The organism is Algoriphagus lutimaris, assembly GCF_017051705.1.
In the GTDB taxonomy this organism is placed as follows: domain Bacteria; phylum Bacteroidota; class Bacteroidia; order Cytophagales; family Cyclobacteriaceae; genus Algoriphagus; species Algoriphagus lutimaris.
Map to the genome: position 1 here is coordinate 1,207,786 of NZ_JAFIDJ010000001.1, position 115,343 is coordinate 1,323,128.

General features: G+C 37.9%; 91 protein-coding genes and 1 pseudogene (1 of these 92 running past the window's edge). 27 read left to right on the forward strand and 65 right to left on the reverse strand.

Annotated elements, in window-relative coordinates; translation table 11 throughout:
- Positions 1-2 precede the first annotated feature (2 nt).
- Positions 3-2,705: a right-handed parallel beta-helix repeat-containing protein gene (locus JYB62_RS04915; RefSeq protein ID WP_205644299.1), complete on the reverse strand. Its 2,703-nt coding sequence runs from the start codon at positions 2,703-2,705 to the stop codon at positions 3-5.
- 3,025 nt (positions 2,706-5,730) lie between these two features.
- Here JYB62_RS04915 and JYB62_RS04920 point away from each other — a divergent pair.
- Together JYB62_RS04920 and JYB62_RS04925 are read left to right on the forward strand one after the other, a co-directional pair.
- Positions 5,731-6,129, forward strand: coding sequence for a heme-binding domain-containing protein (locus tag JYB62_RS04920; protein ID WP_205644300.1), 399 nt, complete (start codon positions 5,731-5,733; stop codon positions 6,127-6,129).
- Positions 6,130-6,600, forward strand: a complete 471-nt coding sequence (locus tag JYB62_RS04925) for a heme-binding domain-containing protein (RefSeq protein WP_205644301.1) — start codon at positions 6,130-6,132, stop codon at positions 6,598-6,600.
- Between the two features lie 158 nt (positions 6,601-6,758).
- Here JYB62_RS04925 and JYB62_RS04930 read toward each other — a convergent pair whose 3' ends face one another.
- The 6 genes from JYB62_RS04930 to JYB62_RS04955 form a co-directional block, all read right to left on the reverse strand.
- Entirely contained in the window at positions 6,759-8,927 is a 2,169-nt protein-coding gene (locus JYB62_RS04930) for a S9 family peptidase (RefSeq protein ID WP_205644302.1), read from the reverse strand.
- A 169-nt stretch (positions 8,928-9,096) separates the two neighbouring features.
- Entirely contained in the window at positions 9,097-9,318 is a 222-nt protein-coding gene (locus JYB62_RS04935; RefSeq protein WP_205644303.1) for a hypothetical protein, read from the reverse strand.
- 167 nt (positions 9,319-9,485) lie between these two features.
- Positions 9,486-10,460: a hypothetical protein gene (locus tag JYB62_RS04940; RefSeq protein WP_205644304.1), complete on the reverse strand. Its 975-nt coding sequence runs from the start codon at positions 10,458-10,460 to the stop codon at positions 9,486-9,488.
- Positions 10,461-10,678: 218 nt separating this feature from the next.
- Complete coding sequence (locus tag JYB62_RS04945) at positions 10,679-11,581, reverse strand: pirin family protein (RefSeq protein ID WP_205644305.1); 903 nt, start codon at positions 11,579-11,581, stop codon at positions 10,679-10,681.
- 100 nt (positions 11,582-11,681) lie between these two features.
- The gene (locus tag JYB62_RS04950) at positions 11,682-13,280 is read right to left on the reverse strand and encodes an ATP-dependent DNA ligase (RefSeq protein WP_205644306.1); all 1,599 of its coding nucleotides are present in this window, start codon (positions 13,278-13,280) and stop codon (positions 11,682-11,684) included.
- Positions 13,277-14,302 carry a ligase-associated DNA damage response exonuclease gene (locus tag JYB62_RS04955; RefSeq protein WP_205644307.1) on the reverse strand — a complete coding sequence of 342 codons (1,026 nt, stop codon included), beginning with the start codon at positions 14,300-14,302 and terminating at the stop codon, positions 13,277-13,279. Before JYB62_RS04955 ends, JYB62_RS04950 begins: the two co-directional genes overlap by 4 nt.
- Before the next feature lie 292 nt (positions 14,303-14,594).
- On the opposite strand from JYB62_RS04955, the gene JYB62_RS04960 reads away from it, so the two are divergent.
- From JYB62_RS04960 to JYB62_RS04970, 3 genes are read left to right on the forward strand one after another with little or no spacing between them, the layout of a single operon-like run.
- Positions 14,595-15,026 (forward strand): (4Fe-4S)-binding protein, encoded by a 432-nt coding sequence (locus tag JYB62_RS04960; RefSeq protein ID WP_205644308.1) that lies wholly within the window; start codon positions 14,595-14,597, stop codon positions 15,024-15,026.
- 11 nt (positions 15,027-15,037) lie between these two features.
- A complete protein-coding gene (gene kefF / locus JYB62_RS04965; protein ID WP_205644309.1) occupies positions 15,038-15,613 on the forward strand; it encodes a glutathione-regulated potassium-efflux system oxidoreductase KefF in 576 nt (191 codons plus the stop codon).
- A complete protein-coding gene (locus JYB62_RS04970; protein WP_205644310.1) occupies positions 15,610-17,532 on the forward strand; it encodes a monovalent cation:proton antiporter-2 (CPA2) family protein in 1,923 nt (640 codons plus the stop codon). Before kefF ends, JYB62_RS04970 begins: the two co-directional genes overlap by 4 nt.
- A 280-nt stretch (positions 17,533-17,812) precedes the next feature.
- Here the strand turns inward: JYB62_RS04970 and JYB62_RS04975 are convergent, their stop codons facing one another.
- The 15 genes from JYB62_RS04975 to JYB62_RS05045 form a co-directional block, all read right to left on the reverse strand.
- The gene (locus JYB62_RS04975; RefSeq protein ID WP_205644311.1) at positions 17,813-18,850 is read right to left on the reverse strand and encodes a PCMD domain-containing protein; all 1,038 of its coding nucleotides are present in this window, start codon (positions 18,848-18,850) and stop codon (positions 17,813-17,815) included.
- Between the two features lie 35 nt (positions 18,851-18,885).
- Positions 18,886-19,638: a hypothetical protein gene (locus JYB62_RS04980; protein ID WP_205644312.1), complete on the reverse strand. Its 753-nt coding sequence runs from the start codon at positions 19,636-19,638 to the stop codon at positions 18,886-18,888.
- A 280-nt stretch (positions 19,639-19,918) separates the two neighbouring features.
- Positions 19,919-21,175, reverse strand: a complete 1,257-nt coding sequence (locus JYB62_RS04985; RefSeq protein ID WP_205644313.1) for a DcaP family trimeric outer membrane transporter — start codon at positions 21,173-21,175, stop codon at positions 19,919-19,921.
- Positions 21,176-21,443: 268 nt separating this feature from the next.
- The gene (locus JYB62_RS04990) at positions 21,444-21,758 is read right to left on the reverse strand and encodes a DUF5335 family protein (protein WP_205644314.1); all 315 of its coding nucleotides are present in this window, start codon (positions 21,756-21,758) and stop codon (positions 21,444-21,446) included.
- Between the two features lie 43 nt (positions 21,759-21,801).
- Positions 21,802-22,335 (reverse strand): HdeD family acid-resistance protein, encoded by a 534-nt coding sequence (locus JYB62_RS04995; protein WP_205644315.1) that lies wholly within the window; start codon positions 22,333-22,335, stop codon positions 21,802-21,804.
- Between the two features lie 113 nt (positions 22,336-22,448).
- Positions 22,449-23,378, reverse strand: a complete 930-nt coding sequence (locus JYB62_RS05000; protein ID WP_205644316.1) for a hypothetical protein — start codon at positions 23,376-23,378, stop codon at positions 22,449-22,451.
- A 166-nt stretch (positions 23,379-23,544) separates the two neighbouring features.
- Complete coding sequence (locus tag JYB62_RS05005; RefSeq protein ID WP_205644317.1) at positions 23,545-25,155, reverse strand: amidohydrolase family protein; 1,611 nt, start codon at positions 25,153-25,155, stop codon at positions 23,545-23,547.
- Between the two features lie 23 nt (positions 25,156-25,178).
- Positions 25,179-26,810 carry an amidohydrolase family protein gene (locus JYB62_RS05010; RefSeq protein ID WP_205644318.1) on the reverse strand — a complete coding sequence of 544 codons (1,632 nt, stop codon included), beginning with the start codon at positions 26,808-26,810 and terminating at the stop codon, positions 25,179-25,181.
- A 19-nt stretch (positions 26,811-26,829) separates the two neighbouring features.
- Entirely contained in the window at positions 26,830-28,386 is a 1,557-nt protein-coding gene (locus JYB62_RS05015; protein WP_205644319.1) for a M20 family peptidase, read from the reverse strand.
- Positions 28,387-28,601: 215 nt separating this feature from the next.
- Positions 28,602-28,814, reverse strand: coding sequence for a hypothetical protein (locus JYB62_RS05020; RefSeq protein ID WP_205644320.1), 213 nt, complete (start codon positions 28,812-28,814; stop codon positions 28,602-28,604).
- A 112-nt stretch (positions 28,815-28,926) separates the two neighbouring features.
- On the reverse strand, positions 28,927-29,241 hold the full coding sequence (locus tag JYB62_RS05025) for a hypothetical protein (protein WP_205644321.1): 315 nt from the start codon (positions 29,239-29,241) through the stop codon (positions 28,927-28,929).
- 30 nt (positions 29,242-29,271) lie between these two features.
- Positions 29,272-30,606 carry a metal-dependent hydrolase family protein gene (locus tag JYB62_RS05030; protein ID WP_205644322.1) on the reverse strand — a complete coding sequence of 445 codons (1,335 nt, stop codon included), beginning with the start codon at positions 30,604-30,606 and terminating at the stop codon, positions 29,272-29,274.
- 24 nt (positions 30,607-30,630) lie between these two features.
- The gene (locus tag JYB62_RS05035; protein ID WP_205644323.1) at positions 30,631-31,962 is read right to left on the reverse strand and encodes a metal-dependent hydrolase family protein; all 1,332 of its coding nucleotides are present in this window, start codon (positions 31,960-31,962) and stop codon (positions 30,631-30,633) included.
- A gap of 626 nt (positions 31,963-32,588) precedes the next feature.
- Entirely contained in the window at positions 32,589-36,866 is a 4,278-nt protein-coding gene (locus tag JYB62_RS05040) for a hybrid sensor histidine kinase/response regulator transcription factor (RefSeq protein WP_205644324.1), read from the reverse strand.
- A 637-nt stretch (positions 36,867-37,503) separates the two neighbouring features.
- Positions 37,504-38,727, reverse strand: a complete 1,224-nt coding sequence (locus JYB62_RS05045) for an MFS transporter (RefSeq protein ID WP_205644325.1) — start codon at positions 38,725-38,727, stop codon at positions 37,504-37,506.
- Positions 38,728-38,957: 230 nt separating this feature from the next.
- On the opposite strand from JYB62_RS05045, the gene JYB62_RS05050 reads away from it, so the two are divergent.
- A complete protein-coding gene (locus JYB62_RS05050; RefSeq protein WP_205644326.1) occupies positions 38,958-39,716 on the forward strand; it encodes a sulfite exporter TauE/SafE family protein in 759 nt (252 codons plus the stop codon).
- A gap of 31 nt (positions 39,717-39,747) precedes the next feature.
- On the opposite strand, the pseudogene JYB62_RS20020 reads toward JYB62_RS05050, so the two are convergent.
- The 4 genes and pseudogenes from JYB62_RS20020 to JYB62_RS05065 form a co-directional block, all read right to left on the reverse strand.
- Positions 39,748-39,876 (reverse strand): annotated as a pseudogene (locus tag JYB62_RS20020) (helix-turn-helix domain-containing protein); the annotation flags it as partial.
- 12 nt (positions 39,877-39,888) lie between these two features.
- The gene (locus tag JYB62_RS20025) at positions 39,889-40,398 is read right to left on the reverse strand and encodes a helix-turn-helix domain-containing protein (protein WP_317194628.1); all 510 of its coding nucleotides are present in this window, start codon (positions 40,396-40,398) and stop codon (positions 39,889-39,891) included.
- 260 nt (positions 40,399-40,658) lie between these two features.
- Positions 40,659-41,432 carry a hypothetical protein gene (locus tag JYB62_RS05060; RefSeq protein WP_205644327.1) on the reverse strand — a complete coding sequence of 258 codons (774 nt, stop codon included), beginning with the start codon at positions 41,430-41,432 and terminating at the stop codon, positions 40,659-40,661.
- Between the two features lie 538 nt (positions 41,433-41,970).
- Positions 41,971-44,325, reverse strand: coding sequence for an ABC transporter permease (locus JYB62_RS05065; RefSeq protein ID WP_205644328.1), 2,355 nt, complete (start codon positions 44,323-44,325; stop codon positions 41,971-41,973).
- 195 nt (positions 44,326-44,520) lie between these two features.
- Between JYB62_RS05065 and JYB62_RS05070 the strand changes: the two genes are divergently transcribed.
- Complete coding sequence (locus tag JYB62_RS05070) at positions 44,521-44,676, forward strand: hypothetical protein (protein ID WP_205644329.1); 156 nt, start codon at positions 44,521-44,523, stop codon at positions 44,674-44,676.
- Between the two features lie 35 nt (positions 44,677-44,711).
- On the opposite strand, the gene JYB62_RS05075 is transcribed toward JYB62_RS05070, so the two are convergent.
- Both JYB62_RS05075 and JYB62_RS05080 read right to left on the reverse strand, forming a co-directional pair.
- A complete protein-coding gene (locus JYB62_RS05075) occupies positions 44,712-45,419 on the reverse strand; it encodes a LytR/AlgR family response regulator transcription factor (RefSeq protein ID WP_205644330.1) in 708 nt (235 codons plus the stop codon).
- A complete protein-coding gene (locus tag JYB62_RS05080; RefSeq protein ID WP_205644331.1) occupies positions 45,416-46,414 on the reverse strand; it encodes a sensor histidine kinase in 999 nt (332 codons plus the stop codon). Before JYB62_RS05080 ends, JYB62_RS05075 begins: the two co-directional genes overlap by 4 nt.
- A 317-nt stretch (positions 46,415-46,731) precedes the next feature.
- Between JYB62_RS05080 and JYB62_RS05085 the strand changes: the two genes are divergently transcribed.
- The 5 genes from JYB62_RS05085 to JYB62_RS05105 all read left to right on the forward strand — a co-directional run bounded on the left by JYB62_RS05085 (position 46,732) and on the right by JYB62_RS05105 (position 52,912).
- Entirely contained in the window at positions 46,732-47,181 is a 450-nt protein-coding gene (locus JYB62_RS05085) for a nuclear transport factor 2 family protein (protein WP_205644332.1), read from the forward strand.
- A 14-nt stretch (positions 47,182-47,195) separates the two neighbouring features.
- On the forward strand, positions 47,196-47,630 hold the full coding sequence (locus JYB62_RS05090; protein ID WP_205644333.1) for a nuclear transport factor 2 family protein: 435 nt from the start codon (positions 47,196-47,198) through the stop codon (positions 47,628-47,630).
- Between the two features lie 182 nt (positions 47,631-47,812).
- Positions 47,813-50,053, forward strand: coding sequence for a molybdopterin cofactor-binding domain-containing protein (locus tag JYB62_RS05095; protein ID WP_205644334.1), 2,241 nt, complete (start codon positions 47,813-47,815; stop codon positions 50,051-50,053).
- A gap of 118 nt (positions 50,054-50,171) precedes the next feature.
- Positions 50,172-50,630, forward strand: a complete 459-nt coding sequence (locus tag JYB62_RS05100) for a (2Fe-2S)-binding protein (protein WP_207758592.1) — start codon at positions 50,172-50,174, stop codon at positions 50,628-50,630.
- A gap of 11 nt (positions 50,631-50,641) precedes the next feature.
- Complete coding sequence (locus JYB62_RS05105; protein WP_205644335.1) at positions 50,642-52,912, forward strand: xanthine dehydrogenase family protein molybdopterin-binding subunit; 2,271 nt, start codon at positions 50,642-50,644, stop codon at positions 52,910-52,912.
- Positions 52,913-53,258: 346 nt separating this feature from the next.
- Here JYB62_RS05105 and JYB62_RS05110 read toward each other — a convergent pair whose 3' ends face one another.
- The gene (locus JYB62_RS05110) at positions 53,259-54,386 is read right to left on the reverse strand and encodes a TlpA family protein disulfide reductase (RefSeq protein ID WP_205644336.1); all 1,128 of its coding nucleotides are present in this window, start codon (positions 54,384-54,386) and stop codon (positions 53,259-53,261) included.
- Between the two features lie 349 nt (positions 54,387-54,735).
- On the opposite strand from JYB62_RS05110, the gene JYB62_RS05115 reads away from it, so the two are divergent.
- The 3 genes from JYB62_RS05115 (at position 54,736) to JYB62_RS05125 (ending at position 58,514) form a co-directional block, all read left to right on the forward strand.
- Positions 54,736-55,830 (forward strand): phosphatidylinositol-specific phospholipase C1-like protein, encoded by a 1,095-nt coding sequence (locus JYB62_RS05115; protein ID WP_205644337.1) that lies wholly within the window; start codon positions 54,736-54,738, stop codon positions 55,828-55,830.
- Positions 55,827-57,650 (forward strand): metallophosphoesterase family protein, encoded by a 1,824-nt coding sequence (locus JYB62_RS05120; protein ID WP_205644338.1) that lies wholly within the window; start codon positions 55,827-55,829, stop codon positions 57,648-57,650. Before JYB62_RS05115 ends, JYB62_RS05120 begins: the two co-directional genes overlap by 4 nt.
- A gap of 231 nt (positions 57,651-57,881) precedes the next feature.
- The gene (locus JYB62_RS05125; protein ID WP_205644339.1) at positions 57,882-58,514 is read left to right on the forward strand and encodes an NAD(P)H-dependent oxidoreductase; all 633 of its coding nucleotides are present in this window, start codon (positions 57,882-57,884) and stop codon (positions 58,512-58,514) included.
- A 31-nt stretch (positions 58,515-58,545) separates the two neighbouring features.
- On the opposite strand, the gene JYB62_RS05130 is transcribed toward JYB62_RS05125, so the two are convergent.
- On the reverse strand, positions 58,546-59,262 hold the full coding sequence (locus JYB62_RS05130) for a 6-phosphogluconolactonase (RefSeq protein WP_205644340.1): 717 nt from the start codon (positions 59,260-59,262) through the stop codon (positions 58,546-58,548).
- A gap of 268 nt (positions 59,263-59,530) precedes the next feature.
- Between JYB62_RS05130 and JYB62_RS05135 the strand changes: the two genes are divergently transcribed.
- Together JYB62_RS05135 and JYB62_RS05140 are read left to right on the forward strand one after the other, a co-directional pair.
- On the forward strand, positions 59,531-60,571 hold the full coding sequence (locus JYB62_RS05135; protein ID WP_205644341.1) for an alpha/beta hydrolase: 1,041 nt from the start codon (positions 59,531-59,533) through the stop codon (positions 60,569-60,571).
- Positions 60,572-60,574: 3 nt separating this feature from the next.
- Positions 60,575-62,194 carry an amidohydrolase family protein gene (locus JYB62_RS05140; protein ID WP_205644342.1) on the forward strand — a complete coding sequence of 540 codons (1,620 nt, stop codon included), beginning with the start codon at positions 60,575-60,577 and terminating at the stop codon, positions 62,192-62,194.
- Between the two features lie 12 nt (positions 62,195-62,206).
- Here the strand turns inward: JYB62_RS05140 and JYB62_RS05145 are convergent, their stop codons facing one another.
- Both JYB62_RS05145 and JYB62_RS05150 read right to left on the reverse strand, forming a co-directional pair.
- The gene (locus tag JYB62_RS05145) at positions 62,207-62,503 is read right to left on the reverse strand and encodes a cupin domain-containing protein (RefSeq protein WP_205644343.1); all 297 of its coding nucleotides are present in this window, start codon (positions 62,501-62,503) and stop codon (positions 62,207-62,209) included.
- A gap of 322 nt (positions 62,504-62,825) precedes the next feature.
- A complete protein-coding gene (locus tag JYB62_RS05150) occupies positions 62,826-63,800 on the reverse strand; it encodes a tryptophan 2,3-dioxygenase family protein (RefSeq protein WP_205644344.1) in 975 nt (324 codons plus the stop codon).
- A gap of 115 nt (positions 63,801-63,915) precedes the next feature.
- Here JYB62_RS05150 and JYB62_RS05155 point away from each other — a divergent pair, with 115 nt between their 5' ends.
- Positions 63,916-65,121 carry an acyl-CoA dehydrogenase family protein gene (locus JYB62_RS05155; RefSeq protein ID WP_205644345.1) on the forward strand — a complete coding sequence of 402 codons (1,206 nt, stop codon included), beginning with the start codon at positions 63,916-63,918 and terminating at the stop codon, positions 65,119-65,121.
- A 655-nt stretch (positions 65,122-65,776) separates the two neighbouring features.
- On the opposite strand, the gene JYB62_RS05160 is transcribed toward JYB62_RS05155, so the two are convergent.
- Complete coding sequence (locus JYB62_RS05160) at positions 65,777-69,268, reverse strand: T9SS type A sorting domain-containing protein (protein ID WP_205644346.1); 3,492 nt, start codon at positions 69,266-69,268, stop codon at positions 65,777-65,779.
- 94 nt (positions 69,269-69,362) lie between these two features.
- Entirely contained in the window at positions 69,363-70,454 is a 1,092-nt protein-coding gene (locus tag JYB62_RS05165; protein ID WP_205644347.1) for a DUF1573 domain-containing protein, read from the reverse strand.
- A 69-nt stretch (positions 70,455-70,523) separates the two neighbouring features.
- On the opposite strand from JYB62_RS05165, the gene trpS reads away from it, so the two are divergent.
- The gene (gene trpS, locus JYB62_RS05170; RefSeq protein WP_205644348.1) at positions 70,524-71,498 is read left to right on the forward strand and encodes a tryptophan--tRNA ligase; all 975 of its coding nucleotides are present in this window, start codon (positions 70,524-70,526) and stop codon (positions 71,496-71,498) included.
- 34 nt (positions 71,499-71,532) lie between these two features.
- Here trpS and fabF read toward each other — a convergent pair whose 3' ends face one another.
- From fabF to JYB62_RS05185, 3 genes are all read right to left on the reverse strand, one after another.
- A complete protein-coding gene (gene fabF, locus JYB62_RS05175; RefSeq protein ID WP_205644349.1) occupies positions 71,533-72,789 on the reverse strand; it encodes a beta-ketoacyl-ACP synthase II in 1,257 nt (418 codons plus the stop codon).
- Between the two features lie 94 nt (positions 72,790-72,883).
- On the reverse strand, positions 72,884-73,306 hold the full coding sequence (locus tag JYB62_RS05180) for a hypothetical protein (RefSeq protein WP_074223919.1): 423 nt from the start codon (positions 73,304-73,306) through the stop codon (positions 72,884-72,886).
- 76 nt (positions 73,307-73,382) lie between these two features.
- Positions 73,383-74,345 (reverse strand): zinc-dependent alcohol dehydrogenase family protein, encoded by a 963-nt coding sequence (locus tag JYB62_RS05185; protein WP_205644350.1) that lies wholly within the window; start codon positions 74,343-74,345, stop codon positions 73,383-73,385.
- A 116-nt stretch (positions 74,346-74,461) separates the two neighbouring features.
- Between JYB62_RS05185 and JYB62_RS05190 the strand changes: the two genes are divergently transcribed.
- The gene (locus JYB62_RS05190; RefSeq protein WP_205644351.1) at positions 74,462-75,229 is read left to right on the forward strand and encodes an SDR family NAD(P)-dependent oxidoreductase; all 768 of its coding nucleotides are present in this window, start codon (positions 74,462-74,464) and stop codon (positions 75,227-75,229) included.
- Position 75,230: 1 nt separating this feature from the next.
- Here JYB62_RS05190 and trmB read toward each other — a convergent pair whose 3' ends face one another.
- From trmB to holA, 9 genes are all read right to left on the reverse strand, one after another.
- Positions 75,231-75,893 (reverse strand): tRNA (guanosine(46)-N7)-methyltransferase TrmB, encoded by a 663-nt coding sequence (gene trmB / locus JYB62_RS05195; RefSeq protein WP_205644352.1) that lies wholly within the window; start codon positions 75,891-75,893, stop codon positions 75,231-75,233.
- Complete coding sequence (locus tag JYB62_RS05200) at positions 75,894-77,180, reverse strand: bifunctional folylpolyglutamate synthase/dihydrofolate synthase (protein ID WP_205644353.1); 1,287 nt, start codon at positions 77,178-77,180, stop codon at positions 75,894-75,896. It abuts the gene before it with no gap.
- A 3-nt stretch (positions 77,181-77,183) separates the two neighbouring features.
- Complete coding sequence (locus JYB62_RS05205) at positions 77,184-78,143, reverse strand: energy transducer TonB (RefSeq protein WP_205644354.1); 960 nt, start codon at positions 78,141-78,143, stop codon at positions 77,184-77,186.
- 3 nt (positions 78,144-78,146) lie between these two features.
- Entirely contained in the window at positions 78,147-78,536 is a 390-nt protein-coding gene (locus JYB62_RS05210; RefSeq protein WP_205644355.1) for an ExbD/TolR family protein, read from the reverse strand.
- A gap of 1 nt (position 78,537) precedes the next feature.
- Positions 78,538-79,230, reverse strand: coding sequence for a MotA/TolQ/ExbB proton channel family protein (locus JYB62_RS05215; protein ID WP_205644356.1), 693 nt, complete (start codon positions 79,228-79,230; stop codon positions 78,538-78,540).
- A 1-nt stretch (position 79,231) separates the two neighbouring features.
- Positions 79,232-80,101, reverse strand: a complete 870-nt coding sequence (locus JYB62_RS05220) for a hypothetical protein (protein ID WP_205644357.1) — start codon at positions 80,099-80,101, stop codon at positions 79,232-79,234.
- Between the two features lie 66 nt (positions 80,102-80,167).
- A complete protein-coding gene (locus JYB62_RS05225; RefSeq protein WP_205644358.1) occupies positions 80,168-81,877 on the reverse strand; it encodes a TonB-dependent receptor in 1,710 nt (569 codons plus the stop codon).
- 3 nt (positions 81,878-81,880) lie between these two features.
- Positions 81,881-84,868 (reverse strand): tetratricopeptide repeat protein, encoded by a 2,988-nt coding sequence (locus JYB62_RS05230; RefSeq protein ID WP_205644359.1) that lies wholly within the window; start codon positions 84,866-84,868, stop codon positions 81,881-81,883.
- A gap of 125 nt (positions 84,869-84,993) precedes the next feature.
- Entirely contained in the window at positions 84,994-86,016 is a 1,023-nt protein-coding gene (holA, locus tag JYB62_RS05235; protein ID WP_205644360.1) for a DNA polymerase III subunit delta, read from the reverse strand.
- 123 nt (positions 86,017-86,139) lie between these two features.
- Between holA and JYB62_RS05240 the strand changes: the two genes are divergently transcribed.
- Positions 86,140-86,838, forward strand: coding sequence for a tetratricopeptide repeat protein (locus JYB62_RS05240; protein ID WP_205644361.1), 699 nt, complete (start codon positions 86,140-86,142; stop codon positions 86,836-86,838).
- Here JYB62_RS05240 and JYB62_RS05245 read toward each other — a convergent pair whose 3' ends face one another.
- Positions 86,839-87,681 (reverse strand): universal stress protein, encoded by an 843-nt coding sequence (locus JYB62_RS05245; RefSeq protein ID WP_205644362.1) that lies wholly within the window; start codon positions 87,679-87,681, stop codon positions 86,839-86,841.
- An 11-nt stretch (positions 87,682-87,692) separates the two neighbouring features.
- Complete coding sequence (locus JYB62_RS05250) at positions 87,693-88,613, reverse strand: 2-hydroxyacid dehydrogenase (RefSeq protein ID WP_205644363.1); 921 nt, start codon at positions 88,611-88,613, stop codon at positions 87,693-87,695.
- A 253-nt stretch (positions 88,614-88,866) separates the two neighbouring features.
- Between JYB62_RS05250 and JYB62_RS05255 the strand changes: the two genes are divergently transcribed.
- On the forward strand, positions 88,867-89,640 hold the full coding sequence (locus JYB62_RS05255) for a DUF2911 domain-containing protein (RefSeq protein WP_317194629.1): 774 nt from the start codon (positions 88,867-88,869) through the stop codon (positions 89,638-89,640).
- Positions 89,641-89,716: 76 nt separating this feature from the next.
- Here JYB62_RS05255 and JYB62_RS05260 read toward each other — a convergent pair whose 3' ends face one another.
- From JYB62_RS05260 to JYB62_RS05305, 10 genes are all read right to left on the reverse strand, one after another.
- Positions 89,717-91,420, reverse strand: coding sequence for a sodium:solute symporter (locus JYB62_RS05260; protein WP_205644365.1), 1,704 nt, complete (start codon positions 91,418-91,420; stop codon positions 89,717-89,719).
- Between the two features lie 103 nt (positions 91,421-91,523).
- Positions 91,524-93,986 carry a PIG-L family deacetylase gene (locus JYB62_RS05265; RefSeq protein ID WP_205644366.1) on the reverse strand — a complete coding sequence of 821 codons (2,463 nt, stop codon included), beginning with the start codon at positions 93,984-93,986 and terminating at the stop codon, positions 91,524-91,526.
- A gap of 82 nt (positions 93,987-94,068) precedes the next feature.
- The gene (locus tag JYB62_RS05270; protein WP_205644367.1) at positions 94,069-95,205 is read right to left on the reverse strand and encodes an acyloxyacyl hydrolase; all 1,137 of its coding nucleotides are present in this window, start codon (positions 95,203-95,205) and stop codon (positions 94,069-94,071) included.
- 331 nt (positions 95,206-95,536) lie between these two features.
- The gene (locus tag JYB62_RS05275) at positions 95,537-96,751 is read right to left on the reverse strand and encodes a tetratricopeptide repeat protein (protein ID WP_205644368.1); all 1,215 of its coding nucleotides are present in this window, start codon (positions 96,749-96,751) and stop codon (positions 95,537-95,539) included.
- A gap of 26 nt (positions 96,752-96,777) precedes the next feature.
- Positions 96,778-99,318 carry a DNA gyrase subunit A gene (gene gyrA, locus JYB62_RS05280; RefSeq protein ID WP_205644369.1) on the reverse strand — a complete coding sequence of 847 codons (2,541 nt, stop codon included), beginning with the start codon at positions 99,316-99,318 and terminating at the stop codon, positions 96,778-96,780.
- A 95-nt stretch (positions 99,319-99,413) separates the two neighbouring features.
- A complete protein-coding gene (locus JYB62_RS05285; RefSeq protein ID WP_205644370.1) occupies positions 99,414-100,436 on the reverse strand; it encodes a hypothetical protein in 1,023 nt (340 codons plus the stop codon).
- An 88-nt stretch (positions 100,437-100,524) separates the two neighbouring features.
- Positions 100,525-101,034 (reverse strand): hypothetical protein, encoded by a 510-nt coding sequence (locus tag JYB62_RS05290; RefSeq protein WP_205644371.1) that lies wholly within the window; start codon positions 101,032-101,034, stop codon positions 100,525-100,527.
- Positions 101,035-101,156: 122 nt separating this feature from the next.
- Positions 101,157-101,807 carry a ribulose-phosphate 3-epimerase gene (rpe, locus tag JYB62_RS05295; protein ID WP_205644372.1) on the reverse strand — a complete coding sequence of 217 codons (651 nt, stop codon included), beginning with the start codon at positions 101,805-101,807 and terminating at the stop codon, positions 101,157-101,159.
- Between the two features lie 37 nt (positions 101,808-101,844).
- On the reverse strand, positions 101,845-103,500 hold the full coding sequence (locus JYB62_RS05300) for a S8 family serine peptidase (RefSeq protein ID WP_205644373.1): 1,656 nt from the start codon (positions 103,498-103,500) through the stop codon (positions 101,845-101,847).
- Positions 103,487-104,161 (reverse strand): hypothetical protein, encoded by a 675-nt coding sequence (locus tag JYB62_RS05305; RefSeq protein WP_205644374.1) that lies wholly within the window; start codon positions 104,159-104,161, stop codon positions 103,487-103,489. The genes JYB62_RS05300 and JYB62_RS05305 overlap by 14 nt, the downstream gene beginning before the upstream one ends.
- 129 nt (positions 104,162-104,290) lie before the next feature.
- Here JYB62_RS05305 and JYB62_RS05310 point away from each other — a divergent pair, with 129 nt between their 5' ends.
- Positions 104,291-104,911: a beta/alpha barrel domain-containing protein gene (locus tag JYB62_RS05310; RefSeq protein ID WP_205644375.1), complete on the forward strand. Its 621-nt coding sequence runs from the start codon at positions 104,291-104,293 to the stop codon at positions 104,909-104,911.
- 28 nt (positions 104,912-104,939) lie between these two features.
- Here JYB62_RS05310 and JYB62_RS05315 read toward each other — a convergent pair whose 3' ends face one another.
- The 4 genes from JYB62_RS05315 to JYB62_RS05330 all read right to left on the reverse strand — a co-directional run bounded on the left by JYB62_RS05315 (position 104,940) and on the right by JYB62_RS05330 (position 109,831).
- Positions 104,940-105,887 (reverse strand): aldo/keto reductase, encoded by a 948-nt coding sequence (locus tag JYB62_RS05315; RefSeq protein WP_205644376.1) that lies wholly within the window; start codon positions 105,885-105,887, stop codon positions 104,940-104,942.
- 200 nt (positions 105,888-106,087) lie between these two features.
- Positions 106,088-107,458 (reverse strand): putative oxidoreductase C-terminal domain-containing protein, encoded by a 1,371-nt coding sequence (locus JYB62_RS05320; protein WP_243431443.1) that lies wholly within the window; start codon positions 107,456-107,458, stop codon positions 106,088-106,090.
- Complete coding sequence (locus tag JYB62_RS05325) at positions 107,445-108,815, reverse strand: Gfo/Idh/MocA family protein (protein WP_205644377.1); 1,371 nt, start codon at positions 108,813-108,815, stop codon at positions 107,445-107,447. The genes JYB62_RS05320 and JYB62_RS05325 overlap by 14 nt, the downstream gene beginning before the upstream one ends.
- 47 nt (positions 108,816-108,862) lie before the next feature.
- Positions 108,863-109,831, reverse strand: a complete 969-nt coding sequence (locus JYB62_RS05330) for a DUF6807 domain-containing protein (RefSeq protein ID WP_205644378.1) — start codon at positions 109,829-109,831, stop codon at positions 108,863-108,865.
- 81 nt (positions 109,832-109,912) lie between these two features.
- Here JYB62_RS05330 and JYB62_RS05335 point away from each other — a divergent pair, with 81 nt between their 5' ends.
- On the forward strand, positions 109,913-110,839 hold the full coding sequence (locus tag JYB62_RS05335) for a ThuA domain-containing protein (RefSeq protein ID WP_205644379.1): 927 nt from the start codon (positions 109,913-109,915) through the stop codon (positions 110,837-110,839).
- A gap of 65 nt (positions 110,840-110,904) precedes the next feature.
- Here the strand turns inward: JYB62_RS05335 and JYB62_RS05340 are convergent, their stop codons facing one another.
- Positions 110,905-111,240 carry a zinc ribbon domain-containing protein YjdM gene (locus JYB62_RS05340; protein ID WP_205644380.1) on the reverse strand — a complete coding sequence of 112 codons (336 nt, stop codon included), beginning with the start codon at positions 111,238-111,240 and terminating at the stop codon, positions 110,905-110,907.
- Positions 111,241-111,336: 96 nt separating this feature from the next.
- Complete coding sequence (locus tag JYB62_RS05345) at positions 111,337-112,587, reverse strand: NAD(P)/FAD-dependent oxidoreductase (protein WP_205644381.1); 1,251 nt, start codon at positions 112,585-112,587, stop codon at positions 111,337-111,339.
- Between the two features lie 163 nt (positions 112,588-112,750).
- Between JYB62_RS05345 and JYB62_RS05350 the strand changes: the two genes are divergently transcribed.
- Positions 112,751-113,965, forward strand: coding sequence for a serine hydrolase domain-containing protein (locus JYB62_RS05350; protein ID WP_205644382.1), 1,215 nt, complete (start codon positions 112,751-112,753; stop codon positions 113,963-113,965).
- An 8-nt stretch (positions 113,966-113,973) separates the two neighbouring features.
- Positions 113,974-114,354: a nuclear transport factor 2 family protein gene (locus JYB62_RS05355; protein WP_317194630.1), complete on the forward strand. Its 381-nt coding sequence runs from the start codon at positions 113,974-113,976 to the stop codon at positions 114,352-114,354.
- Positions 114,355-114,451: 97 nt separating this feature from the next.
- On the opposite strand, the gene JYB62_RS05360 is transcribed toward JYB62_RS05355, so the two are convergent.
- Entirely contained in the window at positions 114,452-114,814 is a 363-nt protein-coding gene (locus JYB62_RS05360; protein WP_205644383.1) for a DUF2200 domain-containing protein, read from the reverse strand.
- A gap of 294 nt (positions 114,815-115,108) precedes the next feature.
- Between JYB62_RS05360 and JYB62_RS05365 the strand changes: the two genes are divergently transcribed.
- Positions 115,109-115,343 carry the start of an aspartyl/asparaginyl beta-hydroxylase domain-containing protein gene (locus JYB62_RS05365; protein WP_205644384.1) on the forward strand. It continues 359 nt past the right edge of the window, so only the first 235 of its 594 coding nucleotides appear in the window; it begins with the start codon at positions 115,109-115,111; its stop codon lies off the right edge, out of view.

Here is a 115,343-nt window from a genome sequence, read left to right on the forward strand (position 1 = left end):
CGTTAGCTTCCAGCAGTAATGGTAGACCAATCATAGGTATAAGGAGCAGTAGCTACTGTGGAAATCAGCTGTCCATTGCTATAAAACTCCACACTTTTGATTTCTCCCTCCGGATCTTGAGCATTGGCCACTAACTGAACTTGATCTGTTCCCAATGTAAAAACTTGACCATTAGTAGGTTTAGTTAGAATTACATTTGGAGCCTCATTTATATTTTCAGGTAAATCAGTAGAAACCTTTGCAAGTAAAACCGAACCAAAGGCGGGGATTGATACCGAACCAGAAAACTTCTCATTCTTTGCATCCACATACGTTCCATCCAAAGGAACCTGAACTATAGATTCACTATAGTTGTATTCGAAAAAGATTTGCTGCTCCTTATTAATTGAAGTAGTCTTTACTTTTGAAATTTTGAGATTGTCCAAATAAACATCAATGGCATTGCTAGGAATTCTCAAGACTAAACTCTCATTTGACCTGGAGGCTAATGAAGAAAGCAGGACTTGGTAAGTAATAGCTTCCGTTTTAGTAGCTACTATTTTATTCCCGGCTCCTTTGTCTAGGTTATAGGTACCTTCCAAAAACAGCTCAATAGGTGTATCTGCCTTTGGGCTTTTCAAATCAAATTCAATCAAGGTTTCATCTCCCACTTGAATTTGACCAAACTGAATATAAACAGTAGCTTGATTAGTAGAATTAGGATTGATCACATAAGAATTTCCACTAATTCCATTTGATACAATTTTACCAGTAGCAGAATAAATACCTGCAATAGCAGAAGCATCATTGAACTCACTTTGCTTTACTAGATTAGAAGAAGTGACTTCATAGGTAGGAAGATTTATTTCCGGCTTTATGGAATTAGAATCATGTCCAAAATTTGAACTCCAGTTTTTTAAGTTTCTATCTACTCCTTTACTTCCCTCACTTGCAGTTTTGGTATGGATAAAAAAGTCAATGTTATAGGGATCTAGAAAATAATTGGAGTTGATGGTTCCTACAGAAGTAATGTCGTCAAGATCCGAATAAACGGCATAAACTTGTTCAGATTGCTCAATGGAAGAGAATTTATTATTTGAAATGCTCACATTTCGTATAGGGTCCCCTAAAAAATCATGGGTAAATTGAACTTGGCTTTTAGCTCTATAAAAAAGGTTATTGGTAATCTCTATATTATTTGCATTATGCAAAAATATCCCTTTCCCGCTTACGAAAGCTACTGTATTGTTTGCTACTTTGATCCCAGCACTATTGTCATCTAAATAGATTCCTTCTGCTAACTCGACTTCTTCCAGAGTCCCTAATTTGCTGCCTTTCCCATTTAGAATGATATTGCCGACGATTTCCCTTCCTATATTATTCCTATCTCGAAAACCATCCGAGTTGGTATAAATCCCGCCTCCATCTTGCTTGAATACACAGAAATCATTAATAAAATTGTTTTTTACCACAGTATAATTCCCTCCGAAGTGGATTCCATTGTACCCTACATGATCTATGGTATTCTTTTCAATCAAGGCATTGTTGCCATCGCTTCCCAAGTAAATGCCAATTCCATTTAAGTCACTGCTTCTTCCCATACCCTGAAACTGCATGGTATTGGTGATCACATTGTTTCTGATAATAGCTCCTGGCGACCCATAAAGGATATAAATCCCGTTGTTTAGTGAAGCGTTAATCCTATTATTTTGAATGATAAAATTTGGAATTGAGTTGGAGTTGATTCCATTTTCACCTGCATATTCCATGACACAATTTTCGATGGTTACATGATCACTGTTTGAAACATGTATCAAATTGGTATTAGCACCTTTTAAATGAAGGTTGGAAAAAGTTAAATTTGTGGTATACTGTTGGTTGGTAATTAAATAGTCTTTTGTGGCAATAGCTATTTCAACGGATGGCAAAGAATATCCTGAAAGATTAACAGTTAATTTTTTGGTGCTTGGATCATAAGACCACTCCCCAGGTTGATCTAGTAAAGAAATGTGATTTTGCAAGAAATACCCATGGCCTGCCTTTGCATCATAGACACTCTCATTAGTAGAAAAAGAAATGGAGGTTCCACTGATAGAACTGATTTGATGTCTGTCGATAATCCAATTATTTTTTCGAATCACCACTTCACCAGTAGAGCCGCTATAGGGGTTACTTCCCTGAGTAGTGATAAAATTACTTCCACTGCTGGAAGCAATGGTGGCATATCCCCCATTACTAGACCCCGCATTAGGGTATCTTCCGATTTCTTGTATTTCCCCATTCAACAACAAGATTTGTATTCTTGACAAATTGTATGCACTCAAATCTGCTTGGTAATTTCCATTACCAATTGAATTCAACTGATCAATTTTAACCAGGGAAGTAATAATCGGTTTTGGACCAGTTCCATAAGAAGTAAATTGTATAGGAGCACCTGAAGAACCCGATTTAATGATATGGATCGTTCCATAAAATGTTTCTCCTGACTTAAATAAAATCCTGTCTCCTCCCTTTAAGTTAGAACCAAAAGAATTCAACTTATCAATTGATTGCCAAGGTGTAGAAGGATTTTGAGCTTCCGTAGCAGATCTACTATCATCTCCAGATAAAGAAGAGAAATAATAATCGGTAGCGAAACCAGAATTGGTCAATACCGCAACTAAAACTATTGAGAGGAAAATCCCAATTAGTTTTGATTTCGAAGGAATTAGGCTGGTGTAAAGCATTGTTATTAGCTATTGAAATAGAATAAGACTTATACTTTCGCTGCCCTCCCTTATTTAGAATCATGAATTCTTAACCTTTTTCGAGCCAAAATAACCTGATGAGTCATCTTGGAATTAGACAAAACGCTCCCATGAGATAGTTTATATTTAAATACAAACTAAATCCTTAAATGATTGGGCATAGAAATCCTGTGAGGGAAAATTTCCCAATTAGTTACTTGATGTCTTAAATGATTTGTTTACTCTGTTTGGCTAAGTTTTAATGAAACATTTTATAAGGGTGATATATGGGCAATATTTATTTAATTCAATAATTAAGTTCATAATAAGGTTGTCTAACCTTTTTTTTGATCATCAAAGCTTGAAAGATATTTAGAAGGCCAGATCGATGGGTGACATCAAATTTGATCTAAATCAAAACATTACTATATATCTCGTATCAATACTTAAGCAATAGAAATGAATGAAATTTCAAACTCTTACAATATTTAATATGTATTTTGTAAGTATAAATCAGTAATTAAATTTCCAACAATTAACCACTAAATTGACTTTACTTGCATAATAACCTCACAATATTAAAACACTTGATAATCAGACGCAAGTATCATTGATGAAAAAATTATATAAGACTTATATACAAAAATTATATAAAATATTTTTTACTATTTAAATGTCATTTGTCACTTAAAAAAATGCCATTTGTAACAAATTTTTGTAGAAAAACATTTTAAAAAAATTTTCAAAAGATTTTAATTTTTTTTCATTTTTTGATGATTAGACCCCTGATTTTCAGGCTAAAATGGAATTCCATGCTCAAAACGCCTCAAAAATTGACTTCAAATTTCACCATTTTTAAAGTCCGTTCATCAAAATATTTCAATTATGGATTTTAAAATAGTTGACTAGTATGAAGTATGACCTGGAAGTAATTAAATAATCCAATATAGAATAATCAATTTTAGGTATATAGAAATAAAATAAAATGATCCTATTTAATTGTATTATTATAGATATTAATATTATTTAAATACAATTTTTTTGCTTAATTTAGCTCTAAATTACAACAGATCACTTTCAGGTATATCTAGAATTACTTCACAGGTGCATGAAAGCTGAAGCAATTGAACTTGGACCTAATTAAAATCCATGAAAAAAGAGTCTTAAATCTCCATCTAGAAATTTTCATAATTAGATTAAAATTTTAACAAGTCAAAAAATCCACCGTCTAATTAGTTAATCTATTTTATTAAATCATTTATTTTTTTAGTAATTACCTATATTCTAGAACCTATAACCTAATCTCATAATTCAATAAAGACACCCTCTACTTTACTAATCCATATTTATATTTATTATTATTTACTTGTATAAACAATTAATACAATATAATTATAACCTATTTGTTTAATATTTAAAAAAATAACAAAACCAATATAGATAGTAAAATAATATACTTTCATAAAATCTAAGAAAGTACAATTTATCATGTATCTAAATATTAATAAATAGCTTTAATTTTAAATGTATGCACACATAAAATAAATGGAAAAATCAGATTTTAGACAAATACTAAATTATTTTAAAATACTTTCAAAAATAAAACACAAAAAGACTATTCCCTTTCCCTTAATGACCTAGAAAAAAAATCAAGCTCCTCCAAAAAGCATGTTTATACACTGATTTACAGCATTTTAAACTATTTTTCTCAATTATTCCTATCCAACTCTTCCTTACAAGTCGTTCTATATTTTTTAAAATAAAGGGTTGTTTTTCAAAAAATAGAATGAAATTGGTAAAAAATAGCCTATTGAATTTTATCTAAAAAAAATACTATTTTAATTTTCGAACAGAATATTATTTCTCACATAAGTAATGGAATCATATGGTGGAGAATGAACAAAAAATTCAAGGTCTTATAGAAATATGAGATGACAGCTAGCTTTCTATTTAACCCTCATACTATTGTTTAATCTATACAAGTTTTATCTTAAAAAAAATCACCATCCTGTCACTATCTACAATACGACAATAACATTAAATAGAAGATTCATATATTACTTACCCTTTATAATTCCATCTTCATCTTTATCCCCCACTCTCTCAGAAAGTTTCCAGAAGTCTCTCCTTTTCAAAACAGTTTTCTTTAAAAAATGGGATCAATTGGTGGAAAACATGAATAACATCAAGCAGCAAAATAGATGGCAAAATCAAGATTTAAGTTGTCCCGATAACTCTCTATATTCCATTTTTATACCCAGGGAGCTACCCTAACCAAAAACCTCTAAAAGAGTGAATTAAGCTTCATTCTTCCCTAATTTCAGGGGTCGATAAAAGCATTGGCATTTGAGGATGAAATTGAGCCCTTGAAAAAATCAAGCATTTTTTAAAGCAATATGGACCGGAATCGGAAATTATTGGAATCGCAAAATCTGTAAAAAACGCTATTCCCTTAGTTCAAACCTTAGGTAAGCGGGCTGACCATTTATTGGTAGATGTGCATTTAGTGGATGAGGGGGGCGTTTCAATCCTTGGATCAGGTTAGATTTTTAAACCTGTCATCTTCATCACCGAACATAGCCAATATTCTTTAGAAGCCTTTCAGGCTAATGGAATTGATTATCTAGTCAAACTTTTCCGAAATATTTCTTTTGCAGCGAGCCTAGATAAGTTAAACAGTTAAAAAACACTTCCAATCAAAACTGACTGAACCTGGAAATTTGGAAAGAGCTTTCCAAACCAAGGTATTAAAAAAGCTTTTTGGTGAAAAAAAGCGAGCGCATTCTTATCGCTTTCACTTCAGCTATAAACTTTTCTTTGCGGAAGGAAGAAACACTTACCTGATCAGGGAAGATCGTAGAAAGTTAAGTGGCTTGGTGGTCCCATTGAGAATAAATAATTACCTATATAAAATTATTTAAAAAATACTTTTTACAATTTTTTCTATCTTTTATCTTGTCAATACAACCCTAATGTATCTTTTTGACGTATTAACACAAAACAATCATTTATTAACCCCTTTACTATGAAAAAATCATCTTTACTCCTTAGTGCAGCATTTGCTGTAGGGCTCCTATTTTTCCAAGCCATCCAAAAACCCACCATTGAAACCCACGATGAATTAAGTATGGATGGCCCTAAGTTGCCTGCTAATGTCAAGGCAGTAGTAGAATCCAAATGCTATGGATGTCACAATGCAGAAGCAAAAAATGAAAAAAGTAAGAAAAAGTTAGACTGGGATGAGTTTGAAGCCTCTAAAAAGTCAAAACAATTAGCTACCATGTCTAAAATAAACGAAGTACTGACTGAAGATGCGATGCCTCCAAAAAAATTTCTAGAGAACAAGCCCGAGGGGAAATTAACAGAAGAGGAAAAAGCTATTTTATTGGAGTGGAGTGCCGGAAAAAAGAAAAAGGGAGAATAAATGAAGCTTTGGCATAAGCTATTACTAGGATTGGCAATTATTCTTATTGCCATTCAATTTATTCCAAGTGATCTTCCTCCTATTACTACTGAAAATCCAGCTGATCTAATGGGTTCAGGCCTTGTAGATGGTGAGGTAGCCACTCTTTTAAAGACCGCATGTTACGATTGTCATAGTAATACCCCAGATTATCCCTGGTATTCATACGTAGCTCCAAGTTCTTGGTTAGTTGCCAAAGATACGCGGGAAGGTAGAGAAGAAGTCAATTTCTCCAATTGGGAAAAAATTGAAATGATGGATCAATTGGCAATTTTGGATGACATCATTTCAGAGGTAGAAGAAGAACATATGCCTCTGCCTATTTATTTAACTTTGCATTCTGAAGCAAAACTAGATGCATCCCAACGACAATTAATTATGGATTGGGCAGAAGCAGCCATGGACATTGTTGTAGAGGATGAGGAAGAATAAGTTTTGAATCAATGTCAAATGATTATTAAAAAGGGTTTGCTTTAAGTGAACCCTTATTTATTTAATTCCAATTCTTATTTCCGGTAGCTTTAAATGAATTGCAATAAAAAAGCCCTCTAATCTATCAAATAGAGGGCTTTTCTGTAGTTTATTACATCTTAATTTGGATGGGTTACGTAGCGCTCAAAAAACTCTACGATCCTTCCAATTCGATCAAATCGATGGTTGATTTCTCCAGATCTTGACAATTCATGTCCTTCCCTAGGATATCGGATATACTCTACTGGCTTATCCATAATCTTCAAGCTCTTATATAGCAATTCAGATTGACGGACACCTGTTCTAAGGTCGTTATCTCCATGGAAAATCAACAAAGGAGTTTCAATGTTCTGAACATAAGTTTGAGGGCTATTATAGTCCAAAATTTCTTTGGCGCCTTCTTCCCAAGGATAACCAAAATAATTTGGAACTAACCTCCAAGCATTTCCTTCACCCATAAAGAATGTCAATTCGTAGACGCCCCTTTGGGTCACTGCAGCTTTGAACCGGTGATCATGTCCAACGATCCAAGCAGTCAAATAACCAGCATAAGATCCACCCGTTAATACCAGTTGATCTTCATCGATCCATTCGTATTCTTCTCCTGCTTTATCCAATGCAGTCAAAACATCTTTGGCAGGTCCATCCCCCCAATCCTGGTAATTTCCTTTTTGGAATTCTTTTCCATAACCACCACTTCCACGTGGATTGGCATACACGATTCCATATCCCCTTCCAGCCAATACTTGAAACTCGTGCCACATGCTTGACTCTCCTGGTCCCCACATGGCAGTAGGTCCACCATGCATTTCTAATAGCGTAGGATACTTCATTCCTTCCTTTAACCCATAAGGAGGCATCACCCAGTAATCCACTTCAAAACCATCTTGCTTAAACTGATGCGCTATTGGTTGGGAAACCCAACGATCGGACAACCAAGTTTCATTAAATTGGGTGAGCTGTTGTGCACTTTTACCGTTGAGGTCAGCCTTATACAACTCATTTGGATTTGAAACCTGTGTCAAAGAATACACCAATTGATTGCCTTGGATATCGTAATCTCCTACCCCAACTGGTCCAGTTATGATTGGGCTTACTTTACCATTGCCTACCTCAGCCTTATATAAGGTTACCCCACCTTCATTGGGCCCTGCAAAGTAAATTGACTGACTATCATCAGACCATTTAGCTCCTCCAACTCTTCGGTCTAAAGATTCCGTAAACCATCTGATCCCTGATCCATCTGGCTTTGCCACTCCCAAGAGGCTTTGGTTGAAATTTCGATCTTCATCTGTTTTTTGCCCAGAAATCAATATCCATTTACCATCCGGAGAAAAAGTTGCTCCGGTATATCGATAATCATCCGAACCAATCAATTTACTTACAGCATGATCTGCAAGGTTAATTTTATAAATAGATGAATTCAATTCCCGATTCAAGTCTGGATGCTGATCACTTTCAACGCTGGTTGTCAAGATATAGCTTCCATCGGGTGCCCACTCTGCACCACCGAAACTTTGATAACCCGAAGTCAAAATTTCAGAAGTTCCTGTTTCCAAATCATATACTCCCAAGTGTCGGAAACTAATATCTGTGGACAATCCCCGCTCTCCTAAGAAATTGAGCCGATCAATAACCCTGGGATCATTTTTAGCAGCATTTTTTGCCAACCAAGCTCTAAGCTCTTCAACAGAGCCATCCATGTTGGGTTTCAGCTCTTCCTTTGCTTTACCTGCATTGATAGCTTCATAGTTAGGCTCATCCCCATAGCTTCTACCTGGCCTTGGATTCTCCCAAGGAGGTGTTCCTTCCATAGCCCAAAGAGGAACAGAAAATGAAAACAGAATTTTCTTCCCGTCTGGAGACCAAACTGGAGAAGAAGCCCCCTCTTTTTCATCGGTCAACACTTGAGACTCTCCACCATCCATTGGTAAAATCCATATTTGGGATTTTCCTTCCCAAGACTTAGTGAATGCCAATTTCTTCCCATCTGGTGAAAGGGTAAAATTACTAATCTCATAAGTAGGACTATTCAACACTTTCGTCAACTCAGGATGATTCAAATTCATTAAAATCAATTGACGTTTATAGTCAAATTTCCCGTCCTTTTCGGCCTCCATGTAATTTTTAACAAAGACCACCTGCTTTCCATCGGGCGTGATTTCAGGGTTGGAGACAGTGACGATGTGGGTTAGATCGCTAAGCTGAATAGGCTTTTTATCTTGTGCCTGTACGGCAAAGACGCTGATCATTAAAATGGATAATATTATCCAATTCCTATAGTTCATAAAGTTTAGGGTTAGATGGTCAATAATTCATACTGCTCAATGACCTTAACCTAGTAAATCATTTTAATGATCTAAAATAAAATTCATCTATCGGAAGATAATTTTGTCAACGATTCTTTTAAGGAGGTTGAATGGCGGTTCTATCCAAACCATATAATACCCCATCAATTCATTCTAAAACCTTGTTTTCTTTACCAAGGGAGTGCAGTTTGGTACCACTTCTCAAAATCAAATAACCACCTGCCACCCCTAATGCAATCCTTAAGGCCACATTTCCTTTTATCAATGCAAGAGATAAAACATAGGTACCTGCTAATAAAGAGGTAAGGCCTTCAGAATAATCTGTAACTCTTTTTATTCCTTGAACAAGACTGTTGGTTTCATCTTTCATAACTATTTCATTTAAATCACCTTTATTAATACAAAGCCCATGCTAAAGCAATTTGGCTAATACGCGTGGGTTGAAGAGGGGGGTCATGAACAATTAACTTCCCAATGATACCAATCAGCGTAAATCTTACCACAATGTGAGCAATGTTAAATTTTGCCTTAATTCAATCAAGGTGTGAGTTCAAAAGTTTTAAGTAAATTTCTATTAGATGCATCTGGAACTTCTGAAATCAAAGCATATTTACCAGGTTCTAGCGTAACTTTAAAATAACCGGTACTCCCTGTAGGCATATCATTTACTCCACCTAGAAACGTGAAGCCTTCGGGAACAGGATCAATTAGACCATCCAAGTTTAACCAATTCATCCAGGTTTCAATCGCTTCCAAATCTCCAGAATCGTCTATTCTAACCAAATTCACATCATGACCCTGAAAGTGCTCATATTTCTTCTGATCTATAAAATTTACTTGAAATGTATAGGTACCGGCTTTTTCAGGACTTTCAAATACAATTCCATTTTCACTTGAAATATCAATTGTGAAATCTGCTGTTGGCTCCTCTAAAGGGGACTTCTCCTCAGAGACAATTAATGTTTTATACATTCCCATGTTGGTATGGAACATGCCATCTTTCATTTTCACATAACACTCCATGATATAATATCCTGGCTCAAGTTTAAGAGTAGTTTCTGAAGTCATTCCCGGTGAAGTCAGTCCAACCCCTCCTGGCCAGGTGGTACCCGCAAACCATGCTGGAATTTTACCAAATGCCTCCATGGCTTCTTCGTTCTTTCCTTCATACATCTTCTTTATTCCTTCTCCGAAAGGAGGCAATAACTCATCCCTGAATTCATCAACCGTAATACTATCAAGTGGATCGTCGATTAGAATAAAATGAGGTTGAGGTGAACGGTTTTGGTATCTCCAAGTAACCCATCCGGAAGGAATGGTGTCCACCGCTTGAAAATCCATGTTCAGAGTTACAATATCCAAACTGCTTGCAGGCACTTCTTCCTCTGTTTCTATGGCTTCTTCTTTGGGTTCGGTCCCACAAGAAGAAAGCAAAATGATACTCGTAAAAAGGCTAAAAAAGATGTTTTTTGCCAGAATCTTTGGGAATAATTCAAATTGTGTGTTCATCATAAAATCTTTTATTGAGTGATAAAAATTACTTTAAAAAGAAAAAAGACAGCTATCTTAACTATCTAATGATGAATAAAATACAATATTTATGATAGAAATTCAATTAAGTATACACTTTCTTGTTGTTTAAATTTAATTCTCTCAAAACCACAAAAATTAGTTTCACCCCCATCAACTACTTTTCCTATTATCCTAAAAGCTTTTCTCCCACTTTTCTTTTATTTCGATTTAAATGGAGATTCTGGAAGTGGCACAAAATCCTTGTCATCACCCGGAATTTTTGGAAAAGCCTCTAGGTTCTGCGCTTTCCAATTTTCCTTGGCTTTTTCCAACACCCCTTTATCCGAGCTAACGAAATTCCAAAACATAAATCGTTCCTCAGGAAAAGGCTCTCCTCCAAAAAGGTAAATGACTGTTTCCCCATTGGTCTCAAACTCACATAAGGATGGGTTTTTGGCGATCAGCAATTGCTTAGTACCATAATCATTTCCTTCTACCTTGACAGATCCAGACAATACATACATTCCTACTTCACCAAAAAGCCTTTCCCCGATCGCAATTTTTTGGGCACTTTTCGTTTTGATCTCTAAAAAATACAAGGGACTATGTACCTGAACAGGAGATTTTTTACCATTGATTTCGCCAGCAATCAACTTAAATTCAATTCCATTTTCTTCCCAAACGGGTATCTCCGATTTGTCATAGTGAAAAAAAGATGGTTCTTCCATTTCTTTCTCTTTTGGTAATCCTATCCAAATTTGAAATCCATGTAAAAATTTATCCTGTTTCCTTAAATATTCGGGGGTCCTTTCAGAATGTACCACTCCTTTTCCTGCAGTCATCCAGTTCACCTCTCCTGGTTTGATTTCTACCCCATTTCCTAAACTATCATTATGAAAAATCGCTCCATCAAAGAGATAGGTCAAGGTAGAAATTCCTATGTGCGGATGTGGAGCCACATCAACATTTTGATATTCTTTCAGACAAGCAGGGCCCATGTGATCAATAAAAACAAAGGGGCCAACCGCTCTTTTTTCCCGAAAAGGCAAAAGTCTCCCCACTATAAAATTTCCGATGTTGGCGGCTCTTTCTTCTACTATTAATCCTATTGGTGATTGCATATGTGATAGTTAAAGGTTTGGGCACAAAATCTACCTATTCCAATCCTTCCAAGGATTCAAATAGATTAAAAAGAATTTTAAAACTAAGCAACAATCCAGATTATTTAGGAATCAACGCTTTCAAATCTTCCAAAGTATTGGCGTCAACGATTGATTTGTCTTTTCTCCATCTTACTATTCTGGGAAAACGTACCGCTACCCCACTTTTATGCCTATTAGAAAACGTGATTCCCTCAAAGGCCAATTCAAAAACCAAGGTGGGTTCCACACTTCTTACCGGACCAAATCTTTCCAAGGTAGTTTTCTTGATAATGGCATCCACTTGAGCAAATTCCTTATCTGTCAACCCGGAATAGGCTTTTGCAAAAGTCACAAGTTCTTGCTTTCCATCTGAATTTGTTTCCCAAAGTCCAAAGGTGTAATCTGTAAAAAGATTGGTTCTCCTACCGTGACCACGCATCGCATAGGTCAACACCGCATCAATGGTTAAAGGATCTGTTTTCCATTTCCACCAATCCCCTTTCTTCCTCCCGACTCGATACGGTGAATCATTCCGCTTCAGCATCAGGCCTTCACTTCGCTTTTCTCTGGCTAAACCCCGTTCAATACTTACTTCTGACCAGGAATTAAATTGCATCCGTTCCGAAAGTTGTAGCACTGGATGTGAAATCGATTGGAGCATGGATTCTAATTTATATCTTCGCTGCAGGTAATTCTGCTCTCTGATATCCAGTCCATTAATTTCCAGGAGGTCATATGTACGGAAAACCACTGGCACCTTCTCGAGCAAACTTTTACTTACTATTTTTCTTCCTATTCTAGTCTGAAGATCATTAAAAGTCCCAATCTCCCCATCAATAAAAGGTAAGATCTCCCCATCCAACACGGTACCATCAGGTAAAAAGTCAACCAATTCCAACATCTCCGGATACTTATCGGACACCAATTCATCTCCTCTCGTCCAAATAAAGAGCTCACTTTTCCTACAAATTAGCTGGCCTCTAATCCCATCCCATTTATGTTCTGCGGACCATTCAGAAACCTCCCCCAACTCATATAGTTCAGATTCCAAAGCATAGGCCAAGTAAAAAGGATAAGGCTTGGATACATAGGCCTGCTCATTCCTTCCAAAGATCAACTCCTCAAAGCTGGTAGTGGCAGGACTCCAATTCCCCATCAACCGGTAGGCAAGTTCATCTTCCGGAACCTCGGTCACCTGGGAAAGTGCTTTGGTCATCAATTTTTGACTGATTCCGATTCTGAATCCACCTGTAAGCAACTTGGTAAATACAAAGCGGGAATAATAATCCAATTGCAACCACATCTCTTGCACATAGTTCTTTTTCTCTTCCTCTGATTTAGGTTTTAAAAGAATTAATTCTTCTAGAATACCTGCCAAAGATTTTTGGCTTTTCATCTCATTATTGGGAATAACCAAAGCGATTGCTTCAGCTAAATCACCAACGATATGGTAGCTGTCCTCAAACAGCCATAATGGGATTTCTGCAAGCTCTGCTGCATACTGCCTTAACAAGGTGGTATTGACAGGTCGAGGAGGTCGACGATGAGAAAGAACGGCAATGGTCCAGATTTTATCGGATTCGGAGGCCCGCTCAAAATACGCTGCCAATGCAGCTACTTTTCTGTTGGTTTTGGTGGTAGCATCCAACTCCTCGATCAGTTCAGCAAATTTCTTCATGATACTTCCTGATGTATTGAATTTGAACTTTCATCCACTTCTCCTTCATAATTAGTATTTTCCACACTGGCATCGTATCCAATTTCACGAAGATACTTGCTAAAAATATCTGTATAGCCATGGGTACAAATCACCCGCTCTGCTCCACTCGATTTGATACTTTTGAGTAGGCCTTGCCAATCACAATGATCTGAGATCACAAACCCTTTATCTGTTGATCTCCTTCGTCTTGCTCCTCTAAAAGCCATCCATCCACTGCAGGTTCCTGTTTCGTAAGGAACCAGCTTCCGCATCCAAGGCGATCCATGAGCACTGGGCGGAGCAACCACTATTCCCCCCTGAATATCCTTGCCTTTGGTTTCTCGGGTAATCAGATTTGTCGGAGGAAGTTGAATCTGAGTTCTGAGTACTTCCGTCATATTCTCGATTGCCCCATGAGTAAAAATCTTGCCAATGGATGGATCTAAATACTTAAGAATCCTCTGAGCTTTCCCCAAACTATACCCAAAAAGCACAGAAGTCTTTCCTTCTTCTTTATTTCCTAGCCACCATTTATTGATTTCCTCAAAGACCTGAACTTGAGGTTTCCACTTGAAGGCAGGAATACCAAATGTACATTCTGTGATCATCGTCTGACATTTGATAGGTTCATAAGGTACTGCCACCCCATCATCTTCATCCTTGTAATCACCTGTAAATACCCAAACCTCTCCTTTATATTCCACTCTTACTTGGGAAGAGCCAATGATATGCCCTGCAGGATGAAGACTGAATGTCACTCCATTTACCTGAAATGGTTCATTCCAGGCCACCCCCTGAACGGGGATTTCTCCAAGCCGATGTTTTAGAATGGGAATATTTGAATGATGAGTTAGGTAACTTTTATGTCCAAATCGAGCATGATCCGAATGTCCATGTGTAATGATGGCTTGATTCACTGGCCTCCAAGGATCTAAATAAACCTTTGCTTTGGGGCAATAAATGCCTTTGGAATTGAAAACAAGAAGGTCTGATTGTTTCATGAATCGGTGGTATTCAAAATTATAAAAGGGGATTTCTACCCTCGATTTCATTGTCCATAGGATTGCTATCCATATTTTTTAACCTTAAAATGAAGAATTAGTTTGGTGAAAGAAAGCCCAAAAGGTTTTGAATTCTGGTCAATTCAAGATCTTCTTATAAGATTATCCTATCAAGGGTATCAAAAAAGCCTATATTCTCAACTTTGATCACGTTTTTCCTTTCAATTCTGAACTAGACCACCCCATTCTTTCTTATCTTGTTTTAAAGTACAAGTCCAAAAAAAACAAGCATATGGCTGAACCTATCAAAAAAGAATACACTAATGGAGAGGTAACCATTACTTGGGAACCTCATAAATGCATTCATTCAAAAAAATGTATTACAGGATTGCCCGAAGTTTTTGATTTTGAAAGAAGACCTTGGATTCTTGCAGAAGGTGGGAATACTGAACGAATTGTAAAACAAATTGACACCTGTCCTAGCGGGGCTTTGGGCTATTATTTCAAAGAAGGAGTCAAAAAAAATTCGGAAGAATCCACTAAAGAACAAATTGTAGAAGTCACTCCAAACGGCCCTTTGATGGTGTATGGAAACCTTCAAGTGAAATTGCCCAACGGTGAAACCAAACAAGAACATAAGGTTACTGCTTTTTGTAGGTGTGGAGGAAGTCAGAACAAACCATTTTGTGATGGGACACATAAGAAAATTAATTTTCAAGGATAAGATCATTCACCATGCGTAAAATCCTTGTTCTATTTGCTCATCCGAAATACGAACATTCTGAAGTCAACCAAGTATTGCTCAATTCTATCAGCCATTTGGAAAATGTAGAAATAAGGGATCTTTATGAGCTCTATCCAGACTTTAATGTTTCTATACAGGCCGAACAAGAAGCCCTTTTTCAAGCAGAAGTAATTATTTGGCATCACCCAATCTATTGGTATTCATGTCCTCCCTTATTAAAACAGTGGATTGATATTGTACTGGAATTTGGGTGGGCATATGGTCCAGGCGGAATTTATCTCAAGAATAAGCTGATTATGAATGCCATTACCACTGGTGGTTCTGATCATGCTTACTCTTCAGAGGGTAGAAATCAACATCCTATTGAGGATTTCTTACTCCCCTTCGAACAAACTGCCAAGTTATGCCTGCTCCAGTATTTAGCACCATTCCATGTATCTGGCACACATCAAATAACCAACGAACAACTCTCACTAAAAGGCAAAGAATATCATGATTTGGTTCTACATCTCAGAGATGCTCCTAGCATAAATCGTCCATTTCGATCTAAACAATTGAACTCATGAGTGGATTTTTTGCAAATGCTGTTGTCTATATTTTAGCTGCTATTGTCTGTGTACCCATTGCAAAAAGGTTAGGAATGGGATCGGTATTGGGCTATTTATTGGCAGGAATCATCATAGGCCCTTATTTATTAGGGTTCATTACCAATGAAGGCCAAGGTCAAGACATCATGCATGCTACTGAATTTGGAGTAGTCATGATGTTATTTCTAATTGGTTTGGAATTAGAACCTAAAATGCTCTGGAGAATCAAAGACCTGATTCTGAGGATTGGCTTATCTCAAATTCTATTAACCTCATTGATCGTATTTGGTATTGGAATTTTAGTTCAGATTCCTTGGCAGGCTGCGTTAGCAATTAGTCTTTCCATGGCTTTGTCTTCCACTGCAATTGTACTTCAATCCCTCAAAGAAAAAAACCAAATGAATCAGCCTTTGGGGAAAATGTCTTTTGGGGTATTGCTCATGCAAGACATTGCGGTGATTCCAATATTGGCTATCCTGCCCTTGCTGGTAGTGCAAGGAGCTCAATTAGTCGAAACAGACCCTGAACAAATGCATGGATTGATCGATCAGCTTCCTGGTTGGGCACAAACCCTATCCATCTTTGGGGCTATAGGGATTGTCATTCTGCTTGGGAGGTATGGTTTTGGACCTTTATTGAATTTTGTAGCGAAAACCAGGTTAAGGGAATTGTTCACTGCCTCGGCTTTATTGATCGTCGTGGGAATTTCTTTTTTAATGGAATTGGTTGGATTGAGCCCTGCCTTGGGTGCATTTCTAGCAGGTGTCATTTTGGCCAACTCCCCTTATAGACATGCACTTGAGTCTGACCTTGAACCGTTCAAAGGATTGCTATTGGGACTATTTTTTATGGCTGTAGGTTCAACGATTAACTTTACGCTTATTTTCAATGAAGCAAGTACCATCTTTTCAATCACTTTTGGGATCATCCTGATCAAAGCACTTATTTTATTAATACTAGGAAAGATCAAGAAGCTGAAACTATCATCCAATCTTAGCTTTGCCATCGGCTTATCTCAGGTAGGAGAATTTTCTTTTGTTACCTATGCATTTGCCTTGCAATTGGGGATTTTTTCTCAATCCATGTCTGACACGCTTATGGCAGTGACGGCATTGAGTATGACCATTTCCCCTATTCTAATGGTTATTCTTGACCTCACTATCCTTCCGAAATTGGATAGGAATGAAGAGAAAAAAGAGCAAAAAATGGATGATGTACATGAAAAAAACAAAGTACTATTAATTGGCTTTGGACACTTTGGTTCTACGGTGGGAAGATTTCTAAGAGCAAGTGGAGTGGAAGCCACTATCTTGGATTCAGACCCAGAACGCGTAGAATATCTCAGAAAATTGGGATTCAAGGTGTATTTTGGGGATGGTACAAGGGCAGAATTATTAGAGTCAGCAGGGGCACATGAAGCGAGTATCTTGATATCTGCAATAGATGACAGGGAAATCAGTAAAGTCTTGGTTGAGATTTGTAAAGAAGAATTCCCTCACCTAGAGGTAATGATTCGGGCCAAGAATAGAATGGATGCTTTTGAATTAATGGATATGGGTGTTGAAAACATTTACAGAGAAAATCTGGACACCTCTATCAAAATGGGCGAAGACGCCCTGAAAAAACTAGGCTTTCGAGCTCATACCGTTCATCGTTTAGCCAAACAATTTCATGATTATGATGAAGCTTCGCTCAAGGTATTGGTTAATTTCAAACACAACAGAGATGAATACATCAGCAAAACTAAGCAGCAAATTGAAATCCAGGAAAGTCTGATTTCAGGAGAGCTCTCCCGTAAATTCTCAGTCAATGACCATACCTGGGACAGTGAATCTATTAAGGAAGCCGTGAAGTCTGAAATAGGAAATACGAAAGGGGAAGAACGAAACAGGAAGTAAGAAGTACGAGATTCGAAATACAATAGAAACATTGGCGCTTATCGCGCCTGAAATAAGATAGAAATAAATAGCTATGCCAGCAGATAAGTTAAGATAGCCTAAAGGCAGAATAGGTAATTGAAATATATCGAATTACTCTTGAAATAAACCTCCCTTCGGTCGGTGGAATAGTATCTCCATATATTTCGCCGACGGATTATTTCAGGAGCGAAGCGAACCTAACTCACGCCTGCCTGCCAAACGTACTAGGCATAGTTCAGCGAAGCTATTTTTAATTAACTTATTCGTAAATCATTACCACGTCATCTAGGATCAATTCACTACCTATTGCTCCGGCAAATTCAGCCCCGGCAAAACTAGAAGAGGCAACGAAAGTAATATGAGTGGGAAGAATAAAGGCAACAGAGTCAGGGCTGACATAATTCTGATCCTTAGGTTTCATATAATCAGGAAAGGAATCGTCTAATTCTCCATAAACAAAATCTATGGTCACGGTCACCAAATCACTTTGCTCTTCCTTACTTCTCAACCATGCTGTAGCTAATCTCTCTGTAGTCCCTCCACTTCGTACCTCCAAATAGGCATAAATATCCATCATATCGGAGTAAGGCAAGAGGTTTCCTTCTTTATCTTTATTTTCACTTCCTGGGATATAGCTATATGTGAATTGTATTTTTGTTGGCCTTCCTGCAAATGGCATCCCAAACTCAATAGCTGCTTCAGGATCTTTAGGATCCAAATTATCCGGATTAAATACCCCAGTAAAAATCGAGCCCGCCGCGATCGGAGCACCAAATGTCCCCCCTAAAAACCCATTATTTAGTGTAATCATTTGAGCGGCAAGATTATCATTACCCCGATCATATGGAATAGTAGCTAATTTATTTAAAATGAATGTTCCCTGATTTCCGGTTCCCCATATCGTATTGTCCTTACTTTCCCCTGGTTCAAAATAATCAGAATTAGTTTTATACCATAAGTTAAAATCCCCATTGGAAAGTTGAGGAGTAGCTGAAGCTACCTCTGCTTGGATAACCCAAGTATATAAGCTACCATCTTCGGCTTCTATATTTATTTCTAAGTCTTCTTCTAAGTCTAAAACATCTCCTACTGCAACATCTGCCGTGGCAAAAGAAGATAATTCCAATTTTTGAAGTTTGATTTCATTTAGATTCACTCCACCGGGTATTTCTACAGTCACCGTTTTTTCTACAACATTAATTAATGCTTGACTGGCTTGGTTACTCACTTCAAAAGCTTTGATATTGCCATAACTGGAATACCCAAAAAAATCCTCCTTCACACAAGATGTTAGCATAAAAAGAAAGAGAAATAAATAGCAGTATTTCATTTTCATTGGCTAAATCTTTTTGCTCCAATATAATAGGCCAATCCTATATTCAAAGACAACAAATTGATGTTGAAATCTACCGATTGTTTTACCCTTTTGGACTCTTGATTGCTTGCACCATCCTTACCTTTAGATACATTAAGCTCGTACCCGAGCACATCTAATTGAACTTCAAAAGCAAAGGCTTCCATTACAAAAAAGGTGACACCTGGACTGATACCTACCCTAAAATTAAAATCTTTTGAATATTCCTTACTGACTACATCTACATTGGATGTTCTCCGAGTCAAAGTCGTACTATTTCCAAAATTCACCCCCATTTCCGTAAAAAAACTAAGACGTTCATTTTTAGTCAAGGGAACAGTAGATCGGAAATTGGGAGTAAAAGAATAGCCTCTTGTGATGGAATTGGAAGCAACCGTATCGGGTTCTCTATAAATATTTCCAATAAACTTATTTTGAAAGTAATTCACACTTAAACCTACCTTCGCATAATTGTTGATATAATATCCTCCTTTGAGTATGATGTTATAATCAAGACGGTCCCCGTCAATAACATTCTGAATCAAATAATCCGTATTCTCCTCGTATCTATCAGTTAGGTTAAATCTTAACCCAATGTAAATATTACGTTTCTTAAATGGCTTGAAATCCTCCTCATAATAACTGGAAAGAAGTTCATAGGGAGTATAATTACGATCAGTGCTATCAGTTTGCGCAATGGCATCAAAACTGATTGAGTTAACCAATAGCATAAAAAATAAAAAATATACTAACCTATTCCTTTTAGTCATAAAACAGAAAAGTGATCTCGTAAAACACCTACAATGAAGGTGGAACAAATTACAAACTTATTTGTTCTGGCAAAATCAAAGTTTCCCTCTTTTTTAAAAAGAGTATTTTACTTTCGACTGAATTCTATATGTTTGATCGGTTGCTAGGTCAATAGTTTAAGCCTTTCTCTAATTAAATTTCAATTAGACAGATAGAATTTTGGTAATTAAACAATCTTTTATGGAATCAATTTTTTCAGTATCAAAATTCAAACTTGGCCATAAATTGAACTCGTTCTGCATTTCCAAATGCATCATTGGAAGTCCGTTGTGCTCCCCAGATATATTCAGCACCAATAGAAAATCTCTCATCGAAATGACGGACAAGGTTTAAGTGTCCGACACCTCCTCTTTTTAGGGCAAATGGTGCTCTCGAATCAGGTGCATCCAGCCATCCATAAGCATAATTGAAATTGGACTCCAAGCCTTCTGCCCATCTGTGCATAAACCCAAGCATGATGGATTTAGCAGGTATGGCATCTAATTTCCCTTCTGCATTTAATACCGCATTGGCATTACTTCCAATAAATGCAATGATGTTTTCTCCACTTGCATTACCCAAACTAACATTATAAGTGAAGTAGTTATTTTTCCCAATATATTGCCTTCCCGCTATTACCGCATCGATTTGAAGGACTTGATCTTTAGGGCCAGTAGTGCCTCCCTCCCATCGTAATTGGGCCATACTAGAACCAAGGAACAACACTCCCGTTTTCCAGCGGTAGTCCATTTTCAATGCTAATAGCGGTAGCTTTATGTTTGCCTGACCATCAAAATTATTTGAATTCTCTATACCTAAAGCTCCTAAATACTCTAGACCTGCAGCTATTTTGATTTTTTCGCTTACTTGTTTTTGATATCTAACTTGTACAGACCGTCCACCAAAAAGAGCATCGCCGGCTGCAAAGTCAATCATAAAGGCCATTGATTCCAAAAATGAAAGGGTAGTCCAGGTTTGACCAATGATAAAATCTCCAGCAGCAAGATAGGCATGCCTGATTCGAAACCGTTGATCTGTATTGAAAAAATCGCCTTCAAAGAATAATTGGATCGGAATTTTATCCGTAGCAAACCGCCTAATATCAATATTAACCCGGGTTTCTTTCACCAAGGCGTATAAGTACCCATCATTGCCGTAAGCAGCTTCTCCCTCCACAGGAATGGAGGACATTAGGAATTGGCTTTTGTCCCTCGTTCCGTCAAAATCATACAGCATATCTGCCTTTAGATACCCTCCAATTTTCATTCTTAAGTCTGTACCAAACATTGGCCACGAACCAAGAAAATCATCACTGGTCAGTCTTTCAGCCGCTGTTTTCAGAATATCTTCCTTGAGATCTGAATCCGGTATCACTAACTGGTTGTTAATTGTATCATTCGTATTCTTTCCCTGGGCAAAAACATGAAAAGACAATAAATTGAAGAAAAGAATTCCAAGAAGGAATGAATTGTTTTTCATAACAATTGATTTTTAATCACTTGGGTCAATTTTTTAAACTAATTATTTTTAAATATTACTGAGAATGATTGTCAATACTAACTCATTTTTCATGTTAATTACCTTGGGAATATATCCCTCAAATAATCAACCTGGCTTCATGTCAACTGGAGATTTCATTTACCTTTTACTTTTTATCCTTTAACGTCTCCCAAAAGTTGAAATAGAAACCCAACGTAAAACTCACGTTCTGCCCAAAGTGGATGAAAACTTCTTAAAATCAATAAACTTATTCATTTTCAAACCTCAAGCGTGAAATTCTATTTTTATGACTTGTTATTTCAATAGCAGTAAGTTTCCCATTTCTATCTTCTTCTATAAAAAGGTCATCAACACTAGTAATTGAATGCTGATCATCCTCTAAAGAAATGAAGATGTCATTTCCTTTACCCTCAGAATCAAAGCTGATTTCTTTAAATTTTTCCTTCAATACCAATTCTTCACCTACCGCTTTTATTGACGAAAGACGTTCAAAATTACCTGAGGTAATTGACTGAAATCTTGATTGCCATTCCTCTTTAGGGACTTTTTTCCGGATATCCATGGTAATTCTAATTTAGTTCTTACTAATAGTTGAATGTGTATTATTAAGATTTTGGTTTTAGGCCAAAGCCCTCAATTATGCTAAATACACCAATAATTAATAAACCAAAGCCCATCCAAGAAGTGACTGTAAGGACTCCCATTAACATATTAAATGAAATAGAGTAGCCAAAAATGGAGATAATAATACCCCCAATCATCATCAATCCCCAGTTAGGAACTCCTGATTTTTTTGCTCCAAAAGAATCCACAAAGAGAAAGATACCTCTAACCATTAACCATATACCTATTACGAAAGGAATAGTAGATGCAGAAATAAGTGGATTTGAAAGAAAAATAATTCCGAAGATCAGATCCAGGATTCCTCCTACCAGTATCCATCCCCACTTGGGAGCCAATTTACTTATGGTAAAAGAACCTATAATTTCCATTATCCCCGTGAATAAAAAACTTATTCCTATATAGATGGCCAACCCAAGCAATGTATCTAGAGGGTGTCTGAACACGAAAAAAGCAAGAATGATAAAAACTATTCCTTTTAAGACTCCTAGCCACCAATATTTATTAGAAAACTCCATTGTATATTAATTTTTGATTTGTTTATAAAAATTGAGCTCCTTGCCCAATTCAAAGAATGGTTAAACTAAGATGCTATTCTCTCATTTGTTAAACTCCTAGAAATTAAGGGTTTTTACCAAGGTAGAGGTACAATCCTTCCTATTTGAAATCTAATTTGATGTTGTGGCCCAAAATTTTCAGGGCTTACCGCGTAATACCAATACTGAATCGAGAACTTCAGAGGATTTTTGCCTGCTTTAATCGTTTTAGACAATCCTGTACCTATGGGAACAGATATTTTATTTCCTTTGGAGGCTTTATGATTAATTGTAAAAGTTGGTTGAGCCTGAATTTGCCATGCTTTTTTCAAATTAATGGTATAAAAATATTGGCCCGAAGTAATATTTAATCGATAGTCCTGTCCAGTTTCATTGTCTGGGTAATAGATATCATTTAAAAACATAAAATCTTCAGGTGTTTGTATCCCATCATGATCTGCCGCAGAATTTTTATTTAAACTCCAAGATTGGGTAAGTAGTACTCCAAACATCCCCCAAGAAGTGTTTTTGCCTAAAAACATTTCAGGTCCAAGCATCCACCTTCCTGTACCGAGCTGTTTATTGGTAGCTGTTGGGGCGCTACCTACAATTCCCAATAAAGTAATCCATTTACTTTCCCAGGTAATTCCATAAGCTAGATCAAATCCTATATCACCCAGATCAACACCTTGCTTTTCAAATTCTCCTGATTCATTAATAGTCGGTTGAGATATGATTATTGGAATAAGTGGTCTAAAGAAAATATTTTGACCAGGCTTTACCACATAGGGTAAACTTGGCTGGAAACTAACTTTAAATGCATTTTGAGAATTAGCCCCATTTAAATCTCCCCCATAATTGATAAAATCAATGGGAAGTCCAAGTAACCCAATAGATGCATTTGGATTGGCCAATTTTTTAGCCACTTCTTCCATGCTTTCCTCTCCTTCATCTTGGCCATATACATTGATACTCAATACTGTCAATAAGACTAAAGAAGTAATTATTTGTATAATATTTTTCATAACAGTTTATTGTTTTAATTGTAGTTTTAATTATTTCCTTCTTACTGAGAATAATAAATATTCATGATAGTTTTATTTAAATACCTCGCGATTTCAAAGTACAAAGGGGGTAATGAAAATTAAATTATCCTTCTACTCGTTTTTGGTAAAACATTTATTCTAAAGCTTATTTTACAATCTTGTTTCTTATCGGCTGACCAGGATATACTCCTTCCAATACCTTTGAATCTTTTACGACGATGGTACCATTCACTAGGACATAAGGTATACCAGTAGAAGGTAAGCCTCCTTTTGCCATAGTCGCATGATCAGTTACTGTATCTGGATTGAAAATGGTGATATCAGCATCTTTTCCTTCTTGAACACGACCCTTATTTGCCATTTGTGCAACCCCATTTTCCTGTAAAAATTTGGCTTGCATAAAGCTCATTTTTGATATGGCCAACATCAATGGCATCAGATTCTTCTCTCGAACCAATCGTAAAGCTTTAGCATGAGAGCCCGCACCTCGAGGATGACCTTGAGTAGATTCAAATGGAGTAGACCAATCAAGAGCTAACTCCCCAGTTTCCGAGATAGACAAAGGCGCTGCATCAGATTCAATCATGGTTCTTGGATCAGCTAATGCACTAAGCATAATTTCTTCCTCCACACCTCCAAAGATGACAGACGCGCCCGGCTGTGTTTTCAACAACTCCTCATAACGTTCTTTGGTTAGTGGCTTCATGGTAGCTACTTCAATGATATCCTCATAACTTCTCCCCATATTCCTTTGATAATTATCTGGGGCCAAATAATCTGCACCTGCAACAGTGGCTCCTTGCCAATAAGGGTAAATGGCAGCAACTGTTTTTAATCCATTCGTTTTAGCTGCGTCCAGAAGGTCAATAGCTGTAGGTGTATAATTCAAGGCTTGCTGATGAATATGACTCACATACAATCCTCCACCATAGGCTGCCACGCTTGCCAGCATTTCTTGGGTTCCAAGGATACCAGTACTTGGTGGCATTTGACTGGAGAACCTTCCATGAAGTACGGTACTTAGACCATGCTCTCCCATTAACCTTTGCCACATGATCGTTTCGCGGCTAGTCGTACCCCGGGTCATATAACCAGGCACTGCACCTAGACCTAGAGCCCCTTGCTCAATTCCTTCTTTAAGCATTGATTCCAATTCATTGATCTGCTCAGGAGATGGAAGAAATTCCGTCAAAGTCATATTGAAACCACTTCTATTATGAGGGTCAAACGCATCCAAAAGAATCGAAGCGGTATTTGACTTGTAATCCGGGTTTGCCAGTATTTCTCTCACCGCTGCTGCAGATACTGCAGCCCCATAATTAGTTTGGGATTTACCCTCCAATTTGGCATACCATGCATCTACGGGATATGCGCCCGCTTCCATGTCCAGGGGGGTAGTCACCCCATCCCGCAAACTTAGTTTTTGCCCAAACGGGAAGTCCGAAATATGCGAATGAATATCAATAAATCCAGGGGCCACCACATGTCCTGTGGCATCGATGGTTTCTTTTCCGGCAATAGCCTCCTCTGTAATCAGCGCAATTTTGCCGTCCAGAACACCTACATTTTGGACCCCGTCGAAATTCGTTTCAGGATCCATGACGCGGCCATTCAAGATGACTAAATCAAATTCCGTATCGGATGGAACCGCCGATCCTGCCGTCGTATCACTGGCCTTTTCACCACACGCGGTAAAGAGCGCCATAAACATCAGACACAGGATACTCGTCACAGTTAGGCCATTTGCCTTTTTCATGTTATTGAATGTTTTATAAACCATTATTGTTTTACCAGGTCATTTTTAATGGCCTTACCAGGATAAACACCCTCCAAGACTTTTGAATCTTTGACTACTATCGTACCATTTACTACCACATAGGGTATACCGGTTGAAGGCAAAGCCCCTTGCTTAAAAGTAGAATTATCCGTCACGGTTTCCGGGTTGAAGATGGTGATATCGGCATCTTTTCCTATTTGTAACCGGCCTTTCTGGGACATGGATTTTACTCCATTTTCTTCCAACCATTTTGCTTGCATGATGGTCATTTTTGAAATGGCCAGCATCAGAGGCATCAGCTTTTTCTCGCGTACAAGTTTCAACACCTTTGCATGAGTTCCTGCAGCCCGGGGGTGACCTGATACAGACTCAAAAGGCAGGTCAAAATCCATAGCTGACTTTCCTGAGGCAGGAATTACCAAGGGTGGTGCATCACTACCTATCACAGTTCTTGGGTCGGCTAAAGCACTGAGCATGCCTTCTTCTGAGATCCCCCCAAAAATAACCTGATCTTGTGGGCTCGTTCTAATCATTTCCTCATAACGCTCTTTCGTTAATGGCTGCATGTTTGAAATCTCGAAAAGATCGCCGTAATCACGACCCATGTTCTTCTGATAGGTTTCAGGCTTTAAATAATCAGCTGACACAATGGTTTGACCCTGATAATAAGGATAGATCTCCGCGAGTACCTTCATTCCTTTGTTTTGGGCATCTTCGATCAGATCCAAAACAGCAGGTGTGAGATCAAGGGTTTGCTGATGGACATGATGAACATATAAACCACCTCCATAGATGCCTACACTGGCCAGGAACTCCTGAGTCCCTAGGATACCGGAAGTCGGAGGCATTTGGCTGGAGAACCGGCCATGAATGTAAACAGCCAGGCCATACTTTCCGGCTACCTGTTGCCACATGATCGTTTCTTGACTTTTCGTTCCATTGGTCATGTAGCCTGGTAATCCACCAATCCCAAGGCCACCCTGTTCGACCCCCTCTATAAACATTTGCCTCATTTGATCCAACTGTTCTGGAGTTGCCAATAGAGTCGCAAACTGAAGATCAGGATTACTTTCCGTATCGGCATTCGTGATATCCATTACGAAGGAACCTGAATTGGTATCGTAATTTGGATTGGCAATCTTCTCTCGAATTCCTGCTGTTGAAACGGTGGCGCCGTAGTTGGTTTGTGAACTTCCTTCCAAGGCGTTATACCACATATCAATAGGATAACCGCCAGCTTCCATCTCCAAAGGAGTTGTAACACCATCGCGAAGAGCTATCCTTTGACCAAACGGAGTATTTGCAATATGATTATGGAAATCAATAAATCCCGGAGCTACCACATGTCCTGTGGCATCAATAGTTTCCTTTCCTGAAATAGACTCCTCTGTAATCAGTGCAATTTTGCCATCCAAAACACCGACATTCCGTACCTCGTCGAAATTCGTTTCAGGATCCATGACGCGGCCATTCAAGATGACTAAATCAAATTCCGTGTTGGATGGAACTGCTGATTCTAAATTCGTATCGCTGCCCTTTTCTGCGCAGCTTATCAATAAAGTTGAACTCAAAAGACAAAGGAAGAATAACCTTGAAAGATCTTTTGTGTAACTTAATTTATTTCGTCTATTCATAAGAATTAAATTTTTCTAACTACAACGCTTCCAGGTTTCCAAATATGGTATAAAAAAAGCCTATCGTTTTTCCATATTCCTCCACCAAGATTCGCTCATTTACTCCATGAAATCCTTTAAATTCTTCCGTGTTTTCTAATTGAATACCCGTGATGGTATATACATCTGGTGCAAAAGATCGGGCCTGAAAATGCTTGGAGTCAGAACCCCCGATTACAAAAAATGGTGAGACTAATAGATCATTTCCCCAAATCTGACGGATGGTCTTTTCAAGCATATTGTAGGCATCATTCCCTACTTCGGCAATATTGGTGGCCGGTGTAGAGGCAGATATATCCCGAACAGTAATACGATCGTCTTGGATTGCATTTTTCACATGTTCAATAATTACTTCAGGAGTATCTCCTGGCATAGGCCTGAAATTCACAACAGCAGTAGCAGTTGGTGGTAATACATTATCCTTTACCCCTGCATTGAACATCGTTACTGCAATGGTAGTATGAAGCATGGCCCTGGTCAATTGGTTTTGGGCCATCGTCTCAATGAACTGCTGTTCCAAATCTGTAATCTCATCATCTTTTCCAAAGGCTACCGCTGCGTATAAAGGTTGATTGTCTTTGTCCAACTCTGGGCCCATATAGCGATATTGGGAACGAACTGCGGGATGAATCCTATAAGGAAACTGCGCATCTTCCAGCTTAGTAACAGCTTCAGCCAAAATACCAATATTGGATTCAACTGGAGGTTGAGAAGAATGTCCTCCTATTCCATTCATCTCCAATTCCAGACTGATAAAGCCTTTTTGAGCAATACCAATCAAAGCGGTATTCTCTTTAATTCCAGGAAAAATACCTGGAGTTAATGGAGCTGATTCATCCATGACATAAGCAAATCGTTTGATCCCTCGTTGCTCCAATACATCAGCAATGTATTTGGCCCCTTCAGGACCTCCTACTTCCTCATCCTGACCAAATACAAAATAGATCGTGCGGGAGGGTTGCCAGCCCTCTTTAATCCTCATTTCGGCAGCTTCCAAGATGCCATGAATTTGGTTTTTATCATCCAGCACGCCACGACCCCAGATATAGCCATCTTGAACGGTTCCGGCAAATGGGTCTACTTTCCATTGATCCCTAGAATCCGCTGGAACTGGCACCACATCCTGGTGGGCATAAAATAAAGCTGGTTCTAAGGATGGGTCTTTTCCCTCCCAAGTATATAAAAGACTATATGGGCGAGGATCTCCTAACACTTCCTTTTTTAAAGTCTTATGAACATTGGGATAAGCTTCTTCTATAAACTTGTGATAATCCTCAAAAGCTTTGGTATCAAAGTCTTCTCGATCTTGATTGGAAATGGTAGGAAAAGTGACCGCTTTAGATAGTCGTTGTACAGCTCCATCTAGATCTACATCTACAGAGATTTGATCTACACCTGTCATTTGCAAAGAAGTAAAATCTTCTAGGTAAACGGCTTCAGTATCTTGATCAGAGGAACTGGAATTTTGACCGCAACTTCCCAATAAGGAAACAGCCCCTATTCCAGCATAGAAAATTACCTTGAATAAAGATTTCATAATTTTTTTTTAATTGTGATTGTCTTTTTTTAATTATTTAAGGCCTGTTAGTTAAAGTTGTTCCAACCCTAGGATTCATAGTTATTAAAAGCATGAAAATTGAAGAAAATATCCATTTTCGTATTTGATAAAACTCAAACTTAACCATCGTTTGTATCCTTTTGGCACTTCCAAATGAATCGTTTATAATTCGTTGGACTGACAATTTCAACCATTTAATCCAAGGTGTTTTTATAAATTTTACCGTCTTTCATAATGATCTTTAAGTTGTTTTCCGGATCAGCAATCAGATCTAGGTTCTCAAGCGGATTACCGTCCACCAAGAGCAAATCAGCTAATGCACCTTCCTTGATCACACCATTCTCCCCAGGGTAAGGATCCCTAGGCCCACTCATCTTGAAGAGTTCGTAATTGGTGCTGGTTGCCATTTTTAACACCTCCCATGGTTCGTACCATCTTTTGAGTTTTGCCAGAGACTTTCCCTATTTGGCTGCAATCTCTGGCCCATTTTGCAAATCCGTACCAAAAGCAACCTTCAGATCATACTTTTTGGCCAATTCGTAGGCTTTTTCCGTGCCTGCGGTCATTGTTAAGTATTTTTGTTGTTCGAGCGACCATTAATGTTCTACCTTGAGCATCTATAATGGTTGAGTTCTCATCTTGGGTTATCATGATCCCTTCAGCAATCCGTGCTATTTTATTTCCTTGGATCAGAACATCTTTTCCTTCTACCAACTTATTTGTTCCGCCGGAGATTTTGGCATTGGTAATTAAGATCTGTTTTTGAACCTCTTGTGCGTAAATACCAATACTTAGGACTGCGAATAAGAGAATCATTGATAACCCTTTTTTCATAATTTGAGATTTAAATTAGATTCAATTGAATCAATTATTCAGGGTATTCTTATACACCTTCCCATCCTTCATAATCACTACAAAATTGTTTTCAGGATCTGCTATCAATTCCAAATTCTCCAAAGGATTACCATCTACGATTACCAAATCAGCATAAGCCCCCTCTTTTACCACGCCCAATGGACCTTCTTGGTAAGGATGTCTCGGTCCACTCATTTCCAATAAACGGGCATTTTCAGAAGTATAAATTTTCAAAGCTTCATAGGGAGTAAACCATTTTCCTAATCGAACGACATATTCATTTTGTTGCAAGGCAGTAGTCGGTCCAAATAGGTGATCTTTTCCCACTGCAATATTCACCCCTACTTTTTTGGCAAGAGGGAATACTTTGTCAATGGCTTCTACGATTCCTTCAAACTTTTCTTGACTCAAAGGATTATCCCAAGTCATATCCTCTTTGAACACAGGCTGTAAAGAAAGCCAAGCTCCTTTTTCCTTCATCAATTGTAATGTTTCCTCTGTCACGAAAAAGCCATGTTCAATACACATTACCCCAGATTCTATGGAGGTACGTACCCCTCGGTCTGTATAGACATGTGAAGTAACATACGTATTATAGTTGGTGGCCTCTTCTACAACAGCTTTGATTTCGTCCACCGAGTATTCGCTTACATCGAGTGGGTCAAATTCAGAAGCAACCCCACCTCCCGTAGTGATCTTGATTTGAGTGGCACCCATCTTTAAGATGTCTCGAGTTCTTAGCCTAACTTCATCTACTCCGTCCGAGGTCATTGCCATCCAATTTCGCTCCCAATAGTTCATGTAGTCTTTATCACGAGGTACTTCAAGTTTGCCATAGTAATCTGCATGACCTGAGGTAGGGCTCATAAACGGACCTGAGGGAAGAATCCGGTGTCCTGGATATTCACCCGAGTCAATTAACTTTTTAATAGCAAATGGATTGCCTCCTGGATCCCTGACGGTGGTAAATCCACGTAATAAGGTTTTTTCAGCTCCAGTCATACTTCGGATAGCCACTTCAGGCATATCTCCCTGATTTGCAAACAAAACAGCAGCTGGTGTATAAGCATAAGTGGTATGCCAGTGAGCATCAATCAAACCAGGGATTACTGTTCTACCTCCAGCATCGATAACGGTTGCATCATTGCTTGCTGAAAGGTTTTTACCTATTGTCTTTACTAGATTTTTTTCAATTAACACATCCACTCCTTCGAGCAGCTGTTCATTAACACCATCAAAGACATTGGCATTCTTGATTAGAATGATTGGATCTTTTTGCTGACTAAATACGGCCAAACTGGAGAATACCAGCGCTAAGGTTAATGTGATTTTTAAAAGTTTCATCTTGATTATGGTTTAATTAATATTTTATTCTAGAGTGTTTTTATAAACCTTGCCATCTTTCATGATCAACACAAAGTTCTTATCAGGGTCAGCGACCAGACTTAAATCTTCCAAAGGATTACCATCTACAATGATCAGATCAGCATATGCTCCTTCTTTTACCACACCTAAAGGACCCTCTTTGTAAGGATGTCTAGGACCGGACAATTCCAACATTCGCGCATTCTCTGAGGTTGCCATTTTCAGTGCTTCATAAGGGGTAAACCAACGTGTTAGCTTTGCAAGTAATTTACCTTGTTTCGCCGCGTTTTCTGCTCCCATAAACAAATCCGTTCCAAAGGCCATATTCACACCTATTTCTTTAGCCAGTTGGTAAACATTATCAGTTCCTTTTGTAACCTCAGCAAACTTTCTATTGGACTCTGGGTTTGGAAACTTATCTGCATCCTCATCATTCAAAATAGGCTGCGTGCTCAACCAAACCTCATTGTCTTTCATCATCTGAAGTGTTTCTCTACCCATCAGCATCCCATGTTCTATACTTTTGACACCAGCTTTTACGGCTATCTGTATCGCATCGTCCGTGAAAATATGTGCGCCAACATAGCTGTTGTAACTTTTTGCAACATCTACAATCGCTTCCATCTCTTCGAGCGAATACTGTCGTACATCGATGGGGTCATAACTGGAAGCAACGCCCCCTCCACCGGCAATTTTAATCTGCGTCGCTCCTAGCATAAATGCTTCACGGCTTCGCTTGCGGACTTCAGAAACTCCATCGGCTATTGCAGTCATTCCTACTTCCTCCCAATAGGTCATATTTCCGATTTTATCAGGAATTTGATTAGGCAGGCGATAGTCAAAATGCCCACCTGTTTGGCTAATCATAGGTCCGGAGGGAAGTATGCGTGGCCCCACTACCAACCCTTCATCAATAAGTTTCTTTAGGCTAAAAACGGTCCCTCCCATATCTCTTACAGTCGTAAAACCTCGCATGAGCGTTTTTGGAGAGGCCAAAGTACTTCGAATACCCACTTCAAAGGCATCCCCAGAAAGCACGAATGTCATAGGCAGTTCTGCCAATGCCATGTGCCAATGGACATCAATCAATCCGGGAATTATTGTTTTTCCTCCTGCATCGATAATGGTAGCATCATTTCCTGCGGATAGATTCTTTCCTATAGACTTGACTAAATTACCTTCTATAAGAATATCGACGCCTTCTTGAAGCTGCTCATTTACCCCATCAAATACATTGGCGTTTTTAATAAGTACAATGGATGGTTCTTCTTGACTGAAAACTGTCAAACTGAACAGTACCAAAGCCAAGGTAAAAGTGATCTTAATAAATTTCATGATAAAATTGGTAATGGTTATAAGTAATTATTGGAAGTTGAAGGGATCAACATTGTATTCTTCGGTATTAATTTTAGAGGAAAAAGATTTTATTCACTTTTTTTAAATGACTATCACTGTCATTAGCTCTAAATCCACACAACTATTTGACTCGTATTTTTCAAAATAATTCTTAATATAATAACATTTATAAAATATTATTAAATTTTAATGAAGCATATTATTAACTTAATAATTTAATAATTTGAAAATCCTAATAGCTTTTGAAGGATCAATAGAAATTCGATAGAGTCAAATGTATGATGAATAAAAATCCAGTGTTTTACTTATCGTTCTTATTGTTTGACCTATTGTTTCAAGTACTTTATTACTCAAAAACATCAGATGGACTTACTAGATTTTCTACTAATTAGAGTCTTCTACTTGATTCAGGGCAAACCAAGTCAAAGTCACCTTATCATTCATTTTTGATAAAACCTAAAGACAAAAAAGGTCATTTGATCTATTGTCCATTTTGGTTTACTTAGTGTTTAAACTACAGATACAATTAAAAAAATATCTTAAAGGAGTTCAATCAGAAATACCATGTTCATCTATGAATTTATTTACCTATTGTTCCAAAAAGTTTACTTATTGTTTGAGCAATGGATTTCCCGGTATTTTTGAGGAGACACCCCAAAATCTTCAGAGAAGATTCTTGAAAAATAAGAAAGACTCTCTATCCCCACTCCCAATGCCACTTGACTGATATTTAAATCAGAATCACAGAGTAATTCGGAAGCCTTCTCCATACGAACTTGGCGAATAAAATGAGAGGTTGCCTTATTGGTAAGTGATTTGATTTTATTATGGAGTTGGGTCCGGCTCATAAAGGCATGGGAACAAAGCTCCGGCACTCCAAAATCTGAATTATCTATATGAGCAAGAATGATTTCGCGAAGCCTAATAATAAACTCATCTTCTTGCTTTACTTTTTCATCCTGGACAGGAGGAAGTGATTTCAAATTACTATACCGTTCTTGAAGGCGCTTTCTTTGAGAAAGCAAATTATGAAGTTGAATCAACAGCTCCCTTTTATCAAATGGTTTGGCCAGATAAGCATCTGCCCCCTTCTCCAATCCAGTAATTCTAGAATCTATATCTGCCTTGGCAGTTAATAAGACAATAGGAATATGACTGGTTTTAACATCCGATTTTAAAACATTGCATAGGGTAAATCCATTGGCTTTAGGCATCATGACATCACTCAAGATAATGTCCGGCACATGTTCCAAAGCCATATTAATTCCCATTTGACCATCCATTGCAAATTGAATTTGAAAATCATCCTCTAAGCAACTTGCTAAATACGTTCGTACATCTGCATTGTCTTCCACAATCAATAATGATGGATGTTGAGAATTAGCGTTTTTATCGGAAATATATTCAAATGAAGCAGCTTCCTCTGCTATCATCCATTCTATGGTAGATTGTTTGAACTCATCCAAACCAGCTTGACGGGTAATTGGAAGGTTAATACTAAAGTTGGTATGTTTGCCTTCGATACTGTTTACATGAATTTTCCCGTTCAAGATTTTTACTAACTCCCATACAAGAGTTAAACCAATTCCTGTTCCACTACCTGTTCTGCTTTGTTCATCATCTACCTGGTAAAACCGATCAAAAATATGGTTCAATTTATCTTGTGGAATTCCTATTCCATTGTCTTCCACAGTTAGCTCATAATAAGGTGGTTCAACATCCTCGAAGGCCTGAACAGTTACCGAAACGGTTCCATTTTTCGGAGTAAACTTGATTGCATTCGTCAGGAGATTGGACAGGATATGAAGTAATTTTTCCGGATCATAATCCAAAACTAATGATGGAGTATTGGAATCAAATTTCATCGCAATCCCTTTTTCCTCTGCCAAAGAATGAAAGGATTCTATCACGTATTGAATATGCTTCAATACATCTCCTTGAACCATATGGATTTTCTCTGGTCCAGATTCCAATTTCCTCAACCTCAGGATCTGATTGATCAAGTTGAGCAATAAACGAGCATTTCTCCTGATTAATCCTTTTTCTTTTTCATTCTGTTTGATTTGCTCGGCTACCCCCAGAATAACCGTCAAAGGTGTCCTGAATTCATGGGAAATATTAGTAAAAAACCGGGATTTAGATTCGTCCAGTTCCTGCATTTGAACAGTTTGTTGAAAGATAGTTTCTTTATCTTTTTGAATTTTAGAAGTCCGGTGTTGAACTTCAATTTCCAAACGATTTCTTTCTGTCTGAATTCTTCTTATATAAATCCATGAAACAATCAGAAAAGGGATTGCGACCAAAGCGTAAAACCACCATTGATTGTAAAAATACTCTTTAACCAGAATTGGAATTTCTAGAGGTACAAGTGACTGGTTTGACTTAAAATCAATCCCCTTAACCTGGACTATGTAGTTACCCGGAGGAATATTATTAATAGTCATTTGGGAAGCAGATCCAATGTTAATCCAAGGAGCGGAAGACTCTTGCTCATTGGAGGATCCATTAGGAAGTAATCGATACATGTAGGCGTGTTCCTTGATATTCCCATAATCAGATAAAGCAAAGTCAAGCATCAAAAAACGCTGAGCAGCAGGAATGACTAATGGCTCATCCAAATCATATGAACCCTGTCTATACACATTCTTTTTTTCTTGATCATTATAATATTCCAGACCTGTTAGATAAATAGAATTGGGTTTCTTTAATTCAGTTTTCTGAAGTACTGCCTCAGGATCCAACAAAATTGTTCCCGCATATCCTCCAAAAACCATTCTACCATCAGGCAATCTATAACTTGACTGTTTGTGAAAATTATTATGAATTAACCCATCCTCTTGATTTAATTCTAATAACACCGTTCCTGAAGAATCCAAAACTGAAATTCCATTGTACGTAGAGACCCAACAGTTTCCATCATCATCAGATAGGATTCCTACCACAGTATTATTTGCCAAGCCCTGGTCCTCTGAAATTTGCTTGATTGTATTAGTCTTAGGGTCAAAAATTAGTAGACCTTGACTTGCTGTTCCTAACCATAGTCTACCTTTTTCATCTGGATGAATATTCAGAATATTTTGATTCTGTAAAGAAATAACCTGAAGGAAATGATCCACTTCATTGTTCTTTAGGTCAATGGACCAAAGCCCGTTTTGGGCTCCTACCCATAACAAGGAATCCCCTTGTAAAAAAAGATCATTTACTTTCGCATGGATACTAAAAGGTTCGCTTTCATATAAAAAAGGCCTTTTTGCTTGAGTAGTCAGATTAAAAATGAATAAGTCACCCATTCCATCTCCTTCATCTCCATTATCTTTGAAAAATGCAACCTCCTGATTATTCAAAAAAACAAACTTTTCAAATTTGGTATCTGTAGGTAAGTAATCTGTTTCATTGGTTGAAATGTCATACCATTGTAAACCCACTCGTTTTTCCAAATAAAAATCAGCTGACATCCATACTTTTCCATCCCTTAGAATGATAGATGAAAATGGTCTGGCTCTTAAAAAATCCCCTCCTGTTAACCTACTCCATTTCCATTCTCCATCTATCCAATCGTATCGGTAAACTTGCATTTGGGAATTGAAAATAAGAGTAGAATTATCAATACTTGTTATTTGGCCGCGTTTATAACTAGGGTTTCCATGAATTTTAGTAATATTCAGTTGAGTTTGTATATCCATAAAGGCAATTCCTACCCTTCTCTGAGAAGAACCTATTTCGGTTTTAAAATCATCACTGAAAAAATTTCCTTCATGTTGGAAATCGTATTCGTAGGAAAAACTTAGCTTTTCAATTAAATTACTGTAATTCAGGTAATTACCATCAACATCAATCAAAAAGGCCTGACGATTTGAGGTAGGGGTTGGATAACTATAAGGCTCGGGATATCCAGAGACTAACAATAGGTTTCCTTTTTTATCTTTTGATAAAAAAACACGAAGAACTTTTTCATCTCCTTCATCGCGTAAAATCTCCTGGTTTAGGCCAGCATTGGTAGAAAGATGGAGCGGTTTAGTGTCCAAATCAAAAAAACCATTCTCCCTTCCAAGAAAAAGTAGCAATCGATTTTGCCCAATTGAAATCAGTTTCCACTCAAAGCCACTGTCGTTATCAGCCAACTCTTCTTTTTGAATTGGAGGAATACTTTCAAATTGAGTCCACGGAATAAATTCGATTTGCTTTGAATTTAAGTCAGCCTTAACGAGTCCTTTTTGCTGATGAAAGAACCATGCATGATCATTTAAAATAGCCAAGGAATAGGCGAAAGTTTTGGGTGGAGTTGGGGATAATTCCTCCTCAAAATTGAGTTCGATAGAACTAATTTCCTCATGTTGATTTTTATACAACCTAATTAAATGATACTTGGCGGTCTTAAGTTGACGTTGATTCTCACCTTCCAAGGTCAAAGCCATAATCCCCCCTTGAGAATCCTCCACCAAATTGAGTAGCTTGGTACCCACATCTAAGGTTATAAAGTATTGCTCCTTTAGATCAGGATGCCAATAAAAAATCATTTCATTTTGGTCATCTGCTCCAAAAAGAAAACCATCAGAAGTTACACCCATTACATGCCAAATTGGGTTTAGATCACCTTTTTTGATCCAGTCTGGCTTTATCTCATAAAAAAAACTTTTTTCCCCATCAAACTGAAAGAAACTCATTCTCAACTCCCTTGCATCTTCTTGGCAAGGATTTACCCAAAGTCTACCTTTATTATCCAAAAAACTATTCCCTAAGCAATTCACTGCAAGGCCATCGGAAAGGGTGAAATTTTGAATATTTAATATGGAAGGAGAGGGACTGTAATCTCCACTAGCTTGCTGAGAAAACGTAATTAGTGGACTTCCAATAATAAGCAGTATGAAGAAGATACTTTTCAAATAAACCATAGATATTTTCCTGCGCCTTGAATGAAAGCTGAAAGATATTTTGTCTTTAAAGGGTCTATAAATAGACAAATTACCTTCTAGTATTCCAATTTAAAATTCGAAAATTTTAATCTTACGGATTCATTCCTAAAGAATGGATTAACTCTACTAGCTTTAATTTAAATAAATATTATTGCAGGTGAAAAACTAGAAGTAAATGGAGCTTTTTCATTGGAAATTATATCAACTCTATAATGAAATTTTTCATCTATTAAAATAGATCGAAAAGCCGTATTTAGTTAACTAAATTGGTTTCCAAATGTTTATAAATTTAAAAATTCCCGAATCCTCAACGAGTTAAATGGGAATCATGAAATGAGAAGTGGGAAGTACGAAATACGAAATTCGATGATAATAATATTTGCTTATCGCGCCCAAGGCCTATCTCAGGAGTGAAGCAACTCTATTTCAGCGAAGCTATATATCGGGACCGAAGCGACCCTGTCTCATCCGAAGGATATATTTTAGGAACAAAGCGACTCTACTTCGCCGCCTGCCTGCCGAAGGTAGGAAGCGTATCTCGCCGAAGCCATATCTCATGAGCGAAGAAACTATATCTCAGCGCAACTATCTCTCGCCGAAAGCATACCTATGCAATAGCTTTACTCTTTTGATGATAGGTAAAAGTTAATATCAGTGAAATAAATACCAATCCAGCAGCAGTCCATCCCAAATAAAGCGTAGTAAATCGATTAATCTCTATTCCTCCTAATCCAGCCCCCAAAGCAAAGCCGAATTGAATGATGGAGTTGTACAAACTCAAGATCACCCCAGGTGATTCATCAGAAAGTGACATGATACTAAATCGAAATAATGGTCCAGGTAACCAGGCAGAAATTGCCCAAAGCATTAAAATAGCAATCGTTAAATAAGCAGTGATTCCAATAAATAAGGACAAGGAAATCAACAGCGTTAAATTGCAAACCATACTCACCAAGATAGTCTGAGGTACTCCAAATTTATCCCCTAAAAAACCTCCTGATTTATTACCTATTAATGTGGCTATTCCAAAACCAAGAAAAGCAACACTCAACAATTCTTCGTGGATTAAGGAGTTCTCATTCAGAAAGGGAGTGATGTAGGTATACAAGATAGCATAACCCAAAATCCAAAAAAAGGACATCCCAAGACTCAGTAATATGTTGGGTTTCCTCAATAATCCAATTTGCTTTCTAAACGGAACGGCTCCATCTGGGGAAAATGACGGGATAAACTTGGCCAGAATGAAAAAAAATAAAATTGCAGAAATAGAAGTTCCCCAGAAAATAGCTTGCCACCCAAAAGCATTGGTCACAATCCTACCAATTGGCAAGCCCACGATTAAGGCAGCATTGTAACCCACCGTTACCGTGGCTATAGCACTGGCTCTTTTATTCAAAGGAGCAAGTTTAGCGGCCACAATAAAGCACATCACATTAAATACCCCCATCCCTAGAGCCATGATCACCCTTGCCACTAAAAGCAGGTAATAATTTGGAGCAATGACCATCATAAATGAACCAATAGAAAAAGTGATCAGAGAAATGATCAAAACTTTTCGTTGGTCCAATGTCCTCATTTTATAGATAGCAATGGGGGTGCCGATAGCTGCGGTAATCGCAAATACGGTAATCAATTGCCCTGCTGCTGAAACTGAAATCTGGATGGATTCTGCAATCTTATCCAGTACCCCTACAATTACAAACTCCGAGGTTCCAGCAATAAAACAGATAAAGGAAAGTAAGTAAATCTTGATGCTATTGTTCATGGGGCAAAAAGTCCAATCCAAAATTGGAAAAGCAAAAGTAAGAATTGCCCCCATGAAATAATTCATTCTCAAGTATATTTCGATTATTTAAATCTGGTTTGAATACCGTAATTCTATGTTTGTTTCATGTATTTTTGGTAACCTCCAAGATCTAAATTCAAAGCTTTATTTCAGATCATTTGATTCTACATTAGTAGATCTATAAATTATAATCAAATTCATCGACTATTTCAGTTAAAATTTTGGCTGAAATGGAATCTGAACCCAATTCAAAAATCTGTATACCTCCTCATTGAATGTTGACTATCGAATACCTACCAGTTATTTTTTTCATCATTGCGTTGTTTTATAGCTCGGTAGGTTTTGGAGGAGGCTCCAGCTATTTGGCAATTTTAAGTCTGTTTTTAACGGAATTTTACGAAATTAGATCCACTGCTTTGATACTGAATATCTGTGTAGTCAGCATTGGAACATTCATTTTCATCAAAAATAAAGTCTTTGACTTCAAGCTCTTTTGGCCATTCTTGGTGTCCAGTATACCCCTCGCCTACTTTGGGGCACAACTCAGATTATCTCAGCAAGTATTCTTTCTGATTTTAGGTTCATCCCTTATTCTATCTGGGATAGCTATGATGCTTAGGTACATCCAAGCTAAATTGAAATCCCAGGAGTTCTCATTGATCAAAAAATTAGGCCTTGGAGGAAGTGTTGGATTTCTTGCAGGAGTTTCAGGTATTGGCGGAGGAATTTTTCTAAGTCCTACTTTAAATTTATTGAATTGGGCCAACCCAAGAACCGTTGCCTCCTTGGCCTCTGTATTTATTTTGGTCAATTCCATCTCCGGCTTAATTGGATTGACGGTAGCAGATACATTTCAATTAGATCTCCAATTAGCTTGGAAATTGGTATTGGCGGTGATTTTAGGAGGTAGTTTAGGCTCCTATTTATCCAATAAGAAATTTAACCTCAGAATATTAGGTGGGCTTACTGCGGTTTTAGTAATCTACGTTGGATTAAGACTGGTCTTGATGCATGGGTTTGGCATCAATATTTGAATCTTTGGTAAATCTTTAAAGACAAATTAACTCACCCTTTTCTAAATTGAGTAGGATTTAGATTCGTATGTTTTTTAAAGAAGTTATTGAAATGAGTCACTTCTGTGTATCCAAGTGCGTACGCTATTTCTGAAACCTTCCAAGAGCTATGTGTTAGTAAGACTTTTGCTTCTTAAAGTATTCTATCTGCAATCAATTGAGAAGTAGATTTCTGGGTCATTTCCTTCAATGATCTATTGAGATGATTCACATGGATATTTAAGTGATCTGCAAATTGACTTGGAGTACGGAGTCGAAGCGTTGAATGACTATCATCGATGGGAAATTGCCTTTCTAAGAGCTCTAAAAACAAAGAAGCTATCCGTAAGGAAGCACTCCCTTTTTTTGTTATCTGTAGTTCTGCCGGTTGAGGCTTCATGGCAAAATGAACCAGCTCTAAAATCAAATTTCGAATTCGGTCAAACTTGTATTTATATTCTGATTGAAACTCCTCATTCATTTGTTCGAAAATCTGAAATACTTGCTCTACTTCTTCATCAGTTAATTCAAATACATGCACTCCATTGGGATGAAAGATCTCATACTTTTGAATATTCCCAAAACCAGCAAAAAAATGGGGGTTAAAGATGCAATAAATCCCCTCTAAACTCACATGGTTATTATCCCATTTATAGGAAATCATAGGGTTTGAAAAAGAGAGTGCCTGCATTTTCACTTCATACACCCGATCTGCATAATGAACCTGACTTTGCCCTTTAACCTACATTACTTTGTAAAAATCCCTTCTTCTATAGGGTAAGCTTTTTACTTTTCCTTCATAATAGGGTTACAGACGAAACATATTGAAATGCCCAAAATCCTTTTTATAATCTTCAGGCAACCAATTGAATTTTCGCTTGTAGAACTCTTCCAAGGACTCTGCTCTTTCCATCTCTCCTCGGGTTATTGTTTTCGGTAATCGTTGGCGAAATTGTAAATCAAACTGAGGTTCCAGACAAAATCGTCCCCTTCAATCGTGGACTTGATTTTCTGGTTAAAGGTAGATTGTAACCCGATTGGAAAATCGGTTTTGGTCAGTGTAAATGTGGAAGTAACATACAGCCCATCATTTTTATCCACTTTCAAATAATACATTTGAGGAGTCATGGCAAATCTCAAAGTTTTACTCAAAGGGAAATTACTAAGAGCCCAGGTTACACCTAAAAAATAGGTATGATCCGGTGGATAGGGATTGATACCATTCCCATTTAGAAAATAGATTCCTAAGCTTGAACGGGGAGATATTTTATAAGTTGGAGCCAATTCCCAAGTTAAATAACGATTGGCCACCAATACATTCTTGGGTTGTCCATCTACTATTAATTCTCTCTCCTGAAACAAAAAAGCAGGGTGAGCCCCTACTCTCAGACTAAATTTTGGATTATTTACAATCTTATACCTCCACCAAAAAACAAAAGACCAAGGTTTCCCATTCATCCCAAACCGCATCATAGGATCAAATGAAAATCGATCACCACCTAGGCTCATATCAAACAAAAAGGCTGGCCTGCCTAATGAGAAAAAAGGGATGATGGAAATCCCATTAGTAGTAGCCGTGATAGTTCCATCAAAATGCTTAATGATCGGAGTTTTTTCAGTTTCTTTTTGAGCTTGAGCTTGATTGTTTGCTAATAATACTAGCCCAACAAGAAAGATTTGAAGGAAATATTTTTTCATGAAAGGTTGAAGTGGGATTAAATATAGGGTATAAAAATTATTATACCTCCACTTCACAAAAGTCAAATTTATGGTAAAATTAGGGAAGCATTTTTCAAATAAATACTAACACAATTCAAATAATTGTGGAATTTTTCACTTCAGTCAATTCAACAATAAATATTTGACCCTTATTTCATAAAAAGGTAATTCATCGGTTTTCAACCATTTATGAGATTAAAAGATGGTAATCGTTGAAAATAATACTTGATATACATAAGCAACCTAGAAAAAGAAGGCTATTCAAATCAATCAAATGCTTAGTTCTTCAAAAAAATCTAAACAAGCACTTTTCAGAATAAAATTGTCTTTTTCAAACTCTAAATTATTCATAAAAGAAGAATGTAGTGGTTAAGGATTCTTGATTTAATTAGATATACAATGCCGCAAAAATACCTTCTAGAATTACACGGAAGTATTTTATTAGGTAGGTGTATTTAGTGATTCAATAGCCAGGATGGGCATAGTAAAATCCATGTGAAGGAGAAGTCCTCCACACTTAGCCATCCGTATGCAAAGAATCCACAGGATTGGAAAGCGCTGCTCTCAAGGATTGCAATCCTACTGAGACCAAAGTCAATAACAGCATCAATCCGGTAATAAGAATAAAGATAGACCAATGAACTCCACTATGGAAGGCATAGTTAGAGAGAAAACGATCTGCCAACCACCAAGCAATTGGTATTCCTAACATTAACCCCATCCCGACCAAATAGCCGAAATCTCTAAACAGCATCAGAACCAAATCGACCACGGAGGCACCTAATACTTTTCGTACTCCGATTTCTTTGGCCCGTTGCTCAGCTGAAAACAAGGATAAGCCAAATAAGCCTAAACCTGAGATCAGAACGGCAAGTACCGTAAATGCCAATGACAACTTTCCAATCACCTGCTCCTGTCTATATTCACGATCAAACACCTCGTTGAGGAAGGTGAATTCAAATGGATAATCCGGATTATATTCCTGAAATATAGTTTCGACCTGGTCCAGGGTACTTTGCATGGCTTGATTTTCAGAAAGTCGAATAAAGTAATGATTCCCTACATATTCAGAATACATAAATACCAAAGGTTGGATTCCAAACTTTAGATTGTCATTATGAAAATCTTCCGTCACCCCTACTATTTCTCCTGGTCCATTCCACATATCGAGTTTGGTCCCTACCACCTCTTCTAAGTTCAAACCCATTAATTCAACTGCCTTTCTATTGACCAAGTAATTGGAACTATCTCGTTTCCCTATAAAATTCCTTCCAGCAATTAATGGAATAGACAAAGTAGGAAGAAACCCTTCATCACATCGAAAAACTTTGAAATTGAGTTGCTCCTGATCAGACTTTCCGGCCCAAACCGGATCTGAACTCGTGATAGGCACAGTGAAAATATTATTTCCGCCAAAGGCCACTTGACTCACTCCTGTCAGCTGTTGCAATTCATTCTTGATCGCAGGAAATGATTGCATCAATCCTTCATTCTGATCAATCACCATTACATTGTCCCGATCAAAGCCCAAATTCCGTTCACTGATGAATCTGATTTGTTGAAAGAGAATTAAACTGCCAAAGATCAAAACAACAGAAGTGGCAAACTGACCCACCACTAAGACTTTTCGAATCCCAGCCCCGGTCAAACCAGCGCTGCTATCCCCTTTCAATACTTTGGAGGGGTTAAAACGAGAAATTAACCAAGCCGGATAAAATCCTGACATCAAACCTGTTAGTAAAGTAATACCAACTATTCCGCCAAGTAAGACCGGGCTTCCTAATTCCAATTCAAGGTTTTTTCCGGTGACCTCATTAAAGAATGGCAGTAAAAGCTGAATCAATAGCAAGGCAAATACCGAGGCCAAAGAGGCCAGAATGAGCGATTCAAATATAAACTGTAAAACCAGGCTTTGCTTGCTTGCTCCTATGGATTTCCTCACCCCTACCTCCTTACTTCTGCTGGCCGATTTAGCTGTCGCAAGGTTCATAAAATTGATACAGGCCATCGCCAGAATTAGGAATGCTACTCCAGCAAAAAGATAAATTTGCTGGATTTTACCACCTACTGATTTCCCTTGCTCAAATTCACTATACAGTCGTTGTTTATGAAAAGGAAATAAAAAAGGTTCAGTGGTACAGGCCTCACAATTCTCAGCAATCAAAGAGGAAAGCTTTTTGTTTGGATTCTTAGTTCCTTCTTGAAGCAACACCATGGTTCTACTGCCTCCACTTTGCCAATTTTCCATCCAGGGATTTTCATCCAGTAACAAATCAAATGGTAAGACAAAATCAAATTGAAGAGATGAGTTTCTTGGTACATTCTCATAGACTTCCGATACCAACACTTCTAAACCATTGGGAAGCGTTAGGCTCTTTCCCAAAGGGTTTTCTTCCTGAAAAATCCGATTTGCCAAATTTTGGGAGATCGCAATGGCGTATTTCTCATTCAAAGGGTTATTTCCATTACTTGAAACGATTGGAAAGCTTACTATCTCAAAAAAAGTAGGATCAGCATATATTCCTTTTTCCTGATAAGAGTCTTTGCCTTCCTTTAATAATACCTCCGTCTCAAAACTATACCGCGCTGCATGCTCTATCTCGGGTATATCATCCAACAATTTATCTTTTAATACAGCTGGAGTTGCCCCATAGGTATCTATTCTTCCGGCAGCCTGTTGATTATTGATAAGAACTGAATAAACCCGATCTCCTTTTTCATGAAAATTATCAAAGGATAGTTCATCGGAAATCCAAAGAAGGATAAAAATACTTGCAGCTATGCCTGTCCCTAACCCCACCAGGTTGATCAGGGTATGGATTTTATGTCGGCCTAAATTTCTTAGACTAATTCTTAGAAAACTACGTATCATGATTTATTCAAATTCAAGACTAATCATGCATCTAAAGTATAAAACCATGCCAGAGAATTAGGACAATTTTAGCCCAAAACAGCACTTACCTTACCCTGTTCGTTCAAAATCGAACAATTTCATCCCATTTTTGGGCAAATAGAACTCAAAGATCCCTAAAGGCATCTTCCCATCACATTCTATTATTCACAATCAATGCTGAATCATCATACAGAAAATGCCAAAGCTGGAAAGGAAATTCATGTTATTGCTGCTGCCAAAAATGAGACGGATTCACCATTAATCAGTTATCAACGGGTAGTCATCTTGAGGTATTTAAATTTATTTGATCCCGAAAGGAAGAAACAATAAAAAGCTTCAGTAAAGAAGCTGAAACTTTTCTTGTTTTAAATGAACTTCCTGTTTTCCAGCTTCTTAAAAAAATCCTCTCGATAGTTTCTGCTGATCGGATAAATATCCTTTCCTATCACTACTTCATTGGCCTGAACCTCATCTATATGCCGCATATTAATAATAAATGATCGGTGGATCCTGACAAACTCTCCCGGCAAAGCATTGGCAATTCCGGTCAGGGAAACCAAAGACATGACTTTTCTGGAAGGTGTTATAAATTTCACATATTCTCTTTGGGCCTCAATCGCTTGAATTTCAGCAAACAGGAATTTTACAATTCGGGTATCCGTTTTGATAAAAAAATAATCCAGCTTCTCAGGACTTTCCACTGCCTCCACCTGTGCCGAAAGGTATTCAATAGCACGATTAATTGCTTTTTTAAAACGCTCAAATGAAACGGGTTTCACTAAATAATCAATTACATCTAATTCGTATCCTTTTACAGCGTATTCCTCATAAGCAGTGATAAAAATAGTCAAAGGTTTATCGGAAAGTTCATTCAATAAATCCATCCCTGTCATTAAGGGCATCCGGATATCAAGCAAAAGAATGTCAACAGAATTTTCTCTTAAAAATCTTAAAGCCTCATCCCCATTATTGCAGGTTCCAGCTAATTCTAATTCTGCAGTTTTTGACACATAGTCCGAAAGAAGCTTTCGAGCCGGTGGTTCGTCATCTACAATAAGAATCCTGTATTTCATGTTAAGTCAATTGTTAATTCCACTTTAAAAGACGTGGGATTCTGCTCAAGTTTCAATTGGTGTTTTCCAGGATAGATCAGATTCAATCTCTTTTTCACATTGCTCAGCCCCACACCACTTTCTTCCTCTGCAGTCTTACGTGCATCGATCACGTCATTTTTTATCTCGAAAAACAGTCGATCAGTGGCATCTACATATAAATTGATTTCAATTGTTCCATCAATTGTATTCCCATGTTTGAAGGCATTTTCCAAAAAAACCAAAAAGATCAAATGGGCAATATGATGGTTGTCACTTACACCCTTATGTTTGAAAGTAATGACTGGTTTTTCATCTAGTTTTAGGCGCCAGAGTTCGATGAAATTTTCCATAAAACTTATCTCTTTTGACAAAGAGACAAATTTTCCTTGGTCTTCATACAGCATATGTCGCATCATTTCAGACAATTTCAGGATGGCCGGTGCGGTATTCTGGTCCTTGAAATAGGCCATGGAATAAACATTATTCAAGGTGTTGAATAAAAAATGAGGACTTAACTGAAGTTTCAGAAATTTTAATTCTGTGGCCAACTGACTGTTGCGAAGCTCAATCTCATTCCTTTGGGCTTTTATTAAATTGGCAAAAAACCATACGACTGTCGTGATCAAATAAAAACCTAGCGCAGGAACTGACCTGATAAAATAAGTATAAGTAACTGATCTATGTGTCATTCCAAGAAGATTGACCCTCAAAAGCACAATTATCACCACCATGGCAATAGACGCCAAAATGTAAGCTGAATACCTTCCTTTTCTGTAAAGTTTAGGAAGCAAAAGGTAGTAATTGAGGTAGGCTATCGAAGAAGAAGTCAAGACATCTGAAATAACTGCTTGCCAAACCTCAGAGGAAGATTCAATCCAATTACTTAATGAAGCAAATAAAATAGCTCCATAACAAAGCCAGAAAAGGACATGCAGTGCATAAAATACAGGTCGCGAAATGACATTATTCTTCATATTCGAAAGTTACTATTTAATCTCACGCCAAATTCAAGTGATCATCGAGCGAAAGGCTTTGATCTACAGACAGCATTTTTTTTTCAATAAGTGGTATGATAAACCAAACCGACAACAGAAACTTAAATCTTCTTTTCATTCGTTGATCAAATCTGTAATCCTGATGAGAAATTCCTGCTTTCTATTGATTTCATTAAAATCCTAGGATTTTTTTTCGTCAAATAGTAAAGAGAAAGTGGGTCGACAAGAGCTATTTTCCATTTTAACTATCATCAAATGAAGTAATCCTAAATCAATCAAAAACCAATAATAGACCTATGAAAAAGACATTATTCGCGCTATTAATCACACTCATCAGTACTACATGGCTCTACGCACAATCGCCTGATGAGCAGGAAATCAAAAAGCTATCAATGGACAAATGGCAATGGATGGCTGATAAAGATGTAGATAAGCTTGAAAATCTTTTTGACGACAAAGCCAAGTTTGTCCATATGAGTGGATCGTGGAAAAAGGAAAAAGAGCTAGAAATTATTGAAACAGGAAGCATCTGGTATAAAAATGCTGAAGTCCACGATACAGCTATTGAAGTTTCCGGAAACACGGCGGTGGTATGGAATCGAATCACTTTAACTGCACACGTAAGAGGAAATGATGTGGAAAATGAATTTACAGTCACCGAAGTCTATCAAAAGCAAGGGCATGATTGGAAAATGCTGGTTTTCACATTTAGTAGTGTAAGGGACACCCATGAGATTGAACATTAGTCAAACATAGCATCATGAAAATAGCAATATTAGGATTCCTTCTTTCATTCTTATCATTTCAATTTTCGATGGCTCAAGAAGAAGGTTTAAAGAATCAAATCATTGAGCTCTCAAAGACCAAATGGGAATGGATGGCTAATAAGGAAGCTGATAAATTAGCGGAATTATTCGATGATCAATCTGTGTTCGTCCATATGGGTGGTTCCTGGGGAAAAGAGCGAGAAGTCAATATTATCAGAAGCGGTGGCATTTGGTATAAGAAAGCAGAAATCCATGAGGTCTCCGTCGAAATCATCGACAATACGGCTATTCTACTCAACAGGATCACCTTAATCGCAGAGGTGGGTGGCAATGAGGTGACCAATCCTTTTGAAGTCACCGAAGTTTACATTAAAAAAGCCGAAGGATGGAAATTGGGCTCACTTTCCTTTACGAAGTTACTTCAATAAGCCAATCTTTCAGGGACAGCTGTCTTGCTTATAAATCAAGTTTTGAACTAAGTTCAAAATTACTTAAAATCCATGATTTCAAAGGCTTAAAGTAAGTTTTGATTCATCTTTTTCAATTATAAAGGTATCAACCTATGAATCTTTTGTAACTTATAAAAAGCTATATAACCAGTTCTAATCCCATGCAAAACCAATTTTCAAACCTAAGCAGAAGATCATTTTTAAAATCCTCCGCATTGGCAGGAGGAGGTTTATTATTAAGCTTTAGCTGGTTGGCAGGTTGTAAACCCAATACGGAAGAGTTATTGACCTTACCGGAGGAGTGGTTTCGAATGAATGGCTATATCCGCATTGGGGATAATGGAGTAATCACCATCATGTCTCCCAATCCAGAGGGCGGACAGAACATCAAGACTTCCATGCCGATGATCGTGGCGGAAGAGCTGGATGCAGACTGGTCAAAAGTGATCGTTGAACAAGCCCCCTTAGACACAGAGAATTTTACTAGACAGTTCATTGGGGGAAGCCAAGCAATAAGGGTGGGCTGGACTCCTCTCAGAACTGCCGGAGCCACAGCAAGGCTACTTTTGATGCAAGCAGCTGCCAAAAGCTGGAATGTACCAGTTTCAGAAATAAAGACAGAAAATGGTTTTTTAAATCATCAGTCAAGTAATAAAAAGGCTCATTATGGCGAATTAGCCTCTTTAGCTGCTACTCTTCCAATTCCAGAGGAAGTAACACTAAAAAACCCATCTGACTTCAAACTTATAGGCACTTCCAAGAAGAATGTGGATGTTCCTAAAATCATCACCGGAAAACCACTTTTTGGAATCGACTACAAAAAGGAAGGAATGAAGATTGCCATGATTATCCAACCTCCGGCTTTTGGAATGAAATTGAAATCCTTTGATGCTAGTCAGGCTAAGCGAATGCCTGGAATTGTCGATATTTTTCAAGTTAAATCCCTTCAGGATGATTATAAAAGGACATTTTTTGATACCGTCCAATTCACGGATTTAATTGCAGTGGTTGGGAATAGTACCTGGGAGGTGATGAATGCCAAAAAAGCAGTGGAATTAGAATATGAGCTGATGGAATCCTATGAAGAAAAGCGGGATATGTTTGGAAGAGAAGGAAGCAGGTTCGTTCCGGGAGGGCTTGAAAGCGATGACTCACAGGAGCAAAAAATGCAAGAAGCTTCCAAAAATGCCCGAGTTCAAAGAAAAGATGGGGATCCAGAAACGGCTTTTGCTCGAGCCTCTCAGATTATCGAACGCACCTATACCGCTCCTTTTTTAGTACATAACTGTATGGAGCCTATGAATTTCTTTGCCCATGTCAATGGAGACAAAGTTCATTGTGCAGGCCCTCTTCAAAAGCCAGAACTGACCGAACAGGCGCTATCTAATCGATTGGGAATTCCAGTGGAAAACATTGAAATAGAAATGACCCGATTGGGAGGTGGCTATGGAAGAAGATCCTATGCACACTGGTTGATTGAAGCTGCCGTTATATCGCAGAAGGTAAATGCTCCCATAAAGCTAATTTATACCAGAGAAGATGATATGACAGCAGGAATTTACCGCTCCCGCTACCAAATTACTTATCGAGCAGCCTTGGATGAAAATAACGACTTGATCGGCTTTCATATCAATGGAGGTGGCCTTCCGGAAAACCCGTTGCATCCCAATCGTTTTCCGGCAGGAGCTGTTGAAAATTACTTGGTAGAAGGCTGGGAAGTCCCTTCCAATGTCACGACTGGTTCGTTCCGGGCACCAAGGTCCAACTTCAATGCCTCAGCAGAACAGTCATTCTTAGATGAAGTAGCTGAGGCAGCAGGAAAAGACCCCTTGGAATTCAGAATTGAACTGTTGAAAAAAGCAAAAGCTAAGCCTATAGGAGAAAACAATGACTACGACCCGGATCGGTATATAGGAGTTTTGGAATTAGTCAAAAACAAGTCCGATTGGGGAAAGCAGGAAAATGGTATTTCAAGAGGAGTTTCTGCCTACTTCTGTCATAATAGTTACGCTGCCCAAGTCATGGATTTAAAAGTGGAGAATGGTCAAGTAGCCATTCAAAAAGTAATTACCGCTGTCGATTGTGGAATTGTGGTAAATCCAGATGCAGCCAAAAACCTTTGTGAAGGGGCCGTAATTGATGGGATTGGAACAGCCATGTTTGGTGAACAAACCTTTGAAAAGGGAGTCCCTAAAAACAAAAACTTTGATACTTATCGAATGATTCGGATGAAGGAAGCTCCAAAAAAAATAGAGACCTATTTTGTGGAAAACAATGTAGACCCTACCGGGTTAGGAGAACCTGCCTATCCTCCTGTATTTGCGGCATTGGCAAATTCATTGTATCAGGCTACAGGTAAGCGAATCTATAATCAGCCCTTTTCAAAGCAAATTTCCTTTTGATCAAGGTGCTTAAGTAATACAAAACCCTTAAATTCATTTAATTACAGAGGTTTTCATTTGATTTTCGTAAGAAATCACAACTGAAACAAGTTAATTTTAAACAAAAACTTACATCACTATGGCCATATTTAATTTAACTGTTAACGGGAACTCCAAGCAAGTGGATGTGGATCCAAATACTCCTATGCTTTGGGTTCTAAGAGATCATCTAGACTTAGTAGGAACAAAATTCGGTTGTGGGATTGCTCAATGTGGTGCTTGTACCATTCACATGGACGGTGCTGCTGTCCGGTCTTGTCAACTCCCGGTTTCAGCGGCCGAAGGCGTAAAGATTACCACCATCGAAGGTATTTCAGAAAAAGGAGATCATCCCGTTCAAAAAGCCTGGGTGGAGCATGATGTTCCTCAATGCGGTTATTGTCAGGCAGGACAGATTATGTCTGCAGTGGCTTTATTGAAAGATAACCCAAGTCCCAGTGATGAGGACATTGACAATGCCATGAATGGAAACATTTGTCGTTGCGGTACCTATACTCGAATCAAAGCAGCTATTAAAACAGCTTCTCAAAACGTTTAAACTAGCAGATTATGACATTAATAGATAAGAAATTAAATAGAAGATCATTTTTAAAGGTTTCAACTCTTGCTGGTGGTGGGATGATGCTAAGCTTCAGTTGGCTAGCTGGATGCAAACCCACGCCGGAAGAAGTGATGACCATGCCTGAGGAATGGTTTGAAATCAATAGTTATATCAAAATTGGCGACAACGGAGTGGTTACGCTATTTAACCCGAATCCTGAATTCGGTTCCAATGTAAAAACTTCACTTCCCATGCTATTGGCTGAAGAATTGGATGTGGATTGGAAAAATGTGCTTGTAGAACAAGCTGATTTTTATCCGGAACGATTCGATCGTCAGTTTACCGGAGGAAGCCAAGGAGTTCGGTCAGCTTGGACCCCATTAAGAACTGCAGGTGCCACTGCCAGACAATTGATCGTAAATGCAGCAGCACAGACTTGGAATGTACCAGCCGGAGAAATTACCACTAGCGCGGGAATAGTTGAACATAATGCCTCTGGAAAAAAGGCTGGATATGGTGAAATGGCTTCTTTAGCTGGAACACTGGAAGCGCCAGATCCAGAGACAGTTAAACTTAAAGACATTTCAGACTTTCAGATCATTGGAAAATCCAAGAAGAACGTGGATGGAACCAAGATAGTCACTGGAAAGCCCATGTTTGCAATTGACCATAAAGTAGAAGGAATGAAGTACGCGGCCATCGTACATCCTCCGGCATTTGGGATGCAATTAAAATCTTTTGATAAAAGTTCGGTGACATCCATGCCAGGAATTCAGGATGCATTTGAAGTGAACATCTTTAAAGATGACTATGCCAGAAACTTCTTTGACACCACTACCTTCCCTACAATCATTGCCATTGTAGGAAATTCTACTTGGGAAGTATTACAGGCAAAGAAAAACTTAAAGGCAGAATGGGAAAAAGCTCCCAAATCTGAATTTACAGCTGCTGGCTTTAGAGGAAATACCACACAAGTAACCGTACCTGAAGGCCTGGAAAATTCCGATACCCATAAAGCGAAAATGGCGGAGTATATCCAAAAACCTGGGAATATTTTAAGAAAAGATGGAGATCCTGAAGGGGCATTTAAAAAAGCTGCAAAAGTAATGGAGCGTACTTACACCGCTCCTTTCTTGGCCCATAATACCATGGAACCTATGAACTGCTTTGCTGATGTAAGAGGAGACAAAGCAGTAATTTATGGTCCAACCCAAGCTCCTGAATTAATAAGACAGACGATTGCCAGCAGTCTAGGAATGCCTCAAGAAAATGTTCAAATCAACCTTGCCAGGATGGGTGGTGGATTCGGAAGAAGAGCGTATAGCCATCATATGACAGAAGCAGCTCTGATTTCTCAGAAAATCCAAGCTCCTGTAAAAATGGTGTATACCCGAGAAGATGATATGTCAGCCGGAGTGTACAGACCTACCTATTCAGCCACCTATAGAGCAGCATTAGATGAGAATAACAACTTATTGGCTTTACATGTGAAGGCTGGTGGAATTCCAGAATCCCCAATCCATGCGAATCGCTTCCCTGCTGGAGCATTGGATAATTACCTAGCAGAAGGATGGCAGATTGAATCCAATATCACCATTGGGGCATTCCGTGCACCCAGATCCAACTTTATCGCTGGGGCAGAACAAAGCTTTTTGGATGAATTGGCTGAAGAAATGGGGAAAGATCCAATTGAATTCAGACTCGAGCTATTGAGGAGAGCAGAAACTGATCCTGTAGGAGAAGACAATGATTATGATCCTAAACGATATGCGGGAGTGTTGGAACTTGTCAGAGAAAAATCTAATTGGTCAAACGTACCCAATGGCATTTCAAGGGGAGTTTCTGCCTATTTCTGTCACAACTCATATGTTGCTGAGGTGGTAGACATCAGCATCAAAGACAATCAACCCGTTGTAGAAAATGTTTATGCTGCGGTGGATTGTGGAATCGTAGTTAATCCTGACGCTGCGGCGAATATGGGAGAAGGAGCCATTGTAGACGGAATTGGAAATGCATTCTTTGGAGAGATGGCATTTGAAAATGGAGCACCTACCAAAACTAACTTTGACAGCTATAGAATGATCCGACATAAGGAAGCACCTAAGAAGATCGAGGTTCATTTTGTAGAGAGTAATGAAGCTCCTACCGGTTTGGGAGAACCGCTCTTCCCCCCTGTCTTCGCTGCTTTAGGAAACTCCTTATACAAAGCCACAGGTAAGCGGTTGTATGAGCAACCCTTCCAACCCAAACTAATGGAAATGGAAAACCTGAGAATGTAATTTATAGATTCAGTGGTCAGTGATCAGTAAATTCAGAAGGATAAAGTATGAAGGCTGAAAGTAGTGGTCACTAGGCTGTAAATTCAGAAAGATAAAAGCTGAAATCTAAAAGAGGTCTTTTCAGGAGATCTCTTTTAATAGGAGACAGCATGCTCTAATCCCGTAATATCAATAGCCCAGGGTTTTAAACCCTGGGCTTAATAATTATTAAAGAGATTCCATTTCCCTGTCCTTCATATATAGGGAGGTCAAATCTTAATACCTACCTGCAGATAAACAGGACTATAGATAAATCGTATAGCGCTTCCCAAAGAATCCATAACTTCCAGAGCTATTCAGAGAGTGTTCAAGACCCCTTTTTAATCAAAAATTTATTCAAAAAATCCCGATTAAATCCCTGAACAACTTCTTCAATTTTCCCCTGTGGATTGATCAAATAAAAGGTCGGATATACATTGACCCCAAAATTTTGTCCTACTTGCCCGGCATTGGCAATCACCGAAAATGAAGGATTAAAATAATTCATATAGCGAGACACTTGACCCTTGGAATCTTCCGGGTAAAAACTGATCAAGTTCAATCCCTCTGAAAGTTGATTGTTTTCCTCTGTTAGAAATTCCATCGCTAATTTACAATAGCTACAATTGATAGCTGAAAACATCACCAATACTTGCTGGTCAGCAAAATCCCCCGTTTCCACCCATTCATTTTTTAAATCAAACCCTTCAAAATCAGGAGCTTTTTCTCCCTTTTTCAACATCACCAAATCTTGGGTAGAAATTCCATAAGGGACTGAAACAAAGTTAGATGGGATCGAATATTGAGATTTTGAATTGGAGCTGCCAAAACGATATTGATCATACTCGTAAACTACCCTTTGAGATAATTCTCCTTTATAATAATTATTTCTTTCAAACCGCTCTGGCAATTTGGATTCACCATGAATGTAGATTCTAAACACCGTGTATACGCTATTTTCATTGATTACAGTATCCAAATCCACCCGTGCATACATTGCATAGTTACTCTCTTGTAGAATAGTATCACCTGAATAATACCAGTCTTCTAAATTCATCAGGGTTAATGGAGAATATTGAATAAATCGATTGTTCAGGATGTTATGATCTCTTTCAATGGACTTATCGGAAGGAAAGATTGTCACTTCCCTTTTTGGATGATTGACCAATTTGAATTCTCCATTTTCATAAATCATATCTTCCCCTTCACCCTTTATTAAAAAGTCATACCCAAGGATAGATTGAGGATTTCTGTTGATATCCATATTTATGCTTAAAGTATCCACCATACCCATAGGATTCGGGTAATAAGCCGTTTGGCTGAAACTCATATTTTCAATTTCATTCATTTTTTCCCTAGATTCTTCAAAATCCTGCATAGGTTCTTGCTTGCAGGCAATAAAAAATGAACATAGAAGCACAGAAATCACCCAATTGATTGTATTCTTACCTGTCATAAAAGAGCTTTTTGAACTAATATTAAATTCTAGATTAACTACAGTCATTAGTCGAAAAAAATACTTTTTATATGACAAAGACACTTATTTTGGATCAGCAGTTTAAAGAAATCATCCAAAATACCTGTTAGCTATATGATCCTGCAATTTATTCCATTAAGAAAAAATCATCTCCGATTTTAGATAAATACCAAATGTAAATCTGGATGGAGGCAGTAAATGTAAAACGGAATAAAAGTCTAATGGATATGACAGGTCCTTTGAAAAAAAGAATCGATAATATAAAATTTAAACAGACTTTACCTAATTCATTTTTAAATGGCGAAACTTGGGAAATAATCTAGAACCTATGAAGTATAATTCTACCCTGCAATTATTCACTTTTTGCATGTTCTTAACCTACCAGATTTCCGCTCAAAAAATAAATGAAATTCAGGTAATTGGAAGTCATAATAGCTATAAAAGCAAAATAGCTCCAGAAATATTGGATTACCTTTCCGAGGTCAATCCTGCGGCTTCGAATAGCTTAGCTTATGCACATATCCCATTGGAATCCCAATTGGACTTGGGATTAAGAAATCTAGAATTGGATGTATTTCATGACCCACAAGGAGGAAGGTATTCCTACCCCAAAGGATTGGAAATCATCAAAGCTGCTGGTGGAGAAATTCCTGATTACGATCCCTCTCATGCTTTGGAAAAACCTGGTCTTAAACTTTTCCATGTACAGGATCTAGATTTCCAATCTCATTATTTATTGTTTGCAGATGCTTTGAAAGCATTAAAAAAGTGGAGTGAGCAACATCCTAATCACTCCCCTATATTTATTTTGATCAATGCCAAAGATGGAAATATCCCTGGAACGCGGGAAGTCCTACCATTTACCTCTTCGGCCTTGGATAGCATCGATTTAGAAATCAGCACTCACTTGGGTATGGAACATCTCATCACGCCAGACATGGTAAAGGGTGATTTCCCAAATCTGGAAACTGCTGTGCTAGCAGGAAACTGGCCAGAATTGGAAGATGTCAGAGGAAAATTTCTTTTTGTCTTAGATGAAAATGAAGAAAAAATTGACCGATACTTACTTGCCAAACCTGACTTGAAAGATGCAGTCCTATTTGTCAATAAAAAAGAAGGAAATCCCACTGCCGGATTTAGGATCATCAACAATGCAAAAAAAGATGAAGCATATATTCGATCGCTTGTCGAAAAAGGGTACCTCATCCGAACTAGAGCAGATTCTGACACCAAAGAAGCAAGAAATGAGGATTACTCCACCTTTGAAAAAGCGATGGCATCAGGGGCTCAAGTAATTTCCACAGATTATTACATGCCTTCCACCTTCTTCAAATCCGATTATAAAGTTATTTTCGAATCCAACGAATATGAAAGACCAAACCCTATTTTGTTAAAGACCCCGAATTTTAGTATCAAATTTTGAATAAAAATACACTCATACCTACGATTCTCGGAGCTGCATTTACCTTAGCCTGCTCCATTCAAACTTCATTTGGCCAAAGTGGAGATCCAACCATTGCTTTTCTCTCCGATGTGCATCTACAAGATGTATATGCAGACCTGAAATCCAAAGAGTTTAAGGGAGTACTTCACCCCATTAACGGAAAATTTGCTACAATCCGTACCATGAAAAGCCAGTTAAATTCTACCCGGCTTTTCAACGAAAACTACTTTGCTTTTATTCAGGCACTGGAAGATCTAAAGCAGAAAGGAATTCTGTGGGTAGTCCTCCCTGGAGACTTTACGGATGACGGTCAACCAATGAATGTGATGGCTCTGAAATCAATTCTTGACCGATATTCAAACGAAGCTGGGATGCGTTTTTTCCTTACTACAGGAAACCATGATCCGGTAAAACCTTATGGAGGAATTGCAGGAAAAAGGGATTTTTTGGGAGTGAATGGTGCGGAACAAGCCATCGCAGGCTCAACGGATTTTTTCCAATCAACTACAGTGGCAAAATCAGATCAAATCAACTATTGGGGATACCCTGAAATCACTCTAGCACTTGCTTCCTATGGATTTTTCCCTCATCCAGACGACCTTTTTTGGGCACATCCATTTGAGGAAATAGACTACGAAAATTATGAATTTGAAAGGGCAAAAGCCAATTCAACATTAGAGAATAGAATGTACACGATTGGTCATAGTGAAGGATTACTTCCGGATGCCAGCTATGTAGTCGAACCCATGGATGGAGTTTGGTTACTGGCATTGGATGGAAATGTTTATACCCAATCAGAAAATGGCAATTGGAACGGATCCTCAGTAGGTTTTAATCAGGCTTCCATTTATAAAAAACATCAGTTGGACTGGATTCAAAAGGTGGTGGAAGAAGCTAAAAAGCGTCATAAAACCTTAATTTCTTTTAGCCATTACCCATTAGTAGAATTTCATGATGGAGCTTCCGAAGAAATGAAGTCTTTATTTGGGCAAGAGAAGTTCCAATTAGCAAGAGTTCCTAGCTCAGAAACAAGCCAGCAATACGCTGAAACCGGTCTGCAACTTCATTTTGCGGGCCATATGCACATCAATGATACAGGAATCTATCAGGATCAACTGAGCGATAACACATTGTATAATATTCAAGTACCTTCCTTAGCTGCATTTCCTGCGGCCTACAAAACCATTCAAAAAACCGGACAAAACCAGTTTGAGATCCAAACCATCCCGCTCACTGAAGTGGACCATATGAATGAATTCTTCGATTTATATAGAATGGAACACCGCTGGTTGTTGGAGAACCAACGCCCTGGAATTTGGGACAGTACCATCCTAGCTTCCAAAGACTATGCTGAGTATACTGAAAACCATTTAAAAGAATTGACTAAATCCAGGTTTATTCCTTCTGATTGGCCAAAAAGCCTAGTTGGCCTTTTGCAAACCATGAACGAACAAGAATTAATGGATTGGAGCAAAATGAATTCAAAAGAAGGAGAGCTTTTTTTATCAAAAAAAATAAGTTCAAAGGAAAGCCCAATTTCTGGAACACCTCAAATGATCGAAGATTTTTACTTGCTGAAAAATGGAGATGAACTAGGGAAAAAATTAATTCCATCCGATCGAATTACTTTCTATAAATCCTTATTTTCTGCTCAAGTTGATACTAACTATGCAGATGATAAAACCTTAGGATGGCAATTGACACAGTTTATTGGCATATTCCAAAAACTTTTCCATTCACTTCCTGCTGATCATTTCCAAATCGACCTCAATCAAAGGACAATTGAAAAGAAGGATTAAAGATCAGACAAAACTCTATTGAGTTATTTGACAACTCACTTTATGTGTACCAAATTTTCTTGATTTAAATTTCATAGGTTTTAAAAATCTATCATCATAACCCTAACGGAATAACCAATCAGAATAAACTTTTTTTAATGTATCGACATTTAATACACCAACATTGAACTTTTTTGTTTCCATTGGCATTGGGACAGGTAGAAAATAAAAACCAGCTATCAATAAGAAAATATGGCCTTAATTAACGACCTAGAGTGGAGATATGCCACCAAAAAATACGACCCTACCAAAAAGGTAAGTCAAGAAAATGTAGATAAGATTGTAGAAGCAGCAAGACTTGCCCCTACTTCTTCAGGGATGCAGCAATTCCGCGTATTTGTTATTTCGAATCAGGAGATCAAAGATCAGTTGGTACCTATCGCTAACGGACAACAAATTGTCGCTGATGCCTCCCATGTACTGGTCTTTGCAGCTTGGGATCAATATACTGAAGAGAGGATTGATTCCATTTTCAAGTTGACCACCAAAGAAAGAGGATTGCCATCGGATAAATTTGTTGACTATACCAATCGATTAAAGGCTGTGTATTTAAAACAAAGCCCTGAAGAAAATTTTGCCCATACATCAAAGCAGGCCTATATAGGCTTTGGTCTTTCAATTGCACAAGCTGCAGAATTGAAAGTGGATGCAACTCCTATGGAGGGATTCAATGCTGCACAATTAGATGAACTTTTACAACTCAAATCCAAGGGATTAAAATCCGTGTTAATGCTGCCTTTGGGATATAGAGATGAAGACGGAGACTGGCTATTACCTATGAAGAAAGTTAGAAATCCAAAAGAGGAATTTGTTCAAGAAATTTAAGGAAGAAGGGGCTTGATGTAAATCAAGCCCTTTATTCTTCTATAGAAGATTCATCAATAATTACATGCGCATTGGGGTGCAACCATAGCATGGAGGCGGGTAATTGAGGGGTTATTTCTTTTTTTAGTAAGGCTTTTAAGGCTTTCTCTTTCCCCTTTCCTGCTATAAATAAAATAACCATTTTGGATCTTAAAATATTACCGATCCCAAGTGTCATCCCTTTTTCAAGTCGCACACCCACATTTTGGATCATTCCGCTTGATAAGGTGGTTTCTGAAAGCTTTGCCACATGGCAATCCACACTCAAGGAATTAGCGGGTTCATTCAATGCGATATGACCATTTTGTCCTATGCCCAAGATGCAAATATCAATAGGACCAATCTTTCCCAATGATTCTTGTATACGTTCACACTCTGCTTTCGGATTTTTTGTTTGGGCATTAAAAGACAGGTATCGTTCAGATGGAATTTCAATTTGTTGAAGAAGTTTCTGTTGAATGTCAAATTCAGAGGTAAACTCAGAGTTTTCAGGTAAACCTACCCACTCATCGAGTTTCACCACATGAATTCGATTAAAAAATTCTGAATTGCTATGATGCTTTTTCACCATCAACTTATACAATCCAGAGGGTGAACCACCACTGGCCGCACAGAATAATAAATTTGGTTTTTTTGCAATTGCAAGATGTACAAGGTCCGCACCTTTTTGACTCATCTGGTCAAAGTCAGGACAATAATGAATTTCCATTTTTTTAGGTTAAAATTTGGGTGTACTAGTAATCACCGTATAATTAAATTGTAATTACTAATTTTTCAAAATATACAAAAAGCAGTATTGAAATTGAACAATTTGAATTCTGAAAATAAACTTTCGTTTGATCCACTTTGCTTATCCTTGGTTTTCAGGTAATTATTCAGGAAATTAAAGCATACGACTAGTTTCGATGATTTTAAATCCTGTTTCATAGTTTAAGGATTTCTAGTTTTTTAAATCAATTTTTCAAAATCAACTTGACATGGTAACCCATTACATCATTACAAATCGTGAAGTAACCTCTCGTAAAAGCAAAAGCTATATTTCTGTCAATGAAAAAGAATTCATGAGAATGGACGGAGACGAAGAGGCTCGACACAATTTACGATATGGAACCGTCAGCTTTGACCCTAAGAAAGCCAAGAAGCTGAAGGATTTCAAAATTCAAATCATTCCTGAAGTGGCTGAAGCAACCTTGAAAGAATACACAGAAGGAAGCCCGGTCAGTAAAGCTAAATTTCCTTCGGGAAAAATTTTTGATGAGCTCTATGAGGCAGGTTCCAAGACTAAGTCAAGAGAAGACATTCTAGTTTTTGTACATGGGTTTAAGTCAGATTTAGAAACTGCCATGCAAACCTTATGTGAACTTCACAAAAAATATGTAGAACCTAAAGACTCCCCTATTTGCCATATAGTCCTATTTACTTGGCCTGCGAAGAAACAATTACTGAAATATAGGTCAGATGCATATGATGCATCCCAATCAGGTTTTGCCTTAGCTAGGTCTATGGCCAGTTTAAGAGAGTACTTCAAAGAGAAACTTGTAAAAGAAAAAAAACCTCGATGTGAGCAAAAGATCCATTTACTATGCCACAGTATGGGTAATCGTGTCCTGGAGAGCATGATCGCTGGATTAGCAGATATTAGACTTGAATTGAATACACTTTTTGGGGAAATTATTTTAGTGGGCTCAGACATTGATTACGATGCCTTGGAACGTCCAAAACCCATGTATCGATTGATTGATTTAGGAGAACGCATTCATGTATATTTCCATAATAAAGATCAGGCATTAGGCGTATCCGAAATCACTAAAAATGCATTCAATCGCTTAGGTAGATGGGGAGCAAAAAATACCATGAATTTGCCCGATGACATTTACCAATGTGATGTTTCTGATATTGAAGATGACGATGGCTTACTCCATGAAGTGGTTCACCACTGGTATTACACCAATTCAGAATCCGTTATCCAAGATATCACTGCTGTATTCTGGGGAAGAAATTCAATTTTCAACTTTTAAGGAATGGCCATGAGATTTTCCGATTTACATTGCCATAATCATATGCGTGCGCATTTTTGGATGCAAGAACAGCGAAAAAGGTTCGAGCGCAAAGGTCAATTTAGTCCTTGGACCGTGATCTCATCCAATCGAAAAGGTTATCTCAAGGGAAAAATGGGGGCTTCCTACAGCCAAACAGATCTGGTAAAAGCTTGGAATGGAAACCTTCGACTTACGTTCAATTCCCTATACCCACTCGAAAAACCTTTTGTCAAAGGCTTCAAACCGAAACTCGGAGAAGACAAATGGATCCGGTTTTTAATTTCATTTGCAACCACGCATAAACTTCCGTTAAGAGACTTTATCCAAACTGCCTACATGAGAATCCCTGATGATGCCGTGGATTATTTTCAATCTACAGCCTATGATTATTGGGAGTCTTTAAACAGGGAAATGGAATTTGTCACCATGGACTCGGGAAAACGGATCAAAAGAAATGAGGTATTTACTCCTGGCCTGGCAAGAAGAATATTTGAATCAGAGAAAAACAGAAGGAATAATTTCCCAAGGGAAATGCTTGCAAAGGATGCCTGCTACCATATCCCTAAAACCCAGGAAGATTTGAAGACTTCCGTGGATGATGACTCTGAAATCACCATGGTCCTGACGATTGAAGGAGCTCATGCATTGGGAACCGATCGAGCCAGTATCGCTGAAGTTTCAAGGAGGGTTAATTATATCAAAACCCAATGGCCCACCCCTGTTTTCTTCATCACGTTTGCGCATCATTTTGACAATAAACTTTGTGGGCATGCGCATTCAATACCTGATCAGGGAAAGGCTCTTTTGGATCAGTCGGTCAATCTAAATGCAGGATTTAACGACAATGGAAGAAGGATTTTAAGGGAGTTTTTGGGTTTAAATAAAAAGTTGGAAATAGATCCAAAATTAGGGTATAGAATCCTAATCGATGTGAAGCATATGAGTGCCAGAGCCAGGAAGGAATATTATGAGGAAGTAGTGAAGCCCTGCTTTGCAAAAGGAGACATTATTCCAATAATCGGGTCTCATTGTGGATATTCTGGGATTTCGAGTCTAGAAAAACATATTGAACGAATGCCCAAGGAGGTAGATGATTACTGCGATGATTCAGGACTCTTTAATTCCTGGAATATTAATCTTTGTGATGAGGACATTGAAATGATCGTAAAAACCAAGGGTCTTTTTGGACTATCCTTTGATCAGCGGATATTAGGCATTACCGCCGAGGACAAGGAAAGCAAAAGAAATGGAATCCAGCTTCTTTGGGAAAATATTGAAGGAATCGTCAAAAGTGCCTATGCGAATGAAAACCTTGGTGATCAAGAAAAGCCCAACATCTGGAAGTGCATTACCATAGGTACAGATTTGGAAGGCTTAATTGATCCTGTAAGCCCTTACCCTACCGTATTGGAATTTGAGGTATTTGCAGGGAATCTAATTTTTGAAATCGAGCAGGCTAGAAAGAAAGGTAATCCAAAACACCTTTCCCATTTTAAAAATTTAAATGAGGTCAGGAACGCTGTAGAAGACTTCTGCTTTAATAACGCCGCCAATTTTGTAAAGACACATTATCCAATCAAGTCGTTTGAAGAGGACTTTTGATTTGACCTGGACTTATCGTTCCTGAGTTAAGGTGAATATATTTTCATCCTCCACCCCTCTTACTTCATGTTCCACGGTCACAGGGATTTCATAAATATCAAATTCTCCAAATTCATAGGTTTTGCCCTGAATTTCGAATTCAATTCTACCTTTGAGCATAGTAAGCAGAGTAGGAACATTGGTATGATGTTTTTTGAGCATTTGCCCTTTGCAGAGTGCTATCGCAAAAAGATTGAGTTGATCGGTTTTATAAACCTGTAAGACTCCCGGCCTTTCTTCAGATAGCTTAATGTTTTTAAGGATATTCATGGGTCTATTCTTTTAAGTAAAAGATGGAAATTCATCTCTATACCCAATTTACCAAAAAGAAGATTACCAATGAGGATTATTACCTTTCTTAATGCACCATTCACCCTGAGCCGCTGGTTCCTCCACAATCAATCCTTTCCAGCCATTTTAAAATTTTCATTTAACAACAGGGCTGCTTCCTGAAGAATTCACAGAATATGGATATAGGTCAAGTAATAATTAAAGGCAGAAATAAAGGGAATCAACCATAAAAACAATAAAATATCGGGACGATATTTCTGTTTTCTGTCAAGTGGATTCCCTTTCATTATTTCAAACCTTATTAGTATTTCCCAGGAGTATCATCTCCAAAAATCTCTTTGACAACCCAACCTTTTCCCCATTCTTCTTTTTCTTTCTCAGTCCATAGTTCAGGATAAAAAATCACCTTTTGAAAACGCGGAGGAAGGTATTTTTGCCAATTGGTTCCCCCTGTAGCTGCTATATCAACTGGATCTTTTTGTAGGTATCTAACTGCAGATTTGTAATGCGCCAATGGCCAAAAAACATTCGCTTTTAAATCGAATTGCTTCATGGCTTCTTTCAATTCATCTGTCTTATCAGCACAATCTATATACTTCTGCCACAGATTTTTACGCCTATACAATTCAATCGTTTCTTTAAGCTTTTTACCGTACTTGATCTCAAAGTTTTTCAAAGTCAAAGTCTTCTCCCCTGTGGCTAGTTCTATAGCGCCCTGTTGCCAATATAAATGTTCGAATAAATCATCGGCAGGAGAATGGTAATCATGTTCATCTCTATTCTTTAATGCCACCAAATTAAATGCATCGGCAGCCATCAATTCAATTTCACGATATTGGGCAGATTGGAAACCACTGGAAGGTAATAGAGACATTCTGAATTTCAGGAATTGCTCTCTTTCCATTCCCTTCCACATCATGGCAAAGGAAGAGATCAAGTGATCAAAATACATATTGATCCTTTCCAGTCTAGTTCTATAAAACTCATCTGAAATCGGTTCCTGATTGGATATTTGTTCCATTTCAGAGATGATCAATTTGAAATAAAGCTCTGTAATCTGATGGTAAATGATAAAGATTTTCTCGTCGTGAAAAGAGGTCTTCGGCTGTTGCAAGGACAAAAGCACGTCCAAATTTATGTATTCCCAATAGGTAAGATAATCTGCATATAATAGCCCTTCTAAGTAGGAGAGCATATCTTGACCCGAAGCTTTGAATTTTTGCTCTAGCTGTTCTATTTTTTCTAGAATTTTTGGGTCAAATTGATCTTGCTGCATGATGAATTTATTTGAAAAAGATAGACTTTTAGGAAGCAATCTATTTACTTCGAATCGGTCAGTAATTTTTTGACTCGACAAAAATCACTGATTCATCCTAATTAACCAAAATACTATGGAGTCAAAATCAACCCAAAAAACCCAAAAGCAAGACCTTTTTGAAGGAGTAGACTTTCTTCAAATCGACGATTTATTGACGGAGGAGCATCTTTTGATCAGAAGTTCCATGAGAGATTTCGTCAAAAAAGAAATTTCGCCTTACATAGAAGATTGGGCTCAAAATGCTCATTTCCCTAGTGAAATCGTCAAAAAATTTGGTGATGTCGGAGCTTTTGGACCACAAATTCCTTTAGAATATGGAGGAGGCGGATTGGACTATATTTCCTATGGATTGATCATGCAAGAAATTGAAAGAGGAGATTCCGGAATGCGCTCTACTGCTTCAGTTCAAGGCTCCTTGGTCATGTATCCTATTTATAAATTCGGTTCAGAAGAACAACGGAAAAAATATCTACCAAAACTGGCCTCAGGAGAATATTTAGGCTGCTTTGGCTTGACCGAGCCAGATCATGGTTCCAATCCCAGCGGAATGGTGACCAACTTTAAGGATATGGGAGACCACTACCTCCTAAATGGCGCAAAAATGTGGATTTCCAATTCCCCGGAAGCAGACATAGCAGTAGTCTGGGCAAAAAATGAGGAAGGTAGAATCCATGGATTAATCGTGGAACGAGGAATGGAAGGCTTTACCACTCCTACTACCCATAATAAATGGTCCTTAAGAGCCTCTTGTACAGGCGAACTGGTATTTGATAATGTACGAGTACCCAAAGAGAACTTATTGCCAAATAAGTCAGGTTTAGGCGCACCTTTGATGTGCTTGGATTCAGCTAGGTTCGGAATTGCTTGGGGTGCAATCGGTGCAGCCATGGATTGCTATGATTCTGCTAGAAAATATGCGTTGGAAAGAATCCAGTTTGATAAGCCCATCGCAAGCTTTCAGTTGGTACAAAAGAAATTAGCTGAAATGCTGACTGAAATCACCAAAGCTCAGCTGTTAGCATGGAAAGTAGGAAAAATGATGAATGAGGGGAAAGCGAAAACAGTACATATATCCATGGCCAAAAGAAATAATGTGGAAATGGCTCTTCAAATTGCCAGAGAAGCCAGACAAATCCATGGAGGGATGGGAATTACCGGTGAATACCCTATCATGCGACATATGATGAATCTAGAGTCTGTGATCACTTATGAAGGAACGCATGATATTCATTTGCTGATCTTGGGAAATGAAATCACAGGGATTCCTGCTTTCAAATAATTTGAGAGGCTGTCTCATTCTTTGGTTTTGTCGCATGGAGCGTAGTCGAAATGAGTCCTATTGGATTTAATGTAATTTGACTTCTCTCAGACTAAATCAAAAGCTTTATGAGACAGCTTTTTTTAATTTTTCTTATCCAATTCCTTAGGTAATTTCATCCAAGCTGTTGCCATCCCCTTAATTAGTGGAATCATACATTCCCGGCAGGTATTTGATTCAGTTTGAACCAACTTATCGTTGATGTAAATATTTACTGTGATATCTTCAGAATTTAGAATCTGAGATTAGCTCTCTCAGGATGGACAATTTGTGGTGCCATGAATGGTCAGGAAAATTGGAGAAACTTTTGGTTCAAATTCATATTCCCAACTACTTGAAAGCAAGCCTGAATTCAAGTCAAAAGAATTAATTCTTTCACCAACTTCATTATCAAACTCTCCATATTATTCCGCTCCACCAGAAGTAATCACCTGATAGGTAACTTTAAGGACTGGATCTTCTTCATTCTAACTGCAGGAAACCAATAAAAAAACGCAAAGCAAGAGTAAACTGAACAGGAATTTCATAGAAGGTTGATTTGGGTATGAATATTATTTTTTAAACCAATCTCCCCCCTATTAATTCTATAAAAACCAGCTCTTTACAAAATTAAATATTATTTAACCTTTAAAATTCTACCTAAAAACATCTGCTTTTCCTCTCCCTCAATAGCAACCAAATAGACTCCACTTGCCAAACTCCTAATATCCAAGACAATCCTTGAGGAGTTTTGACTGATTAGGGTAATATTAGCGTTCACCTCTTTTCCATTAGCATCTCGTACTTTCCAGGTATCAGGAATAAATTCAAAATCCCCTGCTGTCTCCAAAACAACCTCATCGAAGACGGGGTTAGGATAGATTTTTAATTCCTGAGAGACAATTACCCCACCAATTAGCCCGGAAATAGTTATTTCAACAGGTCCTAAAGTGGAAGTACATCCATTTAGATTGGTGATTTCTACTGTATACAATCCCATCTGGTTGAGCTCTAAAGTGGAACCCGTTTCCCCTTCCATCATCTCTCCATTTCTATACCATTGGTATTCAAAATCACCATCAGGGGCAATTAATACATTTCCATCTTCCAAAATCTCTCCAGCTGGTCTCTCCAAGGTTGTTATTTCAATTTTTTCTGTTTCTGCAAGGCATCCTCCTTCATATCGAATCACGGCATGATAAACTCCACCCTCTTCAATCTCAAGGGATTTTCCATTTTCCCCTTGGATTTCAATTCCATTTCTTCTCCATCTTACCACCTCAAATACTGCTTCGCTGTCCAAGGAGATTTCCTTAGTATCTCCTGAACAAATAGATTCGGGGCCTGAAAGGATTACCGGTTTACTGGTCATCCCTTTTACAAAGACCAAAGCATTTTTTTCTGTTACATTTCCTGAAGCATCTACCGCTCTAATTTCAACTTGGATTTCTTTACCGACAGACTCACAAGTCAATTCAGCTTGGTTGATTTTTAGTTCCTGAATAGCACAATTATCAGAAACTTCAGAAACAAAGTCTTCTGCTTCCAAAATCAATGAACCCACACTTAAATCGAGTTCAAGCTCCAGATTTTTTGTTTCCAAAACTGGAGGTATCAGATCGATAACTTTAACTTTTACTTCCTCTTTCCAAAAATTTCCCTCCAAATCTTTGATGGTCACTACAATTTGTTGCTCTCCTAGATTTTCACAGGTAAACCGTTGTTGGTTCAGGATAACAGTTAATCCTTCTGGCAATGAGGCTGTAAATAGCTCCATTATAGAAAGTTCTCCAATTCCATTTTCATTTAAGGGCAATTCAATCTGTTCCTTCAAGGAAGGGTAAGGCTTTTCACCGGTAGGCGGAGATTCATAAAACTCTACCTCCTTTACTTTGGAATAAACAGGACAACCATTGAACGGTAAAATCAGTGCTGAATACACTCCTGACTCTTGAATGGTTAGTACTTTGGAAGTGGATGATGAGATTAATTCTTCTCCTTTATACCATCCGATTACTTGATAATCAAATTCAGATCCTAATTCCAATAGAACTTCTGATCCAATGGCGGCTGTAGCAGGTCCGTTTAGACTCACTTTCCTACTTTCTATTTTCTCAATAGTTAAATAAGTAATTCCAGTGGTAGTATTTCCCGATTGATCTTTAACTGTTATCTCTATTTTTACCGGGGTATCAAAATCCTCACAACCAATCGTCTTGGGGCCATATATCACCTCCAAGTTCTCCCCACAGTTATCTGAAATCCCTGCAATAATGTATTCTTGGTTTATTTCAAAGGTATTTGAAAAGGTGACATCAATAGTTCCTTTATATTCCTTTAAGGTAAGCTCAGGCTTAAGTTCATCAAGGACAGTTACTTTCACCATTCCCTCCCACTTGACTACTCCTTCTGATTTTACTTTAACCAACACTTCAGTTAGTCCTAGATCTGCACAGGTATAGTTCAATTCCCGGGAAAAATAATAAGTATATGCTTCTGAATACCCTGACAAGAAATATTCAGAAGCTTCGGTGGATACCAATCCATTTTCTGCTAACGATAATCTGATCTCCTCTTTAAATACTGGTGCAGGTTGATCTTCAGAAGTTTTGAAATGAATCAAAAAAGTGCCAAATGTAACGTCTGTATGAACGACCGTAAATGGCATATTTCCATTTGGTTGCATCGATTTATTCCAATTCATTGGAAATGAAATGGAACTTCCCTCAAAGACTCCTTCGACTTTTTGAATTGGGTCGAATGGGTTTTGAAAGTCTATTATCTCATAGCTTTTTCCTTTCAGCTCACCAAATTCAGAAAAATCAACAAACGCTTCCGGTTTAGTATTTAATTTGAGAATCGTGACATAAAATTTGGATGGGTCGTATTTGTTTTGAGTAATCAAAACTTCCTGTTCCGAGATTGGATTGGTAGAAAGTTGCGATTCTAAATCAAAACCGTAATTATTTTTCCAATCCTCAAAAGTGAGCTCATTGAAAGGCTTTTCTATATTATTTATGTTGAAATAAAAATTGGAATTCCAGCTGGCATTGGGAAATGATGTTTTATCACCTAATACAGCATAGAAGTTACCATGGACATTAAAAAAACGATTAGATTGTATTTCTAAATTATTTAGAGGTAGAATTTCTAACAGATTACCTCCTCCATAAATGAGATTTTCTCTAAACCTAATGTTTTCATTAGGCATATAGGTCCTTCCAAGGGTCACATTTCTAACTTGATCAGCAGTTAATCTTGAAGCTTGCAAATCCCGGTAAAACACATTATCCGTTATGAAAACTTCGGAACTAAGATTATTTCTCGAACCCACCGTAAAGTTATGAGGAGGCCGATGAACTGATAAATTAACTGTTGCTATTACACCTGTATTGAAAGACACATTTCGGATGACCTTCACCCCTTTATTTTCAGGATCGGTAGTGTACAGATTAATTCCTTGAGAGGCATTTTGAAAAACTATATTGTTTTCAAGGATTTTTGGTTGATTTTCATCCTGATGCTGTACATAAAATCCATGCCCATTTCCTCTGGTATCACCTTGCGAACCGTTATTAAAAATAATAGATCCATAAACTTCATTATTGAAACCATTTCTCCATAATTCTATTCCACCGCCCACAATATCATATACCCAGCAATTAATGATTTTGATATTGTCCCCTAAGACAGTAATACCTAATTCATCTTTTATTTCTGCAAAGCCATTACTCGCATCCGAACTCCTTACAGAGGAAGAAGAGGTGACCTTCAATCCTACAAACCAAGTATAGGAGCCATATATTAAAAGTCCGGTACCATTGGTTCGATTTTTACCCACATCAATGATTGCCATCCCATCGTGTTGAGCAACTACTATGATAGGATCAGCAATGGTACCATTTAAGTAGCTTTCAAAATTTCCCTCATACGTGCCATCCATAAGGATCAATGAATCTCCAGCAACAAGAGCGGAACCTACACCTAAAGCATATGCTAGGCTCCAAGGATGATCTTGATCATTGCCAGAATTTGAAGAATTTCCTAAAGGAGAAGCATATTTTACAGAAGCCTGAACGGAAATACATGCCAAAAAAAATAGTAGCAGAAAAGAAATTCTTTTTAGCATAAAGAATCAAAAATTTAAATGTACAGATGAACTATTCGCTTTTTGCAAATATTTAAAAGTCAATTTAATGATTTTCTTTCAAGACTGACCAGTTCTATTCTACTCTGCTTTTTAAAATAAATAGTTGAACAGGATTTACCGGGTCATTGCTAAATAAGTAAATATTTCTCTGATCGATTCCTTTCCTTCCTTTTGGATCAAAAGTGATTTGAAGTTCTACAGACTCCCCAGGACGTAATTCGGTCTTTGGAATTTCCAATTTCAGACAATCACAATTTCCTTGGATTTTCCTGATTTCCAACTCACGCTGCCCTTTATTTGAAATTGTAACAGACCTATTTTGAATCGTATTTGCAGAAATGTTTTTCAGGTCAATTTCTTTTGTTCCTAGGACCAACTGAGGAACCAAATTCAATTCCTCTTTAGAAAAAGGTGGGAAATACTCAAAGACTTCAGCAATGACTGAAACCGGAATCACTGATAATGAATCCCAGGACACAGCAAATTGATCTTCCACGTATCCTAATTCCCCTTTCAAAGCCCCATCATAAGAAACTTGAATCAATCCTCTTTCTTGAGGTCTTATATACTCCTGAACTTGTAAGAGATGTATGTACTCAGGGGTGTTAAATTTTAAGCTATCTGCGTACAAAGTTTCATCTCCAAAATTGTAAATCTCCAACATCTTTACTTTAGGGACATTATTGAATACCTCACCCATATTCAATTTTGGTAATCGAAAACCAATCCCATCAATTTTATTAGGATAAATCTTATCGGGGTCTTCTGGATAAGGAATTGATGTGCCCTCCAGATACAAGGTATCCTGTGTGTTTTGAAGATTTCCTTTAACAATGATCATTCTATTGAAATAACCAGCTGCTGAAGAAGGGTCAAACGACACCTGCAGATTTCCAGCTTCCCCAACTTCTAGAGTATCCTTGGTGAAGTCAACTGTCGTACAGCCACAATCAGTCCATACATCCTCGATAAAAAATAATGAATCTTGGGTATGGGTAAATTCATATTCAGCAATTTGTTTTCCATGCTCTTCAAAGATGGTACCCAAATCTACCTTATTCACTTTCCATATCAATCTTGGCACTACAGTTTCCTGAGCCTGAACGGATTGTGTCAAAAGGAAAAATAAACCTACTACTAGAAGTCGAATTCGAATGCTACTCATGCTGCAATTAACGCATAATTTCAAATGGATTATATCCTGATTTACTTAATTTGCGCCAAAATTAAACAAATGGCAAGAGTACTGACAGGCATACAGAGTAGCGGGAGACCCCATTTGGGCAACATCCTAGGAGCGATTGTTCCGGCTATTGAACTGATAAAGCAAAACAAAGAGGAATCCTTCATTTTTATTGCAGATCTTCATTCTTTGACTAGCTCGAAAGATGGAGAGCTCAGAAAACAAAATACCTTAGCAGTTGCCGCTGCTTGGCTGGCATTTGGGCTTGATATTGACAATACGGTTTTCTATCGTCAATCCAGAAGACCGGAAGTTGCTGAATTGACATGGTATTTGAGCTGCTTTACTCCGTACCCAATGCTTGCCAATGCGCATAGCTTCAAAGATAAATCAGAAAGACTTTCTGATGTCAATGCAGGACTATTCACTTACCCTGTTTTGATGGCATCCGATATTCTTCTTTATTCTGCGGATCTGGTTCCAGTAGGAAAAGATCAGATGCAGCACCTGGAGATGACCAGAGACATCGCCTCTACTTTCAATCGACTGATGGGAGAGGAAATCTTGACTATCCCGGAAGCTCGAATTGATGAGGTGGTCAAAACTATTCCAGGCACAGATGGACAAAAGATGAGCAAGTCTTACAATAACTATATTGACATATTTCTTCCGGAGAAAGCCTTGAAAAAGAATGTCAATAGTATTGTGACAGATAGTACGCCACTTGAGGAACCAAAAGATCCTGACACCTGCAATGTATTCAAGCTATATAGCCTGATTGCTTCAGCTGAACAAACCTTAGAGATGAGAGGTAAGTATCTCGGTGGCAATTACGGATATGGTCATGCCAAGAAAGAGTTCATGCAATTGATTTTGGATAAATACAGCAAAGAGAGGGAGCTATTCAACTATTACATGGAAAATCCTGAGGAAGTTGAAAGGAAACTTGCTGCCGGTGAGGAAAAAGCGAAAGCCGTTGGAGATCCTCTTTTAGAAAAAGTAAGAGAAAAATTAGGTTTTAGATAACAAAAAAGCTGCTTCCAAGAAGCAGCTTTTTTGTCTATTTCTGAAATTCTTTAAATACCACGGAAGCATTATGACCCCCAAAACCAAAGGTATTACTTAGGGCTACTTTTACCTTTTTCTCCAAAGCCTGCTGACAAACTATTTGGATATCAGCTGGTATTGTTGGGTCCAATTGCTCTGTATTGATAGTAGGTGGTATTACACCTTCATTAATTGCCTTTACACTAAATACCGCTTCAATTGCCCCTGCAGCACCTAATAAATGCCCTGTCATGGATTTTGTAGCGGAAAGGTGCATATTGTTTTTTTCTCCCTGGCAAAGCTTAGAAATTGCCTTGGTTTCACTTACATCACCCAATGGAGTAGAAGTAGCATGAGCATTGATATAATCTACCTCCTGAATAGTTAATCCAGCTTCTTCAATTGCAAACTTCATACAATGATAAGCACCTAAGCCTTCTGGATGAGTTGCCGTCATATGATAGGCATCTGCAGTCATGGCAGCTCCCACGACCTCTGCATAGATTCTTGCCCCTCTTTTTTTAGCATGCTCATAATCTTCCAAGATCAGAGCTGCTGCACCTTCTCCCATGACAAAACCATCTCTATCGATATCAAAAGGCCTGGAAGCGGCTGAAGGGTTATCATTTCGAGTAGACAACGCTTTTAAAGCAGAAAATCCGCCGATTGATGCTTCACTTATCGGAGCTTCAGACCCACCTGTTAAAATAACTTTGGCTTTTCCCCATTTGATATAATTGTATGCATCCATGATGGCACTATTAGAGGAGGCACAAGCAGAGACTGGAGCATAATTAATCCCCATCATCCCATACTTCATAGAAATCAATCCTGAAGCCATATTCCCTAAAAACTTGGGAATTAAAAATGGATTAAACCGAGGGTTAGAATCATTTTCTACAAACTCCCGCATTTCCTTTTCGAAAGTGTTCAATCCACCTTGGCTGGTTGCCCAAATCACTCCTGCATCAAAGGGAGAATCAAGCTTTGAGATATCTAAACCAGCATCCTCCATGGCCTCTCCTGCAGTATACAAACCATATTGGGTATATAAATCAGTTCTTTTGATTTCGTTTCGATCTAACCTTGAACTAGGGTCAAAATTCTTTATTTCAGCTGCAAATTGAGTTTTGAATTTTTCAGCATTAAAATAAGAAATGGTCGAAGCCCCACTTTTTCCATTTTTGGCGCTTTCCCAATTACTGGCAACATCATTTCCTAAGGAGGATAATGCTCCCATACCTGTGATGACTACTCTTCTTGTATTCATGGTTCAAATTTAAACTCTTTTTGTATTTAAGCTTTAGAAAAATGAAAAGCCCGGATTTTACCGGGCTTCAAAGCTCTAATTATCAATGATTTGATTATCTACTTCTCCAAAGTACTTTCAAAGGGTTTCCGTTGATGATCATCAAAAATCTCGCAGGGTTAGGCACTAAAACCAATCTTACATCCTGTCTATCAAATTGATCGGATTCGATAGGAACACCCTCTCTTCCGACTACTTCATAACTGACAATTCCTCTGGCATCCGGAAGTAATGGCTTGTATTTGTTAGCTAAATATGCTGTAGGAAGTAAGATATCAGTATCAGACTTTAACACTGCATAAATTTTTTCCAATTCTTTTTCTAAGAGTTCTTCATAATCAGCATTGAAATCATCCTCCAAATCATGAAGTTCCTCTTCCAAATCATCATAATTGGAATCACTATAATCCATTTCTGCCAGTTGATTTCTTTTTTCTACAATTTCGGTGAGCTCTAAATCCAGCTTATCCCAATTCATTCCTTCTTGATTTTTGGTTTATGAAAACACAAAGATGGGCAATCCCTTTTTTTAAGCAGAACTTATTTGAAAGAATTTAACTAATCAGAAGAATTTTTCCATTTCTTCCTGCTTTTTCATAGGCTTTTATCGCCTTCTCAAACTCTTCTAAAGGATATTTTTCTGCAACATCCACCTGAGAAGTATCATTCATTAAAAACTCAAACACCTTTTGAAATGCTTCATATCGAGCCTCTGATTTCATTTCTGACATTAAACTTGTCAACCAAAACCCTTCAATTCGAAGAGTTTTAAAAATCATCAATCCACTATTTAGGGGAATATTCTCCAGACTTAAACTTCCAAAAACCATCATCAAACCATTTTTTCTCAAAGAAGCTAAAGCCTTGGCTCCCAATACACCTCCTACGGCGTCAAAAACAACATGGACTCCTCCATCCGTATTATCCGGAATCACTTTTTGCAGTTTTTCTTTTTCCGTATTAACTACCAGGTCTGCTCCAATATTCTTCAATAACTTCTTTTGCTCATCATGCCTTACCGTACAAGCTACTTTGATCCCCTTTTTCTTGGCAAGCTGAATAGCAAACTTACCAAATGCCGAAGCTCCTGCAGTAATTAACAACCATTCATCAGCTTCCAATCCAGACTTTTCTATCATCAAATAAGCCGTCATTGGGTTCACAATCGCTTGAGTCGCTACCTCATCTGGCATTCCATCAGGAATAGGAATCAAGGAAGCCTCCGGAAGTGCCAAATATTCTCTCCATGTACCGGTAGTTGAAAATAAGACCCGAGTTCCTTTAGGCAACTTCGATCCAGTGGATTCCAATACTCCACAGGCTTCAAATCCCGCACTACTTGGAAATTTTGGTTGAATACCATATAACCCTTGAATAAACATCATGTCAGCAGGGTTGATATTCCTTGCGGTAACTTTTACCAGAACTTCACCTTCTCCTGGAGTTGGAACAGGAGCATCTTTCAACTTTAATACTTCCAAGGGCTTACCTGTTTGTTCGAATATGACTTCTTTCATAAGGATATGGGTTTAATTCAATTATTTTTTAATAAATCTATCGATATATTCCCGTCCTATGGCTCTCAACTCCCATTTTTTTATAACTTAAGGTTTACTCTAAAACCTCTCAAACTATGGATTTATCAAAGGTTTTTTCTCTAGATGGAAAAGTTGCTTTAATTACAGGGGCAAGTAAAGGGATAGGCCTTACTATCGCTGAATTTTTTGCTGCTGCAGGTGCAAAAGTGGTACTGAGCAGCAGGAAGCAGGATAAATTAGATGAAGAAGCCACCCGATTAAAAAGTAAAGGGTATGAAGCCACGGGGATTGCCTGTAATGTGGGAAATATGGATGAACTTCCACTATTGGTAGATAAAACCGTTGCCATTTATGGTCAGTTGGATATTTTGGTAAACAATGCCGGAACCAACCCGGTTTTTGGGCCTATCCATGAAACGAGTTTGGAAGCTTTTGATAAAATCATGGATGTGAATGTCAAAGCTGCTTTTGCTCTTTGTAATCTTTGCTTTCCCCATCTTAGAAAATCCTCTTCCGGATCAGTAATCAATATTAGTTCCATAGGAGCTATTTCTCCCGAACCAGGTTTGGGAGTATATAGCATCAGTAAAGCCGCATTGGTTTCCTTGACCAAGGTATTTGCAAGGGAATGGGGAGATTCCAAAATTCGGGTCAATGCCATCTGTCCAGGTATCATACAGACTAAGTTTTCTGAACCGCTTTGGAGTAATGAAAAAATAATGGCCTATATGATGAAACAATTGGCCATCAAAAGACTGGGGACTACAGATGAGATTGCAGCTTTAGCTTTATTCCTAGCAGCTCCAGGCTCCTCCTATACAACGGGTTCTATCATTACTGCCGATGGAGGCTTTACCATTTAACTTAATCCTTAAATTGGAATTTTAAGTATTTGATCTTTTCTCCCTTTTCTGAAAACATCTTCTCATAACGGGTTTGAATTCCCAAATGGTCATTTTTCCATTCTGATTCATAGAAATCATGGGTAAAACCCAATAGATTGATGTCCTCCCTTTCTTGAAAAAGGGCTAATGAGTAATCAAACAAGCCTGTATTATCGGTTTTAAAATGAACCGTACCTCCTTTTTTCAATAGGGGTTTATACATTTCTAGAAATCTAGGAGAAGTTAATCTTCTTTTCTCATCCCCATCTCTAGGAAAGGGATCAGGAAATGTGATCCAAAGTTCAGATATCTCTCCTTCTGCAAAAAATCTATCTAATAGCTCAATTTGGGTTCGTAGAAACGCTACATTATGAATACCTTCAGCCGTTGCGGTGGAACTTCCTTTCCAGATTCTGCTTCCTTTAATATCTACACCTATAAAGTTTTGGTCTTTAAATACTCTTCCCAAACCCACTGTAAATTCACCTCTTCCACAGGCTAATTCTACCACAACAGGGTTTGAATTCTTAAACTGGAACTCATTCCAATTTCCCTTGATGGATTCAAAAATTGGTTTTCCATCTTGAATTACATTTGGGTTCTCTTCATTTTCCTTGAAGCGAACAAGTTTTTTTCTGCTCATTTATAGGTCTTCGATTTCCGCGACCACAAAAGTACTCCCTCCGATAAAAATCAGGTCATTTTTCGCAGCATTTTTTCTCGTGAATTCTAAGGCTTCATTAATATCTGGGATTATTTCTCCCTTCAATCCCAATTCCAAAGCTTTCTCAGCTAGTAAATTTGCTTTCATAGCCCTTGGAATAATAGCTTCACAAAAAACATAATTCGCCTTTTTTGGCAACATCGATAGAACTTTGGAAACATCCTTATCCTGAACCATTCCAAGTACCATCCAAAGTTGGGAAAACTCATAGCTTTTCAGTTGCTCCAAAATTTCTTGGATTCCTGATTCATTATGTCCTGTATCACAGATAGTCAATGGTTGTTCTCCCAATATTTGCCATCTCCCTTTTAGACCCGTTTGAGTAGTAACGGTCTTTAGACCTTCTAAAATAGTCGATTGACTAAGTTCCCATCCTAAGTCATTCATTTGTGAAACTGTCTCTAGAATACCAGGTAGATTAAAGCGTTGGTAATTCCCTAATAGGTCAAGTTGAACCTCAAATGAATTGTCTTTAGTATCTATTTGATAAGTTGCCAATCCAAAGATTGCCTCTTTCTTGTGAACCTTCCACAAATCATCCGCAAAAAAGATTGGGGAAGAAGTACTATTTGCCTTTTCAACAAAAACTGGTTTTGTTTCAGGTTGAGTCTGAGAAATTACTACCGGAATCCCATTTTTAATGATCCCTGCCTTTTCTCCCGCTATCTGAGGTAAGGTATTTCCTAAAAATTGCATATGGTCAAAACCAATATTGGTAATTACGGAAACTTCAGGTCTGATAACATTGGTACTATCAAACTTCCCTCCCATACCTACTTCAATGATAGCAATATCTATCTTTTCTAACGCAAAATACCAAAAGGCCATGCCAACGGTCATTTCAAAGAAACTAGGTTTTAACTCTTCTAAAAAGTCCTGATTGTCTGCTACAAATTGAACAACCTTATCCTCTGGAATCTCCAATCCATCTATCCTAATTCGTTCTGTAAAGGATTTTAGGTGTGGGGAAGTATAAAGTCCTGTTTTATATCCTGCAGCTTGGAAAATGGAAGCTAAAGAATGCGAAGTACTTCCCTTTCCATTGGTTCCTGCTACATGTATGGATTTAAATTTCTTTTCAGGATGCCCAAGATGGGCACATAATGCGATTGTATTACTTAAGTCTTTTTTGAAAGCTGTAGCTCCTACCCTTTGGAACATGGGTAAGGCATTGAACAGGTAGTCCAGCGTCTCCTGATAGTTCATGGATCAGTCCACTTTGATAATGAAGGTGATTTTTCCTGTGGAGAAGTCAGCAGCAGCTCCCCCTTGTTTTTTAAATGAAATCTGGTTTACAACTTGTCTGTAATAAGCAAGCACTTCATTAGACACATTGTATTCCAATGGAACTGCCTGAACTACACGTCCTGCATCATCCACGGTAATTTTAAATACTATTCGACCATTTCTAGTGGAAACACGATCGTTGATATTGGGTCTATTTCCAAACTCCCACCCTGCAAGGTCTAGGCTTACTCCATTACCTGGATTGGTCCCTTTCCCACTACCTGTTCCCATGATAGCTCTACCATCCACCGTTCCTTTAGGGTCCCCTTCATCACCTTTTTCATTGGAGGAGCCTTGAGCACCACCTGATGCAGGCGTAGTGCCCTTACCTGAAGTTCCTCCAGCTCCAAAAATAGCTCGTTGATCTACCTTTGGTTTTTCAGGCGCCTTCTGCGTGGTTTCCTCTGCTTCCGCCTTAGCCGGTGTAGTCACTGTCTTTGCAGGTTCCGTTTTAGCGGGTTCTGGTTTCTTTGAAGGTTCTGTTGCTTTCTCTTCTCCTTTGATGGGAGAAGGTTTAGTGGTCACCGCTTTATTAATCGCTGGTTGAGTTTGTGCTTTTGGTTTAGCAACCTCTGTTTTAGGGCTTGGAGTAGGTGTAGCAGGCTTGGTAACTGCTTTCTCGGCAATTTCTCCTGGAGCAGCAGCTTCTTTTACAGGAGTAGGTATTTCGGAGGGTGCATTTGGGCTGTCTCTCTCCCCTGATCCTGTAGGGGTAAAACCTAAATTCAATTCCAAACCAAAACTAGGAAGCGGTGGTACAGGTTGTTTCCAAACCACAATAAAGTAGAATGCAATCAATAGCAAAGCATTAAAGACAATGGTTATTATCCATGCCCTTTTCTTGCTTTGTGATTCTTCTTTATCTGCGTCCCAGTACTGCATTATTTAAAATGGTTTAGTAGCGATAGAGACATTCGCTTCCAATCCGGCAGCAATACCCCCAATTTCAACTAAGTATTCAACAGGTACTTCCTTATCGATATGCAACACCACCTGCCCTTTCTTATCCTTCAATAAGGTCGTTAATTCGGCTTTAATATTTTCTCTCGGAACGATCTTATCATTTACCGAGTATTTAAAGTCCTTTGTTATTGTAACGGAAACTTCCTGCATGACGATGTCTGAAGTCTCGCTAGAAGGTAAATTGACCGGCAAACCTGAAGGAGTAATAAAAGAGGATGTAAGCATAAAGAAGATCAATAACAGAAATATAATATCTGTCATGGAAGACATGCTGAATGCAGGATCAACTTTATTTTTAGACTGTAATCCCATCTTATTTATCTTGTAGTAAATCGATGAACTCCACGGTAGTATATTCCATACTATGAACCAACTTGGACACCTGAGAAACCAGGTAGTTGTACCCTAAATAAGCGATAATACCTACAACCAACCCAGCTGCAGTAGTAATCATTGCCTCATATATCCCCTCTGACAACAATTTTGGAGAAACCATGCCTTCTTCTTGAGCGATCGCGATAAAAGCTTGGATCATCCCAGCAACCGTACCCAAGAAACCAATCATTGGGGCAGCACCTGAAACGGTTGCCAAAAGATTGAGGTTCTTCTCTAATTTATAAATCTCAATTTTCCCCACATTCTCAATAGAAACCTCAATGTTTTTCAAGGGGCTTCCTATTCGCTCTATACCCTTCGCAATCATGTTAGCTACCGGCGTTTGTTCACTTGCACAAAGCATTTTTGCCTTTTCTATTTTGCCTCCTTGAACCAATACCCTAATCTGATCCATTAAAGAAGTTGGAGTTTTAGAAGCCTTTTTCAGGGTAATCAATCGTTCAAAGAATATGAAGATTGCCAAAATAAAGAGCAGGTAAAGGGGGACCATCATGTAGCCTCCTTTGATCAAAAGATCTAATAAACCGATACTTTCTTTTGTAGCGCCTTCCGCAAGGCTGTCCGCTGCTGCCAGTGAATCGGCAACAGAAAGGGTTTGAAGTAGAATCATATTAATATTTCAAAATCCATAAAGCTTCTGTGTATTGATCTTTGATCGCGTTTAGTTCCTCACTGGCTTTCCTAAAGCTAGTAAAGGACCCTATAGCCAAACGATAGTTTTTCACATCTTCGTATGGCAAGATCAGATAAACTGAACTCGCGCGATCCATGTATTGAGTAGACTCTGAAAGTGCCATTCTTTCATTGGGCAAACTTCCCACCACAATAAAATATTGTGGCGTCTCTCCTCTACTCTCTACTCTGATCAAACTCTCAGCTACAGTACGATCAATAGTTGTACCAGTTTGCGGAGTTTCCACAGGTTCTTCAAAAGAAGAATTGGATTTTGGAATAGAATCTTGATTTTCAGCGGCTTGAATTTCTTCAGTTGGTGTATTTTCTGGAATTACCTGAGATTCCATAGGTACTTCAGGTGGGGATGGTTGTTGGGCTACTTGATTTCCGGAGGAATTAGAACCATTTCCTTGACTCATTAATTGCAAAACAATCACTGCAACTACCAGAACTGCTAGTATTACTACTGCTGCTACCCAAGAATTTTTCTTCTTCTCAGGTTCAGCAATGATTCGCTTTTCTTGATGAATTTCCTCTGACTTCTGCGCTACCTGTTCCTCTTTTGGATATTCGGTTTTAACTTCCTGTGCTGTAGCAGGCACTACTTCTTCTTTTGCAGGTTCAGTTTCCTGAATGGACTTTTCTTGAGACTTGTTGTCGGTAGCAAGCGTCACCACTTGTTGCTCTTCCTTTTCAGGAACATTTTTTTCCTCACCCAAAGGAGTTAAGGGAGTCACTTCCACATAAGGAAGTCCAAAATCTTTTGGGTCAGTCCATTGTCTATTTTCAGGAGAATTTTCCGGCATAATCAAATTGAGTGCTACGAAACTAAAAGAAATGAGGCTAAACCCCAACCCGAGAATGAAACATTCCTAGAATTTCATAGAAACTCCACCAATTAATTGAATCCCTCTTACAGGATAATTTAACCAGCGGGTATTTTTCCCATTCAATATATTATTTCCTTCCGCAAAAACAGCAAATCTATTCGTGATTTGGTAATCGGCTTTCAACTGTAAGTCGGCAATGGTTTTTAACTTCACGACCTCATAAGGTCCATATTCACCCATGATGTCACTTAAGTCATTCCCTCTGGCTTTCAAACCACCCATGAAATTCAAATTTGCCTGTACCAAAAGTCCCTCTATGGGAGTCACTTGGTTATTAACTCGCAATTCCCACGTTGGTAGATGCCATGCTTCTGCTTGCGTACTCAAATCATATTGATACAAGTCTAACCTAGATCCTAAAGAGTAGACATCTGAAAATTTAAATCCAAGCTCTCCATTAATATTGAATACAGTACTCTTATCGTCATAAACTAAACTGAATCTGGAAGAGTCAGTAGTTACCAAATTATTGGTATAGTTATTCACGAAAAAGCTCAGGTTATTGTATCGACTGACATTGATTGCTGCGCGATAATGAAATGCCTCCTGAAATTGACCTTCTATCCCTCCTTCAACTTTGTAATTTTGGATCGTATTCAACAATTGCTCACTTGGGCCTAAATAAGGATTTTCATTTACAAAACTGAAATAGGTGTTTCTTTTTACATCTCCTGAGAATTCTCCGAAGAATCCAAATTCTTCAGCAAACTGATAGGAAGCTTTCAGATTCGGAAAAATTCTGAAATCACTGGATTTATCCTCTATTGAATCATTTTCTGATATGATATTTAAACCAGCAGAGATCCTAAATTCTCCTGTAGTATATTGGACCTCAGGGCGAATCCCCAAATACGTTCTCGTCTTAGCATAATCTAAATCTTCGGGATTGGTCGTATAATAAGATATTCCTACTTGACCTTTCCAGTCCTCACTTGGTCTAAACTCCCCTAAACCTGACACCCCTATTTCACTTTCACGAGCCATGTAACTGTCATTAAAGTTTCTATAGCTTGCCTGTACTTCATAAGAAAATGGCCCTACTTTTTCAATGTCTCTGATTCCAGCTTTTACTGAAAAGGAGGTAAATACATTATCAGGAATTTCAAATTCTGGATTTTCAAAATTCACAGGATCTACCCCGTAAAATGAATAGCGATCCTGATTCCAATCTATCCCACCAAACAATTCAAACACATCTGCGAAATAACTGATATCCCCTCCAAAATTGGTATGCGCTTCACTAGACTCTTCCCCTTGAACAGGTCCCTTTCCAAAACTTTGATGCCCTAAGTTCAAAGAGAAGTTAAGAACATCAACTTCAGTCCCCATGTACCTTGCCTCCAACAAAGGGGATGCGAAATTGCCATAACCTACTCTTAAAAAACCAGGGTATAAATCAAGTTGGGGAGCTCTAAAAGGTTTCTGGATAGGAGTAGTTTCTAAAACCAAAGGCTCCAAAGTCAACGGATACCTATTTACTCTATAGTTAAAGTCTGCCAAGCCTTTTGGCTGAGGTAAAACAGGCAATTTTTCATAAACTCTCGGCTGAACAGGAACAGTCAGTACGCGGTCCTTACGAATGATAAATTCCTGATCAGTTACTTCTCCTCTTGATTGAGTCTGAGCAAAAGTCAAACTTGTTGTTAAACCAAATGCTCCTCCAAATAGAATTAATTTTACTAGCCTTTTCATGGTTTAGTTTAAAGTTTGAAGTTTAGTTTGAGCCATAGATTTTATTTCTTCATTCGTAGATTTCTCCACAATAGATTCCAAAGTTGCCTTGGCTTGGAAATCCTCTCCAAGTGTCACATAGTTGTCGGCCAAGAGTAAAAACATCCTTCCATACCAATATCCGAAGTCTACAAATGGTCCGGAGAAATCAAATATGGTCTCATTGGATTGGGCTACATCTCCCTTTTCCTGAAATGAATAGGCTAGCCAATACAGACCTTCTGCCCCTTGCTCTGTTTTATATTCATTGACCAAAGTCATCAAGGTAGTTTCGGCATCTACTTTTTTATCCATCTCACGTTCCGCTTTTGCTTTTGTCAGCAAAGCTTTAGGAGTAGATTCTGGAATTATACCATCTAAGGTCAGTAAACGATCCGCGTTGGCAATGGCCTGATTGTATTTCTTGGTTTCAAAATTCGCTACCATCAATCCTTGCACCGCTTCGGCCTCTTCAATTTTGTTTCTGGCATTCTCTGCAGCAGTTTGGAGGTAAGGAATTGCTTGTTCGAAGTTCCCGTTTTCTAATTCAATTCCACCAATTCGTTGAATTGCTCTCACTCTTTGAGGTGATGCCGGTTCATTTTCCAAGGACTTAAATTGTGCCAATGCCTGATCCTTATTTCCCAACTGGAAGTAGGAATCACCCAAGAAATACAAGGCATCTGCCTTTTGAGCGGATTGAGGATAATTTCTTAAGTAACTTTCAAAAGCTCTGGAAGCCTGAGTATAATTCTTATCAAAATACATACTCTTGGCAGCCTCAAATTCTAGAGATTGAACACTTGTATTGGATGGATTGGAGCCTTTGTATCGTGCCAAATAATCCGAAAACTCACCCGATCGTCCTTGTAAAGCCAACGTCTCTTGCAAGCCTTTCAAGGCTGTTTCCGCATTTTGCGCATTGGGATGTCTATCCAAAATGGTTTTATAATCCTGGATGGTCTGATCATAATTCTGCATGGAAAAATTAGCAACTGCTCTGCCCTCCAGTGCATATGGAACAAATGGTGAATTCGGTTTTCCATTAATCAAATCAGAATAGGCCCGGGAAGCTTCAGAGTAATTAGTCTCCTCCATGTTAATCTGTCCCTTCTGATATAATGCATCTTCGTAATACAAACTGCTCGGATACCTAGAAATCAAAGCATCCAACTGGTATAAAGCTTCTTGATTTCTTGTTTGGAAATTCTGTACTACCGCTAATCGATAATAAGCGTAATCTATACCTGAATTCCCTTCGTTAATTGCCTGTTGGAATACCGCAGCAGATTCTGAAAATCTCTTTTGCACGTAATAGCAATCTCCTAATCGGAGCATAGCATCGTCGTAATTTTCTTTATTATCACGGCCTCTCAACCGATCGGTGTAGGTTTTGAAATGGACTTCAGCCTGAGGGTATTTCTGTGAATTGAAATAAGCATATCCTAATCCATACAGACTTTTGGTCAAATAAGAACTAGAGGTACTACGACCCAAAGAAATCGCCTGTTCATAGGAATTAATTGCCAGAGGAAGCTCCCCCCCTGCAGAATAAGCTTCTCCTTTCCAAAAATGAGATTCCAAGACAATAGTACGGTCAACAGGGTAAGCCAAAGACTTATCCAAATAGGCAATTGCTCCATCCCATCTTTGATCCCTGAAGTATACCATGGCCTGATAAAAGGCTACTTTTTGATATGCTGATTGAATTCTTGGAGACTTATTGGTAATTCGGTCCATTTGTTCAATCGCCCTTAAATAATCATTGGTGTTGACTAATGCCTCCGAAAGCAAGGTCTCCATTTCAGCTTTATGAGTTCCATTTGGATACTTATCCAAATACTCATCTAAGGCCGCAATAGCAGCTTGAAAACTCCCTTTTTGAAGATTTACTTTTGCATAATTAACCAATGCATCTTCCTGAATTTGTTTGTTAAAATCAGCCTTGGAAGCCGCAGCGAAACTTGTGGAAGCAAACTGATAATTTTCCTGTTTCAAATAGGCATGTCCCAGGTAGTAACTACTTGCTTGTCCTAATTCATCATTTGCTGAAGCTGAATTTTTCAGATATTCGGCAGCCCGTGGGTAGTTTTGAATTTCAAATAAGGAAATTCCAGCTTTATAGATCTCCTCTCTGGACAATGTCCCTTTTCGGGAATTGATATACGATTCATAGTGACTGGAGGCATTTAAATAATCCTGTTTGGCATAGTAAGCTTCCGCCAAGTACAAATGAATGATTTCAGGTTTTTCTAGTTGCTGTCCTCTACCAAACATAGGCTCTGCATAACTGATCAATTGATCATAGCTACCTGTATTATAATAAAGTGCAGCCAATAAATAGGGGACTTTCCCTGAGTAAAATACATCTTGAGATGCCGTATGGAGATCCGAAATTGCTTTTTCATGATCCCCACTTTCCATTGCCATGTACCCGCTATAATAGTAAGCATCTGGACTGACTGAGGTATTCAAGACTTTTGCTTGGTCAAAAAATGGAGCTGCTTGTCCATAATTTTTCATTTGAAAATGCCCAAATCCTTGTTTGAAATACAGGTCAGCTCGATTTTCATCTCCAAGGCTGTTTGGGTTTACCAATGCATAACTTTCGTTAGCTTCGGTATAATTTCTTTTATAGAAGAAATGATCCCCTAGATACAAACCGGCAGAAGTAACTGAAGGGTGATTCCCATGATCATAGATGTAAGATTTCATTAATCCTGGACCATCTGGACTTCCAACCTGTAAAGCGGACATCGCTCTATTCAATTCCGCAGATTTTTTTTGCTCATTGGACAAATCTTCATTTAAAAGACGAGTGTTATCGTATAATGAAGCAGAAAAAAATTGCTTTTCAAATAGCTCAATCTGATGATCTAAGGAATATTGTGGACTAGTTTGATAGAGCGTGGATTGCGAATAAACATCCAAACTCAACCCCAATCCAGCAAATAGCATCAGGTAATATTTCATAGACAGTAGTTGGTTTTAGCACCCAAAAAAATCAACTCTGAGTCTAACTATCTCCTAATCAATGGAAATAGAAAAGCCACTCAAACAGCAAATTCTTTTGGTTTATTTAAAATTAGCTTCGGTAATCAGTGCAAAATCTTGTACACGAGTTCGCGGAGGATTTCACCATGCGTCATACTACCAGAGTCAACCCCTTTAGAACGCAGATCTGCCTCTTTGATGTATGTAAACACATCAATTACCTTGCCCAATTTGTAGTTACGGGCGGATTGCAGGTACTCTTTGGCCACAAATCGAGGAACACCGATCAAGGATGCTATCTGGTCATCTGTAGCTCCTTTTGCCTGATGAATTAATGCCAACTTTGAAAAATAATTATACATCAGCGCAAAAAGTGGAATAAGCGGGTGGGATTTAGGGTTTTGGATAAAATAGTGGATGATCCTATTGGACTTCTCTGCATCTCTAATCCCAATAGCTTTGAGTAGTTCAAAGTTATTGTAATCTTTATTGATCCCTATATATTTTGAAATATCAGGAATTGTAAATTTTGTAGATTCCTGGAAATTGATGAGCATCTTCCCTACCTCATTTGTCATTACCTCCAAGTTGTTGCCAATGGCATCAGCTAAAAATTGGGCAGCTCTTGGTTCAATATCATGTCCAATATCCTTAAAATACTGAATAACCCAATCTGTCAATTTATAATCCGGAACTTTATCAGAAGTCACATAGACTGCATTTTTTTGCAATTCCTTGGACAGCTGTGTCCTTTTATCCAGCTTTTTATATTTATGTGCAAAAACTAAAATCGTACTAGGAAGCGGGTTTTGGGAGTAACTAATCAAAAGTTTCTGGGACTCTTCTTTTCCTAAATCCGGTAAACTTTGAGCCTCCTTTACAATCACTACCTGGCGCTCCGCCATCATTGGGAACTTCCTAGCATTATTTAATATTAGCCCTGCATTACTGTCTTTTCCATACAAAACCACTTGATTGAACCCCCGCTCATGTTCAGCGATGGCATTCTTTTCAATATATTCAGTGATTTGATCAATATAAAAGGGTTCGTCTCCATCTAGAAAGTAAATGGGGGCAAACTTTTTCGCTTTTAGATCTTTAAGTACAGCTTGGGGTGATTGGGCCATGAATTATGCTAACTCTAAAGCTTAAAGATAATAGACCGATTGGTTTGGGTGCAAAAACATCAGAAAGATTATTTGGTAAACTATTCCTGCCTTAACTTTGTATTACTGAATAAAATTAAAAGAATGACTTTCGAGAAAGGAATAGAATTATACAAGGCTGGAAAATTTGAAGAGGCACTGACCCTATTTAATAGCTTGATTTCCAATTCAGAGACTAATCCAGAATTTCACCTTTTCAGGGGAAGGATATTATCTAGATTAGGAAAAACCCAAGAAGCTATTGCCGATTTTGATATCATCATTGAGCTTGACCCCTACAATACAAATTATATCTCAGACAGAGCAGTGGTTCTTCATTTATTAAAAAGAGATGAAGAAGCCTTGGTAGAATTTGACCGAGCTGCAAATCTTGACCCTAAAAACCCTTACAGATATAGCAGTAGGGCTTATTTTAAAGATAGAATTGGGGATCTAAAAGGTGCGATTGAAGATTATGAAAAAGCAATTGAGCTAGACCCAGAAGATGCAGTTTCTTTCAATAATAAGGGACTTGTAGAAGAAAAACTTGGTTATAAAGAACGTTCTCAAAAAAGCTTTAAAAAAGCAGATGACTTGGTAGGTAGACCTCAACCTGAATCAAAACCAGAAACGCCTCCAACACCTCCTGCCGAAAAAACGGAAAAATCTCCTGATGAAACCAAGAAAATCCCTAATAAGATAACAGTGTCTTATTACTTCCGGACCTTGGGATCACTTTTTACAGATCCGAAGACTAGGTCAGAATTTAAAGATTTTATCCAAGGAATTTTTAAAAAGAAATAGTTAAAGAGACTTGATTACCCATAATGGCTTATTGATAAAATAAGCCATTTTTTTTGAAAGATTTTTTGCGAAGATCTGGTCAAAAAAAGATTTCTTTTTACTCAAGGTTACCAATACATCTCCTTTAGAAGTTTGAAGGTAATTTTCTAAGCCCAAGGCTAAATCATCCCGATAGGATTTCAGTACAAAACTGACTTTATCATATTTTACAAATGGAGTAATTTCATTAACCATTTCTTTATGAAGGGACTTATCAATGGCTTTATGGGTACTACTTACATGAACAATATCAATCTCAGAATCAAAAAACCGAGCCATTTCTATGACCTTTTGAATGGCAATTTTATCCTCTTCTAAATAATCAGATGCATATACCATTTTGCGGGGCTTTTTGAAAAATACTTTTCTTGGAACCACAAATACATCCGTGCTGGATTCTTCTACAATTTTACTGGTTTTCGACCCAATAATATGTTCTCTCAAATCATTGGTGCCTTCAGTACCCATCACAATCATATCTGCTTTGATGTGTTCTGTCTCTGCCAAAGTCGTAGGAACAATCTTTCCATTTTTATAGGAGATCGAGCAGCTTTTTAATCCCTTTGGTAAACTCTCCTTTAAAACAGCTTGCTGAAGATTGATCATTTTTTCCTTTATAAACTCTTCTTGATGGTAACCTTTCGAATCCAAAGGTGAAAGCTTTTCATAGTCCTTTTTATTTAAAACATGGAAAAGCAGCAAGTCGGCTTGGTAAAACTCCCCCAATTTTGCGGCATATTCAATTGCATTTAAAGAACATTCAGAAAAATCTGTAGGGCAAATAATTGTAAAAGTATTGGACATAGTTAAAAATTTTAATAGCCTCTTTTTCGAATAACAAGATTATTCAATGGCTTGTTGGTTTGTATTCTACGTATGTTATCTACTACCTGTGGAGCAGCAGCACTAGGATTGGTTACGCTAGCAATATGCGGCGTGAATAGAATTCTTGTATCCTCCCAAAAAGGGTGCTCTTTGGGCAGAGGCTCCGTTCTAAATACATCCAAAAGAGCTCCAGAGAGGTACCCCTTATCCAAGGCAATGATCAAGTCCTCCTCTACCAAATGCTTACCTCTTGCAACATTAATCAGAAAGGTTCCTTTTCTACAATGTTTAAATAGTTCAATATTTAAAATCCCCTCTGTATCTGAGGTCAGAGGTAAAAGACAAACAATTACATTTACTGTTTCCAAAAACTCATTCAATTGGCCCTTGGAATAATAGGGATAAGGAAAATTTTCTTTTTCTGAAAACCCAAAACCTACCACTTCAAACCCCATAAATGCAAGTTTTTCCAATACATCACCTCCCAGAGCCCCCACTCCCATCACACCAACTTTAACGTCTATTTCAGGATTGCTCATATCCCAAACTTTCCGCTTTTTATCTTGTTGATACCTTGTAAATTGCCGATGAAAATTCAATACCCCCATGATGACATAATTGGTCATGGAAAATGTTAATTTTTCGTCCACAATTCTTACGACTGGAATATTTTCTGGCACAGATTTATCTCTCAAAATATGATCAACTCCTGCTCCCATGGAACTGATCAATTTTAAATTTGGAAAAGATGAAAGAATACCTGCTGGGTGATTCCACAACATGACCACTTCCACCGAATCCGGTTTATTAATTTCAGGGTAGACTTGAACTTCTAATTCAGGGTCTTGATCCTTTAAAACCTTGATCCAAGGATCAGCGTTCTTCCCTGGACAAATAATAGCTAAACTCATAATAATTGAAAAATATATAACCTAGATAGGTTTCATTTAATTATAATATACTAAAAACGAAATTACTGATACTTTCATTACAAAATCTCATGATTTTACATGAAATTACAGGATTTCTAGAAATATTCTGAGAGAAAATTCGATTTAATTTACATAACACATATTACTGTATATGAAAAAGTATGCTTTTCTTAATTTATTACTATTTACCCTTCTAATAACTGACTTTCAACTCGTTGCACAGCAAATTGAAATGCCTCAAGCATCACCATCTGCCAAGATTGCACAAAAAGTTGGATTAACTGATGTTTCGGTATCCTATAGTAGGCCCAGTAAAAAAGGCCGGAAGATATTTGGTGAACTTGTTCCCTACGGAGCGATTTGGAGGACGGGAGCCAATGGAGCTACCATTTTAAGCTTTTCCACTGATGTAAAAATCCATGGCAAGGATGTTCCAAAAGGCCAGTATGCTTTGTATTCCATTCCAGACAAGAAATCTTGGACCATCATTTTGTCGAAAAACACCAAACTCTGGGGAGCTATTGGGTATAATCCAGACGAGGATATAATCAGATTTGATGTCACCCCAACCAAGACAAAAAAAGAATATGAGACTTTTGAAATCAGTTTTACTAACATGACAGATAAAGGAGCAGACCTGACTATGGCTTGGGATCAAACCAGTGCGAGTTTCCATATTTCCATGGACTCAGACCCTATTGTAATGGCTCAAATTAAAGAATATGTTTTAGATAAAGATACTGATAACCCTTCCTTACTCTACGAAGCTTCAAGCTATTACCTGAATACGGGAAGAGATTTAAATAAAGCATATGAATGGATTCAGGAATCCGTACAGGCTGAGCCTAAATATTGGGCCTACCACCTAAAGGCTAAAATAGAAGTTGCATTGGGTCTAAAAACTGAAGCGATTGAATCTGCTAAAGAATCCATTGATTTAGCCGAAGAAGCTCAAAATCCAGATTATATAGGTTTAAATGAACGATTGATTCAATCCCTGAAATAATTAAGCAAGAGGGAATAAAAAAGGGAATTATCGGTTCGATAATTCCCTTTTTTTGAGTTTTACTTTTCTTTCTGTTTTACTTTTTAATCATTAATTGGCCAATGGCTGCAAATAACATGACGGCCAAACAACCGATCGCATTGTACCATAAAAACCCAATATTCCAGACAAAATCAAATAACCCCAGTCCATTTCTAAAATGGATTAGCAGAATAAGCGCCTGAGAGCCCAAGGCCGCAATAAAAACCGCTTTGCCTTTGATCCACTTCATAAAAAATCCTACTATAAAAATCCCGAGGATTGTCCCATAGAATAGCGATCCTAATAAATTAACCGCTTGTATCAGGTTCTCAAATAAAGAGGCATAGGTAGCGAATAAAATTGCCCCGACACCCCAAAAAGCAGTAAAGAATTTAGATGAATGTAAATAATGTTTATCGGAGGCATCTTTTTTAATCGATCGCTTATATAAATCAATGGTACTGGTAGAGCCTAACGAATTCAATTCCGAAGCACTGGAAGACATAGCTGCAGAGAAGATTACTGCAAACAATAAACCTATGACCCCTTTGGGCAGATTATCCATCACAAATCGCATAAACACGTAGTCAGTATCTCTGGTTTCGGCAACAGGATCATTAGTGACAATTAGTTCTTTGACCTCATCCCTGATCTGTTTTTGTTCCTCTTTTAGAACTTTTAATTCTTGCTGAATTTGATTTTCAGATGCCACATCTTTCCGATCGATCGCGGAGAGTAATTCCTGATACGAAGCCTTACTTTCATTAAAATTGGCAGAATATTTTTCTTCTAAAAGCTCAAAATCCGCAGCATATTCACTCTCTCTTAATTTGTCGGTTTGCACTTTATTGAACACCACAGGAGGTTGATAAAACTGGTAGAAAACAAAAACCATTACTCCAATAAACAGGATAACAAACTGCATCGGGATTTTAAGAAAACCATTCATAATCAACCCCATCCTACTTTGAGACAGAGTCTGGCCTGAAAGGTACCGTTGAACCTGGCTTTGATCTGTTCCGAAATAGGATAAAAATAGAAAAACGGCTGCAGTCATCCCCGACCAAACATTGTATCGATCCGCTAGATCAAATTCAAAATTAACCATGTTTAAACGGTCCATCTTTCCCGCAACATGCATCGCTTCCTGAAAAGAAATAGGAAGCATTTGTATCACAATTATCCCAGCAAGGATCATTCCACCCATCATTACAGCCATTTGCTGCTTTTGAGTAATCGATACCGCCTCAGTTCCGCCGGAAACCGTGTACACGATTACCAAGGTACCAATCAATATATTGGTCCAGGTTAAATTCCAGCCCAGCAAAGTAGATAGAATGATCGCAGGAGCATAAATCGTAATACCTGCAGCAAGGCCTCTTTGAATAATAAACAATAAAGCTGCTAGTGTCCTAGTCTTGAGGTCAAATCTATTTTCTAAATATTCATACGCAGTATAGACCTTTAATTTATAGTAAATAGGGATGAAGCTCACTGAAATGATAATCATCGCAAGAGGCAGTCCAAAATAAAATTGAATAAAGCGCATCCCATCCTCATAGGCCTGACCTGGTGTACTTAAAAATGTAATTGCAGAAGCTTGAGTCGCCATAATTGACAAACCAATGGTCCACCAATTCATGGAATGTTTCCCCCTCAAGTAAGAATCTAAGCTATTCTGTTGGTAGGTTTTATAAACTCCATAAGCAGCTATTGTTCCTAGCGTTCCAAATAAAACAATCCAATCGATTAAACTCATGAGTAGGCATTTTGAATCCAAGTGAACAATGCAATAATTATTAATAGACTAGCCAATAGTCCTATGTATAAGTTTTTCCAACGTATCGGTTTCTCTTCCAAAACTATTGTTCGATTAAGTTTATGAATAATTTTATTGCACCTGGAACCCCAGCCGGTAATTCTCTGAAAAAGGAAATCCCAGTGTAAACATAATGTCCTTTTCCATATTCTGCATAGATCAATGAGCCATTCATAAATGGTTCATCTGGATCTTGAAATTGCAAAGGAGTACTGTATTCCTCTGAAATATCTGTAACGAAATACAAGCCTCTTTCTTGAACCCAACCCTCAAAATCTGCTTCATCCATCTTATTAGGACCAGCTAGAATAGGATGACTCCAATTCGCCTTAAAAGGAGAATTTTCTACAGTTACACGATCTCTACTCAGTTGAAATGAGTAAGGCCCCATATTTTCAGACAACAATCCACCTGTGGTATTGTACTGGACAATCACATTGCCACCTTGGGCAATATAGTCCATCAAAATTTCATGATTTTCTATTAAATCTGTATTGGTATTATAGGCTCTAATCCCAACCACCACTGCTTTGAACTGGCTTAAATAATCCAATGAATAATCAGCCGCACCTATCAAGGTAACCTGATATCCCAAAGAACTTAATACACTTGGCACATCATCACCAGCACCTTCAATATAGCCTATTTTATCTCCGGATATTTCCCAATCGGCTTTGATCAAATTGATTGAAGAAGGACTAAAATAGGTCAAATTGGGAATATGACTATAAGAAATTCGATTGGTTGTCTGATTATAAACTTCACCCGATTCAGTGACATAATTAGCTGTCACAGTCAATTTCTGATTGCTACCCAAAGTAAAAAGTACCTGAAATACTTTTTCTTTATTCAACTCATTGGTTTCTACGGAAATAATGGAATATTGATTCTTCTCTAAATTTTCAAATATCAATTCTCCATCTTCCAGTTTATCAGAAAAATGAACAGTCACTGAAAAATCCTGGTCTACCCCGTCCACTAAAATGACATTTTCTTTAGAAACAGATATGTCAATTTTTGGAACCACAGTAAAAGGCTGTTTAACCTCTCCATCTACCCTGCTATTGTATTTATAGGTTAATGGAAGATTAATAGAAATCGCATTTCCTTGGTATTCCATATTCAAAATCCCTTGGAGCTGATCGTCATCAAAAGGCTTTCCAATATCCAATTGATTACTTACATGATAAAGTGCTCCATCCGTTGGTTCTTTTAACCAATAGGGCTGGGAAAGAGGAACATTGGTAGGAAGGGTAATTTTTTGATCCACATCCATTAACACATTGTACTCCAGATTTTTATCAATTTGATTTATCCCTGCAATATTCTCAAATGAAATGATTTTTAATTGACTATCTAATGGGTTAGTAATTTCTAAATTGGTGGTAATTTCCTCTCCGGGATAGCCTATTTCCTGGTTTACAATCCATTCTGCTTCTATCCCTAATGAAGATAAAATCAAATCATCAATACTCGACAATTTCTCTTTTACCCAAATGGCTGGATTAGGAACTTCATTCAACTTCTTTTTAATGGAAAGTAGTTTATCAAGATTGTTTTGGGGCTGAATAAAGTCAAACGATGCTAACGCTTCATCAATTAATACTTCAATTTCCTGACCTCCCTCAAGCGTTTCCCAACGGTTTTTAACCCCATCAAATGCAGAGTCCTTAGCTGGCTCACCTGCCACAAATTGTATATGATCCAATGCCCCTCCATTTCTAGGCGTACTTCCAAAACCTTGAGATTTATGCATGGTACGACTATCAGCAGCGATTTGGCTGTAGGTTTCACCCAACAATGGATTGTAGTCACCTGTAGGGAACTCAAAGTATTGTTCCCCTTCTACTTTTTCAAATTCTCCACGGAAATTATACGTATTCCAAAATACCCTTTTTGGTTTCCATGGATCAACGTATTGAAGTTGTTCGGGAAATACTGAAGGGTCACCCGCAATTGAAAGAGCCTCTCCCGCTAAAATTGCAGAAGTAGTATGCTGTCCATGGTTTCCTCCTCCAGGAATAGTATTAAATCGGGTAATGATAATATCTGGTTGAAAATTTCTAATCACCCATACTACATCAGAAAGGACTTGTTCTCTTGGCCAGTTTTGAAAAGTTTCATTTGGAGTTTTTGTATAGCCAAAGTCAATTGCTCTTGAAAAATATTGGCGTCCTCCATCTGTTTTTCGTGCCTGCAGTAACTCCTGGGTTCGAATCTGCCCAAGCTTCACTCCTAGTTCCTTCCCAATTAAATTTTGACCTCCGTCTCCCCTAGTCATACTTAAATAAGCCACCTGCAAATTTTCCCCATTTGCGAGGTAAGAGATCAACCGCGTATTTTCATCATCAGGATGAGCTGCAACATACAATACCCGTCTCGTTTCTTTTATCTGCTGCAACTTCTGATAAAGGTGAGAGGAGGAAACGGACTGTGCGTTAGAAATATTGAAAGAAAATAGAACTAAGATCAGTGCAAAAGCACGCGTTAATATCGATTTGGTCATAAATGGGCTTGATAAAACATTACAAGCTAAAATATGACAGCTTCAAATAAAAATATTTTGTGATTAATGGGGAATCTTACTGCTATTTGGAATGGCTATATTGAACTTTACCTGGAATCGTATAACCCATAGTAAACTCGAAAAAATCTGCTTTTGCTTTATGCGCCTTAATTTGAACGCCCATAAACACATGGTTATCAAAACGATATCTTACTCCCACGCGTTCATAAAACCAAGTCGTTTCATAATTGAATTTTGACCTGTCCAAATACACTCCTATTGCTACTGGAGCGTACAAATGTTTGTTGATCTTCCATTCCCAAGAACCCACGATTGCAAAAGAGTTGGCATCTAAAAAATTAGTGTTTTCACCTGGCCACCGGTCTTTGATACCAGCTCCATAAAACCAATCTAAGCCCAAGCCTATACGGTACTTGTAAGAAGCTTCCCAAAGGTAATTTACTCCTACGCCACCTCTAAAATAGCTACCTTCATCAATTTCATAATTTTTATATCCCAAATACATGGCAATATTCCAGAATCCTCTTTTTTCCAATTCCGGATAATTGACTGCCTCCGTAGGAAGAGGATGAACCGATCCCAAATTTGTTTTTACTCCAATCCCAATAGGAATATAATTTATTCCGGCATTTGGCCTTTTGATCGCTCCATTTGAGAAATGCTTTAATCCTATAGTACCAATCAGGCTTACTCGACTCGAAAGTTTATAATTGGCCTTGAAACCTAAATGTATGTAGGAATTTAGATTGGAACCTACGAATTGATTAAGTGGATTTGATTCTGGATCGTATGGCTTAATATTAAAGCCCAACCCTATTTGACCAAAATAACTGAAATAAAAATTCTGATAGATAGCTTGACGAGAAAAAGGCATTTCAATAAAACCATAAATTCCCATGGGTCTTCCCAATTGATTGGAATATCTCGTCATAGAGCTAAATCCAATACCCATACTAGGATATCTATAGAGGTAATTGAAGAAGGTATTTTCTATTTTCCTCCATTCCATCCGGATGTCTATCCCTGTAAAATATTCAGTTTTTTTGATTTCCTCAGCCCATTCTTTTCCATTTCCAAGTAAAGGTCCATTTTCATAGGAGAAAACAAGCGACTTTTGAAATTTGGCCTGGCCAAAACTTGAAAGATAAAAAAGGGAAAATAAGGCTGTGAGGGCTACTGACCTTTTAATAAAAGACATTCTAAAACTTACTAAATTAATTAAGGGTAAAGATAATAAGGATAGAATAAACAAAAACTCCAGTATTCCAATTTTCGTGAATCTGATTTACTTCCTTATTTTTTTTTAAAATTAATAAGTATTAATCTCCAATTTTTTTCTTGGAAATAAACAGGGGGAGGGAGGAGAATTAGATTACAGGTTTTTAAACTCAAGTAGAAAGATTATTTAGCGTAAACTTTTAGGGCATCTTTAAAATACCCTATCTGTTTGTTTTTTAAAAATTATTTAAAATTTCTTATACCAAAAAAAGGCCAACCTTTCGGTTGGCCTTCTAACTTTTTTCTAGGAATTACATTCCGCCTTCCATCCAATTTGGACCTTTGAGCTCGATCAATTTTTTATTGTATTTATCAGCTTCCTCGGTATTCTTCAATCTTGTATGAACTTGGAAAAGAATCTCCATTACATCTGTATTTTCAGGTCTAATTTCCAATACTTTAGTGAAGTAAGGAATTGATTCTTTATAATAATTATCAGCTTCTTTACCCATAGATTCAGATTTCTTTTCCCACTCATCATCAGGAAGAGCATTCAAATCAGCCAAGATTTCTCTTGCTCTATCTAACATCAAAGCACCTGTGTAGAAGTTACCATCATAAAAATCAGGGTCTACTTCTACAGATTTTTTGTAATCTGCCATAGCTCCATCCATGTCTCCTGATTTTTCTTTCAAGAATCCAGATCTCAAAAGGATTGCTGCATTATTAGGGTCTGATTTCAATGCCTCCTGAATAGAAGCCATTGCCTCATCCATTTTATTTAATTGAAGCAACAACTGGATTTCATATTCAGCTAAAATCTTATCTTCTGGATATTCTTCTCTAGCTGCCATTACCATATCGTAAGCTCCTTCAGGGTTTTCATCCTGACCACTCAAGATTTGAACCATGAAATAATAGGTATTCAATTTATCGTATTCTTCAACATCCAAAAGCAAATTGAAATGCTTTTTAGCCTCCTCATACATTTCTAAGTCATTAGCCAAGAAACCTGCATTGTAATGGATAGTTGTATCCTCAGGAGCAATTTCACCTGCTAGGTCAAAGAAATAGTAAGCCATTTCTTGATCACCTTCATTATATCTTTCAATTGCTTTATCGAATGAGGTATTCTTAAGCGTATTGATAGAATAAGGTCTTAAATTATCAGGAACACCTAGTACATCTTCTTCCCAAATATCTTTTCCTATACCATCTTCTTTATTACTACCTCCCATTTCAAAAGCTTTCATGAAAGTAGCAAGTGCAGCCTGTCCTACTTCATATGTTTGCTTGGTGTTGGAAGAATCAGAACCAAACATTTTGGTTTCGATTTGTGCTTTGATTAAATAAGTCTCAGGGTCTACTCCTGTCTCAGGGTCAGCAGTTGCAGCTTCGATATCAGATAATGCTGTTTGAAGATCACCAGATTTGAAGTTCTTTTCTGCAGACCTAACTACTTTTTTTTGTCCAAAGGCCAAGGTTGTTGCACCAATTAAGGCCATTGATAGAATTAGCTTCTTCATTATTAGCGTTTTACTTTTTTGTTTGGTTAATCATTTGATTCATCTCCTGGGGACTCAGGAGATTCGTTTTTTGCTTCCGGAGAATCTTCAGAAATCTCATTCTCAATTTCCTCTTCCTCCTCTTTCGTAATTTTTTCAACAGACGAAATACTATCTTCTTCTCCTACTTTTATCAATCGAACTCCCTGAGTTGCTCTTCCCATAATACGGAGAGTATCCATAGAAATTCGGATGATAATTCCAGATTTGTTAATAATCATTAAATCGTCAGAATCATTCACTTCTTTGATAGCAACCAATGCCCCGGTTTTCTCCGTCACATTCATTGCTTTCACTCCTTTACCTCCTCTATTGGTAATTCTGTACTCTTCTAGATAGGAACGCTTTCCATATCCGTTTTCTGAAACCACCAATAAAGTAGCTGACTCATCAGAGGCACAAACCATGCCAATCACAAAGTCATCTTCGCCAGTCAAAGTAATCGCTTTTACTCCGGTAGCAGTCCTACCCATCGGCCTTACAGCTGTTTCAGGGAAATGAATAGCTCTTCCGGATTTAGCAGCAATTACGATATGCTGATCCCCATTAGTCATATCTACTCTGACTAGTTGATCATCTTCTCTAATATTTAAAGCAATGATACCATTGGTTCTTGGTCTAGAATATTGCTCTAATGTTGTCTTCTTTATAATTCCCTTTCGAGTCACCATCACCAAGAAATGATTATTGATGTAATCTTCATCATTTAAATCATCTACTTGAATAATTGATCGAATTTTATCGTCCGATTCTATATTAATCAAGTTTTGGATTGGTCTGCCCTTAGAGGTTTTAGAACCTTCTGGAATAGCATAGGTCTTTAGCCAGAATAATTTCCCTTTATCGGTAAAGATTAGCAGGTAATTATGAGTAGAGGCTGTAAATATATACTCTGTGAAATCATCTTCTTTCGTGCTTACACCTCTAGATCCAACTCCCCCTCTACCTTGAGTTCTATATTCAGTTAAGGCAGTTCTTTTTACATATCCTTGATGAGAAACAGTGATCACCACCTCTTCATTTGGAATCATATCTTCATAACTGAAATCCTCTGCATTATGCTCAATTTCAGTTCGCCTATCATCTGAATAACGGTCTTTCATCTCCGTCAGTTCCTCTTTGATGATTTCCATTCGCTTATCCTCGTTTTCAAGAATGAACTTTAATTCTTCAATTAAAGCCATGATTTCCTTGTATTCCTGGATAATTTTGTCTCTTTCCATTCCAGTCAATCGCTGCAATCTCATGTCGAGAATCGCTCTTGCCTGAATTTCACTCAACTCAAATCGTTCGATTAAGCTATTTCTTGCCGTTTCTGGATCTGCAGAATTTCTAATTAAAGCAATTACCTCATCCAAATGATCTAAAGCTATCAAATATCCTTGAAGGATATGAGCTCTTTTTTCAGCTTCTTTTAATTCATACTGCGTTCTACGGACAACGACCTCATGCCTATGATCTACATAATGTACGATAAGATCTTTCAAATTGAGCGTATAAGGTCTTCCTTTAACTAAGGCGACGTTATTAACTGAAAATGAAGTCTGTAACTGAGTATGTTTATATAAGTTATTTAAAACAACTGATGGAATTGCATCTCTTTTTAATTCATAAACAATTCGCATTCCTGATCGATCAGATTCATCTCTGATTGCAGAAATTCCATCAATTTTTTTCTCATTGATCAATTGAGCAGTTTTTTCAACCATGTTGGCCTTATTGACCATGTAAGGAATTTCAGTGATGACAATCATCTCTTTATTTCCTCCATCTTTAGTCTCCACATTGGCCTTGCCTCGCATGACGATTCTGCCTCTTCCTGTTTCAAAGGCAGCCTTCACTCCATTATATCCATAAATAATACCACCGGTAGGAAAATCTGGAGCAATAATATGTTCCATCAATTCAGCTATGGTAATCTCTCTGTTATCGATATATGCAATAATACCTGAAATAACTTCCCCTAAATTGTGAGGTGCCATATTCGTAGCCATACCTACGGCAATACCAGAGGCTCCATTTAAAAGTAGAGCAGGTACTTTGGCAGGTAATACTACCGGTTCTTTTAAAGAATCATCAAAATTAAATTGATAGTCAACAGTCTCCTTATTGATATCCACTAGCATTTCTTCGGCAATTCGCTTTAAGCGGGCCTCAGTATAACGCATCGCGGCAGGGTTATCTCCATCGATGGAACCAAAGTTCCCTTGTCCATCCACTAATGGATATCGAAGTGACCATGGTTGTGCCATACGAACCATGGTGTCGTACACAGCTGAATCACCATGCGGGTGATATTTACCGAGTACTTCCCCTACGATTCTCGCAGATTTTTTATAAGGTTTGTTATGAAGTACGCCAAGCTCCTGCATCCCGTAAAGGATCCTTCTATGAACTGGCTTCATTCCGTCACGGACGTCTGGAAGTGCCCTGGAAACAATAACCGACATCGAATAATCGATGTAGGCTCCGCGCATTTCCTCTTCAATGTTAATGGGTATGATGTTCTCGTTTTCTCCTTGAGCCATATAATGCTTTTGTAGGGTCGATTATTAGCCTGCAAGATAGTAAAAACCCAATGGTTTGAAAAGAGAAAATGTTGTCTAAATGCGTCTTAAAAAACTTAATACCATTGACCGACTTTTCTGTTCTGATAATTAAAAATTCCGCTACCCCTATACTCTATTCCATTATGCATGTGTTTCATCACTACCCCACAGCCAGTAATTTTACATCTTTTGGTACCAGGAAACCGAACAGCAAAGCCCACTTGCATACCATATAGGGTTTGCTTAAGGTTTTGAACTTCAGAGAAGTCTGAGGCAGCATAGGTAAAATCTCTAAACTCTGCTCCTCCTTTGATAAACATTTTGGTGTAATCCGAAAAATCCCTTTCAATACGCAAAGCTATTCCCATATAAGGCTTGTCCCCTACTGCAAGTTTGGGTTCGTACATAGAGCCACCAGCGGCCACACTCTGATCAACAAAATTCTTCATAGTCAATTGACCGAACTCTCCTTCTAAAATAAATCTCCAAGGATACACTTGTTTGGAGCGCTGAGTCAATTCTGATTGCATGTAATAATTAGCTGACGCATATCTTCTATACCTCCATTTCAAAAATGTCTGTCTTCTTTTAGCATCAAATAAAACCAGACCTACTGTACCATATAATTTGCTAGCCTGATAAGATCCACCTTCAAACCCAAATTCAAAATCCCCTCCCCTCATAGTTGACATATTCCCCCATTCCTGACCATATCCTCCTCCAATGGTTAATAAGTTGAAAAGATTGATTCTCAAACCGGCATTGAAGACAGGAAAAGTCCAGTCATTACTTTTCATTTCCAATGGATTATCTTCTGAAATATCCAGAGGTTGATCAAAATTCTGAAATTGATTAAAATTTGGATATAAATCAGGATTCACAGTGTAAAAGGGAGTTGAAAACTGGTGGTAAGCTGCACCTGTAGAAAGCTCAATGCTAAACATTTCCAATACATTTCTTGCTGCGTTGCCAATAGCACTTTCACTTTTGGGGTTTTTCGCTTTTTCAGATATTCCAAAAATATCTTCTCCTTGGGCAAATAAGGCAGTAGAAATAGAATAAAATAAAATGAATAGGGATAGCTTTTTCAACTTCATAAAATGGTAACGATTTTTTCCTTTCCTTGGTGTGAAATTAAAAAAAAAGCCTCCACAAAGGAGGCTTAAATGTTATGTTTATAAGAAATTATTTTCCATCTCCTTTATTACCATCTTCGCTTTCTTCTTCATTTTTAGATTTCATTTCAGAAATTAGAGCTTCCAATTTTTCTTTGACTGCAGGGTCTGATTTCTGCGCACCATTTACTTTATTGTAAGTAGAAGCACCCAAGATAGAATCATTCATGATCAATTCAGTCTTGTATTCTTTCACCACATCCTGAAGAGAATTTTGAAAATCCTGTACTGCTTGATAAGCTGCTTTTTCTTCTTCTGTTACCTCGGCTTCTGCCATTTTTGCTTCATCTCCCCAAGCAGCTTTGATTTCATTATATCTAGCTCCTCCTTTGAAGATTTCATTTTCCAAAATCATAGCTCTTAACTCTTCAGTTTTGGAATCTACATACTCAGATGTCATCACTTCCACATTGGCAAATTTAGCTAGCTCCTCATTTGTAACTTCTTCCGCTGCTTCCTGCGCAAAACCACTCATTCCAATAAACGCGAAAAACGCTCCAAACAACAATACTTTTTTCATAATCTTCTCTGATTTTAGTTTTCGTAAGATGCTCAATAAATAAACCTCAATCTAAAAAATCAAGTCTTTTTGGGTTAATTAAGGTATTTTTAGATAAACGGTAACTAAAAACGCAAAATCCCCTAAATTGATTTCAATTCTTTAATGGTATCTACCGGATTCGCAGAGTTAAAAACAAAACTTCCTGCCACCAAAATATCCGCTCCTGCTTCTTTAAGTTTCGGTGCATTTCCAAGATTTACTCCACCATCAATTTCAATTTTAGTTTTTGCACCTTTGGAAATTATCAAGTCTTTTAACCTCGAAATCTTTTGATATGTATTTTCAATAAACTTTTGTCCTCCATACCCAGGGTTTACAGACATCATGCATACGATATCTATCTCTTGTATAACCTCACTCAATAACTCTACGGGAGAATGTGGATTCAGCGCCACCCCTGATTTGGCTCCCAAGTTTTGGATGGCTTGAAGTGTTCTGTGTAAATGTGGACAAGCTTCTAGATGCACAGAAATTGTTTCCGCTCCTACTTTTCTAAATGCCTCTAAATAGCGATCTGGGTCCATAATCATCAAATGAACATCCAAGGGTTTACTTGCATGCCTGTGAATTGCTTCCGTGACTGGGAGACCGAAGGATATATTAGGGACAAATAAACCATCCATGATGTCCACATGAATGTAATCGGCTTCCGAAGAGTTGAGCATTTCCACTTCCTTTTGCAAATTGGCAAAATCTGCAGCAAGGATAGAAGGGGCAATTTGAATAGACATATCTTAAATAGAAATAGTAAGTTTGAAAGGCAATAGTTTATTGCCTAAAGAGTTTGGTTCGTTTTAGTTGTTGGCCATCTTGCAATTGCACGATATAAAAGCCGGGTTTTAAACCTTGCAAAGAAGTCCTGAAGGAGTCTTTGACTGTATTCCTTATTAGGTTTGCCGTTTGCAGTGTTTTTCCATTCATATCGATAATTGCAAACTCCGCATTAAGACTTTGACCAAAATAAATAGTCAAATCATCTTCTGCCAAAGGATTTGGAAATACTTTCCAAACAATTTCCTCTTCTCCACTTACTCCTAAAACTTCTCCGAAATAGGCATCATAGAAATTGGGAATTCCAAAACCCAATTTATTGTCTTTGGCGTCTGCCTGAGTGGCACTCCGAATTAAATTCTCCACCAATTCCGCTCGGGTCCATTCTGGTTTGGCCTCCCAAAGACCCGCAGCCAAAGCGGTGATTTGAGGAGCAGAAAATGAGGTTCCATTGGAAAAACCTAAATTCCCATTGGACTTTATTAAAGCAACTCCATTTCCATAAGTAGTTAAATCTGGTTTTAATCGCCCATCTGCTGTGGGTCCTCTGGAACTAAAATTGGATACCTCCAGATTTTTATCCACCGCCCCTATGGCTAGTACTAGTTCTGAGTCGGAAGGCGATACTAAACTGGTTTCAGCCGGACCATAATTCCCAACACTGTTCACTATAAGAATCCCTTTTTGGGCAGCGATATTGGCTCCTTGGGTAATCACAGTTGTTTTCCCATCCAAATCTTCTGGAGAATAGTTCATGGTAGGATCGTCAAAATCATAATACCCTACTGAACTATTAATGATATCTACTCCCAAACTATCTGCATATTCTGCTGCACGGACCCAATTGTATTCTTCTACTTTATATTCTGTGGCATCATCCTCTGTAATCGCTAAAAAATAATCTGCATCAGGTGCGCCAGAGATTAATATTCCTTCTTCCTTGGCGGCGATTAGCGAAAGCACATTCGTACCATGCTGATTTGAAGTGAATACATAATCTGACCAAGGCTTCACAAAATCTTTGGTCGCCACGATCTGTTCATTGGTAAATAAATGGGCTAAAGCACTGGACTCATCAGTACCGGGAAAACCTGCATCAAAAACAGCTACCATGATCCCTTTGCCGGTAAACCCTTCCTCATGCATCTCGGGAATTCTTAATAAGCTATTTTGAAAATCATAAGGCATCTCATTGGTCCCTAACTTACGATGATTGACAGGTAGGCTTATTTTTAAACTTACAGAGGCAAATATATTTTTTCCTATCCTAGCATTCGGACTAGGAACAAAATCCAAAGCTACCATTTCCACTTTTTCAACAAATGGAAGAGATTCAATTCCCATAGCTCCTTCTTCATCAGTAACCAAAACTAAGGCATTTAACCATTTACTGGAATAAAGGACCTCCTGTACATTATCGGCAATTTCATCAATATACTTTTGAGATACTGGTAAATCCAAAGAATCAGGAAGCACTCCTTCTTTAGCTCTTCTAGCTAATGCTTTTGCTGATAAAAAATGATCCGGTTGATTTAAAGAATATTCCTCCTGTGGTTTATATTTAAAAAATACAGCATACCTGTCCTGCGCATGGGTTTGAAACCACATTCCAACTAATAGAATTGTCGATAGAAATAGTTTATAATTTCCCATGCTCGGTAATTATCAAATGTAATTTACTACCTCCATCAATTAACTGATCACCCAAGCAATCATTTCTTGAACAATAGGTCAAAACCTCCTCATAATCCTCTACCAACCCAATTCCTTTTTCAAACACCTCGTATCGATGATCCCTATAGGTTATTAAATCATCTGCTTCTTCTTGATTGACTTGTATTCTTTTATTCGAAGAGTTAACAGGAATTATTTTTATCTCAAATATATCTTCAGGAGCATTCAAATAGTTATTGGAATCCCAAATGGCTCCATCATTTGGTGGAAAAACCAGCGTTACGACCGGCTGATTTTGTTTGGTTCGAATCAACGTTTTCCCTCTCCTTAAAAGTGTATATTTCTCCAATGGTTCCCACTCAAATTGATCATAGGACTTACTCCTTTGCACAATAAATACCACTTCATTCGCTTCATTGATGTAGGTAGAATTGATTATATCCTGTAAAAAATACGCATCATCTTCAGAATCATTTTCTCCATAATATATCGTTTCCTCTACATTATAAATCCAATAATTACCTACCTCTAAAGGTTGAAAATCCAATTCCAATTCAATAGGATTCTCATCTAATTGTCTCTCACAGCTAACAAACAATCCCAAGACCAATAAAAAAACAATAGGTACAAGTTTGTTCATAGATTCAATTTTGAACTTAAAAATACATTAATTTCCTATTTAACCTGATCCTTAAATGATCATATTATTTCAGATTCCTTTTCCTAGCCCAATGTTCATTATTACATTTACGCTTCCAAAAATCAAGATATGGCTTTAAAAACTTTTGTAAAGATAAGTGGCATTACCAATCTCAGTGATGCCAGGTATTGCGCTGGGATGTATGTAAACCTCATAGGATTTTCTTTGGAAGAAGGTACAGATAAATTCGTGAATCCAGCTCAATTTAAAGAAATAACAGGTTGGGTTTCAGGTCTTGATTTTGTAGGTGAGTTCGATACACTATCCGCTATTGATGCACTTGAAATCTTAAAAGATTATCCTTCCATTACTTGGGTGGAACACACAAGAATTGATGACTTGGTTACTTTAAAAAATGCTGGATATCAAGTAATTTATAAAAAAGACCTGGCTGAAATAAAACACATGGAAAAATATGTGGCAACAAAACTTCAGGAAGAGGGGATTTTATTCCATATCACCTCCAATGATGATCCTTTAACTTTAGGTGATAAGGAAGTGATTTCCCTATTGACGAAGGACTGTGAGGTTATCTTAGGAGCGGGTTTATCTGCAGAAAATGTAATTGGGCTCATTGATGAGTTAAATCTTAAAGGGATTGTATTAGAGGGAGGAGAAGAAATTAAACCTGGACTCAAAGATTTTGATGAGTTAGCAGACATTTTGGAAGTATTAGAAGTAGAAGAATAAAAAAGGCCCGAAATCAATCGGGCCTCTTTTATTCAAATAAATCGGATAGTTTATAAGGACTCTCAGGCCCCGTAAAAAACTTACCATTGATAAATCTAAAATCCACTCCTATATCATCTAGCTCCATTAAATCATTCTGATCTAATTTCAATTTTGCAGCAGCAAGATTTTCTTTGATTCTCCCCTGATTGGTGGATTTTGGAATCACGGCTATATCTCTAGCAACGGACCAAGCGATCAATACCTGACCTATACTCGCTCCATGTTTTTTAGCGATCAATTCGATAACGGGGTCCTTCAATAATACCGGATCATTTTTGTGGCTTTCATTTCTGGAATCCGGTGAACCCAATGGAGAATAGGCAGTCATTAAAATGCCATTTTCCCTACAGAATTGAACCAAGGCTTTTTGGGGCAAATATGGATGCATTTCTACCTGATTCATTTCTGGTTTTTGACCTCCAATTTTCATTACCTCCCTAAGTTTGGCTTGATTAAAATTTGAAACCCCAATATGCTTTGCCAATCCCAGAGCTTTCAAATGTTGCATCCCTTCCCAAGTTTGAGTTAAAGGGACATCCAGATAGGTATAAAACTCATCCCTTGTTTTTGCAAACCCAATTCCTCTTTTAAAGGAAATTGGCCAATGTATTAAATACAAATCCACATAGTCCAACCCTAAATCAGAAAGTGTTTTTTCCAAGGCGGGCTTCACATCCTCATATTTATGGGAATTATTCCAAAGTTTAGAAGTCACAAAAAGTTCTTCTCTTTTGACAAGTCCCTCATTTATTGCTTGAGCAATACCCTCTCCTACTTCTTTTTCATTTTGGTAAACTGCTGCACAATCAAGGTGTCGATATCCAGATGCAATTGCCCAATATACTGCTTGTTTTACCTGTCCTGGTTCACTTTTCCAGGTTCCTAGACCAATAATGGGCATTGGATCCCCATTTTCAAAAGTTAAATTTTTCATAAAATTTATAGACCCATTTAGGTCTCATTTATTAGGTTAAATAAATAGATCATATAATTCAGTTGTCTAATGACAACGTTTAATACGTTCAAGAAATTCGTGCTTTTCAGAAAAAAGCTAAATTAGAATGAAAAGAATTTCCATATTCCTAATTGGTAAACCTAAAAAAAAACCTCACTATTTGCGAGGCTTTGATTTTTCTATTGAGCTTTTGCGTAAGCTTGGGTGGTTGTATAATATTTGACAATCATATTGGGCACTTCCCAATCAGGCATCTTTCCTGCTTTAAAGAATTTCAAATAATTTTCAGTGACTTGTGCAAAGTGTGCTTCATGTCCCACTGAATAACTATCAGGTACTTCTATCCGAAATTCCCCATTTTCCAGCTTCGTAAGACTAATTCCTGGATAAGCGCTTTGTAGATCTTCATTCACAGCTTTTTGCAATGCCTCCTCTTGATTTTCGAATAGTTTTACATACAAGATAGGCTTGTAATTTTCCTCTTGACCTTGCCTAATGATCAAGTTGGCTTTGGTGCCTCTCATGATACTGTAATGGGTGTCAGCAGTTCCCTCTGGGGCTTGATAAGCCCATTTTACAGATACTTTTGCATGTACTCCTTTCAGGGTATAATTCATTTCTCCATTAGCAAGTACATCTAAGGTTTCTCCCTCGGCAAAAGGAGGAGTTTTTCCAGTTACTAATTGGTATTGTTCATAATTGAGGGAGGTTGGAAGCAATTCTGCCTGGAGCATATTGACGTCTGAAGTATCTAAAGCTTCTCCCGGGAAAGATTCCCATTGAACCAAATCCACTAAATGTGTGGTCACATCCACCAAACCAGAACCTTCTATCTCAGTATCAAAAAACCATTCAGGTCGTACTAAGGGAGCTCCGGAAACATACTTGAAAAAATGGTGAACCGACTCTTTGGTAATGGCCGGATTTTCAAGAGTTCCTTGCTCCAAAGTACCGAATACCTCAGGTGTCATGGATAATTCTCGTTGCAAAATGGTAGAAATTTCAAACCGCTCAGTCATGATATCATAAAAGAGCAAGTTCTTTTCCTTAGCTATTTCAAAAGCTCTTTTCAGTTTTTGGAAACCTGCTGGATTAATCACCAAGGGTTTGTCCGCATAGACATTCATATCATTTTCCAATGCGGAAAGAATATAGTCGATTTTCCGATCATTTTTCCCTGCTACGACCATGACATTTCCTGCTTTCTCCTTGATCATCTCTTGCAAGAAATCATCTCCGGTATACACCTCCACATTCCATGAAGTGGGATTTTCCTCCCGTTTATTATAACCTGCAATTCTAGTTAAGTAATCTCTCAATTCCTCTCCTTCAGGAGCATATACATGGATAGTAGAATCTACCTCAGAGTACATACTCTTATGAATCAAACCAGCATGGAAATGTCCTGGGTCAAGGGTTACAATTTGAATAGGAGCTTTTTCTTTGGCTTCATCCATACTTTCTGAAGGTGAATCACAATTTTGAAAAAGAATTGCTGCTAGGATGAGCAGTGCTACTTTCCACTTAAACATCAATTTAAACTTTGACATAATTAGTACCATAAGGGGCTCTTTGATCTCTACTTAAATAGGTATTAGCCTCGTCATCATTTACAAATCGTTCTGAAATAGGATCCCATTCCAGTTTCCTTCCTAATTGCATGGCAATATGGCTAACTAAACAAACTGAACAAGCCCTATGCCCAATTTCAACTGGTGAAAGCAACTCATTTTCACCCTGGATGGCGCCAAGCCAATTTCCATGGTGCTCCGTGCTTTTTTGTAAATGGATTTCATTTGGTCCAATCACTGATTTTAAAATCGCTGGATCAGAAGCGTCCAAAGCTTTGGCGCTTTCACCTTGGGCTACTGGATCACTGGACGAGGCCACATAGTTTCCTCGAGAAACCCAAATCCACCCGTCGGTACCTTCATAGCGGATTCCATTAGGATAGCCACCGCTGGTATACATATGAATTCCATTTTCATACTCGGCTTTCACCATGAAATCTCCATGAACGTTCCAAAGTCCAGAACGGGGGAATTCTGCTACTGCTTCTATATATCTAGGACCAGTTAATTCAGTATCCATTCCCCAAGCTGCCGAGTCAAAATGATGTTGGCCCCAGCCCGTAATCATTCCTGCACCAAATTGATTGATTCTCAACCAGCCTGGACGACCATATCCTTTCTGGGGATGGACTCCTATTTCGGTATAAGGAACCTCAGGCGTGGACCCTAGCCACATCTCATAATTTAAGTTTTTAGGAACTGGCATCGCAGGAGCCTCTGGTCCTGCGGGGTCTCCCGGCAAGCCAATTCTTACAGTATGAAGCTTACCTATTCTCCCATTTCTTACTAATTCTGCTGCAATTCTGAATTGCTCACTTGATCTTTGCTGGGTTCCTAATTGAAGTTTAACGCCAGTCTTTTTTACCACATCAGCCAATTGCCTTCCTTCCCTAATAGTTAATGAGGTAGGCTTTTGAAGATAAACATGTTTTCCTGCCAAGGCTGCCATCATAGCTGGTTGAGCATGCCAGTGATCAGGAGTACTAATTACGACTGCATCTATCTCATCATTAATGAGCATTTCCCTGAAATCGCCATATTGTTTGATTTCACCAGATGACTCATTCTCCTTTTTGGCGTAATAATTTTCTATCAGCTCCTTCCCATCCTGCATTCGATTGGCATCTAAATCTGAAACAGCTATATACCTGGCACTGGCATGTCTCCAAGTACCTGGGATATCATGATCTCTAGCTATTCTTCCACAACCAATTTGACCGATTTGAATTCTGTTACTTGGAGCATTCTTTCCAAAAACGGATGATGGAACAATAGTGGGAATTCCAAAAGCGGCTGCAGCCAGACCGGTATTTTTTATAAAAGTTCTTCTTTTCATAGATAAACAGGATTATAAGGGCATTAATAAGTTTTGATTACTACTATTTATTTTACGAAAGCATACCAATATTTATTGGCTTCTTCTGCTGTCATTTCTCCATCAAAAACGATAATTCTATACTTCAAAGAGTACCGTTGATTAGGAAGGATTTCCCAAGATTCATGTCTTATAGGAGTAAACTCCACAAACACATTTCCTTGACGGTTATAATTTTCTTCCGGCCAAACCCGAAGCGGCTCGGGGTGCGCCTTATTGGTATTATGACTTAAAATCAATAATCCACTTTGGCCTTCAGGAGCTTCTGATTCTCCGGTAATGATAATCCATTTGGCATCTGTTCCATCTGCATTTTTTCTATCTTTTCCTTCTGAGGTGAGTACGGTACTGTTATCTGAACCCCAAACCTCAGTAGCTCTAAACCCTAAACCTCCCCCATACCGGTACGCATCCAATAAAATCCCATCTTTCAACTTCGTAGAAATATTAGTTGTATAGTCTACCAAAAATCTTCCTTTGTCAGTAGGCATTACCTTTATTACCAAATCCTCGGAAATGGCAAGTTTTTCGGATTCAGGAGCGGTCAGATCCAAATGATTTTGTCTTACCGTTAATTCTGCCGCTCCTCCCGCTTCTTTTTTAGCAATCACGCGATCAAAGTCTACTCGTCCTTTATGATCTGCCAAATTCCAAAAATCCACCATTCTTCCACCAATCGTGGCACGGGTCCAAGGACCCCATATTCCATAATGATGGTAGTGATCTTCGGGTTGGATTCGTGTCAGAACTTGACCTGAGGGAGAAGTAAGTGGATGGATAAAACCTGATTTTGCATAGTCCGGATTTACACCTTCAGGAACCGGTTCCACTGCCGTCTGGTAAGTCAATACACGCTGCCCCCCAAGCATAAAGTCAATTCCTTTTTCCGTTTCACGTAAGGTTACTTTTTGAGCAGAAACAGTCCCTACCATCAAAATAAGGACCATAGAGAGAAATAATATTTTTTTGATTATCATGGAAAAATCTAGTTATTGGGCTTCAATTTTAAAGATATCGAAATCTAATCTAAAGCCTAGTTGCAATTACCCCAATTACCTATGAAGAAGAATATTTTCTACGCAATCGTTTTCATTTTTTCGATCGGAACTGCTTTCTCCCAAAGTATGCCCGAGGTGGAGTTGACCGAAGAATGGAAAGACAAAATTTATGAATTGGCTCCAGATAAAACCACATTCCCATTCAAAACCAAAAAGAAAGTTTTGGTTTTTTCCTTACACACTGGATTTTGGCACTGGGTAAATCCACATACAGAAGCGATGTTCAAAATCTTAGGCGAGAAAAGTGGAGCATTTGAGGTAGTAGGAAGTACCGACTTGGCCATGATGGAGAAAAACAAACTTAAGGAGTTTGATTTAGTGATTTTCAACAACACCAATTCCAAACCAACCTATAGAAACCTATTCGTAGATAAGTTAACTGAGGAGGGCAATATGGACAGTGTGGCAGTTTGGAAAAAGGCCGCGGATCTTGAAAAAAATGTAATCAACTACGTCAAAAAAGGAGGCGGATTTTTTGTGATTCATGGGGGCAATACTACACTAAACAACTCCATGGAGTTTTCGAGATTACTTGGGGGATCTTTCGACTATCACCCAAAGCAGCAGCCTATTCACGTGAGGTTGGTTGACCCGCAACATCCTTTGGTTCAAGCCTTCCCCGCAGATGGATTTGTTCATACGAATGAACCTTATTTTTATAAAAACGCCTACGCTGAATTAGACTTTAAGCCATTATTGTATTTCAACAATGCTGAGATTGAGGCACAAAGAAAAGGTCAGGAATTAGTAGACGGAGTTACTTATGTGGCCTGGATCAGAAAAGAAGGCAAAGGAAGAGTCTTATATAGCTCCCCTTCTCATAATGCCCAAAGCTTTGAAAACCCAGATTTATTGCAGTTTTTCTTAGATGGAATGCAATACTTGGTGGGAGATATCGAGGTTGATGAAACTCCTATAGGGAAATGATAACTAGGAAATATGAAGTATGATAGTTATCCATTCGTACTTCGTATTTCCAATTTCATTTTTCGCTAGGCTTTCTTTACAAAAACACTTTTCAAAGCCATAGAACCGAACCCATCGACCTTACAATCGATGTTATGATCCCCATCCACTAGTCTGATACTTTTAACTTTTGTTCCTGCCTTGATAGGTTTAGGAGCGCCTTTTACCGGAAGATCTTTGACTATGACTACAGAATCACCATCAGCCAATAGGTTACCATTGAAATCTTTTACAATCAAACCTTCCTCCACTACTTCCTGTTCAGGAACCCACACAAAGCCACATTCTGGGCAAACAAGTTGATTATCCATTTCATATCCATAGGGAGATTTGCACGAAGGGCAAGGGGGTAAATTTTCCATTCCGCAAAAATACGGCTTTATCCCATTTTTGCACTTCATTCCAAATTGATTAAAATCAGGTTTCTAAGGATAATCTCTATTAAATATTGGAACTAATTAATGGGTCGGAGTATAACTTAAAATAACAGATTCAGCCACTAATCTTCCAGAAGTCATAGCGGCATTACTTGATCCATTGAGTAAATAATCCCCTCCCAAATATACATAGTCGGTTATTTTACATTCAGTAGTAGGAATACTGTCTTTGATATCGTCTAGACTAGGTAATGCATAGGAAATGTAGTACGACTTAATAAATTTAAAATATTCTCCTTTGATTCCGGAAATATGTTCTAGCTCCTTTTGAACTTGTTTAATCAATTCTTTTTCCTCCAAATCACTTTCCAAAATAGTTACAGAGAGTAAGGATCTATCTGAACTGGTATAAGAAGCAGAGACATCATCTAAAAATACCAAGTTATTAATTAGAAATTTCTCCCCGGGAACCAAGCCAAGCATAGGTCTGGCCATAAAAGACTTTTGAAGGGAAAAATACAAATTGATCACTTGCTTTGGTTTTGAAAATTGTCCTTGCAATTGAGGCATGATTCGATCCGGTTGCGTACAAATCAAAATTCGATCTGCTTCCAAAATCTCTCCATTTTTAAGAGTGATTGTCTGCCCTTCTACCTTTTCTACAGGAGAATTAAAATATATTTGAGTAGTTCCCAGCTGCCTTCTCAACATATTTGGGATTTCCTGCATCCCCTTTTCTGGAATAGCTGCATGACCTAGGGAAAACATTTTGAAAACGAACTCAAACATCCTAGCTGAGGTATTTAAATGTTTTTCGAGAAAAATTCCTCTGAAAAATGGTTTGAAAAAATTATTGATAATTTGATCTGAAAAACCATAGTTTTTCAAATATTGTAAGGTAGGAATAGAAGGTTCTTCAAAAATATCCTCAACAGGCTTCTTTTTTAACTCTTGAGTCAGACTAAACATTTTCACCTTATCCAAAAATGTACCTACTCTTGAAAAGGCCATTCCCACAACTTTTAGGGGATTCCGAAGAGGATCGGAAATAATGTAAGAGTCTTTTTCATCAAATATAACAGCTCCTGGATCAAAGTTTTTAAGATTCAATGCTGGTAAATTTAAATAGCGGTTTACTTCAGGATAAGCCGTTAGTAGCACCTGAAATCCATGATCAAGTAAAAACCCATCCACTTGATCCGTCTTCATTCTTCCTCCTACCTGATCTGTACTTTCTAATATAATAGGTGAAAAACCGGCTTTTTCTAATTCTATCGCAGCTACAAGACCCGACAATCCAGCACCTATGATGTATATTTTCTGTTCTTTCATTCAGTCCTTTCCAATTAAAAATCTCAATTATCCTCGCTTTAAAAAAACAAAGGTTTTTATGATAACTTACCTTCTGTAAAAGAGTTTTTAAAATTTAATGATTTTGAACAGACATTTATATGAATCTTTTAAAAATCAGACCGACCCCATTAATAGACCTACTATGAAAAAATTAACTTCTTTTTTATTCCTGGTTATTTTCCATGTTCAATTTCTTACAGCGCAGACCTATTTCCCTTCTAAAGGGAATTGGGAGACTAAAAATCCCACTGAACTTGGAATAGATCCCAATAAACTCCAAGAGGCAATTGACTTTGCTGTGGCCCATGAAAGTGATGCCAACCCAAATCTTAAAATTGCTCATTATGAAAGCGCTTTTGGCAGAGAACCTTTTGGTTATCCCATCGGGCCAATGAAACTCCGAGGACCAGCTACAGGTCTAATTATTTACAAAGGATATGTTGTGGGTCAATGGGGAGATCCTGACAGAGTTGATTTGACATTTTCTGTTGCAAAGAGCTTCCTCTCTACTACTGCAGGACTTGCGGTGAAGGAAGGATTAATTTCTTCAGAAAAAGATTTAGTATATCCATATATGGCTCCTATATATCCTTATGAACCTGCAAAATTGATAATCAACAAGGCAGATCATTTTGAAGATGAAGATACCTTCGAACTTTTTGATACGGAGCATAACAGAACCATTACTTGGGATCATTTATTAAGACAAACCTCAGATTGGGAAGGCAGCCTTTGGGGAAAACCGGACTGGGCAGATCGACCAAGAGAGGGGGTTAAAGAAAAGAGAGAGAGACCCCAAAATGCTCCTGGATCACTTTATGAATACAATGATACAAGAGTCAATGTCCTAGCTCTAGCTTTAATGAATGTATGGAGGAAACCTCTACCAGTGGTTTTGAAATCAAAAATCATGGACCCTATTGGTGCCAGTGACACATGGAGATGGACAGGTTATGAAAATTCCTTTGTGATAATTGATGGTCAAATTATGCAATCCGTTTCAGGTGGTTCGCATTGGGGAGGTGGCATGATGCTTTCTGCTTGGGATCAGGCAAGATTCGGATACCTTACTTTAAATAATGGTCAATGGGAAGGTAAGCAACTGATTCCAACTTCCTGGATGGAAAAATCAAAAACTCCTACTCCTGCTAACCCTGGTTACGGTTTCATGAATTATTTCTTGAATAATGACCGGGAATTCATACCAGCCGCACCAGCTAGTGCATTTGCCCATATTGGAGCAGGAACCAATATGATTTATGTGGACCAGGAAAACGATTTAGTGATCGTTGCTCGATGGATTCCAAATGGAGAAAAAAACGAATTAGTCAAGCTGGTACTGGAAAGTTTAAAATAATAAAATGAATGATGAACCTTAATTTGAATAAACAAAATGCTATCTCGTTTTATAAAACCGCTTACTTGGGAAATCCCCAAGAAGCGATGAAAAAGTATGTTGGAGATCAATACATTCAACATAATCCACAGGTAGCTGATGGAAAAGAGGGATTTATAGAATATTTTGAAAGGATGCAGAAAGACTACCCTGATAAAAGCATCGAGTTTGTCCGGGTGATAGCAGAAGATGATTTGGTAGCATTACATACTCACCAGATTTGGCCAGGAAATGATCAATACATTACTATGGACTTTTTTAGGTTTGATGAAAAAGGAAAAATATGCGAGCATTGGGATGCTATCCAACAGATTCCAAAAGAATCAGCCAACGCAAATACCATGTTTTAACCTTCTAGAAATCTGAGATCCTCCAATAATTTAAAATTAAACCTAAAACCAACTCTTTAATGTTTTCTACCAAAAAGTAAAAGGAGCAATTTTATTATCACGACCTTAGAATCTTCTCCATTTTTTTCCCTTTCGCCATTTCATCTACCAACTTATCCAAATACCGGACTTTCTGAGTTAATGGGTTTTCAATATCTTCTACCCTATATCCACAGATCACTCCTGTGATCAGATTTGCATTGGGGTTTAGAGTTGCCTGATCAAAAAACTGTTCAAAGGTGACCTTCTCCTCTATCAATTGCTTGAGCTTTGTAGAATTGAAACCAGTCAGCCATTCTATAACCTGTTGGAGTTCTTCGACACTTCTACCCTTTTTCTCCACTTTGGTGATGTAGTGAGGATATACCGAAGAAAAAGTCATGTTTGCTATACGCTCGTTATGCTTATCTGTTGTATTCATAACAATCTTAATTAATCTATCCTTCCAGTCTTTAATCTGGTTTGATTCTAAGCAACTCTGCAATTACTCAAGTGACAGGTAGATTGCACACTTTATCTAAATAAAATCAGCAATTATTGGGTAATGAACTTGTTGCAACATTACATGGGTACTGGGAATAAATGTGAATTTAAACATCAGGGAATTATTAAAAAGAAATATCTATTGAAATCCTAAAGTGATTTTAGTCAACCTTCATTTCTAAAATTGTTCTATATTAAGGTTTTTCAAAATCATTTCCATTCATTTTATTCCATGGACCAAGCTAGCCCATCTATTTTAGAGTTAGACCGAATCAAGCTTCCTTTTTCATTTGATGTAGAAAAAATCTTCGAAGAAGTTAAGGCATTACAACTCAATCATTTCGAGTATTATGATGTAATCTCCTTACGTGCTCCAGCTCATTTGGTGGACCCATCATTGCCTTTTCCTCCTCCAGCAGAAGATTATGCGGATGGTACTTGGTGTGACTGGATGGATACCAATGCAT

Excerpts from the sequence above, each read along its gene's own strand:
- JYB62_RS04915 (WP_205644299.1), bottom strand. The coding sequence starts at position 2,705 with ATGCTTTACACCAGCCTAATTCCTTCGAAATCAAAACTAATTGGGATT.
- JYB62_RS04920 (WP_205644300.1), top strand. The coding sequence starts at position 5,731 with ATGAAAAAATCATCTTTACTCCTTAGTGCAGCATTTGCTGTAGGGCTC.
- JYB62_RS04925 (WP_205644301.1), top strand. The coding sequence starts at position 6,130 with ATGAAGCTTTGGCATAAGCTATTACTAGGATTGGCAATTATTCTTATT.
- JYB62_RS04930 (WP_205644302.1), bottom strand. The coding sequence starts at position 8,927 with ATGAACTATAGGAATTGGATAATATTATCCATTTTAATGATCAGCGTC.
- JYB62_RS04935 (WP_205644303.1), bottom strand. The coding sequence starts at position 9,318 with ATGAAAGATGAAACCAACAGTCTTGTTCAAGGAATAAAAAGAGTTACA.
- JYB62_RS04940 (WP_205644304.1), bottom strand. The coding sequence starts at position 10,460 with ATGATGAACACACAATTTGAATTATTCCCAAAGATTCTGGCAAAAAAC.
- JYB62_RS04945 (WP_205644305.1), bottom strand. The coding sequence starts at position 11,581 with ATGCAATCACCAATAGGATTAATAGTAGAAGAAAGAGCCGCCAACATC.
- JYB62_RS04950 (WP_205644306.1), bottom strand. The coding sequence starts at position 13,280 with ATGAAGAAATTTGCTGAACTGATCGAGGAGTTGGATGCTACCACCAAA.
- JYB62_RS04955 (WP_205644307.1), bottom strand. The coding sequence starts at position 14,302 with ATGAAACAATCAGACCTTCTTGTTTTCAATTCCAAAGGCATTTATTGC.
- JYB62_RS04960 (WP_205644308.1), top strand. The coding sequence starts at position 14,595 with ATGGCTGAACCTATCAAAAAAGAATACACTAATGGAGAGGTAACCATT.
- kefF (WP_205644309.1), top strand. The coding sequence starts at position 15,038 with ATGCGTAAAATCCTTGTTCTATTTGCTCATCCGAAATACGAACATTCT.
- JYB62_RS04970 (WP_205644310.1), top strand. The coding sequence starts at position 15,610 with ATGAGTGGATTTTTTGCAAATGCTGTTGTCTATATTTTAGCTGCTATT.
- JYB62_RS04975 (WP_205644311.1), bottom strand. The coding sequence starts at position 18,850 with ATGCTAACATCTTGTGTGAAGGAGGATTTTTTTGGGTATTCCAGTTAT.
- JYB62_RS04980 (WP_205644312.1), bottom strand. The coding sequence starts at position 19,638 with ATGCTATTGGTTAACTCAATCAGTTTTGATGCCATTGCGCAAACTGAT.
- JYB62_RS04985 (WP_205644313.1), bottom strand. The coding sequence starts at position 21,175 with ATGAAAAACAATTCATTCCTTCTTGGAATTCTTTTCTTCAATTTATTG.
- JYB62_RS04990 (WP_205644314.1), bottom strand. The coding sequence starts at position 21,758 with ATGGATATCCGGAAAAAAGTCCCTAAAGAGGAATGGCAATCAAGATTT.
- JYB62_RS04995 (WP_205644315.1), bottom strand. The coding sequence starts at position 22,335 with ATGGAGTTTTCTAATAAATATTGGTGGCTAGGAGTCTTAAAAGGAATA.
- JYB62_RS05000 (WP_205644316.1), bottom strand. The coding sequence starts at position 23,378 with ATGAAAAATATTATACAAATAATTACTTCTTTAGTCTTATTGACAGTA.
- JYB62_RS05005 (WP_205644317.1), bottom strand. The coding sequence starts at position 25,155 with ATGAAAAAGGCAAATGGCCTAACTGTGACGAGTATCCTGTGTCTGATG.
- JYB62_RS05010 (WP_205644318.1), bottom strand. The coding sequence starts at position 26,810 with ATGAATAGACGAAATAAATTAAGTTACACAAAAGATCTTTCAAGGTTA.
- JYB62_RS05015 (WP_205644319.1), bottom strand. The coding sequence starts at position 28,386 with ATGAAATCTTTATTCAAGGTAATTTTCTATGCTGGAATAGGGGCTGTT.
- JYB62_RS05020 (WP_205644320.1), bottom strand. The coding sequence starts at position 28,814 with ATGGCAACCAGCACCAATTACGAACTCTTCAAGATGAGTGGGCCTAGG.
- JYB62_RS05025 (WP_205644321.1), bottom strand. The coding sequence starts at position 29,241 with ATGAAAAAAGGGTTATCAATGATTCTCTTATTCGCAGTCCTAAGTATT.
- JYB62_RS05030 (WP_205644322.1), bottom strand. The coding sequence starts at position 30,606 with ATGAAACTTTTAAAAATCACATTAACCTTAGCGCTGGTATTCTCCAGT.
- JYB62_RS05035 (WP_205644323.1), bottom strand. The coding sequence starts at position 31,962 with ATGAAATTTATTAAGATCACTTTTACCTTGGCTTTGGTACTGTTCAGT.
- JYB62_RS05045 (WP_205644325.1), bottom strand. The coding sequence starts at position 38,727 with ATGAATTATTTCATGGGGGCAATTCTTACTTTTGCTTTTCCAATTTTG.
- JYB62_RS05050 (WP_205644326.1), top strand. The coding sequence starts at position 38,958 with ATGTTGACTATCGAATACCTACCAGTTATTTTTTTCATCATTGCGTTG.
- JYB62_RS20025 (WP_317194628.1), bottom strand. The coding sequence starts at position 40,398 with ATGATTTCCTATAAATGGGATAATAACCATGTGAGTTTAGAGGGGATT.
- JYB62_RS05060 (WP_205644327.1), bottom strand. The coding sequence starts at position 41,432 with ATGAAAAAATATTTCCTTCAAATCTTTCTTGTTGGGCTAGTATTATTA.
- JYB62_RS05065 (WP_205644328.1), bottom strand. The coding sequence starts at position 44,325 with ATGATACGTAGTTTTCTAAGAATTAGTCTAAGAAATTTAGGCCGACAT.
- JYB62_RS05070 (WP_205644329.1), top strand. The coding sequence starts at position 44,521 with ATGCTGAATCATCATACAGAAAATGCCAAAGCTGGAAAGGAAATTCAT.
- JYB62_RS05075 (WP_205644330.1), bottom strand. The coding sequence starts at position 45,419 with ATGAAATACAGGATTCTTATTGTAGATGACGAACCACCGGCTCGAAAG.
- JYB62_RS05080 (WP_205644331.1), bottom strand. The coding sequence starts at position 46,414 with ATGAAGAATAATGTCATTTCGCGACCTGTATTTTATGCACTGCATGTC.
- JYB62_RS05085 (WP_205644332.1), top strand. The coding sequence starts at position 46,732 with ATGAAAAAGACATTATTCGCGCTATTAATCACACTCATCAGTACTACA.
- JYB62_RS05090 (WP_205644333.1), top strand. The coding sequence starts at position 47,196 with ATGAAAATAGCAATATTAGGATTCCTTCTTTCATTCTTATCATTTCAA.
- JYB62_RS05095 (WP_205644334.1), top strand. The coding sequence starts at position 47,813 with ATGCAAAACCAATTTTCAAACCTAAGCAGAAGATCATTTTTAAAATCC.
- JYB62_RS05100 (WP_207758592.1), top strand. The coding sequence starts at position 50,172 with ATGGCCATATTTAATTTAACTGTTAACGGGAACTCCAAGCAAGTGGAT.
- JYB62_RS05105 (WP_205644335.1), top strand. The coding sequence starts at position 50,642 with ATGACATTAATAGATAAGAAATTAAATAGAAGATCATTTTTAAAGGTT.
- JYB62_RS05110 (WP_205644336.1), bottom strand. The coding sequence starts at position 54,386 with ATGACAGGTAAGAATACAATCAATTGGGTGATTTCTGTGCTTCTATGT.
- JYB62_RS05115 (WP_205644337.1), top strand. The coding sequence starts at position 54,736 with ATGAAGTATAATTCTACCCTGCAATTATTCACTTTTTGCATGTTCTTA.
- JYB62_RS05125 (WP_205644339.1), top strand. The coding sequence starts at position 57,882 with ATGGCCTTAATTAACGACCTAGAGTGGAGATATGCCACCAAAAAATAC.
- JYB62_RS05130 (WP_205644340.1), bottom strand. The coding sequence starts at position 59,262 with ATGGAAATTCATTATTGTCCTGACTTTGACCAGATGAGTCAAAAAGGT.
- JYB62_RS05135 (WP_205644341.1), top strand. The coding sequence starts at position 59,531 with ATGGTAACCCATTACATCATTACAAATCGTGAAGTAACCTCTCGTAAA.
- JYB62_RS05140 (WP_205644342.1), top strand. The coding sequence starts at position 60,575 with ATGGCCATGAGATTTTCCGATTTACATTGCCATAATCATATGCGTGCG.
- JYB62_RS05145 (WP_205644343.1), bottom strand. The coding sequence starts at position 62,503 with ATGAATATCCTTAAAAACATTAAGCTATCTGAAGAAAGGCCGGGAGTC.
- JYB62_RS05150 (WP_205644344.1), bottom strand. The coding sequence starts at position 63,800 with ATGCAGCAAGATCAATTTGACCCAAAAATTCTAGAAAAAATAGAACAG.
- JYB62_RS05155 (WP_205644345.1), top strand. The coding sequence starts at position 63,916 with ATGGAGTCAAAATCAACCCAAAAAACCCAAAAGCAAGACCTTTTTGAA.
- JYB62_RS05160 (WP_205644346.1), bottom strand. The coding sequence starts at position 69,268 with ATGCTAAAAAGAATTTCTTTTCTGCTACTATTTTTTTTGGCATGTATT.
- JYB62_RS05165 (WP_205644347.1), bottom strand. The coding sequence starts at position 70,454 with ATGAGTAGCATTCGAATTCGACTTCTAGTAGTAGGTTTATTTTTCCTT.
- trpS (WP_205644348.1), top strand. The coding sequence starts at position 70,524 with ATGGCAAGAGTACTGACAGGCATACAGAGTAGCGGGAGACCCCATTTG.
- fabF (WP_205644349.1), bottom strand. The coding sequence starts at position 72,789 with ATGAATACAAGAAGAGTAGTCATCACAGGTATGGGAGCATTATCCTCC.
- JYB62_RS05180 (WP_074223919.1), bottom strand. The coding sequence starts at position 73,306 with ATGAATTGGGATAAGCTGGATTTAGAGCTCACCGAAATTGTAGAAAAA.
- JYB62_RS05185 (WP_205644350.1), bottom strand. The coding sequence starts at position 74,345 with ATGAAAGAAGTCATATTCGAACAAACAGGTAAGCCCTTGGAAGTATTA.
- JYB62_RS05190 (WP_205644351.1), top strand. The coding sequence starts at position 74,462 with ATGGATTTATCAAAGGTTTTTTCTCTAGATGGAAAAGTTGCTTTAATT.
- trmB (WP_205644352.1), bottom strand. The coding sequence starts at position 75,893 with ATGAGCAGAAAAAAACTTGTTCGCTTCAAGGAAAATGAAGAGAACCCA.
- JYB62_RS05200 (WP_205644353.1), bottom strand. The coding sequence starts at position 77,180 with ATGAACTATCAGGAGACGCTGGACTACCTGTTCAATGCCTTACCCATG.
- JYB62_RS05205 (WP_205644354.1), bottom strand. The coding sequence starts at position 78,143 with ATGCAGTACTGGGACGCAGATAAAGAAGAATCACAAAGCAAGAAAAGG.
- JYB62_RS05210 (WP_205644355.1), bottom strand. The coding sequence starts at position 78,536 with ATGGGATTACAGTCTAAAAATAAAGTTGATCCTGCATTCAGCATGTCT.
- JYB62_RS05215 (WP_205644356.1), bottom strand. The coding sequence starts at position 79,230 with ATGATTCTACTTCAAACCCTTTCTGTTGCCGATTCACTGGCAGCAGCG.
- JYB62_RS05220 (WP_205644357.1), bottom strand. The coding sequence starts at position 80,101 with ATGCCGGAAAATTCTCCTGAAAATAGACAATGGACTGACCCAAAAGAT.
- JYB62_RS05225 (WP_205644358.1), bottom strand. The coding sequence starts at position 81,877 with ATGAAAAGGCTAGTAAAATTAATTCTATTTGGAGGAGCATTTGGTTTA.
- JYB62_RS05230 (WP_205644359.1), bottom strand. The coding sequence starts at position 84,868 with ATGAAATATTACCTGATGCTATTTGCTGGATTGGGGTTGAGTTTGGAT.
- holA (WP_205644360.1), bottom strand. The coding sequence starts at position 86,016 with ATGGCCCAATCACCCCAAGCTGTACTTAAAGATCTAAAAGCGAAAAAG.
- JYB62_RS05240 (WP_205644361.1), top strand. The coding sequence starts at position 86,140 with ATGACTTTCGAGAAAGGAATAGAATTATACAAGGCTGGAAAATTTGAA.
- JYB62_RS05245 (WP_205644362.1), bottom strand. The coding sequence starts at position 87,681 with ATGTCCAATACTTTTACAATTATTTGCCCTACAGATTTTTCTGAATGT.
- JYB62_RS05250 (WP_205644363.1), bottom strand. The coding sequence starts at position 88,613 with ATGAGTTTAGCTATTATTTGTCCAGGGAAGAACGCTGATCCTTGGATC.
- JYB62_RS05255 (WP_317194629.1), top strand. The coding sequence starts at position 88,867 with ATGCCTCAAGCATCACCATCTGCCAAGATTGCACAAAAAGTTGGATTA.
- JYB62_RS05260 (WP_205644365.1), bottom strand. The coding sequence starts at position 91,420 with ATGAGTTTAATCGATTGGATTGTTTTATTTGGAACGCTAGGAACAATA.
- JYB62_RS05265 (WP_205644366.1), bottom strand. The coding sequence starts at position 93,986 with ATGACCAAATCGATATTAACGCGTGCTTTTGCACTGATCTTAGTTCTA.
- JYB62_RS05270 (WP_205644367.1), bottom strand. The coding sequence starts at position 95,205 with ATGTCTTTTATTAAAAGGTCAGTAGCCCTCACAGCCTTATTTTCCCTT.
- JYB62_RS05275 (WP_205644368.1), bottom strand. The coding sequence starts at position 96,751 with ATGAAGAAGCTAATTCTATCAATGGCCTTAATTGGTGCAACAACCTTG.
- gyrA (WP_205644369.1), bottom strand. The coding sequence starts at position 99,318 with ATGGCTCAAGGAGAAAACGAGAACATCATACCCATTAACATTGAAGAG.
- JYB62_RS05285 (WP_205644370.1), bottom strand. The coding sequence starts at position 100,436 with ATGAAGTTGAAAAAGCTATCCCTATTCATTTTATTTTATTCTATTTCT.
- JYB62_RS05290 (WP_205644371.1), bottom strand. The coding sequence starts at position 101,034 with ATGAAAAAAGTATTGTTGTTTGGAGCGTTTTTCGCGTTTATTGGAATG.
- rpe (WP_205644372.1), bottom strand. The coding sequence starts at position 101,807 with ATGTCTATTCAAATTGCCCCTTCTATCCTTGCTGCAGATTTTGCCAAT.
- JYB62_RS05300 (WP_205644373.1), bottom strand. The coding sequence starts at position 103,500 with ATGGGAAATTATAAACTATTTCTATCGACAATTCTATTAGTTGGAATG.
- JYB62_RS05305 (WP_205644374.1), bottom strand. The coding sequence starts at position 104,161 with ATGAACAAACTTGTACCTATTGTTTTTTTATTGGTCTTGGGATTGTTT.
- JYB62_RS05310 (WP_205644375.1), top strand. The coding sequence starts at position 104,291 with ATGGCTTTAAAAACTTTTGTAAAGATAAGTGGCATTACCAATCTCAGT.
- JYB62_RS05315 (WP_205644376.1), bottom strand. The coding sequence starts at position 105,887 with ATGAAAAATTTAACTTTTGAAAATGGGGATCCAATGCCCATTATTGGT.
- JYB62_RS05320 (WP_243431443.1), bottom strand. The coding sequence starts at position 107,458 with ATGTCAAAGTTTAAATTGATGTTTAAGTGGAAAGTAGCACTGCTCATC.
- JYB62_RS05325 (WP_205644377.1), bottom strand. The coding sequence starts at position 108,815 with ATGAAAAGAAGAACTTTTATAAAAAATACCGGTCTGGCTGCAGCCGCT.
- JYB62_RS05330 (WP_205644378.1), bottom strand. The coding sequence starts at position 109,831 with ATGATAATCAAAAAAATATTATTTCTCTCTATGGTCCTTATTTTGATG.
- JYB62_RS05335 (WP_205644379.1), top strand. The coding sequence starts at position 109,913 with ATGAAGAAGAATATTTTCTACGCAATCGTTTTCATTTTTTCGATCGGA.
- JYB62_RS05340 (WP_205644380.1), bottom strand. The coding sequence starts at position 111,240 with ATGGAAAATTTACCCCCTTGCCCTTCGTGCAAATCTCCCTATGGATAT.
- JYB62_RS05345 (WP_205644381.1), bottom strand. The coding sequence starts at position 112,587 with ATGAAAGAACAGAAAATATACATCATAGGTGCTGGATTGTCGGGTCTT.
- JYB62_RS05350 (WP_205644382.1), top strand. The coding sequence starts at position 112,751 with ATGAAAAAATTAACTTCTTTTTTATTCCTGGTTATTTTCCATGTTCAA.
- JYB62_RS05355 (WP_317194630.1), top strand. The coding sequence starts at position 113,974 with ATGATGAACCTTAATTTGAATAAACAAAATGCTATCTCGTTTTATAAA.
- JYB62_RS05360 (WP_205644383.1), bottom strand. The coding sequence starts at position 114,814 with ATGAATACAACAGATAAGCATAACGAGCGTATAGCAAACATGACTTTT.